Raw genomic sequence first — 101,129 nt, 5'->3', positions numbered from 1 at the left:
AAGGCCGGTCTGTGAAGCCCGGCCGAGTGGTCAAGTTTAAGGCCTCGCACCCAAAGTCAAGCCCCAATCGCCGTCGTGGTTGCGTCACCACCACTGACCCGACATCCAGTGCTCATATGCCTCGGCTTCGCCATTGGCTGACGCGCAGAGGACCCGCCCACGTCGTTCGGGCGGGTCCTCTCCGTGCGTGGGTGCTAGCCCCTGGCCCCCGCCATCGAGGCCGCCGGAACCGGCCAGCCCGCCGGCGACCACAGGTCCTCAGTGGACAGTGCGGCCGGGTGGTACTTGCCCAGCGCGCTGATCAGCAGGCGCAGCTCCAACGTAAGCGCCTCCACCAGGCGGGTCAGGCCCGCGTGGCGGTCCTCGTCGACCGCGAGCAGCGCTGCCCGGCCGAGACCGGTGGCGGTGGCTCCGGCGGCCAGGCACTTCACGGCCCGCAGGCCCTCCCAGATCCGGCCCGACACCAGCAGGCAGCCGCGTGGGGAACCCATGCGGCGCAAGCACTCTGCCAGCGGGAGGCCGACGCCTGCGAGTGATGTGGTGGGGGCCCAGCCGCTGCCGCCCTCGGCGCCGTCCACGGTGACCGCGTCCGCGCCCGCCTGCCACGCCACGTCCGCCGCCGCGGCCACGTCACGGCCCGGTGGCAGCTTCACCCAGACCCGTGCGCGCGGGTAGTTGTTGCGCATCAGGCGGACCTGCTGTCGCAGGATCTCCTCGGTGAACGTGCCAGGGCTCGCGCAGCGCAGCACCCGGTCCCCCGACGGGTCGATCAGTGGTTCCAGGGCGAACTGGTCGGCCAGGCGGTGTGCCTGCGCGCGGTCCACCACGGTCAGGCCTCCCAGGCCCGGTTTGGCGCCCTGGCCGACCTTCAGTTCGAAGCCGAGCCGTCCCGACTCGAGCAGCGGGCGGGTTGCCGGGTCGCTGTAGACGCGGTTCCAGACCTCGGCGTCGGCGTCCTCCGTGCTCTGCTGGATCACGACGCCGCCCACGCCGGTCGGGGCGTGGTCGGCGTAGGCCGTGATCCTCGCGAGCAGTGATCGTTCGCCCGAGTAGCCGTCCACCGGGACGACGTTCTCGCCGATGACCATCGGGATGCCCAGGGCGCCCGCCTGCGCGGCGGCGGCGAGGCCCAGGTCGGTGCCCACTGCGCGGGTCGAGCCGAAGGCCGACAGGTACAGCGGCAGGTGTGCGGCGAAGCCGCCGATGGTGGTCGCCAGGTCCACGTCGTTGTGCAGTGGTTCGCGGGCCAGGTCGATGAGCTTCTCCAGGCGCAGCGGCATGAACACCGGCGGGACCAGGCGGGTGGCGTCGAGCGCGTCGGGAGACGAGGGGGCCTGCGGCTCGCCCAGCAACGCGCTGCCGTAGTCGGACAGGGGTGGGAACGCCGCCGCCGCGCCGGTGCGGGCGCGTTCCCGGACGGCCGCTTCCGGGAACGTCTCGGCGTGCACGGCGGTCACGGGGACACCACGCCGGGGATCTTCGGGAACGCGCTGGCCTGCCACACGGCGTCCAGGCCGCACAGGTAGCGGACCAGCCTCTCCAGGCCGATGCCGAAGCCCGCGCTCGACGGGACGCCCTCGCGCACCATCTTCAGGTACCAGGCGTACTTCGCCGGGTTCTCCCCCGTCTCGCGCATCCGGGCGACGATCGCCGCGTACTCGTGCTCGCGTTCGCTGCCGCTGCACAGTTCGCCGTAGCCCTCGGGCGCCAGCAGGTCGAAGTTGAGCAGCCGGCCGGGGTTCTCCGGGTTCTCGCGGTCGTAGAAGCCGCGCGAGCCCTTCGGGTAGTCGGTGACGAAGAACGGCCTGCTGGCCTTGGCCGACAGCAGCGCCTCCCCCGCCCAGTCGATCTCGGCGTCGGGGTTCTGGTCGTGGCCGAACCCGTGCAGGTCGGCGACGGCGGCGGCGTGCGTGCGGCGTTCGAAGGCGCGGCCGGACAACAGGTCCGCGAACGCGTCCGGGTCGCGGCCCAGCACCTCGAGCTCAGCGGCGCAGCGCTCGACGACCCGCCGCACGACGTGCCCGACGAGGTTCTCGGCCACCCGCGTCGCGTCGTCGCGGGAGGCGCCGGCCACCTCGACGTCGATCTGGTGGAACTCCGCGAGGTGGCGGCTGGTCGAGCTCGTCTCCAACGGTTCAAGGCGCACGTTCGGCGCGATGCAGAAGATGCGGTCGAACGCGGTCAGCGACGCCTGCTTGTAGAGGATGGCGCTCGTCATCAGCTTGTAGCGGTGGCCGTAGTAGTCGACGTCGACCTGCTTGGCACCGCGCGCGCCGGGGTCGGTGACCGGACCGATGACCGGCGGGAGCATCTCGGTGAAGCCCTGCCCGGCCAGGTGCTCGCGCACGGCGTCGAGCACGCGGTGCTGCACGCGCAGCACCGCGCGGGTGGTGGCCGAGGTGAGGTGGGCGCGCGGGTCCGCCGGCGCCGGGGTGGTGGTGTCCATCGTGGTCACTCCTTGGGGACGGGCGGGGTCAGCGGTCGAAGGCGCGCTCGACGTGGGTGAGCGAGCGCAGCAGCTCGTCGGCGGTGAAGTCGGCGGCGGGGACGGCGCGGTCGGCGGGCAGCGGCAGGGCTCCGGTGCGCGACCACTGCAGCCGCCCGTCGCCGTCCACGAACGCCCGCGTGCGGCCGGCGTTGTCCTGGTGCAGGCAGAAGGGCACGTCGAGGTAGCCGCGCTCGACCGCGCGGACCAGGGCGATGCCGACGTCGGGTGCGAGGTCGAGCACGGCGTCCACGAGTGCGCGGGCCTCGGCGAGCACGCCGGTGTCGTCGACGGGGCCGCCCGGCGCGGCGTGCGCGGCCGCGGCACTGGCGGTCACCAGCGCGGCGACGTTCTCCGCGACGGTCGGGATGCGGTGCGCCTCCGCCGTCGTCTTGACGATCAGCCGCTCGGCGCCGGTGCGCACGGCCAGTTCCGCCGAGCGTTCCAGCAGGGCGGTCGCGCCGCGCGGGGTGCGCGGGAACACGCCCATGTAGGTGTAGAGCACGACGTGCCAGTCCACGTCGGACAGGTGTTCGGCGGCGAGGGTGCGCAGTGCGGCGACGGCCTCGGCGTCCTGGTCCGGGTCGGTCTGCTGGGCGTAGCTCAGCGACATGCTGTCGATCCCGTGCTGGCGGAAGAACAGGCCCTCCAGCACGCTGATCGCCACGAGCAGGCTCGGCGGGCACAGCTGGCCCATCATGCAGCCGCCGAACGACTCGAGGTGCGGCCGGGCACCGCGCTCGCGGGCGTCGGACAGCAGCAGGCACGACTCGGCCCACGCGCGCACCGACTCGGCGACCGGGACGCGGCTGTAGGGCAGGCAGTACGACAGCGGGCCGCCCTCCGTCGCGTGCAGACCGGCGGCCAGCAGGGCCGCCACGATCTTCTGCGGGCACGCCGAGCCGTGGCGCACCTGGACCGGGAACTCCGGTCCGTGCACCCCGTCCAGCACCGACCGGGTCGTCTCGGGCGAGTGGGCGGCGATCGGGTAGCCGTTCAGCTCGGCACCGGCGGCCAACGCCCGGCGCACCGCGAGGTGGTCTCCCACGCGCGTGAAGCTGTCCACGGTGATCGTGCCCGCCGCCCGCACCCCGGCCTCCCGCACGGCGGTGAGTCCGGCGCGCATCGCGGCCGGGCCGGCGACGCCCATCCTGGGCTGCACCACCAGTTCGCCCGCGGCGGCGGCGCGGGCGACGATGTCGCCGAACGAGCCACCGGTCACGACCGCACCCCCGCCGCGAGCCGGTCGACGTAGCGGCGGAACGACGTGATCGCGTCGGCGTCCTCGAACACCGCGTCGAAGCCGGCGGCCAGCAACGCCGCCGCACGACCGCCCGCGCCGTCCACGCCGAGCTTGCCGCCGACGACGACCGGGGTGCTCGCGAGCCGCGCGCGCAGCGGTCCGATGACGCGCCGGGCGTCCTGGAAGCCGTGCCCGTTCACGCTGCTGAGCACGACGAGGTCCGGCGCCGCCTGTCCACACGTGGACGTGAGCAGCCCGTCGGGGACGCACGCGCCGAGGTTGGTCACGCGGTGTCCCATCTCCTCCAGCACCAGCTGCAGGTACACGAGGTTCCAGGTGTGCGCGTCGGAGGCGAGCCCGGAGACCACGATGTCCAGGCGGGCTGTGTCCTGCCGGGCGGCGTCCAACTCCATGGGGCGAGCTCCTCTGTCGCGGGTGTTTCCCTGTCCCGAACGTAGGAGCCGCGCCCCGCGCCTCCAGGCAGCGCCGACGGCAGCCTTCCGGCAGTTGGCGCTATCGGGAAGGCGGATCGACGTAGTAGAAGCGTCTGCTGCAGAGCAAAAGCCCCTCGTCGGACAGGGTGACGACGTCGGCGAACTCCGACGGGGTGGCGCACTCCGCGTCCGGGGGCGGGGTGTAGCGGCCGACCACGACCACGGTGTCCTTGTCCGCCACCAGCTTGTGGATGTGGTGGCGGCCGCGCAGGGCGGTGAGCAGCTCGACGGTGTGGTCGCGGCCGTGTCCCGGGGGCGCGTCACAGCGTTTGAGCTGCATGTCCGGGTGCAGCAGGGAGGCGTAGCCGTCCAGGTCCCCCTCGTCGAGGTAGTGGTACGAGAGGCGGACGTGGTCGGCGCCTGCGGCGGTGCTCATGGCGGTTCTCCTCACGCGATGCACCACCACGGTGCCGCCGGCCGCCAACCTGCCGATATCCCCACGCTATCGCCGGGGCTTGTCCTGCTCAGTGAGCGTGTGCTTACTCTCGGGGAATATCAGACCTCGAAGGGTGGCCGGGCGCTTATGTCTCCAGGTGGATTCCGGGTTCTCGGCCCGGTGGAGGTCGACGGTCCCGGCGGCGCGGCGCGCATCCCACCAGGCAGGCAGCAGGTGATCCTCGGGCTGCTGCTGGTCGAGGCGAACCGGGTCGTGAGCACCGCGACGCTCGTCGACGCCCTGTGGGACGAGAACCCTCCGGACACCGCGCGCACCCAGGTGCAGATCTGCGTCTCCCGGCTGCGCCGCACGCTCGACGGCGCGGGCATGTCCGCCGTCATCGACACCCGGCCGCCGGGGTACGAGCTCCGGCTCAACGGGGACTCGCTGGACCTCGCCGACTTCCTCTCCCGCACGACCGAGGCCCGTGTGCTGGTCAGGGAGGGCCGTGCCGCCGAGGCGGCCGCGCTGTTGCGGGAGGCCGCGGCGCTGTGGAGGGGGCCGTGCCTCGGAGGCGCCCCCAACCGGTCGCTGCGCACCCGCGCGCTGCGGCTGGACGAGGACCGGCTCACCTGCGTCGAGGACCACCTGGAGCTGGAGCTGGAGCTCGGTCAGCACCACCAGCTCGTCGGCGAGGTCACCCGGCTCGTGCACGAACACCCGTTGCGGGAACGCCCGCGCGCCCTGCTGATGCTGGCGCTGCACCGCTCCGGCCGGCAGGCGGAGGCGCTCGACGTCTACCGCGCCGGACGCACCCTGCTCGTCGAGGAACTGGGGCTGGAGCCGGGTGAGCGGCTGCGGGAGCTGGAGGCGGCGATCCTCGCCGGCGAGACCCCGTCCCGGCCGCAGGCCGAGCCCGCACCGCGCACCGAAGACACCTCGCGGCCCGCGCGGCCGCGGCAGCTGCCCGCCGACACCGCGGACTTCGTCGGCGACGAGACCCTGTTGCGCGGCGCGGAGTCCGTGCTCGTCGGCGACGCGGCGCGCTCGGCCGTGGGCGTCGTGGTGATCACCGGACGGCCCGGTGTCGGCAAGAGCACGGTGGCCGCCCACCTCGCGCACCGGGTGGCGCAGGAGCACTTCCCCGACGGGCAGCTCTACTGCGACCTGCACGGCACCGGCCAACCGTCCGATGTGGACGACGTGCTGGGCCGTTTCCTGCTGGCGCTGGGGATTCCCGGGCCGGTGATCCCGGACGGCGTCGACGCGCGGCTCGAGATGTACCGGACGCTGCTCGCGGACCGGCGGGTCCTGGTCGTGCTCGACGACGCCGCGAGCGAGGGCCAGGTCCTGCCGCTGCTGCCGGGCAGCAGCACGTGCGCGGTGGTGGTGACGAGCCGGACGCGGCTGACCGGTCTGCCCGGTGCCCGCCAGGTCGAGCTGGACGTCCTCGACACCGAGCAGTCGCTGCGGCTGCTGGGCCTCGTCGTCGGGGAGCACCGGGTGGCGCGCGAACCGGAGGCCGCCGCGGCGCTGGTGCGCACCGTCGGCGGGCTGCCGCTGGCGTTGCGGATCATCGCGGCCCGGCTGGCCGCGCGGCCGCACTGGACGTTCGCGTCGATGGTGCACCGCCTCGCGAGCGAACGGCACCGCCTCGACGAGCTCGCGCACGGCGAGCTGACCATCCGCGCGAGCCTCGCGCTGACCCACGACGGCCTGGACCGCCGCTCCCGGTTGCTGTTCGGGCTGCTGGGCCTCGCCGAGGGGCCTGTCATCCCCGGCTGGGCCGCGGGCGCGGTCCTCGACGACGACCGCCCGTTCCCGTCGGACCTGCTCGAACCGCTGGTGGACGTGCAGGTGCTCGACGTGGTCTCGGTGGAGCCGACCGGCGAGTTCCGCTACCGCTACCACGACATGCTGCGCCTGTTCGCCCGCGAGAAGGCGGTGGAGGAGATCCCCGCCGGCGACCGCGCCGCCGCGATGTCCCGCCTGCTCGGCGGATGGCTCGCGCTGGCCGAGCAGGCGCACAAGGACATCTACGGCGGCGACTACACCGTCCTGCACGGCACCGCGCCGCGCTGGCGACCCGCGTCCGAGCCCGCCGACGCGCTGGAGTGGATGGACGGCGAGCTCGCGAACCTGTGCGCGGCCGTGCAGCAGGCGGCCGCCGCGGGGCTGCACGAACTGTGCTGGGACCTGGCCGTCACGTCGGTGACCCTGTTCGAGTCGCGCGGCTACCTCGACGACTGGGAACGGACCCACGCCGACGCCCTGGCCGCCGTCCGCGCGGCGGGCAACACCCGAGGCACCGCGGCGGTCCTGAGCTCGCTCGGCACGTTGCACATCAACCGAGGCCGTCTCGACGCCTCCCGCGACGCCCTGCTCCCGGCCGTGGAGCTGTTCGAGGAGTTGGGCGACGTCCACGGCCTCGCCCTGTGCCACCGCGACCTCGCGCTGATCGCCCGCAACACCGGCGACGACACCACCGCGCTGCACCTGTACGACCGCTCGCTCGCGGGCTTCACCGAGGTCGACGACATCGTGGGCCGCGCGATCGTCCTGACCCAGCGTGCCTTCATCCTGGCGGGCGACGGCGAGATCGCGCGGGCCCGCACCGACCTCGCCGAGGCGATGGCGGTGCACGAGGCCGTCGGCTACACGGGCGGCGCGGCGCGCACGCTCAACCGCATCGGCCAGGTCCAGGCGATGGCGGGCGAGCACGCCGCCGCGACCGAGACCATGCGGCGCGTGCTCGACATGGTCCGCGACACCCGTGACGTGATCGGCGAGGGGCAGCTGCTGCGCAACCTGGGCCAGGTGAGCGCGGCGGCCGGCCGGTACGGCGAGGCGCGCGCGTACCTGGAGGAGGCGCTCGCGGTGCGCGAGCGAATACTGGACCACAGAACGGCGACGACGATCCGCGCGGAGCTGGCGGTGTTACCGGTGGCCGACGGCCACACGCTGGTCGCGGCAGGGTGAGGCGGTCGCGCCGGGAACCTTCGCGGGCGGGGTGAGCGAGCGCGACGGGTGGGACGCCAGAGCTTCGCGGGCGAACCACCGCGATCCGGGTTCGTCCTCCCCAACGAGCGCAACGAGGTCGACGGGGTGGCGGCCGCACACCCCGTTCCCCTCGTCCCGGACGCCCTCCCGGTCACACCCCGGCGGCGACGGTCTCCAGCGCCGGGATGAACCGAGGCAGCGACCGCCAAACCTCCTCGGTGTAGAAGTGCCCGCCCGGCAGCTCGACGTGCCGGTACTCGCCCCCGGCCAGCGCCCGCCACTGCGCCGCCGTGTCCGCGACGATCACGTCGTCGTCGGCTCCCGTCAGCACCTGCAGCGGCACCCCGACCGTGGTCCCGCCGGTGTAGGCGAACGTGTCGCGGACGCGGATGTCGGCGCGCATGAGCTCGAGCGCCATCTCCTTGAGCTCCTCGTTGCCGAGGACGTAGTCCGCGAGCAGCCCGTTGACCGTCATCCACGTGAGCAGGCCCTCGTCGGTGTCGCTCTGCGCGGGGAACATGTCGCGGGGCGTCAGTCCCCGGCTCGGCGCGTTCGCCGACGACACCACCAGGGCGTCGGGGCGGCGGCCGCCCGCCTGCTCGATGCGGGCGGCGACGTCGAACGCCATCCACCCGCCCATGCTGTGTCCGAAGAGGACGTACGGGCGGGTGGCCGCCGCCAGCACGGCCGCGGTGGCGTCGGTGGCGAGCGCCTGCCAGTCCTCGGCGTGGTCCTCCAGGAACCGGCCGTCGCGGCCCGGGTAGCAGATCGCGGCGAGCTCCACGTCGTCCGGCAGGACGTCGGCCCAGGGCAGGTACGGGCCGGCGCCACCGCCGCAGAACCCGAGGCACACCAGCGACCGCGTGGCCTCCGGCTTGCGGCGGGGGCGGACCACCACGTTGTCGATGTTGTCCACCGGACCTCCTAGACGCGCAGGGATTCGACGTGCCTGGCCAGGTCGGTCAGGCGGGGGTGGCGGTAGACGTCCTTCGTGGACATCTTGAGGCCGAAGGTCTTCTTCACCTTCGACACCACCCGCAGCGCGACCAGGGAGTGGCCGCCGAGGGCGAAGAAGTCGTCGTCGGCGTTCACCGCGTCGCGGCCGAGGACCTCGGCCCACACCTGGGCGATGAACTGCTCGAACTCGCCCTCCGGAGCGGTACCGGTCTGGGCCGGCGGTGCGGGCAGGGCGGCGGTGTCGAGCTTTCCTCCCGGGGTCAGCGGGAGTGCGGCGACCTCGACGAACGCGGCCGGCACCATGACCTCCGGCAGGGAGGCCGCGGCGTGCTCGCGGAGCTTCTCGGCTCCCTCCAGGCCCGACGGCACGTAGTAGGCCACGGGCTGACCGCCCAGGTCGTCGCGGACGACGACGGCAGCGGCGGAGACGGCCGGGGACGACCGCACGACGGTCTCGATCTCGCCCAACTCCACCCGGTGACCGCGGATCTTCACCTGGCGGTCGGCGCGGCCGTGGAACTCGAGCAGGCCGTCCGCGGTGCGGCGCACCAGGTCGCCGGTGCGGTACATGCGCTCACCCGGCGCGCCGGAGGGGTCCGGCAGGAAGCGGGAGGCGGTCAGGCCGGCGCGGCCGAGGTAACCCTGGGTCACGCGCGGTCCGGCGATGTGCAGCTCGCCGATCTCGCCGTCCGGGACCTCGCGCAACGCCGTGTCGAGGACCAGGAGCCGGTTGCCGGGCAACGGGTCGCCGATGCTCGGGTGCTCGCCCGCGACCACGGCGACCGTCGCGTCGACGGTGGTCTCGGTCGGGCCGTAGAGGTTGAACGCCTCCACGGTGTCGGCGGCGGCCAGCTCCCGCCACACCGGCACGCTGATCGGCTCGCCGCCGATGAACAGGCGCAGCCGCCTGCCGTCGGCACGTCCGGGCAGCAGGTGCTCGCGCAGCATCTCCCAGTGCGTCGGTGTCATGTCCACATCGGACACCCCGCACTCGTCCAGCCACGCGGAGAGCTTGGCGGGCTCGGTGCGGTGCGCGTCCTCCAGGACGACGATCGTGTCGCCGCGGCAGACCCGCGCCCACTGCTGCACGGACGCGTCGAAGGACGCGCTCGCGTTCCACGCCACGACGGAGGGTTCGGCCGCGTACACGGCCATCTGCGCCAGTCCGTCCACAAGGGACGCGACACCGCCGCGGGTGGCCAGCACGCCCTTGGGCAGACCGGTGGAACCGGAGGTGTAGATGACGTACGCGGCGTCGTCGGCCGACACCTCGACGTCGGCGAACGCGCCAGAGACGAAGACGGCCGAGTCATCCGCGACAGATGTTGTGCCCACCGCGGTGGCACCGGCCACGTCGTCCGGCGTCACGGTCGTGCGCACCTCGGCGTCGCCCGCCATGTGCGCCAGCCGGTCCGCCGGGTAGGCGGGGTCGAGCGGCACGTACGCCGCCCCAGCCCGCCACACCGCGAGCAGCGCGACGAGGAGTCCGTTGCCGCGCGGCACGCTCACGCCGACGCGGTCTCCGCGCACCACACCGCGCTCGGTCAGCACGGCGGCCAGCGCGGCCGTGCGGGCCTCCAGCTCGGCGAACGTCAGCGCACCGCCGGTGTCGCGCACGGCGACCCGTTCGGGCGCGGTCCGCACGACGTCGTGGAAGCGGGACAGCAGGTCCCGGCCCGTCATCGGTCGCCTCCGCTCACCGGGGTGGCCGACGGGGCGACGGTGGGCGCGCAGTCCAGCACGGAGACCGGCTCGCCCATGGCGACGACGATCTTGCGGTCGCCGCGGAACGGGTCCCGGCCGTGCGTGGACAGGATGTTGTCGACCAGGAGCAGGTCGCCACGCCCCCAGCGGCGCCGGGTGGTGGCGGCGTCGTAGGCGGCCTGGATGGTGGCGAGCTCCTCGCGGCTGAGCACAGTGCCGTCGCCGAAGGCGGTGTTGAACGGCAGGTCCTCGACGCCGAACTCGTCGACCAGCGCGTCGCGCAGCTCCTCGTCGAGCGCCCACTCGTTCCAGAACGCCATGTGGTTGAACCACACCTCCGCGCCCGTGACCGGGTGCGAGATGATGCCGGGGCGCAGCTGGGTGGTGCGCAGGTGGCCGTCGGACTGCCAGTCGCAGGACACCAGGTTCTCCGCGCCGTACGCCTCGACCTCCTCCTTCGTGGTCGCGGCGAACGCGGTCTGCCACGACGTGGAGATGTGCTCGGAGTAGCTGCGGTTGAGCAGCCAGCCGACCTTGCGCATCTTGGCCACGAGCTCGGCCGGCAGCGACGCGAGGACCTTGCGGCAGTCGGCCACCGGGGTCGCGCCGCCCTCGGGCGGGGCGATCAGGCAGGCGAACATGAGCAGGCCGGGGAAGGTCAGCGTGTAGCTGTTCTCGTTGTGCATGTGGATCGCCTGCGCGGCGGGCAGATCCGTGGACGAGAAGACGCCGTTGCCGAAGTCGCTGCGCGGGGTGGCCTTCTCGCGGTAGGGGGTGCGCTCGGGCATGAGCGTGTCGCGCACGAGGCCGAACGCGTCGACGTCGTGCACCGGCAGGCCGCGCACGTACACCGAGCTGTGCTCGTGCAGCAGGTCGCGCAGGGCGTCGGCGTTGGCCCGCAACCACTCCGTGGCCTGCTCGATCGTGTGCACGTTCTCGGCGTCGACGGTGGCGGGCGCGCCGGGCTCGATCGTGACCACCAACGGCGCCGTACCTGACAAAGCGGTGGGGCTCATCGCACTTTCCTCTCTGCTGTCGTGGTGCCGACGCTAGGGAGGCCGCGAACCGTTGTGCGGCAGGCGGTGCGGCAGCTGCTGGGGCAGGTGCGGGCTTCCGCAAAAGTGCCGCTCGACCTGCCGTTCCGGCCCTCAGCGCGCGCCTAGCTTTCGACTCGAACGTCCACCGCGCACACCGATCCGGAGGGTGACATGTCGCTGCACGAGGAGGTCGGCCGCATCGCGACCGCCGCACCGGATCGCACCGCGGTGCGATCCGGGGGGAGGTCGACCGGCTACGCCGAGCTCGACCGGCTGGCGGGCGGGCTGGCAGCGGAACTCGCGGCCGCGGGGCTGTCGCCCGGCGGTGTCGTCGCGGTGCGCAGCCGGTCGCGGTCCGACTACGTGACCGCGATGCTCGCCGTGTGGCGGGCCGGCGGCGTCTACCTGCCCCTCGACCCCGAGGCCCCCGTCGGACGCACGCGGGACATGGTCGGGGACGCCGGCGCGGCCCTGATCGTCGAGGACGGCGCCGTGCGCCGGACCGGGATCGCCGCCCGCGGCGCGACCGCCGGCCTGGCCTACCTCATCTACACCTCGGGCACGACCGGCCGCCCCAAGGGCGTCGCGGTCGACCACCGGGCGCTTGCGGCGCACGTGCCGGCGATCGCCGAGCGCTTCGGGATCACCGGCGAGGACGTGGTGCTGCAGCTCGCCGGCCCGTCCGTCGACGTCGCCGTCGAGCAGGTGCTGACGGCGCTCACCACCGGCGCGTGCCTGGTGCTGCCCGAACGCCGACTGCTGTCGGTCGACGAGCTGCTCGGCCTCATCGAGGACGAACGGGTCTCCGTCGCCAACCTGCCCGCGGGCTACTTCCACGACTTCACCGCCGCGCTGGACCGGGTGCCGCCGTCGTTGCGCACCATGATCTCCGGCAGCGACCGGCTCTCCCCCGCCGCCGCGGCCGAGTGGACGCGACGCACCGGGGTGCGGCTGTTCAACGCCTACGGCCCCACCGAGACCGTCATCACCGCGACCGCGCACGAGACGGGCGGCGAGACCGGGTCCGTGCCGATCGGCACGCCGGTCGGCGGGCGGCGCGCGCACGTCCTCGACGGCCTGCGTCCGAGCGACGAGGGCGAGCTGTTCCTGGGTGGCCCCGAGCTGGCCGTCGGCTACCTCGGCAGCGCCGCCCTGACGGCCGCGCGCTTCCTGCCGGACCCGTCCGGCCCGCCGGGATCGCGCATGTACCGCACGGGCGACACCGTGCGCCGCGGCGCCGACGGCGTGCTCGACTTCGTCGGCCGCGGCGACGACCAGGTCAAGGTCCGCGGGTACCGGGTCGAGCTGGGCGAGGTGCAGCACGTCCTCGCCGCCCACCCGGCCGTGGAGACGTGCGCGGTCGTCCCGCACGGCACCGGCCTGGCCGCCTACGTCACTGGTGACGCCGACACCGCCGAGGTGCGCGACTTCCTCGCCCGGCGGCTGCCCGCGCACATGGTCCCCGCCTCGGTCACCGCGCTCGACCGGCTGCCCCTCACCGACGGCGGCAAGGTCGACCGCGCCGCGCTGCCCGCACCGGCCGCCACCGAGCCCGTCGCCGACGTCGACGACGCGCCCCGCGACCACACCGAGCAGCTGCTCGCCGGCATCTGGGCCGACGTCCTCGGCGTCCGCCGGGTCGGCCCGCACGACAACTTCTTCCACCTCGGCGGCGACTCGCTGACCGCCGTCCGGGTCGCGAGCCGCGTGTTCGAGGCGTTCGGACCGGTCTCGCCCTACCTGGTCTTCGAGGCGCCCACGCTCGCCGGGTTCGCCGCCGCGCTGCGGGCCGGCTCGACGCCCGCCCGGCCCGGTCCGGTCGCCCGGCCCGGCGCCCCCGCGCCGTTGTCGCGGTTCCAGCGCGGCCTGTGGCTGCGGGAGTGCTGGGAACCCGGCGGCTCGGTCTACAACGTGCCGTGGCTGTTCCACTTCTCCGGCCCGCTCGACCCGGCCGCGCTGCGCCAGGCCCTCCAAGCGGTGGCCGACCGGCACGACGCGCTGCGCTCGACCGTCGGCACGGACGCGGATCTCGCGCCGGTGCTGGTCGTCCACGACCGCGTCGAGGTGCCGTTCACCGAGGTCCGCGCGGAGTTGGAGGAGCAGGTCGCCGTCGTGGCGCAGCTCCCGTTCGACCTGGCCGAGGGGCCGCTGCTGCGCGCCCGCCTGGTCCACACCGACGAGCACGAGGCGACCCTCGTGCTCGTCGTGCACCACATCGTCTGGGACGAGGGGTCGCTGCGGGTGCTCGACCGCGAACTGCGGGAGTGCTACCTGGCCGCAGTCGAAGGCCGCGCACCCCGTCTGCCCGAGCTGGCCGTCCAGTACCGCGACTACGCCCGCTGGTCCACAGAGGACTCCATCGAGTCCGATGTGGACTACTGGGTCGAGCACCTGCGCGGTGCGCCGTCCGCGCCCGCGATCCGGCCCGACCACGACGGGAGCGCCGGCACCGGACGCGGCGGGGTCCTGCCGTTCGCGTTCGACCCCGAGCTGGCCGAGGGTGTGCGCTCGCTCGCCCGCGCGGCCGGCGCCACCCCGTACCTCGTGCTGCTGGCCGCCCTCGTCGAGGCGCACCGGCGGCGCGGGATCGACGACGTGGTGATCGGCACGCCGGTCAGCGTCCGCGACCGCGCCGAGCTCGACGCGCTCGTCGGCTACTTCATCAACCTCGTCCCGCTGCGCTTCCGGCCCGACGGCGAGGAGCTGACCGGCCGCGACCTGCTCGACCACGTGCGGTCGGTGGCGCTGGACGGCTTCCGCCACCAGGGCGTGCCGTTCGAGGAGATCGTCGCCGCGACCTCCGGCGAACGCGACGGCGGCGGCACTCCCCTGTTCCAGCTCGTGTTCGAGATGCACACCGCCGACGCCGGGACCGCCCCGTACGGCGCCGTCACCGTCGAGAAGCGGTTGCACTCCAACGAGTTCTCCCGGTTCGACCTGTCCTGGTCCGTCGAGGACGACGGAGTCGGGCTGCACGGCCGCGTCGAGTACGCCGCCGACCTGTTCGACGCGGCCACCGCCGCGCAGCTGGGCGCGCAGTGGCGTTCGGTGGTCGAGGAGCTGGTCGCCGACGTCGACGCGGAGCTGCCCGTCGCGGCCGGACCGGTCGACATCGACACCCCCGTGCACGTCCGCATCGCCGCGCAGGCCGGGCGGACGCCGGACGCGACCGCCCTGGTGTCGGGCGCGGAGTCGCTGACCTACGCGGAGCTCGACGCCGCCGCCGACCGCGTGGCCCGGCACCTCGCCGCGCTCGGGGTCCGGCCCGGTGACGTGGTGGCGGTCCGGATCCCCCGGGACACCGCGCTGGTCGTGGCGCTGCTCGCCGTGTTGAAGTCCGGTGCCGCGTACACGTTGCTCGACCCCGACCTCCCCGCGGCGCGCCAGGACCAGGTGGTCGCCGACGCCGGCGTGCGGCTGGTCGTCACCGCCGACACGGTGGCCGCCGCGGACGGCTCCGGCGACGACTTCGAGGTCGCGCTCGACGCCGACGCCGTCGCGTGCGTCATGTACACCTCCGGTTCCACCGGACGTCCCAAGGGCGTCGCGGCCACGCACCGGGCGCTCGCGGCGACCTACAGCGGTCAGGACTACGCCGGGTTCGGCCCGGACGAGGTCTGGCTGCAGTGCTCGCCAGTGTCGTGGGACGCGTTCGGCCTGGAGCTCTACGGCGCCCTGCTGTTCGGCGGGACCTGCGTGCTGCACCCCGGCCAGCGGCCCGACCCGCAGACGATGGCCGAACTGGTGGCGCGGCAAGGGGTGACGCAGCTGCAGCTGTCGTCGAGCCTGTTCAACTTCCTGGTCGACGAGCTGCCGGAGGTGTTCGCCGGCCTGCGGGTGGCGTTCACCGGCGGCGAGCGCGCCTCGGCCGCGCACATCGCCCGCCTCGCGCGGCGGTACCCGCACGTGCGGGTCGTGAACGGCTACGGCCCGGTGGAGAGCATGGGGTTCACCACCACGCACGACGTGGGCTCGATCGACCCGAGTTCGGCCGTGCCGATCGGCCGGGCGGTGGCGCACAAGGGCGTCCGCGTCCTCGACGACAAGCTGCAGCCGGTCGGCGGCACCGAGCAGGGCGAGATCTGGGTGACCGGCGCGGGCCTCGCGCTGGGCTACGTCGCCCAGCCGGGGATCACCGCAGGCCGCTTCCTGCCCGACCCGCTCGGCGCGCCGGGGTCGCGGATGTACCGCACCGGCGACATCGGCGGCTGGAACCCCGACGGCACGCTGGCCATCACCGGCCGCGCCGACGACCAGGTCAAGATCCGCGGGTTCCGGGTGGAGCCCGGCGAGGTGGCCACCGTCCTCGCGGGCTGGACGGCGGTCGGCGACTGCGCCGTCGTGGCCCACGAGCCCGTGCCCGGTCAGCCGTGGCTCGCCGCCTACGTCACCGCCCGCGGCGACGTCGTCCCGGACCTCGCCGGCGTGCATGACTTCCTGGCGGGCCTGCTGCCCGACTACATGCTGCCGTCCAGCGTGACCGTGCTCGACGCGCTTCCCCTGACCGCCAACGGAAAGCTCGACCGGGCCGCGCTGCCCGCGCCGTCCGAGACCGCGGCCGCACCGACCGGCGGCCGGGCCACGACGGACGCCGAACGCCTGGTGGCGCGGGTGTGGGCCGAGGTGCTCGGCCTCGCCGAGGTCGGCCCGGACGACAACTTCTTCCGCGTCGGCGGCAACTCCCTGGCCGCCGTGCGGGTCGCGATGCACCTGTCCAGCGCGACCGGGTCCCGCGTCCTGCCCCGGCAGGTGTTCACCGCGCGGACCGTCAGCGCCCTCGCCCGCACGCTCGAGACGACTGGAGCAGCACAGTGAGCACCCCGACGCCGGTCTCCGGCCTGCAGCGCGGTCTGTGGTTCATGGACCGCTGGAACCCGGGATCGCCCGCCTACCTCGTGCCGTGGGTCTTCTCGTTCGACGGCGCCGTGGACGCCGGTGTGCTGCACCGCGCACTGCTCGCGCTGGTCGAACGCCACGAGGCCCTGCGCACCACGTTCGACCTCGGCGCCGACGGTCCTCTTCGGACGGTCCGGGACGAGGTGCGGCTGCCGTTCTCGTCGGTCGTCGTGGACGGGCCGGACGAGCTGCGGTCGGTGCTGGACCGCGAGACCCGCGCCGGCTTCGACCTGGCCGAGGGACCGCTGCTGCGGGCCACCTTCGCGACCGGGCCCGGGGTGGCGGACACGCTCGTGCTGGTCGTGCACCACATCGTGTGGGACGGCTGGTCGGCCGGGGTGTTCGAGCGCGAGCTGGCCGAGGTCTACAACGCCCTGGCCGAGGACCGCTCCCCCGAACTGGTCCCGCTGGCCCCGTTCGCCGAGGTCGCGGTGTCCACTGAGGACTCCCTGGCCTACTGGACCGACCGGCTCGCCGGCGCCCCCGCCGAGCTGACCCTGCCCACCGACCGCCCGCGTCCGCTCAGCCGCACATTCGCCGGCGGCACCGAACTCTTCGGCCTGGCTCCGGGCACCGCCGCCCGAGTCCAGGACCTCGCCGCAGACCTCGGCGCGACGCCGTTCGTGGTGCAGCTGGCCGCGTTCGCCGCGCTGCTGCACCGCTACACCGGCGCCAGAGACCTGGTGGTCGGCACCCCGGTCACCACCCGCGACCGCCCCGAACTGGCCGATGTCGTCGGCTACTTCGTCAACATCGTCGCCCTGCGGGTGACCATCGACCCCGCCGCCACCTTCGCCGACCTGGTGGAGCAGGTCCGCGACGCGGCCTTCGACGCCTACGCCTACCTCGACGTGCCGTTCGACGAGGTGGTCGACGCGCTGGCACTGGAGCGCACCGCCCGGCACGCGCCGTTGGTGCAGGTCGTCTTCGGCGCGCACGCCGAGGACCCCGCGCCACTGCGCTTCGGCGCGGCCACCGCGACCCGCCGCATGCACCACAACGGCACCAGCAAGTTCGACCTGACCTGGTCGACGTTCGACGACGGCGAGCTGCGCGGGGAGGTGGAGTACGCCGGCGACCTGTTCGACCGGTCGACCGTGCGGCGCATGGTGGGCCACTGGCGCACCCTGCTCGCCGCGGCGTTGGACGCGCCGCAGGAACCGTTGTGGCGCTTGAGCCCGCTGAGTGCGGAGGAGAGGGCGGAGGCACTGGCGCCGCCGCGCGCCGACCAACCGCGAGCCGTCCCGGCCGGTTCGGAGTCGCAGGCGATGTCGCCCGCAGGGCGGTCCGTCGAGCAGTTGCTCCCGACCGGTGGCGCTCCCCTCCCCCTGCACCGAGCCTTCGAAGCCGCCGCCGACGCCCACCCCGACCGCCCAGCCCTCACCCACGGCGACCGCTCCTGGACCTACTCCGAACTCGACGCCGCCGCCAACCGAGTCGCCCACACCCTCGCCGCCGACGGCGTCCGCCGGGGCGACCGGGTCGGCGTGCTGCTGGAGCGCGGCGAACGGGTCGTCACCGCCATCCTCGGCGTCCTCAAGGCCGGCGCCGCCTACGTGCCCGTCGACCTCGCCACCCCGCAAGACCGCGCCGACTTCGTCTTCGCGGACACCGGCGTCACCGTCGTCATCACCGACGACTACCTCGCCGACCCGCGGCTCGACGAAGCCCCAGAACACCGGCCGGCAACCGAGGTCGGCCCGGCCGACCTCGCCTACATCATCTTCACCTCCGGCTCGACCGGCCGGCCGAAGGGCGTCGCCGTCTCGCACGAGCACGTCGGCAGGCTGATGCGGTCCGGCCACGAGCACTTCGAGTTCGCTGAGACCGACGTGTGGACGCTGTTCCACTCCTACGCCTTCGACTGGACGGTCTGGGAGCTGTGGGGGCCACTGCACCACGGCGGACGGCTCGTCGTGGTGCCCAGGGTCGTCAGCCGTTCGCCCGAGGCGTTCGCGGACCTGCTGACCACCGAAGGTGTCACGCGGCTGTGCCTCACGCCGTCGGCGTTGCGGACGCTCGAGGGTGTGTTGCGGTCTTGGCCGCTGCCGTTGCCGGAGCTGCGGTCGGTGATGCTCGGCGGCGAGGCGCTCGACCCCGCCGTGGTGCAGCGCTGGTTCGCGTTGGAGCACTGCCCGCCCGCGGTGCTGTGCAACCTCTACGGCATCACCGAGACGACGGTGCACGTCACCACGCTGGACGTGCCGGACGCCGCGGCGTTCGGACGCAGCCTGATCGGCGAGCCCATGCCGCACCTGTCGGCGCTGGTGCTCGACGACCGGCTCCAGCCGTGCCCCGTCGGTGTCGCCGGCGAGCTCTACATCGGGGGCGGGTCGCTCGCCAACGGCTACTGGGGGCGGCCCGCGCTCACCGCGCGGCGGTTCCTGCCGGACCCGTACGGCGTCGTGCCCGGCGGCCGGCTCTACCGGACCGGGGACGTGGCTCGGCGGTTGCCCGGTGGCGGGCTCGAGTACGTGGGGCGCTGCGACGACCAGGTCAAGGTGCGCGGGTTCCGCATCGAGCTCGGCGAGGTCGAGAACGCCGTCACCGACCACCCGGCGGTCACGTCGTGCGTGGTGACGGTGCACGACGACAGGCTCGCCGCCTACGTCACGGTCGACGGCACCGCGCCGTCGTACGCCGAGCTGCGCGCGTTCCTCGCGGAGACGTTGCCGGAGCACATGATCCCGGCTACGGCGACCGTGCTCGCGGTGGTCCCGCTGACCGTCAACGGCAAGGTCGACCGGGCCGCGCTGCCCGCGCCCGACCTCGGTTCGGTGCGCGACGTCGACGCGCACGTCGCTCCCTCGACCCCTCAGGAGCGCGCGCTCGCCGAGGTCTACGCCGACGTCCTCGGTGTCGACGGGGTGGGCGCGAGGGACAACTTCTTCCACCTGGGCGGCGACTCCATCCGCGCCGTCCACCTCGCCGGGAAGCTGCGCCGGCTCGGCTGGACGCTGTCGCTGCCGGACCTGTTCGGCGCGCCGACGCCCGCCGAGCTCGGGCCGCTGCTGAAGTCCCTCGCCGGTCCGGCCACGCAGTCGGCGCCGTTCGACCTGGTGTCCGAAGAGGACAGAGCGGTGCTGCCCGCCGACGTCGTGGACGCCTACCCGATGGTCGCCATGCAGATGGCGATGATCTTCCACATGGAGCTGTCCGACGACGCGGGCGGCTATCACAACGTCAACAGCTACCGGGTCGCCGGCACGCTCGACGAGACCGCGCTGCGCCGGGCCGTCGGGGACGCCATGACCCGCCACCCCGTCCTGCGGACCACCCTCGACGTGTCCCGCTACAGCGAGCCGCTGCAGCTGGTGCACGCCGAGGCGCCGATCCCCGTGCACGTCACCGACCTGCGCGGGCTGAGCACCGACGAGCAGGACGCCGCGGTCGCCGAGGTGTTCGACGACAACGTCGCCGCGCGGTTCGACCTGCGCACCGCCCCGCTGTTCCGGGTCACCGCGCAGCACCTCGCCGACGACGCCTTCCAGCTCACCGTCGCCGAGCACCACGCCATCCTGGACGGCTGGAGCTTCACCTCGCTGCTCGCGGAGATCCTCGAACGGCACAGCGCTCTCTCGGCCGATCCCGGCGCGGAACCGCTGCCGCTGCCCCGGTCGACCTTCCGCGAGTTCGTCGCCGTCGAACGCGAAGCCCAAGCCTCCCAGGACAGCGAGCGGTACTGGAAGTCCACACTGGACGGTGCCAGCGGCGCGGTCTGGTCGAGCGGACCACCGGAGCTCGAGGACCCCGAGATCCCGCGCACGATCGAGCGCGTCATCCCCGGCGCCGACGACCTGTTGCGCGACACCGCCCGGCGCCACGGCGTCACGGTGAAGACCGTCGGCCTCGCCGCGCACGTCACCGCGCTGCACCGGATCACCGGCCTGGAGCGCTTCGTCACCGGCCTGTCGGTCAACGGCCGGCTGGAGACCGACGGCGGCACCGAGGCGTACGGCCTCTTCCTCAACACCGTCCCGCTGGTGGTCGACCTCGCCGAGATCGGCGCCGGCCTGATCAGGGCGATGCACCAGGCCGAGGCGGCGATGCTGCCCCACCGCCGGATGCCGTTCGCCCGCATCGCCCGCCACCTCGCCGACACCCGGCTGGAGGCCTGCTTCGCCTTCCTGCGCTTCCACTCGCTGGGCAGGCTCGCCGACTCGCCGACGAAGCTGCTCGACGACCGGATCGGCTGCGAGCCGACCATGCGCTACGAGCCGACCAACTTCGCGCTCGGCGCCGCCCTGGTGCAGGACCCGTCGTCGGCACGCGTGCTCCTCGCCGTCGACCACCTGCCCTCCGTCGTCCCCGACGCCGTCGCCGACTCCTACGCCGACGCCTACGTCGAGGCGCTGCACGTGCTGGCAGGCGACGCGGACCTGCGGGTCCCGGCATTCGCCCGCTAGCCCCCGTTTGTCCCCACCGGAGAAAGGACCATCCCATGGACGCGTTCACCGACTTCGCCGTCGTGATGAACCACGAGGAGCAGTACTCGATCTGGCCGACCGAGCTGGACGTGCCGGCCGGCTGGCACACGGTCGGCAAGAGCGGCGCCCAGCAGGAGTGCCTCGACTACATCGACGAGGTGTGGACCGACATCCGCCCGCTGAGCCTGCGCACCGCGCTGGGGGTCTGAGATGACCGCCACCACCGACATCGAGGGCGTGGTCGCCGCGGTCTGGGCCGACGTGCTCGGCGTCGAGCGGGTCGCGCCGACCGACGGGTTCTTCGCCCTGGGCGGGTACTCGCAGCAGGCGGTGCGCACCGTGCACCTGCTGCGGGACCGCCTGGGCGTGGCCGTCACCCTGCGGGACCTGATGTCGGCGGGCACGCTCGCCGACTTCACCGCCGCCGTGCGGGCCCGTGCCGAGGCGGGCGCGCCCGCCCGGCCGGTGGTGCGCCTGACCGGCAGGCGCGGTACGCGATGACCACCGCCGTCGCCCGCCCGGTCGTGCTGGACGACTGGTCCTACCTGCCCTGTCCGCGGGGGCCGCAGGCCCGGCGCCTCGTGTGCTTCCCGCACGCGGGCGGCGACGTCGGCACCTTCGCGGAACTGGCCGCCGCGGTCGGACCGGACGTCGAGGTGCTCGCCGTCCGGCTCCCCGGCCGGGGCGGGCGCTACACCCACCCGCTGCCCGGGACCTTCGCCGAGCTGACGTCCGCGGTCGCCGCGGGCATCGGCCCCCGGCTCGGCCCGGACGCGGTGTTCTACGGCCAGAGCTTCGGCGCGCTGCTCGCCTACGAGGTGGCGGTCGCGCTGGGACACCGGGGTCCGGCGGCGGTCGTGGCCGCCTCGGCCCCCGCCCCGGCGGACTGGCGGCGCACCGTCTCGGACGTCGTGGCCGATCCCGCCGCCGGGGCGGAGCGGCTGCTCGCCGAGTGCGGGCTGACCGTGCCCGACGACGACGCGGTCCGCGCCATGGTGCTGGCCGTGCTGCGCGCCGACATCGCCGTCGGCGCGACCTACCGGCACCGGCCGGGCCCACCGGCCCGGTTCGCCGTCCACGCCCTGGCGGGCGCCGCCGACCTCGGTGCGAGCCCGCCCGGGACGTGGGCGGGCACCACGACGGGCCCGTTCACCTCGGCGGTGCTGCCCGGCGGGCACCTGCTCGTCGCCCCCGGCGACCCCGGGCCGGCCGACCTCCTCCGAACCCTCTGCCTGGGAGCGCGCAGTGACCACCACCACGACCGTTGACCTGACCGACGCCCGCCTCTGGGCGGACCCCGGCATCGGCGCGCTCGTCGACGAGCTGCGCGCCGTCGCCCCCGTCCAGCTCACCCACACCGCCGAGGACGGTCCGGTGTGGTCGGTGCTGTCCTACGAGCACTCGTCCGCCGTGCTCACCGACGCGGCCACCTACACCTCGGCCGGCGGCTCGCTGCTCGGCACCGGCGGCGCGCCCGCCGGGGCCGGGAAGATGATGGCGCTGACCGACGGCAAGCACCACCGCGACCTGCGGGCGCCGCTGCTGCCGTTCTTCTCCCCCAAGGGCGTGCGCGGCAGTGCCGAGCGCATCAACGACCTCGCGTCCCAGGTGGTCGCCGAGGCGGTGGCACGCGGCCGGGTCGACCTCGTCGAGGTCATGGCCACCGTGCCGCTGGTGGTCATGTGCGACGTGCTCGACATCCCCGAGTCCGACCGGGACATGGTCGTGTCGGTGTGCGACGCGGCGTTCCTCGGCACCACGCCGCAGGACCGCAGGGCCGCCCACCAGCGGCTGCTGCCGTACCTGTTCGACCAGGCGATGCGCAGGCGGATGGCCCCGGCGGACGACCTGATCAGCGTGCTGGCCACGCACAAGGTGAAGGGCCGGCTGCTGCCGATCGAGGACGTGGTCCTCAACCTCGACAACATCATCGTCGGTGGCGTGCAGACCGTCCGGCACACCGCGGCGATGAGCATCATGGCACTGCTGGACAACCCCGCGGAGTTCCAGCGGCTGCGCGAGGGCTCCGTCGAGGTCGACTCCGCCACCGACGAGCTGCTGCGCTACACCTCCGTCGGCCTGCACGTGCTGCGCACCGCCACCCGCGACGCGGTGCTCGGCGGCGTCGACATCCGGGCCGGCGACAAGGTCGCGGTGTGGACGTGGGCCGCCGACCACGACGCGGCCGCGTTCGACGCCCCGCACGAGCTGCGCCTCGACCGGTCCCCCAACCGGCACCTGGCGCTGGGCGTCGGTCCCCACTACTGCATCGGCGCGCCGCTGGCCAAGGCCGAGCTCGGCGCGGTCTACCGGGCGCTGCTCGACCAGGTCGCCGAGATCGAGGTGACCGGGGAACCGGTGCACAACCAGTCGATCATCAACTTCGGCTTCGACCACCTGCCCGTCACGCTGCACGCGCGCTGAGAGAGGTCCTTCCCATGTCCCAGACGACTGTCCGCGACGCACCCCCGTCGCCACCCCGAAGGCCCGGCTGGACCCGCGTCGGGATCGTGCTCGGCGGCCAGGGCGTCTCGCTGATCGGCGACCAGGTCTTCTTCATCGCCGCGGTGTGGGCGGCCGCCCAGATGGGCGGCACCACCGCCGTCACCCTGGTCACCCTCGCCGAGTCGGTGCCCCGCGCGCTCGCGATGATCTTCGGCGGCGTGCTGTGCGACGCGCTGGGACCGCGGGTCGTGTTGCTGCGCACCACGTCCGTGCGAATCGCCCTGCTGGCGGTGGCCACGGTCCTGGCGCTCACGTCACCGTCGGTGTGGCTGCTCGTCGTGGTCGCGGCCCTCGAAGGCGCGTTGCTCGGTCTGGGCACGCCGTCGTTCGGCACGCTGATGCCGCGCATGGTCGACGGCGACCAGCTCGGCCGGGCGAACTCCGTGCGCACCATGGTTGCCCGGTTCGCGCCGATCATCGGCTCCCCGTTCGGTGCGTGGCTCGTCGCCGAGGGGCAGCTGCCGGTGGCGCTGGGCGTCGTGACGGTCGGGTGCGTGGTCGCGCTGCTGTGCCTGGTGCCGGTCACGAAGGAGCTGTCCGCGCCGACCGGTGCGCCGAGCGGGGTGCCGATGTGGAAGCGCACCGGCGACGGGCTGAAGCTGCTCCGCTCCGACCGCAAGCTGCGCCTGCTGTTCCTCTCCGCGCTGTGCCTCGACTTCGCGTTCGCGTGGCCGATGAACCCCGGCCTGCCGGTGCTCGTGATCGACCGCGGCTGGCAGGTCTCCGCCGTGGGACTGGTGATCGCCTGCTGGGCAGGAGGCGCGCTGGCCGGTGCCGGCATCAGCGCCGTCGTCGGCGAACGGGTGCCGTTGTCGGTCCGGCTCGTGGGCAGCGGTGTCGGCATCGGCGTGCTGCTGGTGGCGATGGTGCTCGCCCCGAACCTGGCCCTGATGGCCGGTCTGTCCGCCGCCCTCGGCGTCTGCTCCGGGCTCAACGGCCCCGCCGCCGTCACGCTCTACCAGAAGGCCGCACCGGCCGACCGGCTCGGCACCGCGATGGCGATGCTCGCGCTGGCGGGCATCGGCTGCGCCCCCTTCGCCTACGCCCTCTCCGGCGCCCTCGCCGGCCTCACCTCGCCCGAGCTCGCCTGGGCGGTCACCGCGCTGGTCGCGTTCGGCGGGCCGATCGCGGCCGCCCGCGCGCTGCGGATCCCGTCGGCCTAGAAAGGAAAGCCTCCCATGTCCGCACTGTCGTTCGGCCAGCAACGGTTGTGGTTCCTCGACCAGCTCGACGGTCCTGGCTCCGCCTACAACGTCCCGGTCGCCCTGCGGCTGCGCGGACCCCTTTCCATCCCCGCCCTGCGCGCCGCCGTCGCCGACGTGGTGGAGCGGCACGAGGTGCTGCGCACGGTCGTCCCCGTCGTGGACGGGACGCCGGGGCACCTCGTGGTGGCAGACGCGCGGCCGCCGTTCGAGGTGGTCGACGCGGAACTGCCCGCGGAGCTCGTGGCGGCGGCGACGCGGCCGTTCGACCTCGCGACCGAGATCCCGGTGCGCACCACGCTGTTCCGGGCCGGGCCGGACGAGCACGTGCTGCTGATGCTGCTGCACCACATCGCGGCTGACGGTGGCTCGTTCGGTCCGCTGCTGCGCGACCTCGACGCCGCCTACACCGCGCGGACCGCGGGCACCTCGCCGGACTGGGCGCCGCTCGAGGTCCAGTACGGGGACTTCGCCCTGTGGCAGCGCGAGGTGCTCGGGGACGAGGACGACCCGGACAGCCTGCTGGCCGAGCAGCTGACGTACTGGACCGAGCGGCTGGCCGGCCTGCCCGAGCGGATCTCGTTGCCCGCCAACGGCAACGGCACGGGCGCCGGCATCGTCGAGGTGGAGCTGCCGGCCGCGCTGTGCGCACGGCTGGGCGAGGCCACACGGGCGGCGAGCTGCACCCCGTTCGTCGGTCTGCAGGCGGCGGTCAGCGCCGTACTGGGCCTGAACGGCGCGGGACCGGACGTCGTGCTCGGCACCCCGGTGTCCGGCCGGCAGGACCCCGTGCTGGACGACCTGATCGGGTTCTTCGGCAACACCCTCGCGCTGCGCACCGACCTCGCCGGAGATCCCGGTTTCGGCGAGGTGCTGCGCCGTGCCAAGGACAGCGCGTTCGACGCCTACGCCCACCAGGACGTGCCGTTCGAACGGGTCGTCGAGCGGCTCGGCGTGGACCGCGCCTCCAGCGCCCACCCCGTCTACCAGGTGATGCTGGTGCTGCAGGAGGACTCGGCCCCGCCGCGGCTCGGCGGGCTCGACGTCGCCGTGGAGCCGCTCGACCTCGCGGCGGCCAAGCTCGACCTGAGCGTGGTGTTCGCCCGCCGTGCCGACGGCGGGATGGACTGCCAGCTCGAGTACGCCGCCGACCGGCTTGACCGCGCGTTCGTCGCGCACCTCGGTGAGAGCCTGGTCCGCCTGCTCGACCTCGCACTGTCCACTCCGGACGTTCCGCTGTCCCGCCTGGGACTGCCGGTCGCGCCTGCCCCGGCGCGCGAGGAGGCGCCGGTCCGGGTCGAGGAGGCACCGGTCCGCCGGCAGCCGCGCGACGAGCGCGAGCGAATCCTTTGTGGACTCTTCGCCGACGTGCTCGGTCTGGACTCGGTCGGCGTGCACGACGGGTTCTTCGCCCTGGGCGGGCATTCGCTGCTGGCGACCCGGCTGCTGAGCCGCGTCCGCGCGACGCTGGGCGCCGAGGTGGGGCTGCGCGCCTTCTTCCGCGCGCCGACCGTCGCCGGGGTCGCCGCCGCGCTCGACAAGGCCTCGGGTGCGGCGCTGCCGGCGCTGGTCGCCCGGCCGCGCCCGGAGGTCGTGCCGCTGTCGCCGGCCCAGCAGGGCCTGTGGTTCCTCGCCGGCGTGCGCGGCCAGGACCGCGCGTACACGATCCCGTTGACGCTGCGCCTGACCGGACGCGTCGACGTGCCCGCGCTGTCCGCCGCCCTGCGCGACGTCGTCACCCGGCACGAGAGCCTGCGCACGGTGTTCCCGGCCGTCGACGGGCAGCCGTGCCAGCACGTCCTTGCGGAGTTCGGCGACGTGCTGACCGCGCGCCGGTGCCCCGCCGCCGACCTCGACCACCTCGTCGACGAGGCGGCCCGCGCGCCGTTCGACCTCGCCACCGACCTCCCGCTGCGCGCCACCCTGCTGTCCACGAGCGACACCGAGTCGGTGCTCGTGCTGGCCCTGCACCACATCGCGGGCGACGGTGCGTCGAGCGGCCCTCTGCTGCGCGACCTCGGCATCGCCTATGAAGCGCGGCTCGCGGGCCGTGCGCCCGGCTGGGCACCGTTGGCCGTGCAGTACGCCGACTACGCGCTGTGGCAACGCGAACTGGACCTCGACGGCCGCGTGGAGCACTGGAAGACGGTGCTCGCCGGTCTGCCCGAGGAGCTGGCCCTGCCCTATGACCGGTCCCGCCCGGCCGAGCCGACGCACGCCAAGGACGCCGTCACCGCGCACGTCGGCGCGGACACCCACGCCGCTCTCGCCGCCCTGGCGCGCGCCAACCAGGCGACCCTGTTCATGGTCGTGCACGCCGCGCTCGCGACCGCGCTGACCCGCCTGGGCGCGGGCACCGACGTCGTCATCGGCACGCCCGTCGCGGGCCGCGCCGACGAGGTCCTCGACGACCTGGTCGGGTTCTTCGTCAACTCACTCGTGCTGCGCGTGGACACCGGTGGCGGCCCCGCCTTCACCGACCTGCTCGCCCGCGTCCGCGACACGGACCTCGCCGCCTACGCGGCCGCCGACGTGCCGTTCGACCGCCTGGTCAAGGAGCTCAACCCGCCGCGCGTGCTCGCCCGCCACCCGTTGTTCCAGGTGGCGCTGTCGCTGCTCGGCGGTGACGACTCGGGCGGCCCCGAACTGGCCGGGCTCGACGTCCACCTCGCCGACGGCGTGCAGGGCAACGCCAAGTTCGACCTCACCCTGACCGTCGACGAACGGCCGGGCGCCGCGGGCCTCGACTGCACGCTGGAGTTCGGCACCGACCTGTTCGACCCGGCCACCGCGCGCCGCCTGCTCACCGCCGTCATGCTCGTCCTCGACGCCGTCGCCGCGGACCCCGCCCGGCCCGTCGACCGCATCCCCGTCCTCGACGCCGGCGACGCGCTGGTCCTGCGGCAGGGCAACGACACCGCTGCGGCGTTCCCGGACGAGACCGTGCACGCCCTGTTCTCCGCCCGCGCCGCCGCCTGCCCCGACGCCGTCGCGCTGATCACCGGCGACACCGAGGTCTGCTACCGCGAGCTCGACGAGCGGTCCACCCGCGTCGCCCGCCACCTGCGCGAGTCCGGTGTGCGGCGCGGGGACGTCGTCGGCATCGCCCTGGAGCGCGACGCCGACCTCGTCGCCGCCGTGCTCGGCGTGTTCAAGGCGGGTGCCGCCTACACCGTGCTCGACCCCGCCCTGCCCGCCGACCGCGTCCGCGAGATCCGCGCCGACGCCGGTGTCGGCGAGACCCTCACCCCGGCGCGCATGGCCGTGGCCGCCGGCCTGTCCGCCGACCCGGTCGACGTCCCCGGCGCACCGACGGACGCGGCGTGCGTCATGTTCACCTCGGGCTCCACCGGCCGTCCCAAGGGAATCCTGGGCTCGCACCGCTCGATCGTGGCGAGCCTGCTCGCGCAGTCGTTCCTGGACTTCGGCGAGCACGAGGTGTGGCTGCAGTGCTCGCCGGCCTCCTGGGACGCGTTCGTGCTGGAGCTGTTCGGACCGCTGCTGACGGGCGCCTCCTGCGTGCTGCACCCCGGCTCGCGCCCCGAGCCCGCCGTCGTCGCCCGCCTCATCCCGCAGCACGACGTCACCACCGCCTACCTGTCGGCCAGCCTGTGCAACTACCTCGTCGACGAGCACCCGGAGGTCTTCGCCGGCGTGCGCCAGGTGATGACCGGCGGCGAGGCGGCCTCCGCCCGCCACGTCGGCGAACTGCTGCGGCGCCACCCGCACGTCCGGCTGGTCAACGGCTACGGCCCGGTCGAGACCATGATCATCGGCACGGCCTCCGTGCTGACCCCGGCCGACGCGCTCGGCCGCGCGGTCCCGATTGGCCGCTCGATCGCCAACAAGCGCACCCACGTGCTCGACGCGGCCCTCCAGCCCGTGCCCCCCGGCGTCGTGGGCGAGGTCTACCTGTCGGGCCTCGGCCTCGCCGAGGGTTACCTGGGCCAGGCCGGCCTGACCGCGGGCCGGTTCGTGACCAGCCCGTTCGACGGCCCCGGCGAGCGCATGTACCGCACCGGCGACCTGGCCCGCCGCCGGGCCGACGGCGTGCTGGAGTACGTCGGGCGCACCGACGACCAGGTGAAGATCCGCGGGTTCCGGGTGGAGCCGGGCGAGGTGGCCGCGGTGCTGACCCGGCACCCGGCCGTGGCGCAGGCCGCCGTGGTCGTGCGGGAGGACCGGCCCGGCGACAAGCGTCTGGTCGCCTACCTGGTGCCCGCGGATGGCGCGGCCGAAGCCCTCGACACCGCCGCGGTCCGCGCGCACGCCGCCGCCACCCTGCCCGACTACCTGGTGCCCGGCGCGTTCGTGGTGCTCGACGCCCTGCCGCTCACCCCCAACGGCAAGCTCGACCGCCGCGCCCTGCCCGCCCCGTCCACCGAGACCGCCGCCGAGGAGGCCCGGCCGCGCACGGCCCGCGAGGAGATCCTCTGCGCGATGTTCGCCGACCTGCTCGGCCTCGACGGCGTGGGCGTCCGCGACGGCTTCTTCGACCTCGGCGGCCACTCGCTGCTGGCGGCCAAGCTGATCGCCCGCGTCCGCACCACGTTCGGCGCCGAGCTCGCGCTGGCCGACTTGTTCGCCGAGCCCACCGTCGAGGGTGTCGCGGCCGCGGTGGACCGTGCCGCGGGCAGGCCCGTCCGGCCGGCGCTGGTCGCGGGGCCGCGGCCGCGGGTGCTGCCGCTGTCGCCCGCCCAGTCGCGGCTGTGGTTCCTCAACCGCCTGGAGAACCAGGGCGCGGGGTACGCCGTGCCGTTCGCGTTGCGCCTGAACGGGACGCTGGACCGCGAGGCGCTCACGGCCGCCCTGCACGACGTGGTCGGCCGGCACGAGGCGCTGCGCACCGTCTTCCCCGAGGTCGACGGGACGCCCTGCCAGCTCGTGCTCGACGAGTGGCGGCCCGCGCTGGACGTCGTCGAGCTCGACGGGGACCTCGACGCCGCGCTCGCCGACGCCGCGCGGCAGGAGTTCGACCTCGCGGTCGACGCTCCCGTGCGCACCACGTTGTTCGCCACCGGTCCCGACGAGCACGTCCTCCTCCTGCTGCTGCACCACATCGCGGTCGACGGCGCGTCGCTCGGGCCGCTGGTCCGTGACCTGCGCACGGCCTACACCGCACGGCTGCGGCAGGAAGAGCCCGGCTGGGCGCCGTTGCCGGTGCAGTACGCGGACTACACGCTGTGGCAGCGCGACCTGCTCGACTCCCTGCTCGCGGACCAGGTCGAGCACTGGCGCGGCGCGCTCGCGGGACTGCCCGACGAGCTGGCGCTGCCCACCGACCGCCCCCGCCCGGCCGTCGCGACCCACCGGGGCGGCACGGTGCCCGTCGAGATCGGCGCCGTGCTGCACGCGCGGTTGCTGGAGCTCGCGCGGGAGCACCGGGTCACGCTGTTCATGGTGCTGCAGGCCGCCCTGGCGACGCTGCTCACCCGTGTCGGCGCGGGCACCGACATCCCGATCGGCACGCCGGTCGCGGGCCGAGCGGACCGCGCGCTCGACGACGTCGTCGGGTTCTTCGTGAACACCCTCGTGCTGCGCGTCGACACCGCGGGCGACCCCGCGTTCACCGACCTGCTCGCCAGGGTCCGCGACACCGACCTGCGCGCGTTCGAGCACCAGGACGTGCCGTTCGAACGGCTCGTGCGGGAGCTGAACCCGGCCCGGTCGCTCGCCCGGCACCCGCTCTTCCAGGTGTCGCTGGTGCTGCAGAACAACGACCAGGCCGACCTGTCCCTGCCGGGCCTCGAAGTCACCGAGCACGAGCTCGGCGCGGAAAGCGTGAAGTTCGACCTCGGGCTGGGCTTCGCCGAGACGCCCGGTGGCGGTCTCGGCGGGTCGCTCGCCTACTCCGCCGACCTGTTCGACGCCGGCACCGCGCGGGACCTCGCCGACCGGTTCGTGCGCGTGCTGGCCGCCGTCGCCGCCGACCCCGGCCTGCGCACCCGCGAGATCGACGTCCTCGACGCCTCCGAACGCACGCGGATCCTGGCGGACTGGAACGACACCGGCGCCGACGTGCCCGCCACGACCCTGCCGGCCCTCTTCGCCGCGCAGGTCGCCCGCACGCCGGACGCCCCCGCCGTCCGGTTCGAGGGCGAGGTCCTGACCTACGCCGAACTGGACGACCGCGCCACCGCGCTGGCCCGCGCCCTGCACCACGCGGGTGCCGCACCCGGCCGCACGGTCGGAGTGGCGCTGCCGCGGTCGCTCGAGCTGATCGTCGCGCTGCACGCCGTGCACAAGGCGGGCGCGGCCTACCTGCCCGTCGACCCCGGCTACCCGGCCGACCGGGTGGCGCACATGGTCTCCGACGCCGCGCCGGTGCTCGTGCTCACGCCGGAGTCGCTGGCCGCACTCCCCGCCGTGACCGACCACGCCCCGCTGCCGTCGGCGACCCCGGACGACGCGGCGTACGTCATCTACACCTCCGGCTCCACCGGCAAGCCCAAGGGCGTGGTCGTCCCGCACTCCGGCATCGTGAACCGCCTGCTGTGGATGCAGGACCAGTACCGCCTCACCCCGGCGGACCGCGTCCTGCAGAAGACCCCGTCGAGCTTCGACGTGTCGGTGTGGGAGTTCTTCTGGCCGCTGATCACCGGTGCGCTCCTGGTCGTGGCGCGGCCCGAGGGGCACAAGGACCCGGCCTACCTGGCCGACCTGATCGAGGACACGGGCGTCACGGTCGCCCACTTCGTCCCGTCGATGCTGGAGGTCTTCACCGCCTCCGTCGACGCGGGCCGCTGCCCGAGCCTGCGCCAGGTCGTCTGCAGCGGCGAGGCACTGCCGACGCCGCTGGCCGAGCGCTTCGCCACGTCGTTCGGCGCGCACCTCGACAACCTCTACGGCCCCACCGAGGCGTCCGTGGACGTCACCTGGCAGCGCTTCCGGCACGACCCGACGCCGTCCGTCCCCATCGGGCGCCCGGTGTGGAACACGCAGGTCTACGTCCTCGACCCGGCCCTGTCCCCGGTGCCCGCCGGCGCGACCGGCGAGCTGTACCTCTCCGGCACGCAGCTCGCCACCGGCTACCTCAACCGGCCCGCCACCACGGGCCAGCGCTTCGTCCCGAACCCGCACCGGCCGGGCGAGCGCATGTACCGCACCGGCGACCTGGTCCGCTGGCACGCCGACGGCGTGCTGGAGTACCTCGGCCGCACCGACGACCAGGTCAAGATCCGCGGCGTCCGGATCGAGCTGGGCGAGGTCGCCGCCGCCGTCGCGGCCCACCCGTCGGTGGTCCAGGCGGCCGCCGTGGTCCGCGAGGACCGCCCCGGCGACAAGCGGCTCGTCGTCTACGCCGTGCCCGCGGGCGTCGACACCGCCGCGGTGCGCGAGTTCGCGGCGCGGTCACTGCCCGAGGCGATGGTCCCCGCGGCCGTCGTCGGGATGGACGAGCTGCCGCTGAGCCCGTCCGGCAAGCTCGACCGCAGGGCGTTGCCCGCGCCCGACTTCACCCGCACACCCACCCGCGCGCCGCGCGACCATCGCGAACGCGTCCTGTGCGCGCTGTTCGCCGACGTCCTCGGCCTGGACTCGGTCGGGGTCGACGACGACTTCTTCGACCTCGGCGGTCACTCGCTGCTCGCCACCCGCCTCGTCGACCGCGTCCGCCGCGCCCTGGGCGTGCGCGCCACCATCCGCGCCGTCTTCGACTCCCCCACCCCGGCGGGACTGGCCACCCGCCTCGACGAGGCCGGCGCCGACCCGCTCAACGTCCTGCTCCCGTTGCGCACCACCGGTTCCCGGGCGCCGCTGTTCTGCGTCCACCCCGCTGCGGGCATCGGCTGGGTCTACTCCGGACTGCTCCGCCACCTCGACGACCGCCCCGTCCACGCCCTGCAGTCCCGTGCCCTCACCGAACCCTGGACCGGCACGATGGACGAGATGGTCAAGGACTACGTGGCCGAGATCCGCGCCGTGCAGCCCGAGGGTCCCTACCACCTGCTGGGCTGGTCCTTCGGCGGACAGGTCGCCCACGCGATCGCCACCCGCCTGCAGGCCGAGAACGCGGAGGTGGCGTTCCTGGCCCTGCTCGACGGCTACCCCGGCACCCCCGGCTCAGGCCCCGCCGACACCGATCCCACCGCCGACCTCCTGGCATCGCTGGGCCGCACCTCGCTCGACGACCTGGTCCCCGTCCTCGGCGCCCGCGCCGTGGCGGCCCTCCCGGCCGTCTTCGCCCACAACCGCCACCTCTCCGACACCCACGTCCCCACGACCCCTTACCGCGGCGACGCCCTGTTCTTCCTGGCGACCGAGGGCCGCACCGACTCCTCACCGCACCCCGACGCGTGGGCGCCGCACCTCACCGGCACCCTCCACCTCCACCCCGTCGCCACCACTCACGGCGCCATGACCCACCCCGCCCCCATGTCCGAGATCGCGGCCACCATCGCCGACCACCTGAACAGCTGACCGACCGGCGCCGCCCTCAGTCCACAAAGGACGGGGGCGGCCCTTCGGAATTCGATCATCGGGTGCGGCCGCGTCAACTACGCTGCGATCATGCTTCCCACTGTCCGTGAGGCCCGCGAGGACGACTGGCCACAGATCTGGCCGATCATCCACGACGTCATCACCCAGCAGGAGACCATCCCCTACGACCCCGGCATGAGCGAGTCCGCGGCCCAGCGGATGTGGATGCTGCCCGCACCGGCGAGAGTGGTCGTGGCGGGCGAGGACGAGGTGCTCGGCACCGCGAACATGTACGCCAACCGCGGCGGCCCGGGCAACCACGTCGCGTCCGGCACCCTGATGGTCGCCGAGCAGGCCCGCGGCAAGGGCGTGGGCCGCGCCCTCACCACCGACATGATCGACTGGGCGCGGGGCGCCGGGTTCGCCGCGATCCAGTTCAACGCGGTCGTCGACACGAACGCGGCGGCCCTGCACCTCTACGAGAGCCTCGGGTTCGTGACCCTCGGCACGGCACCCAGGGCGTTCCGCCACCCGACGCACGGGCTGGTGGGCCTGCGGATCCTGTGGCTCGACCTCTGACCGGTGGCACGGGCACTGGGCGTTCTCGTGACGGGGCTCGTCCTGCTCGTCCTCTTCGGCGTGGGCGCGGTGCTGCTGGAGGACCGCGGCGCGGACCTCGAAGCGCGCGGCACCCGCGTCGAGGGGGTCGTGCTCGCCGTGCAGGGCGGTGGCCGCTCGGCGTGGACGGCCGACGTCCGCTACCGCGCGGACGGCCAGGTACGGGAGGAACAGGTCGCGCTGGGCGACTCCGGCCCCACGACCAGGCCGGGCGACAGGGTCACGGTGATCTACGACCCTGCCGACCCCGGCAACGTCGCCCTGTGGGGCACGCACAACGACCCGGGCTGGGCCAGCGCGATCATGGCCGTGCTGGCCGTGGGCACCGTGGCCGGGCTGACCGCCGGCCCTGTCCTGCTGTACCGGGCCGTCCGCGATCGGCGCCGCGCGACCTGACGCACCGCGTGTTGCACGTGACGCGACGGCATGTGTTGTGCTTCGAGGCACCACAGCTCGAAAGGCTCCACACGCGATGCACCTGTCCTTCACGCCCCACCGCCGGGTCAAGATCGGCGACGCCGCCGTGTTCGCCGGAACGACCCCGCGGGCCATCCGCCACTATCACCAGATCGGCCTGCTGCCCGAACCCGAGCGCGGCGCCGACGGCCGCCGCCGCTACGGCAACGACGACATGATCCGCCTGCTGTGGATCCGCCGGATGGCGGAGACCGGCATCCGGCTCGACGACATGCGCACCGCTTTCGACGACGCCCAGGGCATCGACGAGAGCCTGACCCGGCTCGAGGAGAGCCTGGCGGCGCAGGAGGCCGAGATCCGGCGCCAGCGCGCGACCCTGCAGCGCCTGCGCGCCGTGGGCAGTCCGCTGGGGCTGCTCTCGGAGCAGGTGGCGGACCGGCTCCGCCACCTGCCGCCCGGCGCGCTGCGCCCGGCCGAGCTGGACACCCTGATGGTCACCGAGCGGATCCTGGGCCCGCTCGGCGCCGCCGTCCAGGCGGGTGCGCTGGCTGTGCTGGCCACCCACCCCGAGCTGCGCGCCGAGGAGGACCGCCTCGAAGCGGCCGAGGCGGCCCTCGACGACGGGGTCGCGCCCGACGACCCGCGCGTGGAGGAGCTCGCCCAGCAACGGTTCGCGCACCACAAGGCACTGAGCCAGGCCTGTTCGGCGGCCGGGTTGGACGAGGCCGACGAGGAACTCTTCGACGCCTACGAGGACGATGTCGTGGAAGAGCGGCGGATGAGCGCTTTCGAGGCGTTCACCAAGTGGCCCTCCGACTTCTCGGCCGCCCGGATCCGCTGCGCCGAACGCGCGGGCGAGCTCATCGGGCAGGACCTCGCGAACGCTTGACGGTCACGGCTTCGGCACTGGTGCGCCGGCGCAGCCGCTCGTCGTCGTGCGGCCCGTGTCGAAGAACGTCACCGCGTCGTCGGCGCAGGGCAGGTCCTGCAACGAACCGTGCGCGTCGTCCTCGATCGTCATCAGGTCACCGCCGATGCGCGCTCGCATCTCGTACGCCCAGCCGATCGGCGTGACCGGCTCGTAGAGGTGGCCGACCAGCTGCACCGCGCTCGAGCCGGGCCGGACGTCCCACGGCGTTCCCGAGGTGGGCCAGCCGACGCAGCGCTGCTCGTAGAGGCCGAACCGGCCCGCGACCGGGAAGCGCCCGGCCCGTTCCTCGTGGTGGCGCCAGACGGTCTCGAAGTCGCGCGCGCTCGGGGAGTCGTTGCACAGCAGGGCGGTCTGCGGGAACGGGTCGTACCGGCGGACGTCCGCGTCCCAGCCGAGGCCGTCCGGCCGCTCGCGTGCGGCGACCGCTCCCGCGTCCCGGATGGACCCGAGCTGCCGGGCGAGACCGGCCCACTCCCGGCGCGGGTTGGCGTACATCATGTTCACGGTGTCGCCGTCGACGACGCTGCCGTCCGGCAGGGTGCGCGGGTGGGCGGCCAGCTCGGCGCGCAGGTCCAGAAGAGCTTGCGCCACAGCGGTTTGGGTCGCTCCGAAGTGGTAGACGGTGTCATAGCGGGCGATCCAGGCGGCGAACTCGTGGAAGGTGTTCTCGCCCGCGTTCGCCTGGCCGTCGTCCATCGTGCGCACGTCGAGCACCGGCGGCACCACCGAGTCGAGCAGCATCCTGTCCACGTGCCCGTCGAACAACGTCCGGTACACCGCGCCGAGGCCGGTGCCCCACGAGACGCCGTAGTAGCCGATCTTCGCCTCTCCGAGCGCCGCGCGGACGACATCCATGTCCCGGGCGACGTTCTCGGTCGTCAGTGAGCGCACCAGGTCCGGGTCGCGGTCGAAGCACTCGCGGTTGCGCCGGGAGTCGCGTTCGGCGGTGAAGCGGGCGCGTTCCTTCGGCGAGAGGGCCGGGTCCGGCTGCGTCTCGTCCCGTTCGCACGCGACGGCCGTGCTGTAGCCGATGCCGCGCGGGTCGAAGCCGATCAGGTCGTGGTGGGCGTTGAGCCCGGCCGCCTTGCTCTCGGCGAGGTGCCGGGGCATCGTCACGCCCTGCTGTCCCGGCCCGCCGGGGTTCACGAGGATCACGCCCCGGCGATCTGCGGTGGCTTTGAGCCTGCTGACCGCGATCTCGATCTGCCTGCCGCCGGGGTGGGCGTGGTCGAGCGGCACCCGCACCACCGCGCACTCGGTGCGCTGGTCCTCCGGATCCCACCCAGCCGCGGTCGTCGCGCACGGCCTCCAGCCGAGGGGCGCGGCGGCGGACGCGACTCCTCCGGTGCAGAGGGCGAGCACGGAGCTCGTCACGACGGCCGCGGACAGCAGGGGACGCACCGGGTGCCTCCAGCGATAGGGGATCTTGATCGCCTCGATGGTCCGGTGGCGGCGTCCGCGCGGACAACAGCCTCGGGGATGGTGTCGCGTCAGACCACGGGCTGACGCCGGCCTAGTGCCCGAACAGGCGCACGCTCTCCTCGGCGCGGTTCAGCGCCCCCAGCAGCGCGGCGCGTCCCAGGTCGTCGATGTCGCGGGTCAGCGCGTCCGTCGCGGCGTCCCCGCCCTGCCGGAGCCGGTCGACCAGCTCGCGGTGGACGGCGGCGAGGCTCGTCGCGTCGAAGTCGGGCCGGACGAACGTGAGCAGCAGCCGCACCTCGTCCTCGCAACGGCGGTAGCTGTCGAGCAGGTGCCGGTTGCCCGCGGCCGCGACGATCGCCCGGTGCACGGCGCTGTGCGCGTTGGTCAGCTCCCGCCACGACGGGCGCGGCGACCGCTCGGCCAGCGCTTCCAGACGTTCGACCTCGGCGAGCACCGGTGCCAGGTCCGCACCCGCGGCGAGCGCCATCCGCAGCGCGCCGAGCTCGAGGACCTTGCGGTAGTCGAAGATCTCGTCGATGCGGGCCTTGCTCAGCGGTGCGACGACCGCGCCGCGGTGCCGTTCGTGCGCCACCAGTCCACGCTCGACGAGCAGCCGCAGCGCCGACCGCACGGTGTGCCGGCCGACGTCGAACCGGGCGGCCAGGTCCTCCTCCCGGAACCGGGTGCCGACCGGGTGCGCGCCGTCGAGCAGTTCGCCCCGCAGAGCCGCGGCGATCCGCTGCGGAGCGGCCATGGCATCGTTCACACCGCAGATTGTGTCACAATCATGGAGACGTTGTTGCACAATCCAGGGGGTCCACCATGCGAAGCGACGAGACGCGCGGGTACGGCGACTCCGGCCCTCCGGTGCTGCTCCTGCCCGGCGGCGCCGAGTCGTGCGACGGCTTCTTCCCCGGCCTGCGCGAGGGCCTGGCGACGACGGCACAGGTGATCGAGCACGACCGGCCCGGCACCGGAAGCTCCACAGTGGACGGTTCGCTGGCCGGCGCCCCGGCCGCACTCGCCGCGGTGATCGAAGAACTGGGGCGGGGTCCGGTCGTCGTGGTCGGCCAGAGCCTGGGCGGCGCGGTCGGCGTGCTGCTCGCGCGCGAGCACCCCGAGCTCGTCACGGGCCTGGTGCTGCTCGACCCCACGCCCATCAACGAACCGCGCTCGTGCGCGCAGATCGAACGCATGATGGGCGTGCTCGGCAGGGCGGCCGCGGTGCCCGGCCTGCGCACCCTGGTCGCCGCGTCGTTCCGCAAGGCCGCACTGCGGACCGCGCGAGGCCTGCGCCCCGACTGCGCCGCCGCGGCCGAACGCACGGCACAGCTGGACATCCCGCGGCTCGCCCGCGCGGTCCGCGGCCTGACCACGCTCTCCCAGGGACTGCGGGAGGCCGAGCTACCGCAGCGCCCCGCGGTGGTGGTGACGGCCGAGCGCAAGCCGGACCACGTGGTCCGCCGCGCCCACGCCCGGCTCGCCACCGCGTTCGGCGGCGAGCTCGTCAGCTGGCCGGGCGCGACGCACAGCGTCCACCTCGACCACCCCGACGAGGTGCTGGCGACCGTGCGCGACCTCGTCGGCCGGGTCGCCGCGGCCGGCTGACCGCGCTCTCACCTCACGGTGATGTTGGAGCTGCCGCTGCTGCGGTACCCCTCGGTCGCCATGATCATGTAGTAGCTGAAGTTGCCGAGGCGCATGTTCGCGCGGTTCCAGGCGTCGAAGTGGTTGCCGGTGGTGATGGACCCACCGGTCCGCCGCTGCTGCCGGACGCTCCAGAACTGCGGGAAGGTCTTGTTGTTGCCTTCTACCGACGGCGCGTTGTACCGCATCGTCTGGTAGATGTCGTACGTGCCGCCGTCGGTGGTGACCGTGCCTTTGTACGTGCCGGTCGGCCGGTAGTTCCCCCAGTTGTCGACGATGTAGTACTCGACGAGCGGGTTCGACGTCCACCCGTACAGGGTCAGGTACGCGTTGCCGGAGGGGGCGAAGCTGCCGGAGTAGTTCACCGTGCGCCGGGAGCCGTTGCTCCAGCCCTTGCCCCCGACGAAGTTGCCGACGTTGCTCCACGAGGTGCTGTAGTTGCCACCTCCCCCGAAGTCCATGCAGACCCGGCCGCCGCCGTCGGTCCAGAACGAGTAGTAGTAACCGCCGTTGTTGCCCGTCTGGCTCGAACAGGTGGCGGCGACGCCGACATCCGCCGCGGCGACGCCGGGCGTCAGCGCCACGACCGCCGCGAGGCAGACGCGGAAAGCGACTTTCAACATGTTCGGCACTCCTGGAAGAATTCGATCGGGAATTGTCGAATCGATTCGAACATCTCCTGCTTGGCCATTGATGTTTATCGACCGTAGCAGCGAGAGCACAAAGCCGTAAGGCCGCTCGGATGTTTCGAAACTTCATCGCCGATCATGCGCGTCGCTTCTTTTCGTCATTAATTCCGAATACGACGAAGCTGCGCACCGAAGGAGTGTGAGCGCTAACAGATCCACGCAGGCGCGATCGTCGAACATGCCGTCGAACGAGCGTTAACGCTAACAACGATGGTTGACCGCCGTAGCAGGACGTGGCTAGGTTCGCTCGCAGGCCGTCCGCCACCGGTGTCGTTCGCCGAGCAACTGGAGCGCCCCCATGTCCTCATCGTTGAGCCGACGCGGTTTCCTGAACGCCGCCGGAGTGGCCGCCGTCGCCACCGCCCTGCCGCCACTCACGGCGAATCCGGCCCAGGCGGCCGCCCCTCCCGCCCGCCCCGATCTCGGCGTGTCCGCCTTCGCCTTCGACCTCTCCGAGGTGCGGCTGACGGCGGGACGGTGGCTCGAGAACCAGCAGCGCACGCTGGCCTACCTCCGGTTCGTCGACACCGAGCGGCTGCTCTACAACTTCCGCGCGAACCACCGGCTGTCCACGAACGGCGCCGCGGCGCTCGGCGGCTGGGAGGCACCGGACTTCCCGTTCCGCACGCACAGCCAGGGGCACTTCCTCACGGCCTGGGCCCAGGCGTGGGCGGTGCTGGGCGACACGACGTGCCGGGACAAGGCGAACCTCGTGGTGGCCGAACTGGCCCGGTGCCAGGCGAACAACGCGGCGGCGGGCTTCACCGCCGGCTACCTGTCGGGGTTCCCGGAGTCGGACTTCGACGCGCTGGAGGCCGGGACGCCGAAGTCCGTGTCGTACTACTCGCTGCACAAGACGCTCGCCGGGCTGCTGGACGTCTGGCGGCTGCTCGGCAACACGCAGGCGCGTGACGTGCTGCTGCGGTTCGCCGCGTGGGTGGACTGGCGCACGGCCCGGCTGTCCTACAGCACGATGCAGCGCGTCCTGGGCACCGAGTTCGGCGGGATGAACGCCGTGCTCACCGACCTCTACCAGCAGACCGGCGACGCGCGCTGGCTCGCGACGGCACAGCGGTTCGACCACGCCGCCGTGTTCGACCCGCTCGCCGCGGGCCAGGACCGGCTGAACGGCCTGCACGCCAACACGCAGGTGCCCAAGTGGATCGGCGCGGCGCGGGAGTACAAGGCGACCGGGACAACGAGGTACCGCGACATCGCCGTCAACGCCTGGAACATCACCGTCGGCGCCCACACCTACGTGATCGGCGGCAACAGCCAGGCCGAGCACTTCCGCTCCCCCAACGCCATCGCCGCCTACCTGTCCACGGACGCGTGCGAGGCGTGCAACACCTACAACATGCTGGAGCTGACGCGCGAGCTGTGGCTGACCGACCCCGGCCGTGCCGCCTACTTCGACTACTACGAACGCGCCCTGCTCAACCACCTGATCGGCCAGCAGAACCCGGCGGACCCGCACGGCCACATCTGCTACTTCACCGGCCTGAACCCCGGCCACCGGCGCGGCAACACGGGACCGGCGTGGGGCGGCGGGAACTGGAGCACGGACTACGGCACGTTCTGGTGCTGCCAGGGCACCGGGATCGAGACGAACACCAAGCTCGCGGACTCGATCTACTTCCACAACGGCACCACGCTGACGGTGAACCTCTACACGCCGTCGGTGCTCACGTGGACCTCCCGCGGCATCACGGTCACCCAGACCACGACCTACCCCGCGAGCGACACGACGACGCTGACCGTCACCGGCAACGCGGGCGGCTCGTGGACCCTGAGGCTGCGCATCCCCGCCTGGACCGCGAACGCGGTGATCAGCGTCAACGGCGTCGCCCAGAACGTGACCGCGACGCCCGGCACCTACGCATCCCTGACCAGGACTTGGACCTCCGGCGACGTGGTGACGCTCCGGCTGCCGATGCGCGTGGTCGTCCAGCCCTCCAACGACAACGCGAACGTCGTGGCCCTCACGTACGGCCCCGCGGTGCTGGCGGGCAACTACGGCAACACCAGCCTGTCCTCGTTGCCCTCGCTCGACACCGGGTCCGTCACCCGCACCAGTTCCTCGGCGCTGACGTTCACCGCCAGGGCGAACGGCGCGCAGGTGAACCTCGGGCCGTTCCACGACGCGCACGGGTTCAACTACACCGTCTACTGGCGCACCGGCGCGACGACGAGCCACCGGTTGCAGAACGCGGGCACCGGCATGGTGCTCGGCGTCCAGAACATGTCCACTTCGGACGGTGGGCTGGCCGTGCAGTGGCACGACAGCGGCACCGCCGACCACGACTGGGAGCTGATCCCCGACGGCGCGGACGTGCGGCTGCGCAACGTCCACAGCGGCAAGGTGCTGGGCGTCGAGAACATGTCCACCGCGGACAACGCGAGGGTGCTGCAGTGGTCGGACAACGGCACGGCCGACCACAGGTGGACGCTGATCCCCAACGGGGACGGCACCTACAAGGTCCGCAACGCCCACAGCGGCAAGCTGCTCGGCGTCCTCAACGGGTCGAGCGCGGCGGGAGCGCAGGTCGTGCAGGACCCGGACAACGGCTCCGCGGACAACCGCTGGCGCCTGATCGCCAACTGAGTGCGCCGGGCTTCACCTCGGCCCGCACAATCCGTCGTCCACCCTGGTCACCAGCCAGGCCACAGTGGAGGATGACCCGATGAGCGACGGGAGGCGCGGCCGGCCGAACGGGCCCACGGGGCCCGTGATCGGCCGCGCGCTGCAGCTCCTCGACGCGTTCGACGCCGAGCACCGCGCGCTGACGCTGAGCGACCTGGCCCGCCGGGCGGACATGCCGTTGTCGACGGCCCACCGGCTGCTGCAGGAGCTGTGTGCGTGGGGCGCGGTCGAACGCGACGGCGACGGGCTCTACCAGGTCGGTCTGCGGTTGTGGGAGCTCGGCTCGCTCGCGCCGCGCGGACCGGGCCTGCGCGAGACCGCGCTGCCGTACCTGGAGGACCTCTGCCAGATCACCAGGGAGAACGTGCAGCTCGCGGTGCGGGAGGGCACGGAGGTCGTCTTCGTGGAACGGATCGCCGGGTTCGGGTCGGTGCCGGTGCTCACCCGCGTCGGCGGCCGGTGGGCGCTCACCTCCACCGGGGTCGGGCTGGTGCTGCTCGCGCACGCGGCGCCCGAGGTGCAGGAGGAGGTGCTCACCGGGCCGATCGAGCACCACACCGCGAAGACCGTCACGGACCCGGCCCAGCTGCGCAGGATGCTCGCCGCCGTCCGGACGCACGGCTACTCGGTCAGCGACCGGCAGGTCACGATGGACGCGCTGTCCGTCGGGGCGCCGATCCGCCGCGGCGACGGCGAGGTGGTCGCGGCGGTGTCGCTGGTCGTGCGGCACGGCAGCGCCACCGCGCACGGGCTCGCCGGACTGGTGCGCACCTGCGCCCAGGCGATCTCCCGCGCGCTGCGCGCGTGAGCCTTCCATTTTCCGGAAACCGCGCTACGGCTCGGGCGGTGGTCTCCGCCACCCTGTGGCTCCCCACCACGAGGAGGCCCACCCCGATGACCTGGTTCCCCCGCGACCAGTGGTACGTCGCCGCCTACGGCTCCGAGATCGCGCACGACCTGTTCAGCCGCACCGTCTGCGGCGAGCCGATCCTGTTCTGGCGCACGCGCGAAGGCACCGTGACGGCGATGCCCGATCGCTGCGTGCACCGCCGCTTCCCGCTGTCCCAGGCGCCTTCGCGGCTCGTCGACGACCAGGTCGTCTGCGGCTACCACGGCTTCACCTACGACGCCACCGGCAAGTGCGTGGCCGTACCGGGCCAGACGCGCGTGCCGCGCACCGCGCGCCTGCTGCCGTACCCCGTCGTGGAGCAGGACTCGTTCGTCTGGGTGTTCATCGGCGACCCGGCCGGCGCCGACGCGTCCCGGATCGCCCGCGCGCCGTGGCTCGTCGACCCGGCCTACACGACGGTGTGCGGGATGGAACCGTTGCAGGCCCGGTACGAGCTGCTCGTCGACAACCTGCTGGACCTCTCGCACGAGACCTACCTGCACGGCGGGTACATCGGGACGCCGGAGGTCGCGTCGACCCCCATCACGACCGAGGTCGACGAGGACGCCGGCATCGTCTACGTGTCGCGGCACATGGACGACGCGGAGTGCCCGCCGTTCTACTCGAAGTCGACCGGGCTGCAGGGCAGGATCGCGCGCTGGCAGGACATCGAGTACACGCCGCCGTGCCTGTACAAGCTGCACAGCCGCATCGCGCCGGTCGGGTCCGTGCCCCGCGCCGACGGCACCGACCCCGACGCGTTCCACGTCGAGGTCGTCTACGCGATCACGCCGGAGACGGAGACCTCGACGCACGACTTCTGGGCCGTGGCACGGGACTTCGCGCTCGGCGACGAGGAGGTGTCGGCGTTCCTGGCCGACAGCAACAGGACCGTGGTGCTGCAGGACGTCGTGGCGTTGAACGTCCTGGAGAAGGTGATCGCCACCGAACCCGAGGGCTACCAGGAGCTGTCCATCAACATCGACACCGGCGGGCTCGCCGCGCGCCGGATGCTGAGCCGGTTGCGCGGCAAGTCGTGACCACGTCCACCGGCCGGATCTTCCGCATCCACTGGGTGCCCGGCACCGACCGGCTCCACGCGACGTGCCACTGCGCCGCCGAGCGCGAGTTCGAGGACCCGGTCGAGCTGTGGGACTGGCTGCTCGCGCACCCGGAGGGGCACACGCCGTGAAGTTGCTGCTGGACGGGAAGGAGACGGTCGCCGACGGCGTCGTGCTGCTGACGTTGCGGTGCCCGGACGGCGGTCCGGTGCCGGCGTGGGCTCCGGGCGCGCACGTCGACCTGGAGCTCGCGGACGGCGTGGTGCGCCAGTACTCGCTGTGCGGCGACCCGGCGGACACGTCGGCGCTGAAGGTGGCGGTGCTGCGCGAACCCGACGGACGCGGCGGGTCGCGGCACGTGCACGACGTGCTGGCGGTGGGCGACCTCGTCGACGTGAGCGAGCCGCGCAACCACTTCGAACTGGTGGAGGCCAAGCGCTACCTGTTCGTCGCGGGCGGGATCGGCATCACCCCGATCCTGCCGATGGTCGCGTGGGCCGAGGCGGCCGGGCACGACTGGCAGCTGGTCTACGGCGGCAGGACGCGCTCCTCCATGGCGTTCCTCGACGAACTGGCGCGGCGCGACAACGTCCTGGTCCGCCCGCAGGACGAGTACGGGCTGCTCGACCTGGAGGCGGTGCTGGCCGATCCCGCGCCGGGCACCGCGGTGTACTGCTGCGGGCCGGAGTCGTTGCTGCTCGCGGTCGAGGAGCGGTGCGCGGGGTGGCCTCGCGGGACCCTCCACGTCGAACGGTTCTCCCCGAAAACCGTTGTTACTCAAGGTGAACCGGACGAGTTCGAGGTCGAGCTGGCGAGGACGGGGGTTGTTCTCCGCGTACCGGCCGGGAATTCGATTCTCGACGTGCTCGAGAACGAAGGCGTGTCCGTGCTGTCGTCCTGCCGGGAAGGCACGTGCGGCACCTGTGAGACAACCGTGCTGGACGGCGTCCCGGAGCACCGCGATTCCGTTCTCACAGCGGAAGAACAGGAGTGCGCGGACGTGATGATGGTGTGCGTGTCGAGGTCTCGCTCACCACGTCTCGTCCTCGACCTCTGAGCAGACCGTCGCAAGTGGATCGTTCGTCGAACGACGCACGTTTTTGTTAGGCAAAAGTTTGACGTCCGTCAGGGATCTGCATACCTTCGAGAGCACTCGGAAGATCCGGATCCCTGACCGGAGGTCGACGGTGAAGGCACGTGGCACGACGTTGAAAGCCCTGCTCACAAGCATTCTGCTGATCGCCGCCTGCGCGGTGTTCGCCCCGCCCGCCACCGCGGCGGCGCTGGTCGAGGTGACGTCCTTCGGCGACAACCCGGGCAGGATGCGCATGCACGTCTACGTGCCGGACACCCGACCAGCCCGACCTGCCGTCGTGGTCGCCATGCACGGCTGCGGCGGATCTGGCCCGGGCTTCTACTCCGGCAGCGAGTTCGCCTCGCTCGCGGACCGCCACGGGTTCGTCGTGATCTACCCGAGCGCCCAGCAGGAAGCCGGGTTCGGCAAGTGCTTCGACACGTGGTCCGACGCGGCGAAGAGGCGCGGGGGCGGCAGCGACCCGGTCTCGATCGTCTCCATGGTCACGCACGTCCAGCAGCGCTACCAGGGCGATCCCGGCCGCGTCTTCGTCACCGGCTCGTCCTCCGGCGGCATGATGACGAACCACATGCTCGCCCTCTACCCCGACGTCTTCAAGGCGGGCGCGGCGTTCATGGGCGTGCCGTTCGACTGCTTCGCGAACGCCGCCGACTACCCACCGGGCGCCAGCCGGTGCACCGGCGGGAGCATGGACCGCACCCCGCGGCAGTGGGGCGACTCGGTGCGGCGGGTCAACCCCGGGTTCACCGGTCCGCGGCCGAAGGTCCAGCTGTGGCACGGCACCGCGGACACGCTCGTGCCGTACTCGTTGCTGCAGGAGTCGATGGAGCAGTGGACCGACGTGTTCGGCCTCAGCCAGACGCCGACGTCCACCGACACCCCGCGCCCCGGCTGGGACCGCGCCCGGCACGGGACCGCGGTCGAGGTCTACCGCGTCCAGGGCGCCGGCCACAGCCTGCCGTCGGCCGGGATGGCCGCCACCGCACTGGAGTTCTTCGGCGTCACGGGCACTCCCGACCCCGGCCCGACACCGGGCACGTGCACCGTCCGGACGACCGTGAACGCGTGGAACAACGGCCTCACCGAGAACCTGAAGATCACCAACACCGGCACCGCGTCGATCACCGGCTGGACGCTCACCTTCACACTGCCGGCCGGCCAGACCATCACGTCCGGCTGGAACGCCACCTACTCCCCCGCCACCGGCCAGGTCACGGCGCGCAACGCGGGCCACAACGCCTCGCTGGCACCAGGTGGTTCGGTCGAGATCGGCTTCCAGGCCACGCACACCGGCGCCACCGGGGCCGCGTCCGCCTTCGCCCTCAACGGAACCGCGTGCTCGACGGTCTGAGCCTCGGCCCGAAACGACAAGGGACCCCTCAGGCCGAGGGGTCCCTTGTCGTGGTTCAGCCTGCGGTCAGGAGTTGCACCGGCGGCCGTCGTTCACGCACTTCACGATCTTGGCCATCGTCTGGTCGGAGTTGACGTTGGCGAAGTCGTTGTGGTCGGAGAAGGGGTTGTGCTCCTCCTCCGGGAACGCGTCGAGCTGGTACTGCCCCTTCTGCTGGACGTCGCGGGCGATGTTGTAGGAGATGCTGATCCGCAGCTGCGGGATCGCCTTGAAGCCCTGCGGGCACGCGCCGGTCTGCTTGTCGGCGAACCGGACGTGGTCGCGGTGGTTGGCGCTGTCCGCGTTCTGACCGTCCCAGCAGCCCGCGAAGTCGTGCACGCGCATGACCTTGCTGCCGTTCGGGCAGATCACGTACTTGTCGGAGAGCCGGTCCTCGAACCCGCTGCAGGTCCACGTGGCGCGGGCGTTGGCGGGGCCGCGGCTGGTCGGCTTGGCGTCACCGGTGACCATCTTGAGGAACTTCGGCATGCCCGTGACCTTGCTGGTCGCGTTGCCGCGGTACTCGATCTTCACCTCGGCCGGGCGGACGATCTTGCCGTTGTTGCCGACGAGCTCCAGGTTCTTGCCGGTCGGAGCGGCCAGCGGCGGAGCGGGAGGCGCGGTGGTCGTGTTGGCGGGGGCGGTGGTGGTGGCACCACCGTTGTTGTTGCCCCCGTTGTTGTTCCCACCGTTGTTGTTGCCGTTGTTCCCGTTGCCGTTGTTGTTGCCGCCGTTGTTGTTCTCGCCGGCGCCCTCGTCGCCCTCGTTGAGACCGCACTTGGCGAGGCGGTCCAGCCCCTGCGGCTTCTCGCCGCCACGGCCGATCGCGATCGCGATGCGGTCGAGGGTCGCGACGCGCTTGTCCTTCAGCGGCCCGAGAATCGCGTTGTCGATGAAGTTCGCGCCACCCTGGCCCTTGCTCGTCACCAGGCGCTGGTTGGCCTCGGCGATCTGCTTGTCCAGCTGGTCGAGGTTGTTGTCCACCTCGTCGAGAGCCTGGTCCGGCACGCCGGGCAGCGCCTCACGTGCGGACGGGCACTTGATGGTCGGCGTCGCGGCGTCCTGCTCGGCACCGTTCTGCTCCGCCTGCTGCAGAACGAGGTCACCGGCGAACTTGCGCGGCTTCGTCGAGTGGCCGCTGTGGCCACCGCCGCCGCCGTGGTTGCCGTGGCCCCAACGCAGATCGCAGTCGGCGAGCGGCATCAGGTTCGGCTTCTTGGCGGACCGGGCGAGAGCGTTCGCCATGCGCTCGAGAGTAGCGGCACGCTTGGCGCGCAACGGTCCCAGCACGGTGTTGTTGACGAAGTTCGGGTCGGCGGGGTTCTGGGCGCGCGCCACCCGGTCGTTGGCCTCCCGCAACTGCTGTGCGAGCTGCTGCAGGTTGCGGATGATCTCGTCGCGCACCCGCTGCGGCACAGCGGGAAGGCGCTGGGCGACACCGGGACAGGCGACCTCGCCCGGGCCGTTGTCCTTGATCTTGTCCGGGTTCGAACCCACGGAACCCGGGTTGGCCTGCGGGTTGATGCGCACGACAGGCCAGAAGTAGGACGAGCGGTCGCCGTTGCGACAGGTGGTCTCGGAGTCGACGAGGCTCTCGTCGGTCGACTCGGCGCTGATCGACAGGTTGCCCACGAAGTCGTGGACGTGCTGCGCGCCGTGCTTGAGACCGGGCTGGGCGACCGGGTTGTCGGCACTGAACTTGCCGCTCTCGTTCGTGCCGCAGTCGACCCGGAACACGCCGGCGGCACCGTTCTTGCCGACCTTCGGTTCGACGACGTTCTTGCTCACCTGCTCGATGGGCACGAAAGCGCTGAGCGGCGCCGGCTCGCCGTTCTTGGCGGCCAGAGCCACGGTGGCGGTGCCCGCTGCGACCACGGCCACCGCCGACAACGATGCGATCAGGCGGAACTTCCGTCTGTCCGTCACGCGGTGCGTCATACGTACTCCTCGTTCATGCGGCGCATGACCAGGAGTACGTACGGGACGGATCAACGGCTCAAAAGTTGTTGCGGAATTTTTACCAGGGGCCAAGAGAAGTACTTCGGCCGCCGATCAGTCCTGCGCGTCGCGGACGTCTTTTCCCTGCTCCGCGAAGGATTTGAAGTCCCGCATGTGCTGCAGCGACTGCTTGCGGAACATGCCGGGCATCAGCGTGCCGACCAGCCGCATGACCACCCCGTCGAACCGGTACTCGTTCTCGCTCTCCCAGAGCGTCGTCTCCGGACCGATCGCGCTGAGCCGCTCGCGCGCGCCGTTCCACATCCCGTTGCCGACGATCTCGCGTTCGAAGTGGACGACGGTGCCGCTCGGGATCGCTTGCAGGTCCACGGGTTCGCGACGCGTGACGGTCTCGGTCGCCTCGAACTCCTGCTTGCCCATCCGCAGCACGACGCGCGACCGGGTGCCGACGTGGCCGTGCGCACCGTCGATCGGCTCGTGCACCACCAAGCCCCGCAACCACATCGGCAGGTGCCCGGGATCCGACAGCAACTGGGCCACCCGTTCCTGCGACTGCGCGATCTCCATCGAGACGGTGTACTTCATGCGAAGGCACGGTAGTCGTACCGCTCGACGAGTGCCCTGCCGATGGCCGCCAGGTGCTCCCGCACGCCGGCGGGACCCGTCACCTCGATCCACTCGACCAGCGCGGCGAGCTCACCGGCGAGCACCTCGTCGTCCGAACCGCGGACGACGAGCTCGACCCGTCCGTCGGCCGTGGCCGCTCCCACCTCCACCCGGCCACCGAACGCCAGGCGGAGCACCCCCAGCCCGTGCGGCACGCACAACACCCTGGCCTCGGCCGGGGTCCGCCGGCGATCCACCTCGTCGGCGATCTCGCGCCACCCGGCGGCCAGGTCGAAGTCCGCGGGCCGGTGCACCGCCTCACCGGTCGGGACGACGGACGAGACGCGGTCGATCCGGAACGTCCGCCGCCCCGCCTCCGTCCCGGCGACGAGGTACCACGACGCACCCTTGGCGACGACGCCCAGCGGGTGGACGATCCGTTCGGTCTCGGCCTTCGCGCGGTCGACGTAGCCGAGCCGCACCTGGACACCCCGGATCACGGCGTCCTGCAGCGCGTCGAGGAACCGCGGCGGCCGGCGCTCGACCCGGTCCGACCCCCACCCTCGTGGATCCACGACCACGGACGACGCCGCCGCCTCGGCCTGGTCGCGAAAGGGCTCGGGCAGGGCGTGCACGAGCTTGCGCAGCGCCGTCTTCACGGCGGGCGTCGCGACCGAGGCCGGCCCGGCGACCAGGAACAGAGCGCGGGCCTCCCCGGCGGTCAGCCCGGACAGGTCGGTGCGCGCGCCGCCGACGAGCCGCCACCCACCGCCCCTGCCCTGCGTGGAGTACACGGGCACCCCGGCCACGGCCAGGGCGTCGAGGTCGCGGCGCGCGGTCCGTTCGGACACCTCCAGCTCCCGCGCGACCTCGGCCGCCGTCACCTGCCCACGGCGTTGCAACAGCAGCAGCACGGCCACCAGCCGATCGGTTCGCACCTCGGCGAGATTTCCACAGAAACCGGTCACGAGATGACCGCTTTACCTCCGCAGGATCACCCCATGACTGCACCGTTCGATCCCAGCGACTTCCCCGAGCCCACCCTCGTCCCCGTCAACGGCGTGGAACTCGAGGTGTTCGAAGCAGGCCGGAACAACGCGGGCAGGCCCGTCGTGCTCCTGCACGGCTGGCCCGAGCACGCCTTCTCGTGGCGCCACCAGATGCCGGCACTGGCCGCCGCGGGCTACCACGTCCTCGCCCCGAACCAGCGCGGCTACGGCGGCTCGTCCCGCCCGGCCGACGTCACGGCGTACGACATCACCCACCTGACCGGCGACCTCACCGCGCTCCTCGACCACTACGGCTACGCGGACGCCACCTTCGTCGGCCACGACTGGGGCGCGATGGTCGTGTGGAACCTCGCCCTCCTGCACCCGGACCGGGTGCAGAACGTGGTCGCCCTGAGCGTCCCCTACTTCGAACGCGGCGAAAGGCCCTGGGTCGAGGTCATGGAGGAGGTGTTCGGTCCCGACCACTACTTCGTGCACTTCAACCGCCGGCCGGGCGTCGCGGACGCCCTGTTCGACGCGAACACGGCACGGTTCCTCCGCAACCTGCACCGCAGGAACGCGCCGGCGGGCCCGGCGCTGATCGACCTCGCGACGGCCGAGGAGCCGCCGGGCGAACCGGTGACGAGCGAGCGCGAGCTGGCCGTGTACGTGGCCGCGTTCGAGTCGTCGGGGTTCACGGGTGGCATCAACTGGTACCGCAACCTCGACCGCAACTGGCACCTGCTCGCGGACGTCGACCCGATCGTGCGGCGGCCCGCGCTCATGGTCTACGGCGAGCGGGACGTGGTGGCGAAGGCGCCGAACCTCGCGGAGTTCGTGCCCGGTGTGGAGGTGGTCAGCCTCGACTGCGGCCACTGGATCCAGGAAGAGCTGCCCGAGGAGACCAACCGGGTGCTCCTGGAGTGGCTGGGCCGGCACCTCGGCGTCGCGCGTCAGGGCGTCATCGCGGCAGGGTGAACAGGACGGACGTGCCGCCGCCGGGCGTGGCGTCGAGCCGCACCCGGCCCCCGTGGCGTTCGACGATGCGGTTCACGATCGCCAGGCCCGCGCCGTGACCGCCGCCGTGCGCGTCGCGCCCGTGCAGCCTGCGGAAGAGCCTGAGCACCTCGGTGCGCTGCTCGGCCGGGATGCCGATGCCGTTGTCCCGCACGCACACCTCGTCCTCGCCGGCGAGCGTGATCTCCACGGTGCGCGGGTGGTCCTCGCGGGCGTACTTCGCGGCGTTCACGAGGAGGTTCACCAGCACCTCGACCAGGCGGTCCGGGTCCGCCCACACCCGCAGGCCCGGCGCCGGCAGGGCGACCTCGACGCCGCGCTCGGCCAGCCGCAGGCCCGCCACCTCCAGCGCGGCGTCGGCGGCGTCGCGCAGGTCGATCTCCTCGCGGCGCAGGGAACCGTGGCCGAGCTGGGCGAAGTGGAGCAGTGAATTGATCAGCTCGTCCATGCGCTGGGCGAGGCGTTGGACGGTGTCCAAGCGGCGCACGGTCGTGTCGTCGAGGTCGTCGGCGTCTTCGCGGATGAACGCCGTCGAGTTGAAGATGCCGCGCAGGGGTTCCTTCAGCTCGTGCGCGGCCACGTGGGCGTAGGTGTCCAGGTCGCTGTTCGCGCGGCGCAGTTCGTCGTTCAGGGCGGTGAGGCGGGCGTTGTGGCGGAGCACCAGGGTGCTGACGGCCCGGCCGAACTCGGCGGCCACGGCCTCGTCCGAGGCGGTCCACGGCACGCAGTGGCCCTGGGTGAGGGCCCGGTAGACGGCAGAGGAGCCGCGCGGGGTGAGGCGTTGGCCGCGTTCGCCGAGCTGCACCGGCGTGCTCGGGTCGGTCGCCCACGTCCGGCTGGCGCGGCGTTCCGGGCGCACCCACGCGATCAGGTCGCCGCCGCCCAGGCCGAGCAGGAGCACACCGCTGAGGTGCTCGGCGTGCGGTGCCATCGCGGCGTCGTGCTCGCCCAGGTTGTCCGTGCTCCACACCTCGCCTGCGGCCAGGTCCGGTGCCGCGGTCCACAGGGTCTCGAGGCCGGGCGTCAGGACGTCCTCGTCGCGGCCGCTGACGATCGTCGCCGCGCCGCCGAGCCGCAGCACGACGGCGTCGGCGTCGATGAGCTCGTGCAACAGGTCGACGCTCGTCGACACCGACTGGGTGATGTCCGTGTTGAGGTCCGTGACCAGGCGCGCCAACGCCGTGCGGGTGTCGTGGCGGGCACGGGAGGTCTGCGCCTCCTCCAGCGCCGCGAGCTGCAGTGACAGGGTCACGCCGAAGAACTCGCAGGCCGAGCGCACCTCCGGGTCGAGCCGGCGGGGCCGCACGCCGTGGCAGGCGATGAGGCCCCACAGCTCGCCGGAGTGCAGCAACGACACCGACATCGAGGAGGCCACGCCGATGTTGCGCAGGTACTCCAGGTGGAACGACGAGACCGTGCGCAACGCGGAGTCCGACAGGTCCAGGGGCGCGCTCGTGCCCGGCAGGACCTGCGGGAGCAGCGTGGCGGTGGCGTCGTCCACGTCGTTGATCACGCGGATCCAGTTCCGCTCGTAGAGCCGGCGCGCCTGGGGCGGGATGTCGGTGGCCGGGAACCACAGGCCGAGCCACGGCTCGAGCTCGTCGGCCACCGACTCCGCGATCACCTCACCGGGCCCCGACCGGCCCTCGAACCGGTAGGCCACCACCCGGTCGTAGCCGGTCAGCCGGCGGATCTCCGCCACGGCCGAGGCGCACACGTCGACCACCGTGCGTTCGTGCTGGAGCTTGGTGAGCGACGTGCGCAGGCGCGGGTAGAACTGGGAGAACCGGAACGTGTCCCCGGCCGGGCGCGGCTCGAACTCGAGCACCGTGCGGCCGTCCGCGCGGTACACGGTGACGTCGAAGTTCTCGCCCGAACCCGGCAGCACGAGGCCGCAGAGCCCCCGGTCGCCGGTCGGCGCGTCGAGCGTGGCCCGCACCGCCGCGACGCCCTCCGTCCCGATCAGCGTCTCCACCGGGGTGCCGATCAGCGACTCGGGCGCGCTGCCGAGCACGACCGTCGTGTTCGCGCTGGCGACCTCGACCACGCCGGTGTCGCCGACCGCCAGCAGCGCGCCGTAGGACTGGATGCCTCCGAGCAGGTGGATGGGCTCGGTCAGGCAGACGGTGAGGTCGAACGACGTGGTGCCGGCCGCCGCCTCCGCCCTGGCGGCGCGCGCCCACTCGGCGCCCAGACCCGCCTGGTCGTCCTGCATTCTTGATCCTGCTTCCGGTCGGCGTACGGTTCTGCGGCGAAGGTTGTTCGGCGACGCACGACGGACACGGGGAGCGGAGGGAGCGGCCCGCATGACCGAAGGAGACGCGCCTTCCTGGCCAGGGCTGCTGCACGCGTTGTGGCGCAGCGCGTTCGCCGCGGGCAGCACCAAGGTCTTCGCGAAGGAACTCTACCTGGGGCTTTTGGCGCTGCCGCACGTTCGCGGCGTCCTCGGCGCGCGTGTCGGCCCCGACGGTGACGTGCGGGTCGTGCGCTGGGCCGATCACGACCAAGGCGTGCTGAGCGGACCGCCCGGACTCGCCGGGGACGTCGCCCCGTGGGTCGCGCACGGCCCCTCGCTCCCTGCCCGCGACGCCGGTCAAGCGAAGATCACCCAACTGGGTGCGGGGGAACTGGCCACGTTCGCTCCCCGGCTGGCCGACCGCGTGCGCGCGGCCGGCGGGACGGTGGTGGTGGCCGCGTCGTTCCGCGCCGCCCAGGGCGACCGGGGCCTGCTGCTCGTGTGCCTGGCCCGGGAACCGGAGGACCCGACGGTCGCCCACGCGCTCGAGCAGATCGCCGACGTCGTCATCGCGGCCGACGACCGGATCGCCGACCAGGCACTGCTCGACAACCGGCTCGCGGCCGACGCCGTGCTCGCCGAGGTCTCGCTGCGGCTCGCCCGCTCGCTCGACGTCGAGGAGACCCTGCGCGCGGTCGTGCGGATGGCGGTGCCCGGACTCGCCGACGGTGCCGCGGTGCACATCCGGCGGCGCGACGGCGCACTGGAGCAGATCGCCGCCGCGCACGTCGACGTGCGCCGGGAGCGCCTGCTCAACGACCACCTGCGCGACGGCCGCTGGGCCGGGGTGCCGGTGCGCGACGGCGACGAGGTCGACCCGCTGCCGTCGCTGCTGCCCGCCGACGTCGGCCTGGACCTGATGACCAGCGCGGTCCTGCGGGCCCACGGGCGCACGCTGGGCGTGCTGACGTTCTTCCACCGGGCCGGCACGCGTCGGGTGCCCACGCGCGAGTTCGTGCGGGACATCGCCGCGAGGGCCGCACTCGCCATCGACAACGCGACCCTCTACAGCCGTCGCCGCGCCGAGGTCGAGGAGCTCCAGCTGCACCTGCTGCCCTCGGTGCTGCCGGTCATCGAGGGCGTGGAGGTGGCGACCGGGTACAACGTGGCCGGTCACCTGCTCGACGTCGGCGGCGACTTCTACGGGGTCGTGCGCCAGCCCGGCGACCGGTTCACCGCGCTCATCGGCGACGTGTGCGGCCGTGGTGCCGCGGCCGCCGCGCTCACCGGCCTCGCCCGGCACACCGTCGAGACCATCCTCGAGGAGGGCGGGCGCGCGGAGGACGCGGTGCGCCTGCTCAACACCAAGATGCTGCGCAACGGGGTCGGCAAGTTCCTCACGATGGCCGCCGTCACGTTCGAGGCGCCCACCTCCGCCGGCCTGCCGATGCGGGCGCTGACCGCCGGGCACCCGCCGCCGATCGTCGTCCGGCGCGACGGCCGGGTCGAGGAGGCCTCCTGCCGCGGCCAGCTCGTCGGCGTCCTCGACCACCCCGCGCTGACGCCGTCCGACGACGTGCTCGCGCCCGGCGACAGCGTGGTCCTGTTCACCGACGGGCTGGTCGAGGCCAGGGACGCGACCGGGACGTTCTTCGGCGACGCCGACCTCGAACCAACGCTGGCGGCCCTGCACGACCGGCCGCTGCCCGAGGTGGCGGCCGCGCTGGTCGAGGGCGACGGGCGCTACGCGGTGGACGACGACGCGGCGGTGATGGTGATCCGCTACCGCGGCCGCCGGGTGCTCGACACCGTGCTGCCGGCCGCCGAGGCACCGCAGGCCGCGCTCGCGGCGGTCAGATCGCTCGGCAGACCGGTGCCGGATCGGCTCGTCGGAGTGCCGGAGCACGGAGAGGTGACCGTGACCGTGGACGGGGACGCCACGTGGGCGCGGATCGAGATCAGTGGAGGTGCTCGGACGTGGTGGGAGGTCCTGTGACCGGCGGCGGCGAACAGGTCGTGCTGGTCGTCGAGGACAGCGAGGAGGACCGGGAGGCGATCCTGCGCGCCCTGTCGCGCTCGCACCCGGAGCTCGTGCTGGAGTTCCTGCCCGACGGGCACCTCGTCGCGGACCGGTTGCGGGACGGCACCTCGCCCCTCCCGGTGCTGGTGCTGCTTGACCTGAACATGCCGGGCGCCGACGGCTACCGGGTGCTCTCCGACCTGCGCGCGGACCCCGACGCGCGGCTGAACAACGTGATCGTCGTCGTGTTCACCTCCTCGACCACGTCCTCGGACATCGACCGCTGCTACGAGGCGGGCGCGGACAGCTACGTCTACAAGCCGGTGAACTTCACGCTGTTCCGGACCGTGCTGCAGGGCGCCGTCGACTACTGGCACACCAACGACTTCGTGCGTCCGGGCTAGGCCGCGTCCCGGAAGTCCGTCGGGCGGCAGCAGCGGCCGAGGGCCCCGGAGACAACACCGCCGCAACGCCCAGATACGCCCGGTATGAGGGCGTCGCGGCGGCGCCGTCTCCGGGTCTCTCGCCCACGTCTGCCACCGGACGAACCTCCGGTACACGACCTAGCGAACTACGATGCGGCGGTGACCCTGCTGGCCCGCCTGCGCGGCGGCACCGATGCCGCGCACCGCGCGCTGGAGGACGACCTCGCGTTCCTGTCCCGCCTCGGCTCGCCGCAGCGGTACGAGGACCTGCTCGGAGCATTCCTGGGGTTCCACGAACCGCTGGACAAGGCCCTGGCCGCAGCCACCGCCGCACAAGGGCTCCCGTGGACGCCCCTGGCCGACGCCGACCGGCTCGCGTGGGACCTGCAGCGCTTCGGGTGGAGCCCCGCGCGCATCGCCGCGCTACCCCGCTGCTCTCCGCCGGACGTCGAGACGCTGCCCGCGCTCATCGGTTCGCTCTACGTCGTCGAGGGCGCACGCCTCGGCGGTCAGCTGATCACGCGCTGGATCGCGGACTCGCTCGGGCCGGTGCCGGTGTCCTTCTTCGCCGGCGACGGGGACGCGCGGCGCCGGTTCCGGCGGTTCGGCGCGGTGGCGGAGGCGGCCCTGTCCGCCGAGCAGGTGCCGGACGCCGTCGAGGCGGCGAACCGGCACTTCCTGCTCGTGCGCGACTGGCTGGCCGAAGCCGGGCTCTGACCACCGTCAGGGCGCCCAGGGCGCGTCCACGGACCAGGTGATGTCCGGAACTAGGCTCGCGGCGGTGTCGTGCGGGGCGGACCCGCCCGGCGTCGCGAGCCACAGTTCGCTGCCGATGTGCCGGAGGTAGGAACCCGGGAAGTTCCAGGCGCTCAGGCGCACCCCGGTCGGTGCGGAGCGGGCGCACCAGGTGGCGTCCGCGCGCATCAACGCGGTCCCGTCGTCGGCGCTGATCCGCACGCGGCTGTTCTGGTGCCTCAGGTAGTAGCCGGGGTAGTTGCGTGACTCGAGGCTGTGGCAGCCGCCGGCGAGGCCCGGGACGATCCGCCACGTCGCGTCGGACTTGAGCAGCGCGGGACTGCCGGCGTCCACGTGTTCCGTGTGGCCCAACGAGTTCTGGTGGCGCGCGTACCGGTCGGTGAAGCCCGGCGTGGTGACGCGCAGCGACCTCGTCCCGGTGGGCAGGGTGGCCGGTGCGCCGTCGTCGCCCGCCGCGCCGGGCACGGCCGCGAGCGCCGACGCCCACCGGGCGGCCATCCGGTCGTAGCCGCCGCGGTTCGGGTGGACGCCGTCGGCGAGGTCCGCGGTGGTGAGGGCCGCGTGCATGTCGACGAAGTGCACCCGCGATCCCTTGCCGCGCACCATCTCCGGGATCGTCGCGTTGTAGGCGGCGGCCCTGGCCTCCAGCACGGGGTCCGACAGCGGGACGACGGACGCCACGAACACGTCCGCGTTCGGTGCCGCCGCACGGATGCGGTCGACCAGTGCGCTCAGCCGGGCCGGCGCGCCGCGCAGGTCGTGGTCCTGCACGATGTCGTTGGTGCCTATGTGCAGCAGGACGGAACGGGGCGCGGTGTCGCGCAGCACCCCGGTGACGATCGCGTCGATCTGGTCGATGCGCCAGCCGGAGTGGCCCTCGTGGTCGTGGTCGGGCAGGTCCGCCGGGCCGTTGAACCCGCTGCCGACGAAGTCGGTCAGGTGACCGGCTCCCGCCAGCGCACGCCACAGGGTGATGCGGTAGCCGCCGGGAACGTTGAAGCCGTCGGTGATCGAGTCACCGAGCGGCAGGATTCTCGTGCCGCCGTTGCCCTCCGCCGCGGCCGGCACCGCCGCGCCCAGGCAGGTGAGGAGGAACGCCGTCAGGATCGCTGTGCATCGTTGCCACATGACGAACTCCCGGAGTAGGAGGGCCGGGGCGGCGGCACCGCCCCGGCCTCGGTGGGACTACGGCGCCCAGGGGGCGGCGAGCGTCCAGGTGCTGTCCGCGGTGAGCGTCTGCGGCCGGTCGAAGCCCACCTCGGCGTTGCCGGACGCGACGAACACCTGCGACTCGAAGTGGCGCAGGTACGAGCCCGGCTTGTTGATCGACTCGAACGTCACGCCCGTGCCGCTCAGGCCCGGGCTGGCGCAGAACGTGGCGTCGTCGCGGAACAGCGCCGAGCCGTCGTTCGGCGAGTTCCGCACCCGGCTGTCGGCGTGGCGCAGGAACTGGCCGGGGAAGTTCACCGACTCGAACGAGTAGCAGGACGAGTCGGCGAGGCCGCGCCGGACGGTGTAGGTGGCGTCGGCCTTGAGCGTGCCGCTGCTGCCGCTCGTCACGATCTCCGTGTACGCCAGGCTGTCCGCGTGCCGCAGGTACCGGTCGGTGTGACCCCAGGTGGCCACCCGCAACGACTGGCGCACGTCGGTGGTGAGCCGTGCGGAGCTGCGCCAGAGCGCGGGATCAGCGGTGCCCCAGGTGGAGTCGGCCGCGAAGCCCGTCGCGGTGTCCCAGGGGTTCGGGCCGCCGCTGCGCGCAAGGTACGCGTTGTCGGCGTGGTGGCGCAGGTACGAGCCGGGGAAGTTGAACGACTCGAACGACGTGCCTCCCGAGGCAGGCCGGGCGCACCAGGTCGCGTCCGCCGCGAACGACCCGCCGGTGGACGCCTCGACGCGCGCGACGCTGTTGGCGTGCCTCAGGAAGCGGCCCGGGAAGTTCACCGACTCGAACGAGAAGCAGCGGGCGTCGGCAAGGCCCGCCACCGTGCGGAACGACGCGTCCTGGCGGTCGCCGTCGGCACTGGCGGAGCTGATGACGTCCGTGCGTCCCACCGAGTTCGCGTGCCGCAGGTAGCGGTTGGTGAAGCCCGGGGTGGTCACCCGGAACGACCGGACGTGCCCGAGCGTGAACGTCACCGGCGAGTTGCGGTTGCGCGAGGCGGCGATCAGGTCGGCGTGCGCGGCGCGCAGCTGGTTCGTGTCGACCTTCTGCACTCGCCGGTCGTAGGTGTAGAGGCCGTTGTACTCGCCCTCGACGTCGGTGATCTCCGTGTAGATGTACGCGGAGAGCCCCTTCGTGGTCATCAGCTGCTTCACGTCGCGGACCATGCCGGTGTAGCGGTCGTTGAGCTGGGCCGCGCTGAACACCTGCTCGTAGGCGAAGAAGTCGTTCTTCGGGCTGTACTCGTGGCCCGGCGTGCGCAGGCCGATGCCGCCGAACTCGCCGAGCACGGACACGCGGGTCGCGGACGGGCGCGGCGCGTCCGGTCCGGTGTAGACGTGCCAGTCGGCGATGTCGCCGTTGCCCGGATCCCCCTTGGAGACACAGCAGTTGTAGCCGCTGTGGGCGTTCATCAGCCGGGTCGGGTCGTAGTTCTCGAGGTCGGTGCTCACCCGCCGGGTGTCGGCGAGGTTCCACTCGCCCCAGCCCTCGTTGAACGGCACGTAGGCGACGACGGCGGGCGAGAACCGGTGCTCGTCCACGATCTCGCGGGCCTCGGTCTCGAACTGCGCGATCTGCGCCGCCGTGCGGCTCTGGTCGAACGCGGGCGTGGACGGGACGTCCTGCCACACCAGCAGTCCGAGCCGGTCGGCGTGGTAGTACCAGCGCGCCGGTTCGACCTTGATGTGCTTGCGCACCATGTTGAAGCCGAGGTCCTTGTGCTTCTGCAGGTCGGACGCGAGCGCGGCGTCGGTCGGTGCCGTGTAGAGGCCGTCGGGCCAGAAACCCTGGTCCAGCGTGCCGATCTGGAACACGAACTCGCCGTTGAGGGTCGGCCGGAGCACGCCGTCCACGACCTTCGTGCCGACCTCGCGCATGCCGAAGTAGTTCACCACCTGGTCGACCGTCGCCCCGGAGGAGTTCCGCAGCGAGACCCGCAGGTTGTAGAGGTACGGGTCGTCGGGCGACCAGCGGCGCGCGTTCGGCACGGGCACCGAGAACTCGGTGAAGCCACCCGTGGCGCTGCCCACGACGGTGGTCCCGGCCATCGACTCCGCGAGCACGGTGTGCCCGGAGTTGTTGCCCCGCGTGAAGACGCGGACCCGCGCGGTGTTGTTCGACAGGTTCGGGTAGACGTCGACCGAGAACACCGATGTGGGCGCCGTGGGTTCGAGCCACACGGTCTGCCAGATGCCCGAGGACGGCGTGTAGAAGATCCGGCTGGTGTCGTTGACCTGCTTGCCGACCGGCTGCTTCTCACCGCGGCCGTCGGTCGGGTCGTACACGCGCACGACGATCTCGTTGGTGCCGCCGTTGAGCTGCGGCGTGACGTCGACCTCGAACCGGTCGTAGCCGCCCTTGTGCGTGGTGACCTGGGTTCCGTTGACCCACACCGTCGCCTCGTAGTCGACCGCGCCGAAGTGCAGCTGCACCCGCCGGCCGCTCCACCCGGACGGCACGGTGAACGTGCGCCGGTAGAACATGAGGTCGCGGTTGTCGTTGCGCATGATCCCGGACAGCGCCGACTCGATCGGGTACGGCACCAGCACGCGCTCGGGCAGCGTCTGCCCCAGCGGCGGCGCCGCGTACCGGTTGACGTTGCCGGCCCCGTCGGTGGCGGGGTTGAGGAACTCCCACTCGCCGTTCAGCGACTGCCACTCCGGGCGGAGCATCTGCGGGCGCGGGTACTCCGGCAGCGGGTTGGTGGTCGAGACCTGGCCGGTCCACGGCGTGGTGAGCGGTGGTGTCTTGGGCGCGATCGCGGCGGAGGCCAGGCTCGCGTCGGTGGCGACGATGCCACCGACGAGGACCAGGGCGGCCGCCGCGCGGGCGACGAGGGAACGCATCGAACTCCTTCAGGCAGGGACTGGAGGGCGGCTCGGGGTGGTCCGGGCGGGATCAGGCCGCAGTGGACCGCACGACCGCGCGGAACGGTCGTGAGCGATGGTGTGGGGCGTCGCGCTCTAGGCAGCGAGGTCGAGCAGAAGAGCGGTCATCGTCGGCAGCTCCAGGGAAAGCTCGGCACGGTCACGAAACCGCACGCAGAAGGGTGTGGCAGGGCCAGCCGGGCAGGCTGCACCGGAAATCGTAACCCAAAGAAGAGCTGCAAAAAACACCAAAAAACGCCGCATTGAATCGGACAATTGCTCAGCAGAGTGTTCGACTTTGTTGGATCTGCGGCGGGCGTTTCCTCAGCGGCCGACGGAACGCAGGAACGCCTCGGCGAGCTCCGCCGTGTCGAGCCCGCCGGGATCGCGGCCGCTCGTGACCCAGAAGAAGGTCGGGCCGATCAGCAACGCCGTGGCGCGGTCCAGCGCCGTGCGGTCCCAGTCGGGCCACACCCGCTCCAGCACGACGCGGGCGGCGTCGCCGAGCACGTCCTTCGCACCCAGCAGGTCCGCGACGGCGCTGTCGCCCCGCGCCTCGTTCAGCAGCACGCGGTAGGCGACCCCGGCAGGCGACCGCCAGAGGAAGTCCGCCAGCGCGTCCAGGTAGGCGGCCAGATCCACCCGCGGATCTCCGGACGCCACAACGGAAAGCTCCTTCTCGGCGTCGAGCACGCTGGCCTCGAAGAGGATCTCCGCCTTCGTCGACCACCACCGGTAGACCGTCGCGCGCGACACCCCTGCCCGCTCGGCGACGCTCTTCACCGTCATGGCGGCGTAACCGGCTTCGAGCAGCAGGTCGTCCACGGCGTGCAGGACCGCCAGCCGCGCCTCCTCGCTGCGCGGACGACCGCCGGGACCCCGGTCCGAGTTCACGGGGACAGAGTAGCTGGACACGGTGTATCGCAACCGCTACGGTTTCGATACACCGTGTTTCGAAATCAGGAAGGCTCTTCCCCGTGACCAGAACCGCCCTCGTCATCGGCGCCTCCCGCACCCTGGGACTCGCCGTGGCGACCGAACTGCACCGCCGCGGGTGGCACGTCATCGGCACCGTGCGCGGCGAGCGACCCACCGCCCTGCACGACCTCGCCGGCGACCGGCTGGAGGTCGAACGGCTGGAGATGACCGACGAGCAGCAGATCCACGCGCTGGCCGACCGCCTCGCCGGACGGCCCCGCGACCTCCTGTTCGTCAACGCGGGCATCGCCCACGCGGACGTGCCGGTCGGCGAGGTGACCACCGAGTCGTTCACCCAGGTCATGATCACCAACGCGCTCGGCCCGATGCGCGTGGTGGAGGTGCTGGGACCGCTCGTCCGCGAGACCGGGACGATCGCCGTCATGTCGTCGAAGCAGGGCAGCCTGACGTTGAACACCAACGGCGGCCACGAGGTCTACCGCGCCAGCAAGTCCGCGCTCAACCAGCTCATGCGCAGCTACGCGGCGCGCCACGCGAGCGCGCGGACGTTGCTGCTGCTCAACCCCGGCTGGGTGCGCACCGGCCTCGGCGGCCCCGGCGCGCTGCTGGAGGTCGGCGAGAGCGTCCCCGGCCTGCTCGACGCCGTCGAGTCGCACGCGGGCGAGACGGGACTGCACTTCGTCGACCACCGCAACCAGACGGTGCCGTGGTGACGGGCGTGGTCGAGGAGGAGATCCCCGGCGGGGGCGTGCTCGTGCGTCCCGAGACCGGGAGCCGCGCCGGAGTGCTGGTCCTGCACGGGTCCTACGGTCCCGGCACGCGGGAGCGGTGCCGGCTCCTCGCCCGCGCCGGGCTGATCGCGCTGGGGATCCGGTGGTACGGCGGCGAAGGACAGCCGCCGGGCATCTGCGAGATCCCGCTGGAGACGTTCAGCCGAGGGTTCGACCTGCTGCAGTCCGTTGGCGCCGAACGGCTTTCCGCGCTCGGACTGTCCAAAGGGGCCGAAGCCGCGCTCTGGTTGTCCGTCCTCGACCCGCGCACGGCGGCCGTGGTGGCCCTGTCACCGACCTCGGTCACGTGGCCCAACCTCGGCCCCGGCACGGACGGGCGGAGCCTGCCCCGGCGCTCGTCGTGGACCTGGCGCGGCGAGCCGCTGCCGTTCGCACCCCTCGACGAGAACTGGGAGCCGGCGCCACGCGAGGACGGCCTCGTCGCCCTGCGCGGCTGGTACGAGCACAGCGCCGCGCTCCACCCCGACCGGCACGCGGCCGCCGCGATCCCAGTCGAGAAGGCGGCGGCCGAGCTCGTGCTGGTGGCCGGAGGGGACGACGGGACCTGGCCCTCTCCGGCCTCCGCGCGGGCACTGCGAGACCGCCGTCCGGGCTCCGTCCTGGTCGAACGGCGCGCGGCCGGCCACCGGCCCCGGTTCCCCGGCGAGGCGCCCGCCACCCCGTCGACGCACCTGCACTACGGCGGCACCGACGCCGACGACGCGGCGTTGGGCGAGGCCGCGTGGCCGCACGTCCTGAAAGCGTTGCACGGCAAAGGCTGATCAGCTCCGCAGCAGTGCCCCGGCGTCCAGCTTGCCCCACCCGTAGCGCGGGTTCCAGACCGGACCGGTGCCCGCGTCGCGGCGGGCGCTGATCCGCAACCGCTGCTGGACGTCCTCCGGCGTGAGCCGCGGTTCGCGCTGCAGCAGCAACGCGACCAGGCCGGCCACGAACGGCGTCGCCATGCTGGTCCCCTGGATCGTCACGTACTTCCCGCTCGGGTGCAGGCGGGAGGCGAGCCTCGGGTCCCCGGCGAACTCGGAGTTCGCCGCCAGCGCGGCGGTGACGACCTGGCCGGGCGCGACCACGTCGGGCTTCTGCACGCCCACCCTGGTCGGGCCGTGGCTCGAGAACGGGGACAGCGCGTCCACCTTCAGGCCGGCCAGCGTGGCGGTGCCCTGCGGGCCCTCGAAGGTCTTGCGGCTGACCAGCGAGCCGACGGAGATGGCGCGTTCCTCGGTGGCGGGGATGCCGAGCGTGTAGCCGTCGAGCGGGGCGCCGGGGAAGATCAGCCGGCCGCCCTGCGTGCCGGTGGCCCACGCGTGCACCTCACCGTGCACCACGGTGATCGGCCTGATCCGGATCGACCACACGTCGTTCACCCTGCCCGCGAGGAACACGTTCAGGTTCTGGTCGCGGTTGAGCGGGTTCTCCACGAAGTCGGCCAGGAACGGGCCGTCCGGGGTGTCGGTCTCCGTGCCGTCCGGGACGAACTGCTCGCCGCCCGGCGTCTCCAGGAACACGTCGACCTCGTCGCCGCGCGGGATCCACACGTCGCAGAGCAGCACTCCCCCGTCGACGACGCGGACGGGGATCACCAGGTCCTGGCCCGGTACGAGCCGGCCCTGCACGTGCAGGCCGTCCTCGCCCTCGTTGCCCGCCGCGACCACGATCACGCGGCCGGGGCCCGACGCCTGGGCGATCTCGTTCTCCAGCGCGGAGGTGCCGTCGTGCGCGCCCCAGTGGCCGCCGAGGCTCATGCTGACGACCGCGGGCCGGTCGCCCGCGAGCGCGAACGCCTGCCGGATGCCCTCGATCAGGTGCTCGTCGAGGAACGGTTCGCTGCGCACGCCCATCAGCGCCGCCTCCGGTGCGACACCGCGGAAGCGGGCGTCGGCGAGCGCGAACCCGTTGCCCGCCGCGATCGACGCGCAGTGCGTGCCGTGCCCGCCGGGGTCGCCGGCGGGGATGTCCGGGCCGCCGTTGAGGGCGTGGTTGATCGCGTCCGCGTCGAACGCCCGGTACGTCGAGACCTCGTCGTCGTCGCCGCGGTGGGCGTGCAGGAACCGCTCCAGCCTGGTGGTGCCGTCCTTGTGGCAGAAGTCGGGGTGGGACCAGTCGACGCCGCTGTCCACCACGGCGAGCAGCACACCCGCACCGGTCAGCCCGTTGTGCACCGGCAGGGCCAGCGCGGCGTCGAGGCCGGTCACCGCGCCCCGCGCGGAGTCCATCCTGGCGAACATCTCCTTGGGTGCCTCGGCACGGCGCAGCCACGGTTGACCGTCCAGATCGGACAGTCGGGTCACAGGCACGTTCGCGATCACCACCGCGGTGCCGGAGGACCCCGAGTCGGCCGGCCTGGAGACCAGCTCACCGCCCGCCGAGGCCAGCCAGTCGAGCGCCTGCCCCATCTCGTCGGACCGCACGATCAGCTTGGCCGACGTCCGCTCGGGCACCTCGGCCCTGGTCGTGCGTCCGACCACGTCCAGCGCCCGCGCGGCGAGACTGCCGGGAGCCGGTCTTCGTCCACCTGCGAACGTCGCCGCCCCGCGCAGCCGTGCGTCGAGGACCGTGTCGCGTCTGGGCTCCATCGCCCCTGCCCTTCAGCCGTTCCGAAGCGACCTGAGCGTCCGGGGTCCTTCGACGGCCTGCACCCAGGTCTCCTGACCGATCAGGCGCAGCACCTCGGGCGTGACGTTGCCGATCACCGAGCCGGGACCGCCGCTCACGACCTCCATGCCGATCTCGGCCAGCCGGTCCGCGGCGCCCCGGGGATCGGTTCCAGCCCGGAACCGCACGACGGCGCTGCGGCGTTCGCCCTCCTCGGCGTTGCGGCGCCAGCGTTCCAGCTCCGGGGCGACCACTCCTCGCCTCGGTTCCACACGCGGAACCCTACCTCCGGGTCTGCACCTCCACCCGGTGTATCCAGCGGCCGAATGGCCGTGTTACGGGGCCTTTCGGGTGGTCTTTCCGGCCGCAAGGGCGTTCGTCCGACGACGGCCGGGGCCGCCCTCACGAGGAAGGCGGCCCCGGCGCTCTCGTCACGACGCCAGGGGTTTGTCCCCCTGCACGCCCCACGCGACGCTGAACTGGTTGCGCACGAACCACTGCCCGGTCGACGGACGCCACACCGCCAGGTCGCCGACCCCGTCGCCGTTGTAGTCACCCGGCACCGGGACGTCGCCCTGCTGGCCCCACTGCGTCGAGCTGACGCCGCGGACGTGCCACTCGCCGGTGGACGGACGCCAGACCGTCAGGTCGAACCCGCCGTCACCGTCGTAGTCGGCCACCACGGGGACGTCGCCGCTCTGTCCCCACGGGACGGAGACGATGATCCCGAAGGCCCCGACGTAGTGCCAGGTTCCGGTGGACGGGCGCCACACGGCGGCCTGCGTCGCGCCGTCGCCGTCGTAGTCCGCGGGCACCGGGACGTCGCCCGCCTGCCCCCACTGCTGGGTGAACTGGTTGCGCACGAACCACTGCCCGGTGGACGGGCGCCACACCGCGACGTCGGTGATCTGGTCGCCGTTGTAGTCGCCGGGGACGGGGATGTCGCCCTGCTGACCCCACGCCACGGTGAACTGGCCGAGCACGAACCACTGCCCCGTCGACGGACGCCACACCGCGACGTCGGACACGCCGTCGCCGTTGTAGTCGCCCGGCACCGGGACGTCGCCCGCCTGGCCCCACTGCGTCGTGCTGATGTTGCGCACGAACCACTGCCCGGTCGACGGCCGCCACACGGTGGTGTCCGTGCGCTGGTCGTCGTTGTAGTCGCCGTCCGGCCCGCCGAAGGTGTAGCGGGAGTTGAGCAGCAGGTTCGGCGACCCCGCCCCCGCGTTCACCACGACGTCCTTCGTCGACTCGGTGAACGCCATCTCGAACCAGACGGTGGTCGGCGCGGCGTTCCGGTTGCGCTGCAGGTAGAGCGCGGCGACACCCGCCGCGTGCGGAGCCGCCATCGACGTCCCGCTGAGCGACCTGGTGGCGGTGTCGCTGGTGTTCGACAGCGACGTGATGTCGTCGCCGGGGGCGAAGACGTCCACGCAGCTGCCGAAGTTGCTGCCACCGCTCACCCAGTCGGTCGGCCGCACGTCGTCGCGGTCGGTGGCACCGACGGTGATCGCGTTGGGCGTGCGGGCGGGCGAGGTCTGGCAGGCGTCGACGTTCGAGTTGCCCGCGGCGACCGTGTACGTGATGCCCGTGGCGATCGAGGCCTCGACCGCCGCGTCCAGCGCCGCGCTGGCCCCGCCGCCGAGGCTCATGTTCGCCACGGCCGGGCGCACGGCGTTCTGGGTGACCCAGTTGACGCCGCTGACGACGCTGCTCGTGCTGCCGGAGCCGAAGCAGTTGAGGACCTTGACCGCCACCAGCCGCACGGACTTGGCGACGCCGTGCGTGGTGCCGCCGATCGTGCCCGCCACGTGGGTGCCGTGGCCGTTGCAGTCGGTGTTGTTGTTGTCCCCGGTGGTGTTCGTGCCCCAGGTAGCCCGACCGCCGAGGTCCGTGTGCGTCGTGCGGATGCCGGTGTCGATCACGTACGCGCGCACGTCGCGGGCACCGGACCCGGCGGAGACGTACTGCCCGTTCGACCGGCCGGTGATCTGGTCGAGCCGGTCGAGTCCCCACAACGCCGGCGGTGTCGCCTGGGTGGCGTCGGCGGTGATCTCGGCGTCCTGTTCGACGTAGGCGACGCGCGGGTCGGCCGCGATCCGCCTGGCCGTCGTCTCGTCGGCGCCGAGCGCGAACCCCTTGAGCGCGTGCGCCCACGTCTCCCGCACCTCACCGCCACCGTGCTTGGTGACGATGTCGATCGCGTCGGCGTTCTCCTTCAGCACCACGACATAGCGGCCGGCGATGGTCTTCGCCCCCGCGGCGACGCGGATCTCCCCCTGTGCCGCCATCGCGGGTGTGGCCAGGCCCGCGGCGGTGAAGGCCGCTATCGCGAGGGTGAGCACCACCCGTCTCGATGAGTACGACAATTCCGTCCTCCCAACGAAATTTCGCGGACATGTCCCCCGACGTCCGCCTGACGACGGTGACTGCGCCGGGTGGGCGCAAGCGAGCGGAACCGCCGGAGTTTCCGGTGAACTTCCGCTACGGTCGCCCGGTGTCCGCGTTCGCCGAGCTGCTGCGCCGTCACCGGGCGGCCGCGGGCCTGAGCCAGGTGGAGCTCGCGCGGCTCAGCGGGATCAGCGACCGCGCGCTGCGGGACCTGGAGCAGGGCAGGAGGGTGCCGCGGGCGCAGTCCGCGCGGCTGATGGCCGCGGCGCTGGAGCTGACCGGCGACGACCTGACCGCGTTCCTCGCCACGGCACGCCCGTCGTCCACGCCGGTGCCGTCCGCGCCGGTGAACACGGACGGTCTGGTCGGGCGGACCGACGAGCTGCGGTCGTTGCTGGACCTGGTGCTGCGGGGCCGGCACCGGCTCGTCTCGATCACCGGCCCGGCGGGCGCCGGCAAGTCGCGTCTCGCCACGGAACTGGTCGCGCTGCTCGGCGGGCGGACCGATCTGCTGGTGTGCGCGCTCGACCTGTCCGCCGTCACCGACGTGGCGCTGGTCGGCGATCTCGTGGCGGACGCGCTGGGCTGCGGCCCGTCCCGGCTGGCACCACCGGACCGGGTGGCCGCGCACCTGCGTGACAGGCGGGTGGTCCTCGTGGCCGACCGCTTCGAGCACCTGGTGGACGCGGCACCGGAACTCGCCGCGCTGCCACGCCGTTGTCCCGGCCTGACCGTCGTCGTCACGAGCCAACGGCCACTGCGGGTGCGCGACGAGCACGTGCTCCCGGTGAGCGGGCTGCCTCCGGCGGCCGCCGCGGAGCTGTTCGTGCGACGGGCCGGGCTGGCGGCCGCCGACGACGCGGTGCACACGATCTGCCGCAAGGTCGAGCACCTGCCGCTCGCGATCGAGCTCGCGGCCGGCTGGGTGCGGCTGATGAGCCCGGCGGACCTGGCCGTCCGCCTCACCGACCGGTTGCGCTACCTCACCGACGGGCCGCGCGACCTGCCCGCCCGGCACCGGTCGCTGCGCGCGGCCGTCGAGGCCACGCTGGACCTGGTGACCGCCGAGGCGCGCGCCACGTTCCGCTTCCTGGGCGGCTTCCACGGCGGCGTCCGCCTGCGGGACCTCGAGACCCTGCTGGGACAACCGCTGCCGGAGCTGACCGAGCTGATCGACATCAACCTGGTCCGCCTCACCCCGGACGGCGACACGTCGCGCTACACGCTGCCGGACACCGTCGCCGAACTGGCCGCCGAACAGCTCGACTCCCCCGACGCCCACGCCCGGATCGCCGCGCACTACCTCGACCTCCTGCGCGCCGGGGCGACGCTCGGCGCCCTCGACGCGGCCAACGTCCGTGCCGCGGTGCGCTGGGCGGCGGCCGAGGACCCCGCGCGGCTCGACGCGGCCGCCGCGATGGCGCTGACCCGCTACTACGAGGCCACCGGACGGCTCGGCGAGGGCGCGGAGCTGCTGCGCCAGGTGGGCGCGGGCGGCATCCCGCCGTTGCTGATCAGGTCGGGCCAGCTGGCGGCGTTGCGCGGCGACCTGGACGCGGCGAGCGAGTCGGCGGGCCGTGCGCTCGCCGTGGCGGCGGAGGACGACCACGGCACCCGGACCGCGGGCCTGAGCCTGCTCGGCATGGTCGCGGTGGAGCGGGGCGACCCCGCCGCCGCCCTGGCACACCTGCGCCGGGCACTGGCCGTCGCCCGCCGGTCCGGCGACGACGCGACGCTCGGCCGCGTGCTGAACAACCTCTCGTCGGCGCTGGCCGAGATCGGCCGTCCGCAGCAGGCGATCGGCCGGTTGGAGGCGGCGCTGGCGGCGAAGCTCCGCGCGGGCGCCGGACCGTTCGAACTGGGACGCACGCTGTTCAACCTCGCCCTGCTGTCCCTGGACCTCGGCCTGCTGGAGGTCACCGTCGGGCGAGCCGCCGAGGCAGTCCGCCTGCTCACGGAGGGTGGCCACACCCTCTTGGCAGCGCTGGCCGAGACCACCGCCGCGCTGGCGTTGCTCGACCACGACCCGGCGGCGGCCTCGGCGTGCGTGCACCGCGCCGACCGCCTGCTCGCGGACTCCGTGGCGGAGAACGGCAACGACCGCGTCGAGGCCACCGTCCACCTGCGCGCGAGCGTGGTGCGGCAGGCGCTCGGCGACGCGACGGCGTGGCGGGAGCTGGCCGGGGCGGCCCGGATCTCGCTCGCCCACACGACCCGCGACCGCGACTCGGTCGCGGAGGCCCTGACCCTGCACGCCCGCTACCTCCGCGCCCGCGATCCCGAGTGCGCGGCCGCCCTGCTGGCCACGGCGGATCGCCTGCGGCGCAAGAAGATCACGCCCTTCGTGGCCGCCGCCCGGGACCACGCGCTGGCCGCGCTCGGGAAGCACGCCGCGACCGCCCTGGACGACGTGGCGCTGATCGCGTTCGCCGAGGCGCGGGCGCCCCGCTGACGAACCGGCCCGGGCTCTCGCCGCAGACCGGTTCCCCCAGGCCTCAGCAGTCGATGTGGATCTTGTCGATGTCGTTGGTGTAGAAGTTGCCCTGCGTCCCGACCTCGACCCAGCCGTGCAGGTCGAAGTGGTCCCCGGACTCGACGTCCCACACGTAGACCCAGACCTTGCCGCTGCCGTAGTTCGCGATCGACGAGATCCTGTCCTGGTAGATCCCGCCCCGGAGGTCGTGCGTGCCGCACCGTGCCGCCGTGAACAGCTTGTTCTGGCCGTCGGTGCCGTCGTAGTAGCAGGAGTAGCCGGCCTGGCAGTCCCAGGCGCCACCACCGCAGTTGCGGCTGGTGACGTTGCGCCAGGTGCTGCCCGACCCGGTGTAGGTCACGCCGTTGAACTTCGCGGCGACCCGTTCCGTACCCGCCGCGCCCCACGTGACGACGCCGTTGCCGTTGCTGTCGAAGCCCTGCTCGTAGTGCAGGTGCGGGTGGTTGTTCGAGGTGGGTCCCGTCCGTCCCACCCGCCCGATCAGCTGGCCCTGCGCGACGTGGGTGCCGGCCTCCACCAAACGGACCTGGAGGTGCAGGTACGTCGTGAAGTGACCGTTGCCGTGGTTGATCTGGATCATGTTGCCGGCGTTGGAGTGGTAGTAGGACTGGTTCACGGTGCCCGCGGCCGGAGCGTGCACCGCCGCACCCTCCGTGCCGACCTGGTTGGGCTCGCGGACCATGTCCAGCGCGGGGCTGTGGCCCCAGGTGTCGAGCCGCCACTGCTGACCGCACGCGAAGGGCAACTGGAACGCGGGCGCCGCCTGGGCGGGCGCCGCGACCGACACCGTCAGTCCACTCGCGACCGCCACGCACAGGGCGGCGGCGCGGAGTTTGCTCACTATCCCGGCTCTCATGGTCCTCTTCCTGACCGTTGTGGGGTGTGGTGCCCGCGGAGGGCACCTCCCACCGTGCGCCGAGGTGTTCGCGAGATCTCCCGGGATTCCAACAATCCGCAGGTCAGGACGATCTTCAGCCGTCCGCGTGCGCCAGCTCGCGGACGAACCGCACGTCGGTCACGCCCGCGACGGCCCGGACGAGCACGTCCGCCACGTGCCGTTCGGTCGCATCGCCCATCCGGTCCACAATGGACACTAGACCGCCGGACACCGCCACCTCCCAGCGCCGCGCGCCACCGAGGATGCCCAGCCGGTGCCGGATCTCCGCCTCGACGACCCAGTCCGCGCGGGTGATCGACCTCAGCATGTCCCGCCGCGTCACGACGCCGGCCAGCCGTCCCTCGTCGACCACCGGGACGCTGCGGACGCCGTGGGCGAGCATGAGGTCGGCGACCTCGGCCAGGTCTGTGTTCGGGTTCACCGTCACGTCCGGCGTCCGCATCACCTGCACGACCGCGTGCGCCGGCACCTGCCTCGGCCGGACGGGCTCGCCGTGCACCAGCCCGCGCGGGTCCTGCGGCAGGCGGTGCCGCAGGAGGTCCTCCTCGGCGACCACGCCCACCAGCGCGCCGGAGGGATCGACCACCGGCAGTGCGGTGAAGCCGCGGTCGGCCAGCACCCGCGCGGCCTCGCGGGCCGGGGTGTCCGGGGCCACGACCACCACGTCGGTCGTCATCACGTCTCGGGTCCTCATGACGCTCCTCAGCCGAAGATCTCGGGATGGCGGTGTCGTTCCAACCCCAGGACACCCACCACTCCTCCTGTGCCGCCAAGCCTTCCCGGTGCCCAGGTGACCGCCCACCCGCCAAGGGCGCGGGTGGGCCGGGCGTTCGGTCCCGGCCGGTTCGGGACCAAGGTCCGCGTTCGCGGCCGTGCGCGGAGAACAGACTCGACGCGGAAGAACTTCTTGGGAGGTAACGATGTCCGTTGTTCAAGCTCCTGCTCACACCCGGACGGACACGGGGGCGGTGGCCCTCGCGGTGCTGCGCCTCGCGACCGGGGTGCTGTTCCTCTGGGCGTTCGTGGACAAGGCGTTCGGCCTCGGCTACGCCACCAAGCCCGAGAACGCGTGGTTCGCGGGAGGGTCGCCCACCAGGGGCTTCCTCAGCCGGGTCGACGTCGGTCCGTTCGACACCGTGTTCCGCGGCATCGCCGGGGCGTGGTGGGCCGACGTCCTCTTCATGGCCGGGCTCCTCGCGATCGGCGTCGCGCTGGTCCTCGGCATCGGCCTGCGCGTCGCCGCGGCCGCCGGCACGGTGATGATGCTGCTCATGTGGGCCGCGGAGTGGCCGCCCGCCCAGCACACCGCGAGCGGCGAGGCGACGATGTCGACCAACCCGGTCGTCGACTACCACGTCGTCTACGCGCTCGTCCTGGTCGCGGTGGCGGCGGCGCCCTCGGCGACGTGGAGCCTCTCGCCGTGGTGGACCAAGCTGCCGCTGGTCCGGGCGAACCCCTGGCTGCGGTGACGCCGCGGGGTCAGCTCACCGTCCGGTCCACTCCCGGGCGGTGAGCTCCCACTCGAGGTGCCACCACCGCAGCCGGATCTTCATGTGCGCGAACCGCACCAGGCAGAACAGCAGGGCGATCGCGCCGAGCACGACACCCCACAGCACCAGCGCGCTGGTGATCGCGGTGAACGCCGCTCCCTGAACCGTCGCGGGCGGCGCGGTGACCTGACCGCTGCGGTCGATCCAGACCCGCACCGAGGTCCCGGCCTCCGCACCGAACGGCGCCCGCACGGCACCACGCCGCACCGTCCCGTCGGGCAGGAGCCAGGACGCGACCGCCTCGGTCGTCTCGATCACGGCCTCGCTGTCGGCCGCACCGCCCAGCGACGGCGCGTCCTCGACGAGCACGGCGTCGACCTGGTGGCGGCTCTGCTGCTCGACCTGCACGCGCGCCCCCTGCGCCGCGTAGACCTCCGAGCCGACCGCGGCGGCCACCGGGACCATGCCGAGCGCCGCCACGACGCCGAGCGCGAGCACCGCGCCCTCGAGCCGGTCGCCGTACGTGGCCAGCGGGTTGCGGCCGGGGAAGAGCCGGCGCGTCAGCCGGAGCAACAGGTTCGCGTGCACCGGCCCAGCCTCCCCGGCGCGGGCGGCGCGTCACAGGGACCTTGGTCGCGTCCGCGATGGGCCACTGGTCTCAACCGGGGCGGCCGGTCGGACCAGGAGCGGTCACCAGCGGCAGGCGGTGTCCGGTTCGCAGCAGGGCGCGAGGAAGCGGCAGCTGGGGCAGATCCACTTCGACCCGTTGCCGTAGGGGCGCAGGTCGTCGTTCTCGCACTGCGGGCACTGGGGCAGCTGGACGGTCCGCTCGGTCACGGCGGACACCGTACCGTCACCCGAGTTTCGCGGCGTGGTCCGGCACCTCGCGCTCCAGCACCCGCGGCGTGCGCTGGTAGCCGCTCGACGGCGGCCGCGCGGGCAGCTCGATCTTCGGTGCGGTGACCTCGTGGTAGTCGATCGTGCCGAGCAGGTGCGCGATCATGTTGATCCGCGCCCGCCGCTTGTCGTCGCCCTCGACGGTGTGCCACGGGGACTCGTCGATGTCGGTGTGCAGCATCATCTCGTCCTTGGCGCGCGAGTAGTCCTCCCAGCGCGTCAAGGACTCCAGGTCCATCGGGGACAGCTTCCACCGCTTGAGCGGGTCGTCGAGGCGCTTGCGGAAGCGGCGTTCCTGCTCGGCGTCGCTGACGGAGAACCAGTACTTGCGCAGCAGGACGCCGTCCTCGACGAGCATCCGCTCGAACCGCGGGCACTGCCGCAGGAACAACTCGTGCTCCTGCGGCGTGCAGTAGCCCATCACCCGCTCGACACCCGCGCGGTTGTACCAGCTGCGGTCGAGCAGCACGATCTCCCCCGCCGCCGGCAGGTGTGCCACGTAGCGCTGGAAGTACCACTGCGTGCGTTCGCGTTCGCTGGGGGCGGGCAGCGCCACGATCCGGGCGACGCGCGGGTTCAGGTGCTCGGTGATCCGCTTGATCGCCGAGCCCTTGCCCGCGGCGTCGCGACCCTCGAACACCACCACCAGCCGGGCGCCGGTGGCCTTCACCCACTCCTGCAGCTTCACCAGCTCGGTCTGGAGCTGGAGCAGCTCCCGCTCGTACACGCCCCGGCCCAGCTTCGCCATCGGCCACCCTTCGTCCGGCTCCAGCGCCCCGGCGACGTGCGCCGCCCCGCTCAGCATGATGACCATGAGCCCGGGCTGCCACCCGAGCGGGGCGGTCAGCGGTGGACCGGCGTGCGGTCGGTTCCCGCGTGGAGGGCGGTGCGGCTGATGGCCTGGAGAGCGGACAACCGCGTGACGACGCCGACGACCTGCCCGTCGTCGAGCACGGGCACCGCCAGGACCTCGTGGCGGGTCATCGCGTCGAACAGCGTGGTGAGCGGTGTGTCCCTGGCGGCGACCAGCACCGGCCGCGTCATGACCTGCTCGACGTACGGCGAGCGGACGCCTTCCTTGCCGCGCAGCACGTCCACGCGCGTCACGACGCCCAGGAACACGCGCTCGTCCGAGACCGGCAGCAGCGTCAGGCCGAGGTCGTCCATCAGCCCGCCCGCGTGCCGGGCGAAGTCGCGCGGCCCGACCGTGACGAGCGGCTGCACCACGGCCTCGTCCGCCCTCATCGCGCGGTCTCCGCGAGCTCGCGGTCGGTCACCGGGATGACGACGACGGGCGCGTGGGCGTGCCGCACGACGTGCATGCTGGTCGAGCCGAGCACGAGCCGGCGGATCCGGTGGTCGGTGTGCGAGGCCACGACCAGCATCGCCGCCCCCTCCGACGCCCTCGCCAGCGTGTCGGCCGCCTCGCCGCGCAGGCTCACGCGGACCACGTCCGGCAGCTCGCGGTGCTTCTCGGCGGCCCTGCCCACGGCCTGGTCGAGCAGTTCCTGCGACCGCTCGCGCTCGCGCTGCTCGGTGGTCTCGGTCCAGTCGCTCAGCGCCTCGAACGTCCAGGCGTGCACGACCCGCAGCGGGCAGCGGCGCACGACCGCCTCGTCCAGTGCCCAGTCGAGCGCACGGTCCGAGGCGGGCGTCCCGTCGACGCCCACGACGATCGGCTTGGTGTGCATGGCTCTTCTCCCTCGTTCGTCGGGTCAGCTGGTGCGCAGGCGGCGCAGGAACGGGTCGGTGTGCCGGGCGGGCGCGACGCGGACCCGCGCGTCCACGGCGAGGCATCCCTGCCCGGTCAGCACGAGCGGGTTGAGGTCGAGCTCCACGACCTCGGGCAGGGCGCCGGCGAGCTCGGCCACCCTCAGCAGGACGTCGCGCACGGCGTCCTCGTCGGTGTCCCGCACGACGTGGCCGGACGCGCGGAAGCCGTGCAGCAGGTCGTCGGCGTCCGCTGTGGACAGTGGCGCGAGGGCGGCGGCCCGGTCGTCGAGCACGTCGGTGTCCACGCCGCCGAGGCCGGTGACGACCAGCGGGCCGAACCTCTCGTCGCTCACGACGCCGACCAGCAGCTCGCGGCCGCGTTCCGCCATGGGCTGCACGAACACGCCGCGCAGCCGGTCGCCGAAGCGTTCCCGGAACGCGCGGAACGCCGGTGCCACGCCGTCGGCGGTGACGTCGAGCTCCACCCCGCCGCCCTTGCTCTTGTGCAGCAGGTCGTCGGCCACGGCCTTGAGCGCGACCGGCACGTCGTAGGCCTGCTGGGCCGCGACCGCGTGCTCCTCGGTCGTCGCCATCGTCCCGCCCAGCACCGGCAGACCGAACGCGGTCAGCAGCGCGATGACGTCGTCCGGAGGCAGCCAGCCCTCCCGGCCGGTCACGAGCGTCCTCGCGGCGTCGAGGTCGATCCGGCCGAGGCGGGCGAACTCCCTCGGCCGCGCCAGCCACTCGGCGCGTTCGACGAGGCGGGCGAGCGCCGCGGCGGCGCGGGCGGGTTCGGCGAGGCAGGGCACCTCGCCGAGGCGTTCGGTCTGCCCGGTGCGCACGGCCAGCACCGGCTTGCCGGCCACCCCGTGCACGCCACGGGTGGGATCGCCGAGCGCCGTCGGGACCGTCACGGTGATCACCGACTCGACCGCCGGGTCCGCGGCGACGACGTCCAGGCACCGCGCGAAGGTCTCCTCGTCGACCACCGCGGTGGTGTCGACCGGGTTGTGCACGCTCGCCGTGGCCGGGACCAGTTCGGCCAAGGCCTTCCTGGTGTCGTCGCCCAACGTGGCCATGCGCAGGCCTTCGCGCACACAGGCGTCCGCGGTCAGCACGCCGAGTCCGCCCGCGTTGCCCAGCACGGCGACCGCGGGTCCGGTGGGCAGCGGTTGCAGGCTCAGCGCCAGCACGGCGTCGGTCAGCGCGGGCACGCCGTCGACCGCGATCACGCCCGCCTGCCGGAACAACGCGTCCCTGGTGACCGACGGCGTCGCGGCCGAGGCGGTGTGCGAGGCGGCGGCGCGCTGCCCCTCCTCGCTGGTGGCGGACCGGATGGCGAGCACCGGTTTGCGCGCGGCGACGCGGCGGGCGAGCCGGGCGAACTTGCGCGGGTTGCCGAAGGACTCCAGGTACAGCGCGATGATCCGGGTGCTCTCGTCGTGCTCCCACCACATCAGCAGGTCGTTGCCGCTGACGTCGAGCTTGTCGCCGGTGGAAACCAGGTTCGACAACCCGAGCCCGAGGCGGCGCAGCTCCTCCTGCACGCCGATCGCGATCCCGCCGGACTGGGTGACCAGGCCGACGCCGCCGGGCAGGGCGCCGCGCGCGGCGAACGTGGCGTTCATCCGCACGCCCGGCGCGGTGGTCGAGACACCGAGGCAGTTCGGGCCGACGAGCCGCATGCCGTGTGCCCGCACGGGTTTCAGCAGTTCCTCCGCGTCGACACCGGACGCGAGAACGACCAGCGCGCGCACTCCCCTGCGGCCGCACTCCTCCGCCACGGCCGGGACGGACCGCGCCGGCACGCACAGCACCGCGAGCTCGGGCGCGTGCGGCAGGTCGCTCACCGAGGCGTGGCAGGCGACTCCGGCGACAGACTTCGCGTGCGGGTTGACCGCGTACACGTCGCCGCAGAAGTCCACCAGGTTGCGCAGCACGGCGTTGCCCACCGAGGACTGCGAGCGACCTGCGCCCACCACGACGACCGACGAGGGGCGCAGCACGTGCGCGAGGCTCGCGACGTCGGCGACGGACTCCCGTTCGCCCACCGCGTCGAGGTAGGTGTCACCGGGTTCGAGCACCAGCTCGACGAAGACGGTCTCACCGTCGGGCACGATCCCCGTCACGAGTCCCAGGTCGGTGAACACGCGCAGCATCCGGCCGTTGATCGTGAGGACCTCGGCGGTGAAGCGCCGGACACCGCGCCCGCGCGCCAGCGAAGCGAGGTGTTCGAGCAGCAGCGTCCCGACGCCGTGGGTCTGCTCGGTGTGCGACACGGCGAGCGCGACCTCCGCGAAGTCGGTCTCGCGCACCACCACGTAGCTCGCGACGCCCAGCAGCCGGTTCTCCCGGAACGCGCCGAGCACGACGTGCCGGGGCGCGTCCGGGGAGACCATCCGCGCGACGAAGTCCTCCAGCTGCCGCGGCGACGTGCTGAAGAACCTCAGGTACCGGTCCTCGACCGGCAGGCCGCGGTGCAGCTCCAGCAACGCCGGCACGTCGTCCGGCCCCAGCTCGCGCACCGCGACGACCGAACCGTCCGTCAGCACCGCCGCCGCGTTCACAGCAGCGGTCCCGGCGTGAGCGGGAGCGCGGGCTCCACGACGTGCTCGGTCTTGGGCTCCCTCACCACGACGACCGGGCAGGCCGCGTGGTGCACGCAGTAGGCGCTGACCGAACCGATGATCGCCTCGACCAGCCTGCCGTGCCCCCGGTTGCCGACGACGAGCAGCGCCGCGTCACCGGAGGCCTTGAAGAGCACGTCACGGGCGTCGCCCTCGACCAGGACCCGGCGGATCTCCACGTCGTCGAAGCCCTCCACCGCCCGGTCGAGGACGCCCTGCGCCGCCGACTTCAGGGCCTGCGGCGACACCTCGGCGAAGATCTCGGCGGGCAACGGCCCGATCATCACGCCGTAATCCGCGTGCCACGCCGTCACCGCGTCGACCGCGCACCCGCGCCGGCGGGCGTCCTCGACGGCCCAGCGCAGCGCGGCCAGGGAGGCGGGTGATCCGTCGACTCCGACCACCACGGGCCGGGACTCGTTCTCGCTCATGCGGTTCAGCGTTCCGGCCGGCGCGGCGGGCGGTGAGTGGCCGCGGTCCCCCGGCGTCCGGGACCTTGGTCCCCGGCGGGCCGGGCCACCGGCGCGCGACCGTCCACTCGCGACTCGTGGCAGCTGGGCGAGCCGGTCGCGGGCATTCGGGCGCACCGCCTGGACCGGATCGCCCAGCCCCGCCTTCAGGCCCCTTCGCCCGTCGCCGTTCGACCCCATACTGGAAGGGCGCCGGGCCCGTCGATTCCACGTGACAGAGTCTTTGGTCCCTGTGCCCGCCCGCCCCGGCGGGGCGATCGTGGAGGCGGAACGGTCGAGGAGAGGTGGTTGCGGTGGTGTCGCGAGTCTTCCTGGTGGACGACCACGAGGTCGTCCGGGTCGGGATCAGGGAGTTGCTGAGCGCTTCGCCCGACCTGGAGGTCGTGGGCGAGGCGTCGTCCGTGACGGAGGCGCTCACGCTGCTGCCCGCGACCGCCCCCGACGTGGCGGTGCTCGACGTGCGGCTGCCCGACGGCAACGGCATCGAGCTGTGCCGCGAGCTGCGGTCCCGGCTGCCGGAGCTGAACGTGCTGATGCTCACGTCGTTCACCGACGACGAGGCGTTGTTCGACGCGATCATGGCCGGGGCGTCCGGGTTCGTGCTCAAGCGGATCCTCGGCACCGACCTGACCACGGCGGTCAAGACCGTCGCGGCGGGACAGTCCCTTTTGGACGCGCGCTCGACGGCCGCGCTGCTCAACCGGATCCGCCGCGAACGCGAGCAGGGCGACCCGGTCCGCGCGCTCACCGAGCAGGAGCGCACGGTGTTCGACCACATCGGCGACGGCCTGACGAACCGGCAGATCGCGGACAAGATGTTCCTCGCGGAGAAGACCGTGAAGAACTACGTCTCCCACCTGCTCGCGAAGCTCGGCCTCGAGCGCCGCACGCAGGCCGCCGTGCTCTCCTCGCAGCTGCGCAGGCCGAACCACGACACCGAGACAGGCTGACCCGTCAGTCCAGCGGGACCCGCCACGTCACCCGCGTTCCCCCGCCCGGTTCCTCGGCCACGGTGAGCGCGCCGCCCAGCGAGGTGGCGCGCTGCTCCAGGTTCCGCAGGCCGCTGCGCGCGACCTCGGGAGGCATGCCCAGGCCGTTGTCGACCATCGTGATGATCAGCGCGTCGCCCGCCTCGACGGTGAGCGTCATCTCGGTCGCGCGGGCGTGCCGCAGCGCGTTGCTCACGGTCTCCCGCACGACGGCCTCGGCGTGCTCGCCGATGTAACCGGGCACCAGGCTGTCGATGGTGCCCGACATCCTGATCGCCGGGCTGCGCTCGGCGCCCTCGGTGGTCTCCGCGACGATGTCGAGCAGCCGGCGGCGCAGGCCGGTGTCGCCGGAGTCGGCCTGCAGGTCGAAGATCGACGTGCGGATCTCGAGGACGGTCTGGTCGAGCTGGCCGACCGCCTTCTGCACCCGCTGGCGCGCCTCGGGGTGCGTGACCCACGTCAGCGAACCCTGCAGGCTCATGCCGGTGGCGAACAGCCGCTGGATCACGTGGTCGTGCAGGTCGCGCGCGATCCGGTCGCGGTCCTCCAGCACGTCGACCAGGCGCCGCGCGTCCTGGTTCTCGGCGAACTCGATCGCGACCACGGCCTGGTCGGCGAACGACGCGAGCAACGGCATCAGGTCCGCCCCGAACGCGGGCGAGTCCTTGTCCCGCACCGCGAGCAGCACCCCGGTCACGGACGTGCCCGCCCGCAGCGGCAGCACGGCCGCCGCCCCCGTCCGCGCGGGCAGGTCGCCGAGCCGGTCGTCGACGTCCTCCAGCAGCGCGGGCGCGGCCGTCTCCAGCACCTGCGCGAACACCGGTGCGTCGCTCCGGAACTCCTCCGGCGCGGGCTCGCGGCCCGCCTCCGCCGCCTTGCGCAGCAGGTCGTCCTCGCGCAGCAGCACCACCGCCCACGACGCCGCGGTCAGTTCGGCGGCGCGCTGGGCGATCAGCCGCAACGCGTCGTCGGCGGTCGCACCGGCCAGCAGCTGCGCGTTGATCTCCGCGGTCGCCTCCAGCCACCGCTCGCGCATCCGCGACCGTTCGAACAGGCGGGCGTTCTCGACGGCGACACCGGCCGCGGCGGCCAGGGCCTCCAGCACGACCTCGTCGTCGGCCGTGAAGTCGCCGCCGCCCTTCTTCTCGGTCATGTAGAGGTTGCCGAACACCTCGTCGCGCACCCGCACGGGAACGCCGAGGAAGCTGTGCATCGGCGGGTGGTTGGCCGGGAAACCGACCGACGCGGCGTGCTCGCTCAGGTCGTGCAACCGGATCGCCCGCGGGTCCTTGATCAGCAACCCGAGCAGGCCCTTGCCCTCCGGCAGGTGGCCCATGTGCGACCGCGTCTCCGGGTCGATGCCGACGTAGACGAACTGCGAGAGGTTGTGCCGCGACCCGAGCACGCCCAGCGCGCCGTAGCGGGCTCCCACGAGCTCCACCGCGGCCTGCACGATCCGTTGCAGCGTCGAGTCGAGCTCCAGGCCCGCGCCAACCGCGAGGACGGCGTCGAGCAGGCTCTGCATCTTGTCCCTGGTCGACCCGATCTCGGCGAGCCGGTCGCGCATCTCGTCGAGCAGTTCGTCCAGCCGCAGACCGCCGAGCAGGCTGCGGGAGGGCGTCTCGTCAGGACCCACCATGGATCAACCTTTTCACGGGCACCGGGCGTCGCCAAGCAGTCCCGGCCAGGTCGGGACCTTCGACAGTGGGTCGCCCCGCGGAGATCGCGGAGAGTGGATCCGACGACACGTTCGACCAGGCAACACGATGGGGTGAAGGACATGAGCCAGGTGACCGCCGCGCTGGGCCTGGGGCCCGACCAGATCGAGAGCGTGCTCACGGCCGCGTCCCTCGCACCGTCCGTGCACAACACCCAGCCCTGGCGGTTCCTGGTCAGGCGGGACCGCATCGAGCTGCACGCCGACCCGGCCCGCAGGCTCGCGGCGACCGACCCGGAGGACCGCGAGCTCCGGCTGTCCTGCGGCGCCGCGTTGTTCAACCTCCGCCTGGCACTGGAGCTGCAGGGCGTGCGCCCGCTGGTGTCGATGATGCCCGGCCGCGACGCGCCGGGTGCGCTCGCCGTGGTGCGGCGCGGCGGCTCGATCAGGATCAACGCGGAGAACCGCGCCCTGCTCGACGCCGTGCCGCACCGGCGCACCAACCGCAGGCCGTTCCTGGAGGCGGCGGTCGACCCCCGGCAGCGCCACGCCCTCGTGCGCGCGGCCGAACTGGAACGCTCGTGGCTGCACGTCATCACGACACCGCAGGACCGCGCGCAGATCCAGCGGCTCGTCCGCCAGGCGCACGAGATCCAGCTCGGCGACGAGGCCGTGCAGGCGGAACTGGCCGCGTTCACCGGTCACCGCCCCGGCGCGGCCGACGGCGTGCCCCCGGCGTCGGCGGGTGTGCGGCCGGAGATGCAGGACGAGTGGGCGTTCCGCGACTTCCAGGGCCCGGAGCGCCACCCCGGCAAGGACTACGAGTCCGACCCGCTCGTCGTGGTGCTCTGCTCGTTCTACGACGGACCGCTCGGCGAGATGCAGGCGGGCCAGGCGATGCAGCGCATCCTGCTCACCGCGACGACGCGGGGCCTGTCGGCGTCGTTCCTGTCGCAGCCGGTGGAGGTGCGGCAGGTGCGCGACCAGCTGCGGCGGTCGCTCGGTGGGATGCTGGTGCCGCAGACCGTGCTGCGGCTGGGGTTCAGCACACCGGTGCCGGCGACGCCGCGGAGGCCGGTGGCGGAACTCCTGGTGGAGTCGGACGAGCGCGCGCCCTGCTGAGCCGGCCTCGGGCGGTTCGGCGGCGAGGGCCGATTGCCCGCCGGGGTCCCTGCCGGGACGGGACTTTGGTCCTGCGACGAACCGCCCTTCCCGCCCTGCTCCGGACGGACGCGGTCGCGCATCGTCTACGCATGCACCCAGTCGTGATCATCCAGGACGGCGCCCGGCGTGACGAGAACGCGCTGCGGTGGGCCGCCGCCCACGCCCAGCTGATCGGCACCGGCCTGGAGATCCACCGTCCGCACGACGACTTCCGCGCCCAGCTCGTCGTCGCCGGCCACCGCCTCGTGCGGCCGCCGGCGCACTGCGACATGGTCGTCGTGCGCGGCACGCCCGCCGCGGTCGACTCCCGGCACCGGCTGGTCACCGCTCTGGTGAGCGGCGGCCCCGGCGACGGGCGGGTGCTGCGCCACGCCGCCGACTTCGCCCGGCTGCGCGGCGCCCGGCTGCGCGTCCTGCACGCGACGTCGTCCGGCGAGGCACCGGATCACGTGCTCGCGCGGGCTTCCGCGGTGCTCGGCTCCTTCGCCCACCGCACCGTGCTCGTGCAGGCCGAGCCGCACGAGGCGGTCGCGCGGTGCACCGACTCCGACCTGGTCGTCGTCGGGTCCGGCAGCGTCTTCACGACCGCCGCGCTGCACCACGCGCCGTGTCCGGTTCTCGTGGTGCGGCAACCGGTTCTGGAACACTTCCCCATCGCGGTTCCCGCTCCGCGCCGGCCCGCTCGCGCGCAGGCCTGAGCTCAGCCCAGCGGTTCGAGCCGGGCCGGCACGTGCTTGTGCCACGGCGTTCCCGCCCACTCGTCGCGGTCCTCGGCGGCGGTGAGCTCGTTGGGCGCGACGCCGGTGCGTTCGTGGACCGTGAGGCCGAGGCCGTTGGGCAGCGAGATGTGGCCGGAGCGCATGGACTCCGTGATCTCCACCAGCACCTCGGCGTTGCCGCGCCGCGTGGTGAGGCGGACCTTGTCGCCGGTGGTGACGCCCAGTTTCGTCGCGTCGGTGGTGCTCATGCGCAGCCGGCCGTCCTGGTCGCGGCGGCGCCAGGTGGGGTCGCGCATGATCGTGTTGGCCGTGAACGCGCGGCGCTCCCCCGCCGACAGCACGAACGGCCACTCCGGATCCTCCTGCGGCACCGGCCTTTCACCGAGGGCGGCGACGGCGGCCAGCAGGTCCGGCACGTCGAGGTTGACGCGCTCGCGCGGCATGCGCTGCCACGACGCGTCGTAGGTGTCGTGGGTGATCTCCACGCCGTGCGCGCCGTTCACGATCGCTTCGAAAAGTCGTTCTCCCGCTTCGAGTCCGGAGCCGTAGCCCGCCTTCTCGACACCGGCCGGGTTCTTGCGGGCGCACTCGTGCGCGGCCATCCACAGCACCGCGGCGGCCGAGGCGTCGTGCGGCAGCGTCGGGCCGAGCGTGCGGTAGAGCAGGACGGCGGCGAGACGGCGTTTCGCGGGATCGGCGACGGCGGTGAGGAACGCCTGCGCGAACGCGGCGCGTCCGGCCGCGGCGGCCTCGCGCAGGGGCGCGTAGTCGGCCTCGGTGAGCGCGCCCGAGGCCTCGACCAGCCGGGCGTGGATCTCCGGCTCGGGCAGGGGCCCCTCCGGCGCGGCCACGACGGGGTGCCGCAGGTGGAAGACGTTGCGCGGGAAGTCGAAGTTGAAGAACGTGGCCTCGAACTTCTCGAACTGCGTCGGCGCGGGCAGCACGTAGTCGGCCAGGCGCGCGGTCTCGGTCATCGCGACGTCGATGACGACCACGAGCTCCAGCGCTTCGAGCGCCTCGCGCATGCGGGCGGAGTCGGCCAGGGAGTGGGCGGGGTTCGCGCTCTCGACCAGCATCGCGCGGTAGCGGGCCGGGTGGTCGGTGAGGATCTCCTCCGCGATCACGTTGCACGGCACCAGGCCGCTGATGATCCGGGCGCCCGCGACGGGGCTGCGCGGGCCCTCGTCGCCCGCGTACCCGCGGTCGCGGCCGATCGGCACCAGGCTGGACGGCACGTACTGGGCGCCCTGCTTGCCGAAGTTGCCGGTGAGCAGCCACACCAGCTTCTCGACGTAGCTCACGAGCGTGGAGTCGCGGTTCATCTGGACGCCCAGGTCCTCGAACACGGCCACGGACTCCGCGGCGGCGATCCGGGCGGCGACGGCGCGCACCAGGGTCTCCTCGACGTCCGCGACGGCGCAGTAGTCGCCGACCGGGACCTGCCGCAGGACCTCGGTGACGGCGTCGAGGCCGTCGGCGTGCGCGGCCAGCCACTCGGAGGCGATCAGGTCCTCCTGCACCAGCACGGCGGCGAGGGCGGTCATCAGGTAGAGGTCGGTGCCGGGCCGGACCTGGAGGTGGAAGTCGGCGAGCTCCGCGGTCTCGGTGCGCACGGGGTCGATCACGATCATCGACCGCGCCGGGTCCTTGCCGATCTCCTTGAGCACCGAGCGGGCGCGCGGGAAACCGTGCGACTGGTAGGGGTTCTTGCCGACGAAGAGCGCGACCTCGCAGTGCTCGAAGTCCGCGCGGGTCATGTTGCCGAGCATGCGGGCGCTGACCCAGAACTCGCCGGTCTTCTCCTGCGCGAGCGCGGACGAGCGGTAGCGCGCGCCGAACGCGGCCAGCGTGGCGGGCGAGTACGCGCCGCCGAGGTGGTTGCCCTGACCACCACCCCCGTAGTAGAAGATCGTCTCCCCGCCGAACGCGTCGCGGACCTCGCCCAGCCGGGCCGCGATCTCGCTGATGGCGGTGTCCCAGCCGATCTCCTCGAACGTGCCGTCCTCCTTGCGCCGCAACGGGTGCGTGATCCGGCCGGTGTTCCCGTTCTGGTGCAGGTCGAGGCGCAGCGCCTTGTTGCACGTGTAGCCGGCCGACGCGGGGTGGAGCTTGTCCCCGCGGATCTTGTCGAACGACCGGCCGTCCTCGCCGACGAGGACCTCGATCCCGCAGTTGCACTCGCAGAGGATGCAGGCACTGGGTTTCCACATGGCCGGACTCCTAGTCTCGTTGCCGCAGAAGGGGTGCGATCTCGGCGAGCACGTCGTCGAGCGGTCCGAGGTCCCGCCGCGCGCGGCAGAGGATGATCGCGCCCTCGATCGCCGACACGATCAACGTCGCCAGCCGCCGCGCGCGGTCCGGCGCGAAACCGCAGCCGGACAACGCGTCCACGAGGCTCGCCTGCCAGCGGGCGAAGATCTCCCGCACGACCTCGCCCGCGTCGGGGACGACGTCACGGCTGTCCATCGCCATCGCGGCGACCGGACAACCCGCCCGGTAGTCGGTCTTGACGAGCGCCCGCTTCCAGAAGGCGACCAGGCGGTCCACCATCTGCTCGACGTCGCCCTCGGCCGCCGAGTCGCGGACCATCGCGGCGATGTAGTCGCCCGCCTGCCGGACCGCGCCGAGGACCAGCTCGTTCCGCCCGCCGGGGAAGTGGTGGTAGACGGACCCGCGCGGCGCCCCGCTGTGCGCGAGCACGGCGTCGACCGTCACGCCGGCCGCGCCCCGTTCCCGCAGCAGGAGCACGGCGCTGTCGAGCATCCGCTGCTTGGTCCCGCGCCTGCCCGGCTCGCTCATCGCGCCTCCCTGAGTCGGGAGTATGGCAGAGACCATAATCGGTGTCACGGCGAAGCCGGTGGCGCCCCCTGAGCACCACCGGCTTCGCGGTCAACGGGTCGTCGGCGTCGCGAGTGCGGCACCGGCTTTCAGGCTGCGGAGCCGCTCCACTCACACCCCCAGCGGCATTCAGTCAGCGGAACCGCCCGGCCACACACGCCCCACCAGCTCACACGACCCACCAGTCGACGCACCACCGGGCGACGTACCCCCGCCGCCCGTTCCAGGTGACGCCGATCCAGCGCGGCGTGTTCACGCCACCGCAGGCCGTGTAGGCCTTGCCGGTCGTCTCGGAGCAGTCCGCGACGGCGCTCTGCCCCGGCTGGATGATGCCGAGCCGCGTGGACCCGGCGTCGGCGCGCAGCCGCACGTTGACCCCGGACACCCCCGGTGCCGGGGCGACGCGGCACGCCGCGGTGCCGACCCCGGAGACCGAGACACCGGCCGGCGTGGCGGCGGGTTCGGCCGCGGCGTTCGCCGTCGACGGCGCCAGCACGAGCGCGATGCTCGCGAGGACCGTGCCGAGCGAGAGCAGGACACTTCGTTTGCGCATATTTCCCCCTCAGGAAACGCGGCCTGATCGGCCGTCGACGCCCTGTCTACGGTGGCCCGGTGTTGTTCGGAACCCCGTGCCGCGGCCGGAAAACCGAGGTCCGGACAACGGGCGTGCCGGTGGTCAACGGCACGGCGGGGCGTAGGCGAGGTCCGGGAACTGGGCGCGCCACTCGTGCTCGGTCATCGGGTCCCCGGTGGTCGCGCAGATCGCCGCGGCGACCGCGTTCTCGTCGGTGCGCCAGGTGCGCAGCCGGCCGTCGCCGCCGCCGGCGAACACGCGGTCGCCGCCGGGCCGGAACACCGCCGTGCCGAGCGGGGAGGTGGACTCGGACACGACCGCGACCACGGAAGGCTTCGCGGGGTCGGCCACGTTCCACAGCCAGGCCGAGCCGTCGATCACGCTCGCGGCCAGCAGGTCGCCGCCGGGCTGGAACGCGAGCTCGAGGATGCGTCCGGCGGGTCCGGCGAGCGGCGGGCCGACGCGCCGGGGTGACGCCGGGTCGCGCACGTCCCACAGCAGGACCTCGCCGTCGACGCCGCCCGCCGCGAGCACGTCGCCGGAACCGGAGAAGGTCGCGCTGAACGCGTAGCTGTCCAGGCCGTCGAGCCGCGCCACGACGCGGGGCGTGCCGGTCACCGAGACCAGGTAGACGTGGCTGTCCCCGCTGGCCGCCGCGAGGTGCGTGCCGCGCGGGTTCCAGGCCAGGTCGAGCACCAGGTCGCGCGGATCGTCGAGCACGGCGACCAGGCGCGGGCCGGTGAGGTCCCAGACTCGGATCGCGGAGTCCCGGCCCGCCGCGGCGAGCTTCGACCCGTCCGGGCTGAACGCCACGGCGACGACCTCCTGCCGCGACCCGCCGAGCACCGCCCGGACCGCCGGACGGGCCGGGTCGCGGACGTCGACCACCTCGACGTCGCCGCCGACGGTGCCCGCGGCCAGCAGCGTCCCGTCGGCCGACAGGTCTCCGGCGCCGCTGAACGGTGTCGGCGGCGCGGGCACGTCGCCGCCGAGCGGCCGGAGCGACTCGGGGTCCCACAGCGCGGCCGAGCCCTCCGCGAAGACCGCCAGCCTCGTTCCGTCGCGGCTGAACGCGGTGTCCTGGACCGGGCCGCGGGCGTGCCGGTCCGGTGCGTCGGCCTCCGGCCAGACCCGCACCGCGCCGTCGGTCGCCGTCGAGACGACCGAACCGTCGGCACCGAACGCGGCCCAGGTGACGACGTCGGGGTGTGGCAGCACGCGCAGCGTCTCCCACGTCGCGGCGTCGAGCACGCGGATCGTCGCGTCGGCGCCGCCCGCGACCAGGTGCCGCCCGTCCGGGCTGAACGCCGTGGTCGTGATCTTGAGGTCGAACTCCCCCGCGAGCGACCGCGCGGGCACCGGCGCGGCCGGGGTCGTGACGTCCCACGACCGCAGCGTCCGGTCGTGCGAGCCCGCGACCAGGGTGCGGCCGTCGGGCGAGATCGACACCGCGGGCACCGGTTTGTCGCCCGCGCGCACGACGGACCTCTCGGCGGCCCCGCCCCGGACGTCCCACAGGTGCACCGACCCGCCGTCGGTGCCGAACGCCAGGAGTCCGCCGGGGCCGTAGGTCACCGTGCGGACGGGTGCCTCGGCGGGCAGGGACCGCAGCGCCACGACGTTCGCCGGGTCGGAGACGTCCCACCGCGGCACCGCGGTCCCGGCGGCCGCGGCCAGCTCCCGGCCGGACGGGTCGGCGGCGAGGCGCTCGACCGGGCCGGCGGACGCGCGGACCGGCGCGCCGAACGGCACGGGGGCGGCGGGGTCGGAGACGTCCCACAGGCTGACGAAGCCCTCGACGTCGCCGACCGCCAGCACGTCCCGGCCCGGCACGAGCGCCAGCGCGTACACCATGACTCCCCTGCGGCCGCCCGAGCCGGTGGTCTCCGGCCGCCGCGGCTCGACCACGCCCGACCGGGCCAGCACGCCGTTCTCGCGGACGAACAGCCGCACGGACCCGTCGAGCGCGTTGCTCACGGCCGTCAGCCCGCCGTCGGCCGACACCGCGAGGGCCGTCGGGCCGGCCCCGCCGAGGTACCGCGCCGGGAGCGGCGAGCCCGACGACGCGAGCAACGCCGACCTCGCCTCCGTGGTCGCGGCGGTGCGGTACCCGGCGATCGCGAGCTGCGCGGCGAGCGCGGGATCGGTGTGGCGGAGCTTGTCGGCGGTGAGCGCGATCTGCCGCGACACCGTCGTGTCCCTGGCGCGTGCCGCGTCGAGCCGCGCGCGGTTCGCGACGGCGGCGAGCGAGCCGGCGACCGCCGCGCACACGACGGCGACGACGCTGACCGCGAGCAGCAGGCGCGAACGCCTCCGGGTGGCCGCCCTGGCGCGCCGGTCCTGCGCCAGGCTCGCGTCGAGGTACGCCCGTTCCGACGGGCTCAGGCGCAGCCGCGACGACAGGGCGTGCGTGCGCAGTTCCTCCAGCCGCGCGCCCGTGGCGAGAGCCGTGGCGTCCTGGCCGCCGTCGAGCCACGTGCGGGTCGCCGTCGTGACGGCCCGGTGCGACCGCAGCGCGTCGCGGTCGTCGTCGATCCACGCGCGCAGCCGCGGCCACTGCGCGAGCACCGCGTCGTGCGCGATCTCGACGGTGTCCTCGCCGACGGTCACGAGCCGGGCTGCGGCGAGGCGATCGACCACCGCGGCGACCTCGGCCAGTTCGGCGGCGGGCACCCTGCGGCGGCCGGCCGCGCCGGTCTCCTCGTCCACGGTGACCAGGCGCAGCAGGAGTTGTTCGGCCAGCAGCCGTTCCTCCGGGCCGAGGTCGCCGTACGCGGCCTCCGCCGGACCGGCCACCGCCACGCCGACGCCCCCGGCCGCCGCGAACCCGGCCTCGGTCAGGACCTCGCCCCGCCGCCGTCGCCACGCCTCGGCCAGCGCGTGCGACAGCAGTGGCAGCGCACCCGGACCTCCCCTGGCCTCGGTGGCGACCGTGGTCAGCAGCGCCCGTTCGACGGACATCCCCACGGCCTGCGCGGGCCGGCTCACCGCCGCGCACAGCTCCTCGGGCGTCATCGGCTCCACGCGCACCACGTCCTGCCCGGACGCGCCGAGGTCGGCGACGCAGCGCGCGGAGAAGTCCGCCCGGACCGCCACGACGAGCCGCACCCGCCGCGCGACCAACGCCCGCACGCCGTCGAGGAACGCGCGCTGGTCGCAGCGGGTGTAGACCTCCTCGAACCGGTCGAGGACGACGAGCGGAACGCCGTCGCCGGGCAGGCGTTCGCCCGGCGCCACGACCACCGGTCGCAGCTCGTCGCGCAGCGCGGGCACGACACCCGCCAGGAGCACGGACGTCTTCCCCGCACCGGACGGCCCGCTCACCACCGTGATGGAATTCTCGCGCGCCCGAGTGACGATCTCGGTGACCAGTTCCTCCCTGACGAAGAACAGATCCGCGTCCTCCTCGCGGAAAGCACTCGCGCCGCGATAAGGAGCCCGACATCGTTTTCCGGGCGCCTCTCGAGTAGCGGCGAGCGCCGCCGCCTTCCACTTCGCTGTCCATTCTTCCGCGTCACCACCACACGCCTGCACGTAGGCGAGCGCGACCTCCAAAGTCGGCAGTCTGCGCCCTCCTGCCGCGTCGGACACCGTGGACACCGCGTAGCCGCAGCGTGTCGCGAGTGTCCGGTACGGCATCCCGCCGGCGCCGCGCCGCAGTTCACGCAATTCGGACGCGAAGCGTTGCACCGCGCCGTCCGCAGGATTCAGCCCTCGTTCCGGTCGAGGCATTGGCTGGTCCCCCTCCAAGCAATGCGACCTCGTGCTCCCGAGGTTATGGGGAAATGCCGCAGCGGGTGGGGGAAAACCGAACTCCGGGCGTGGTCGAATGGAATGGGCGGCGTCAGCCGGACAGTTCCACCAGCGGCCTCGTGCCGATCAGCCGACCGCGACCGGCTCGTCCACCGTGGAGCGTTCAGGGCTCTTCGGTCCCCGCAGCACCACGTAGGCGAACAGCACCACCATCACGGCCGCGCCCACCCACATGGCCTGCTGCCACCCGTCCACGAAGGACTCCCGGGCGGCCTGGGCGACCGCCGGCGCGAACGAGCCGGTCACCTCGGTGGCCTGGGCGACCCCCTCGCGCGCGACGTCCGCCGCCTGCGGCGGCACACCGGTCAGCCGTCCGTCGATCCCCGCGCGGTACCCCGCGGCCACCAGCGCGCCGAGCAGCGCCACGCCCAGGGCGGTGCCGAACTCGCGGGTGATGTCGTTGAGCGCGGAGGCGACGCCCTGCTGCGCGCGCGGCAGCGAACCGGTGATGGCCTCCGTGGACGGCGTCATCGACAGGCCCATGCCCAGCCCCATCGCGAGCAGCCCCGGCAGGATCGACAGGTAGCCGCCCTGCACGGACACGAACAGCCCCATCAGCACCAGCCCGGCCCCGGCCACCGCGACGCCGGTGGCCATGGTGGCGCGGGAACCGATGCGCGCGGCGAGCGTGGCGGCCAGTCCGGACGCCATCATCATCGAGATCGCCATCGGCATGAGCGCCGCCGTCGAGACGAGTCCCGACCAGCCGAGGACCGCCTGGAAGAACGGGAACAGCACGACGCCGATCCCCGCCTGCACGCCGAACACCACCAGCAACGTGAGCGACCCGCCCGCCAGTCCGCGCTCGCGGAACAGCCGCACGTCCAGCAGCGCGGCGTCCCCGCGACGCAGTTCCCAGAGCACGAACGCGATCCCGGCGGCGACACCGACCACGAGCCCGGCCGCGGTCGCGGCACCCCACCCCCGCTCGGGCGCTTCCTGCAGCACGAACACCAGGCCTACGACGGCGACGGTCGAGAGCAGGGCACCGACCGCGTCGAACGGGTGCGCCGAGCGCTCCCGGGAGTTCGGCACCGACCGCGCGGTCGTCACCAGCGCCACGACCACCAGCGCGACCGGGAGCGCGAAGAGCCAGCGCCAGTCCGCGACGTCGACCAGGAGCGCGGACAGGAACATCCCCAGGACGCCGCCGCCTCCGGCCACCCCGGTCCACACGCCGATGGCCTTGGCGCGCCGGTCCTCGGGGAACGTGGAGGTGATGACGGCCAGCGTGACCGGCATGATCATCGCGGCTCCCACGCCGGCGGCCACCCGTGCCGCGATCACGACGCCGGCCGTCGGGGCCAGCGCCGCCACGACGTTGGCGACGCCGAACAGTACGAGCCCGGCGACCAGCACCGGCTTGCGCCCCAGGCGATCGCCGACCGCGCCGAGCGGCAGCAGCAGCGCGGCGAGGGTCAGCGGGTAGACGTTGACGATCCACAGGACCGTGCCCAGGGAGGCGCCGAACTCGACGGCCACGTGGGTCTGGGCGACGTTCAGGCCCGAGACCGACGCGACCACGGCCATCAGCGCGACGGACACGGAGATCAGGACGGCGCGCAACCGGCGCGCGTCCGGTGCGGCAGCCCTCGGTGCGGGCTGATTGGTGCTCATGGGTTCCTCTCCGGAGGGTGTGGGAGTTCGGCAGGGACAGCGCGTCGACCGCGCCGTTCGTCCTGCCCGGCCCGAGCCGGTGACCTCGACAGTAGGCACGACTTGCGGCAGTGGCATAGCATCTTGCTCATGACGCAAGAAGAAGGAGCGCTGGACGGCCTCGTGCGCAAACGGATCCGGGCGTTGCGGGTCGCGCAGGGCCTGTCGCTGGAGGATCTCGCCAAGCGCGTCCACCTGGGCCAGTCCTCGCTGAGCCGCATCGAGAACGGGCAGCGCCGCCTCGCGCTCGACCAGCTCGTCGCCCTGGCGCGCGCCCTCGACACCACTCTCGACCAGCTCGTCGAAACCGCCGTGGACGACGTCGTGATCAGCCCGATGAACCACGGCCCGCACGGGCTGAGCTGGCCGATGAAGGGCGACCCCGCCATGAGCGTCATGCGGCGGCGCCTGACCGAACCACCGCCGGACAACCCCGCCCGGATGCGCGCCCACCCCGGCCGGGAGTGGCTCGTGGTGCTGTCCGGCACGGCGACATTGCTGCTGGGCGACAGCCGGTTCCGGGTCGAGACGAACCGGGCCGCCGAGTTCCCGACGATGATGCCGCACGCCATCGGCGCGGAAGGACGCCCGTGCGACGTCCTGTTCATCTACGACCGGGACGCGCGGCGCGGGCACCGCGAGGCCGACGAACCGGAGACCACCAGCGCGTGAGCCGCGCGTTCGTATGGTGGAGGCATGGCAGACCGATCGCTGACCCCGGAAGACGTCGAGTTCCTGCACCGCCCGCTGTACGGGTTCCTGTCCGTGGCAGCCGGCCCGGTGCCGCCGCAGCCCCGGCCGGTGTGGTTCGAGGTCACCGGTGAGGGCACCGTCCAGCTGTTCACCGACCCCGGCTCGCTCAAGGTCCGGCGGCTGCGCGAGGACCCGCGCGCCTCGCTCGTCGTCGCCGCGCCGACCGGGGAACGCGAACGCTGGCTGTCCGTCGCGGGCCGCGTGACGGTGGAGACCGACGGCGCGCACGAGCTGGCCCAGCGCCTGGCCGACCGCTACTGGGGACCGGGCGAGCCGTCCCGGGTGGACGACCTCGCCGAGATCCTCGGCGCCGAGCAGGTCCGGCTCGTCCTGCACCCGGAGAAGGTCAGCCGTTTCGTCTACTGAGCGGCGGCCGGGGACGACCGCGATTCGGCCTGCCTATTGGGCCGAATGCGACGGAACCGCACATCCGGGACGGGCGTCCTGTGCGCCATGGGAGAGAAGTTCCACGTCGTGCCGGATGAGCTGCGCGGCTACAGCGAGCTGCTCGAACGTCAGGCAGAGCACTTCCTGACGATCCGGGAGCACGCGATCGTGAAGGGTGGGGACACGTCCGGGTTCACCGGGCTGTTGTCGCTGCTCGACCCCGTGGTGACCGGGGTCGCGCAGCTCTACGGGGAGACGCTCGAGGCCGCGAACAAGAAGATGGACCAGGACGCCGAGTCGCTGGTCAAGGCCGCACGCGTCTACGAGCAGGCGGACGAGCTCGCGATCTGCTTCATCGACAGCGCGGGCGGCAAGGCGGAGCCCTCGTCGTTGCTGGAGCGGTTCCTGGGGGTGGACCGGTGAGCGGCGGGGTCTGCAACGGCTACCAGGACATAGAGGATCCGAATGTCGCGCTGCGCGCCACGCCCGACGACCGGCCGGGCCGCCAGACGGTCAAGGAGCTGATCGAGGCCGCCGGGTGGAAGATCCAGGGCGTCAACTGGATCTACCAGCAGGTCACGGGCGACGACCTGGTGCGCGACCTCGTCATGCCGCTCGCGGGCGACTTCGAGAAGATCGACGCGAACGCCGCCGCGTGGGACCGGGTCGCCAAGGCGCTCGACAACGTGCGGCACAACGTGAACAACGGCATCGAGGAGCTCGCGCCCAGCTGGGACGGCGGCGCCGCGCAGAGCTTCGAGAACCGCATGCGCCGCACGTGGACCACGGCGATCGAGTGGGACTCGCAGGTCGCGAAGTTCATCGGCGACCGGTTCAAGAACATGGCGAGCTCCTGCCGGTCGGCCGCGAAGCTCGCGCTGACGCTGCTCGACAAGATCTGCGACAAGCTGATGAAGGCCGCGATGACGGCGTGGATCCCGCTCGTCGGCTGGGGCCGGGCCGTGTGGATGGTCTACGACGTGGTCAACATCGTCGACCAGGTCCGCAAGCTCATCCAGTCGATGAAGACGCTCATCGAGGGCGTCCAGGGCGTGATCAACGGCATCAAGATCATGGGCACCGCGCTGTCGCGGATCCCGGACGTGCGCGACGTCAACGACTTCTTCGACGTGGTCGACACGTGGCAGGACGGCAAGGAGAAGGTCGGCGACGGCATGTCCGCCGTCGGCAGCGGCGCGTGGGGCGTGGCGAAGAGCGGCTACAAGGCGCACAGCAAGTACGGCGAGGCGGCGAAGACGGAGCGGTGGGCCGACAAGGCCCCGGCGAGTTCGGGCGGTGAGGAATGACGTTCCCCTACGACAGCGCGCGGCAGCAGCTGCGGGCGTGGCAGGAGGACCTCGACGCCAAGGGGTCGCGGCTCGAGAAGGTCGCGCAGGAGGCGGCCCGGGTGCCGAGCCGCGGCGCCGATCTGTCCCCCGCCGACATCGCCGAGATCGAGAAGCACGCCCGGTCCAAGGACGCGCCGAACGCGCTGAAGGACCTGCAGCGCAAGGTCGACGCGGGTGAACTGTCCTGGCGGGACATCGCGTCCGGCCGCGCGCTGCACGACCCCGAGGTGCAACGGGCGATGCAGAGCAGCATGCCGTCGCTCAAGCGGGCGTACACGGCGATCAAGGAGGGGCAGAACCCCGACGAGATCGTCGCGGCGGGTCGGCAACGGCCCCGGCGCTCGCACGGCGACCACGACGACGACATGCCGAGCGACTTCACCGAGGACGCCTTCTAGCGTCGAAGTCCGGGCGCGACGGGAGTCGCGCCCGCGGCGGCGGTGCGGCCGCCGTGGGAGTCGCGCCCACGGCGGGAGCCGCGCCCGCGACGGTGCGGCTCAGGCCCGGCGGTCGCGCACTTCCGCGCGGGTCCTCGCGTCGTGGTGGGCGGCCATCCGGATCGGTGCGTTGACCACGCCGAACCCGCGGTAGTCACCGATCCGCTGGACCACCTCGAAGAACACCCGCGCACCGGCCAGCTCGGTGTAGAAGTGCAGGTACTCGCCGGCCTCGTCGCGGTCGTACAGCACCGACCGCTCGCGCAGCTCCTCGACGCGGCCGGGCGGCAGGCCGGTGCGCGCGGCGAGGTCGTCGTAGTAGTTGTCCGGGATCCGCACCAGCCGGGCGCCGCGCCCGCGCAGTTCCCGGGCGCACGCGACCGCGTCATCACAGCGGAACGCGATGTGCTGCGGTTCCTCCACGGCCGGTGCCCAGCCGCCGCGCCGGACCAGGGCGGCGTCCAGCGTCAGCCGGACGCCCCCTCCGCTCACCCCGCGGCCGCGGACGAGCCCGAACGGCGCGGCGAACTCGGCCGTCGCGCCCGGTTCGAGGCCCAGCACCGACCGGTAGAACAGGCCGGCCTCGTCGAAGTTGTCGAACGGCTGGGTGAGCGCGACGTGGTCGATGCCGGTGATGCCCGCGCCCGGCGCGGGCTCCCCGGCCGGGACGAAGTCGGCGAGCCAGTCCTCCCCCGTGCACAGCAGGACCTGGGTGCCGTCGGGCGCGGCGATCGCGGTCAGCGTGGCCTCGCTGGGACCGGTCGAGCGCGGCAACGGTGGTGCGAGCAGAACCTCCGCGCGGCGTGCGGCGGCGGCCGGGTCCGGTACCGCGAGGCCGAGCGCGCCGATCTCACCGGGTTCGCCGGTGGCGTTGACGAGCACGCGCGCCTCGCCCTGCGTCCACAGCTCGACCGGCTTCGTCCGGTGCGTGCCGGTGCGGGTGAAACCCAGCACGGCGAGGTCCGGCTCCCCCACCACCTCGGCGAAGGCGTACCCGGTGGGGACGGGTGCGGCGGGAACGTCCAGCAGCCCCAACGAGTCCTGGAGGTTCTTCAGCGACCGCATGGCGTCGACCGCGGTGCGGTCCGGGTCGGACTGGCGGAAGACGTCGTTGAACACCTCCAGCGAGAGCGGCCCCCGGTAGCCCGCGTCGAGGACGGCGCGGGTGAAGCCGGTCAGGTCGAAGTCGCCCTGTCCCGGGAAGAGCCGGTGGTGCCGGCTCCACGGCAGCACGTCCATCGGCAGCGTCGGCGCGTCGGCGAGCTGCAGGAAGAAGATCTTCTCGCCGGGGATGGCGCGGATCGCCCTCGGATCGTCCTCTTTGGACAGGATGTGGAAGCTGTCCAGGCAGACGCCGAGCGACGGGTGGGCGGCGCGGCGCACGATCCGCCACGCGTGCTCATAGCCGTGGACGTACCGGCCCCAGGCCAGTGCCTCGTAGGCGACGCGCAGACCGTGCTCGGCCGCGCGGGTCGCGAGCAGGTGCAGCTGCTCGGCGGCCAGGTCGTCGTCGTCGATCGCGTCCGGGGAGACCGACGAGCACACCAGCACGGTGTCGACGCCCAGCTCCGCCATGACGCCGAACTTGTGCTCGGCGCGGCGGAGGTTGGCCGCGAGCACGTCCGGCGGCACGGCCTCGAAGTCGCGGAAGGGCTGGTACAGGTCGATCGTCAGGCCGAGGTCCGCGCACTGGCGCCGGATCTCGGCCGGGGAGCGGCGGTCGGCCAGCAGGTCGTTCTCGAAGACCTCGACGCCGTCGAAGCCCGCTCGCGCGGCCGCGGCGAGCTTGTCGTCCAGGGTGCCGGACAGGCACACCGTGGCGATGGCGGTGTGCGGGTCAGGACGCATGCGCGGGTTCCCCTTCCAGTTCCTCGAAGTGCGCGAGCATCCGGTCGGCGTCCGGGTCGGCGCCGGTGAACAGCCGCAGCGACTCCGCGGCCTGCAGCACGACCATGCCGCCGCCGTGCAGCACCCGGCAGCCGCGCGCCCGTGCGGCGGCGAGCAGTGCAGTCTCGAGTGGCCGGTAGACGATGTCGGCGACCCAGAGCTCCTCGCGCAGCAACGACTCGTCGAGCGGCAGGCCGGGGTGGGCCGCCATGCCGGTGGGGGTCGCGTGGACGAGGCCGTCGGCGGTGCGCACGGCCTCCGGGCCGCAGGTGACCGCGCGGCCGGCGCCGAACCGGCGTTCCAGCGCGGCCACCAGCGCGGCGCTCCGGTCCTGGTCCACGTCGTGCACGCCGAGGCGTTCGGTGCCGAGCGCCAGCAACGCGTGCGCCACGGCGACACCGGCGCCGCCCGCCCCGAGCAGCACCACGTTCCGCAGCGCCACGTCCGGCAGCCCGCGGCGCAGGCTCCGCGCGAACCCCGTCGCGTCGGTGTTGTGGCCGGTCGCCCGACCGCCGTCGAAGACGACGGTGTTGACGGCGCCGAGCGCGTCGGCCTCCTCCGCGAGCGCGTCGAGGTGCGGCAGGACCGCCTGCTTGGCCGGGTGGGTGATGTTGAGCCCGGCGAACCCCTCGGCCCTGGCCGCGGCCAGCACCTCGCCCACCGGCGCGCCGAGCACGTCGAGGTCGAGCAGCCGGTAGGAGTAGCGCAGCCCGAGCTCCGCCGCCTCCCGCTCGTGCAGCGCCGGGCTGAGCGACGGACCGATGCCGGAGCCGACGAGCCCGATCAGGTAGCTGGACACCCGGCCTCCCGGATTAATGTACGAACTAGTGAGTTCACGTTAGCGCACCGAGTCGCCGTCAGGAAGTCCTGCACTAGAGTTGGCTGGTCATCAGCAGATCGAAGGGGGCTCGGTGGCCGCACCGTCGTCGTCCGATGCCGAGCGTCAGCGGGACAAGGACCGCACGCGCGCCGACATCCTGGAAGTGGCCACGCGCGAGTTCGCGGACAAGGGCTACACAGGCGCACGGGTCGACGAGATCGCCGAACGCACCAGCACGACCAAGCGGATGATCTACTACTACTTCGGCGGCAAGGAACAGCTCTACATCGCCGTGCTGGAGCAGGCCTACCTGGCGATCCGCGCACTGGAGGCCGAGCTCGACGTCGAGCACCTGGAGCCGGAGGACGCCGTCCGCCGGCTCGCCGAGCTCACGTTCGACCACCACGAGGCGCACCCCGACTTCATCCGGCTCGTCAGCATCGAGAACATCCACCGCGCCGAGCACATCGCGCGCTCGGAGGTGCTCGCGGGCCTCGCGAACCCGGCCCTCGACGGCCTCACCCAGATCCTCGAACGGGGCCGCGCCGCCGGCCGGTTCCGCACCGACGTCGACCCGCTCGACGTGCACATGGTGATCAGCTCGTTCTGCGTCTTCCGGCTCGCGAACCGGCACACGTTCGCCGCGATCTTCGGGCGGGACATGCTCGACCCGGACCGCCGCGAGCACCAGCGACGCATGCTCGGTGACATGCTGATCGACTACCTGACCAGCTAAAAATCCGTCCTTGACACGCGGGGGTGGCGTATCCGACCTTGTATTAACTAACTAGGTCGTACATGGGAGTACGCCGTGACCACATCGATGGCCCGCAAGACTGCGCTGGCAGCCTGGATCGGCAGCGCCCTCGAGTACTACGACTTCTTCATCTACGGCACCGCCGCCGCGCTGGTGTTCAACAAGGTCTTCTTCCCCGCGGCCGATCCGGCGACGGGCACCCTGCTCGCGCTCGCCACGTTCGGCGTCGGCTACCTCGCCCGGCCGCTCGGCGCGTTCGTGCTCGGGCACGTCGGCGACCGGTTCGGGCGCAAGAAGGTCCTGGTCTTCACGCTGCTGCTGATGGGCGTGGCGACGTTCCTCGTGGGCTGCCTGCCCACCTACGACACGGCCGGCGTCCTGGCACCGGTCCTGCTCGTCGTCCTGCGCCTGCTGCAAGGGCTCTCGGCCTCGGGTGAGCAGGCGGGCGCGAACTCGATGTCGCTGGAGCACGCGCCGGAGCACCGCCGGGCGTACTTCACGAGCTTCACGCTGAGCGGCACGCAGGCCGGGCAGATCCTCGCCACGGCGATCTTCCTGCCGGTGGCCGCGCTCCCCCAGGAAGACCTGCTGACGTGGGGCTGGCGCGTGCCGTTCTGGTGCAGCGCGGTCGTCGTGGTCGTCGGCCTGGTCATCCGCCGCAAGATCGACGAGACGGCGGAGTTCAAGCGCACCAAGGTGGCCAAGCTGCCGGTCGCCGTGCTGTTCCGGACGCACTGGGCCGACGTCCTGCGCGTCGTGGTCGCGGCGACCATCGCTTCGGTCAGCACCATCTTCACCGTCTACGCGCTGAGCTACGCGGTGAACACGATCGGTCTCCCGCGCACGCCCATGCTGTGGGTCGGTGTCCTCGCCAACCTCGTCGCGCTGGCCGCGATCCCGTTGCTGGCAGGGCTTTCCGACCGGATCGGGCGCAAGCCCGTGTTCCTCGCGGGCTGCGGCGCGTGCGCGGTGCTGATCTTCCCGTACCTGTGGTCGATCTCGGTCGGGTCGCTGGGCCTGGTGTTCGCGCTCGGCATCCTGCTGTTCGGCGTCGCCTACTCGGCGATCAACGGCATCTGGCCGTCGTTGTACGGCGAGATGTTCAGCACCGAGGTCCGGCTCTCCGGCATGGCGATCGGCACGCAGATCGGGTTCGCCATCGCGGGCTTCGCGCCGAGCGTGGTGGCGGCGATCGGGTCCGGGCGAGACGACTGGCTCGGGGTCGCGATCTTCACGGCCGCCGTGTGCGCGCTCAGCGCCACCGCGATCGCCACCGGGCGCGAGACCTTCCGGCAGCCGACGGCGGAGCTCGGCCGCGTGCGGCGCGACGTCGAGACGGCGACCGTCCGGGCCTGACCGGTGATCACGTCCTGCTAGCCTCCACGCGGATTTTCCCCGACCTGGTGGGACGACACGTGTTCGACGCTGCTGGGCTCCCCGCGTTCACACCGCCGGAGTTCGACGTGGACGAGAGCGACGGGGCCGACGTGGAGCGGCCCCCGTTGCTCGGCACCACCGCGCCGCCCGCCGGGCTGCACGACGTGGACTGGGCGGTCCTCGACGACGCCTACGGCACGGCCGACCAGACGCCGTGGTTCGTCGAGGCACTCACGAGCGACCACGCGGGCGACCGCGCCTTCGGCGTGTACGGCCTGTACTCGGCCACCACGCACCAGGGTTCGGCGTGCACGGCGGCAGGGGCGGCGGTCCCGTTCCTCGCCGACCTGGTGCGCCGGGACGTCGAAGCGTCGGTGCTGTTCCTGTCCAGGATCGCTCTCGGCGAGACGCACTTCGTGACGCGGCCCGACGACGTCTTCAAGGCCACGAGCGAGTACGCGGGCCTGGTCGCGGAGTTCGCGCCGGACATCGAGGCGAACTGGCGGCGTGGCGGTGACGACGAAGCGTTGCGGTTGCTGGTGTTGCTGGACCGCGCACCGGAACTTCCCGCCCTCACCCCGGACGCGGACGCGGGCCTCTGCCTGGCGCACGCCTTCGCCGCGGCGCGGGACAACGGCGTCATCCCCGGCGGTGCGCGTCGTACCGACGCGAGGGTCGAACACCTTGCGGCGGCACGGGATCTGATGACCACGAGTCCGTCCCTGCACGTGCGGGGCGCCGCGGCGGTGTGCGTCGTCTACTCCGGATTCGCCGACGACCACGCGATGGCACTGCTCCACCACCTCGCACAGGGCGAGTACCCGGTGCACGACGCGTGGACGGCGGACCTCGCCGAACTGGCCGCTGCGGCGTGGACCTTCGGCACAGACGACGACGGGTTGCTGACCGCACCCGCGGACACCCTGCCGAACCTCTACTCCCGTCTGCTCGAACGGATGGCGCGGCAGTTCCGCCCCAGCGGGAAGACCTACCGGCCGTTGGCGCCGGAAGAGCTGACGGAGGCGCAGCGCACCACCCTGGAGGCCGCGCTCCAGCGGGCACCGGACGTGATCACCAGTGTGGACGCGCGGTACCTGGCGATCGACGCCCCGGGCACGGTCGAGGCGGCGCGACGGCTGCTCGGCGTGGCGAGCGGGGAGCTGAGCCGGCGCACGTCCCGCGGCCTGCTCTGGTTCGTGCTCGAGGACGACCTGCTCGGCCGCGGCGACCGCGAGGCCGCACTCGCCGCCCTGGCCGAGGTCGACGCGTGGGCCGCGCTCGGCGAGGTGTTCGCCCTGTGCCGGCCGGGCGACACGAACGAGACGATCTCCTTGACCGTGCGGCACTTCTACGGTGACGACGAGGAGATGCCGGCGACCCTGCTGCTGTGCTCGACGTTCGCCGACGCGCTCGCCGCCCACCGCGACCGCGCGGAGACGTTCCTCGACGACTGGTTGCCGACAGTGTCCGAAATGGACGGTTACGACCTGGCGACGGACGTCCCCGCAGCGCGCATCGGCACGGCCCTCACGACACTTGCCCGGTCGGGTGGACTACCGGTGCGGTTCCACCCGATGGTCAAGCCGTACCACCGCTTCCCGGTGTACTCCGCGGTCCCGCTGCCACTGCTGCGCGAGCTCGCGGAGGTGCTCCCGGAGGACACCCGCATCGCCCGTCTGACCGAATGGCGCGACGACGGCTGACGACGTTCCGCCCTCCCTACGCCGATCGGCCGTCGCCGGACGACCACGCGGCGATCTAGGTTGCTGGGTGTGAACGGTCAGGGGGATCCTCACTCACGCCGCACGTTCCCGCCGGGCGTCGCCGTGCTGGGCGGGTTCGTCCTGCTGGTCGGCAACCCGTGGCTGAACCTGGAGATCGCCGGGGCGGCCACGGGCTCGTCGCCCGCCTTCCGCTGGGTCACCGTGCTGGTGTCCTACCCGGCGTGGCACGTGGACGTCGACCGCGCGGGCCCGTTCCTGTTCTGGTACGCGAACCTGCGCGTGGTGCTGTTCGTGCTGCTGACCGTCGCGGGGCTCGCCAGGATGCGGCGCTGGGCCGGCGAGGCGGACGTCGGCGCCGCCCGGCTCGTCACGACGGTGGGGCTGACGACGCTCGGCGCGGTGGCCGCCGCACTGCTCTCCGGCCTGGTGGCCGTGAGCCTGCTCGACGAGCAGGGCGCCCGTCCCTACATCATCGCCGGCGAGGCCGAGGAGTTCTTCCTCACCCAGTTCGGCACGGCCGCGGTGTTCGGCGTGTTGTTCGGCTCCGTGCTGGGCGCCGTCGTCGCCGCGCAACGCCGGAAACCGGCGCACCGCGAACGCCCGGCCCAGGCCCCGAAGTCGTTGTGGTGAGGACGAACCGATGAGCAGACCGACCGCCTTCTCCCCCGACGACACGACCCGGTACCTGTGCGTCGCGGCGCGGACCGACGAGGCTTTCGCCGAGCGGATGACCAAGGCGCTGGTGACCGACGACCTGCACGCGGTGGCGCCGTCGGTCGGGTTCTCGCTGCGTCCGGTGCTGCTGCACGCGCTGGCGGGGATCCGTCAGCGGAAGGTGCGGGACTGGTGCCTGCTCGTCGCCACCGCGCTCGTGCTCGTGCTGTCTCCACTGTGGACGGTCCTGGCGCTGGCCCTGGTGCTCCCCGTCGCCGGCGCCCTCGCCCGGCGGGCAGCGGAGTCCCGCCGGTTGCGCGACGCCGTGGTCGCGCTCGGCACGGTGGCCGTGCTGCTGTTCGTGACGGTGTCGATGGTGAACTCGCTCGGCACACCGCCCCCGCCGACGCGCACCCGGCCGCGCCCGGAGCCGCCGGTCGACGAGTGGCTGACGGGCCTGCCCTGGCTCGCCGTGCTGGCCGGCCTGGTGATGTACGCGCTGCTGGTGTGGAACGAGTGGCAGACCCGCCGGACGTTGCTGACCGAGCTCACCCGGTCCGGCTTCCAGCCCGGTGCCGCACCCGCGCTGCCGCCGAGCCAGGCGTGGCTGGCGGACCGGCTGACCGCGATCGACGAGGCCGAGCGCGGCACCGTGACGGTGTACGACGGCTTCACCCCGTTCATCGG

At 73.0% G+C, this 101,129-nt stretch carries 78 protein-coding genes (1 of these 78 only partly in view); 40 read left to right on the top strand and 38 right to left on the bottom strand.

Annotated elements, in window-relative coordinates; all coding sequences use genetic code 11:
* Positions 1–194: 194 nt before the first annotated feature.
* The 5 genes from ABZX02_RS30340 to ABZX02_RS30320 form a co-directional block, all read right to left on the bottom strand.
* Positions 195–1,457 carry a glutamate synthase-related protein gene (locus ABZX02_RS30340; protein ID WP_355303113.1) on the bottom strand — a complete coding sequence of 421 codons (1,263 nt, stop codon included), beginning with the start codon at positions 1,455–1,457 and terminating at the stop codon, positions 195–197.
* On the bottom strand, positions 1,454–2,446 hold the full coding sequence (locus ABZX02_RS30335) for an asparagine synthetase A (protein ID WP_355303111.1): 993 nt from the start codon (positions 2,444–2,446) through the stop codon (positions 1,454–1,456). Before ABZX02_RS30335 ends, ABZX02_RS30340 begins: the two co-directional genes overlap by 4 nt.
* A gap of 28 nt (positions 2,447–2,474) precedes the next feature.
* On the bottom strand, positions 2,475–3,707 hold the full coding sequence (locus ABZX02_RS30330) for a methylaspartate mutase (RefSeq protein ID WP_355303109.1): 1,233 nt from the start codon (positions 3,705–3,707) through the stop codon (positions 2,475–2,477).
* Complete coding sequence (locus ABZX02_RS30325; protein ID WP_355303107.1) at positions 3,704–4,141, bottom strand: cobalamin B12-binding domain-containing protein; 438 nt, start codon at positions 4,139–4,141, stop codon at positions 3,704–3,706. The genes ABZX02_RS30330 and ABZX02_RS30325 overlap by 4 nt, the downstream gene beginning before the upstream one ends.
* 100 nt (positions 4,142–4,241) lie before the next feature.
* Positions 4,242–4,598: a nuclear transport factor 2 family protein gene (locus ABZX02_RS30320; protein ID WP_355303105.1), complete on the bottom strand. Its 357-nt coding sequence runs from the start codon at positions 4,596–4,598 to the stop codon at positions 4,242–4,244.
* Positions 4,599–4,745: 147 nt separating this feature from the next.
* Between ABZX02_RS30320 and ABZX02_RS30315 the strand changes: the two genes are divergently transcribed.
* Positions 4,746–7,577, top strand: coding sequence for a BTAD domain-containing putative transcriptional regulator (locus tag ABZX02_RS30315; RefSeq protein WP_355303103.1), 2,832 nt, complete (start codon positions 4,746–4,748; stop codon positions 7,575–7,577).
* A 172-nt stretch (positions 7,578–7,749) separates the two neighbouring features.
* Here ABZX02_RS30315 and ABZX02_RS30310 read toward each other — a convergent pair whose 3' ends face one another.
* The 3 genes from ABZX02_RS30310 to ABZX02_RS30300 are packed head-to-tail and all read right to left on the bottom strand — an operon-like array spanning position 7,750 to position 11,275.
* Positions 7,750–8,514: an alpha/beta fold hydrolase gene (locus ABZX02_RS30310; RefSeq protein ID WP_355303101.1), complete on the bottom strand. Its 765-nt coding sequence runs from the start codon at positions 8,512–8,514 to the stop codon at positions 7,750–7,752.
* A gap of 8 nt (positions 8,515–8,522) precedes the next feature.
* Positions 8,523–10,238 carry a non-ribosomal peptide synthetase gene (locus ABZX02_RS30305; protein WP_355303099.1) on the bottom strand — a complete coding sequence of 572 codons (1,716 nt, stop codon included), beginning with the start codon at positions 10,236–10,238 and terminating at the stop codon, positions 8,523–8,525.
* Positions 10,235–11,275, bottom strand: coding sequence for a TauD/TfdA family dioxygenase (locus ABZX02_RS30300; protein WP_355303097.1), 1,041 nt, complete (start codon positions 11,273–11,275; stop codon positions 10,235–10,237). Before ABZX02_RS30300 ends, ABZX02_RS30305 begins: the two co-directional genes overlap by 4 nt.
* Before the next feature lie 192 nt (positions 11,276–11,467).
* On the opposite strand from ABZX02_RS30300, the gene ABZX02_RS30295 reads away from it, so the two are divergent.
* From ABZX02_RS30295 to ABZX02_RS30245, 11 genes are all read left to right on the top strand, one after another.
* Positions 11,468–16,111 (top strand): amino acid adenylation domain-containing protein, encoded by a 4,644-nt coding sequence (locus tag ABZX02_RS30295; RefSeq protein ID WP_355303095.1) that lies wholly within the window; start codon positions 11,468–11,470, stop codon positions 16,109–16,111.
* Positions 16,108–20,598, top strand: a complete 4,491-nt coding sequence (locus ABZX02_RS30290; RefSeq protein ID WP_355303093.1) for an amino acid adenylation domain-containing protein — start codon at positions 16,108–16,110, stop codon at positions 20,596–20,598. The genes ABZX02_RS30295 and ABZX02_RS30290 overlap by 4 nt, the downstream gene beginning before the upstream one ends.
* A gap of 35 nt (positions 20,599–20,633) precedes the next feature.
* Positions 20,634–20,828 carry an MbtH family NRPS accessory protein gene (locus tag ABZX02_RS30285; RefSeq protein ID WP_236221424.1) on the top strand — a complete coding sequence of 65 codons (195 nt, stop codon included), beginning with the start codon at positions 20,634–20,636 and terminating at the stop codon, positions 20,826–20,828.
* A gap of 1 nt (position 20,829) precedes the next feature.
* Positions 20,830–21,120, top strand: coding sequence for a phosphopantetheine-binding protein (locus ABZX02_RS30280; protein ID WP_090004346.1), 291 nt, complete (start codon positions 20,830–20,832; stop codon positions 21,118–21,120).
* Complete coding sequence (locus ABZX02_RS30275; protein ID WP_355303090.1) at positions 21,117–21,887, top strand: alpha/beta fold hydrolase; 771 nt, start codon at positions 21,117–21,119, stop codon at positions 21,885–21,887. The genes ABZX02_RS30280 and ABZX02_RS30275 overlap by 4 nt, the downstream gene beginning before the upstream one ends.
* The gene (locus ABZX02_RS30270; protein ID WP_355303088.1) at positions 21,865–23,043 is read left to right on the top strand and encodes a cytochrome P450; all 1,179 of its coding nucleotides are present in this window, start codon (positions 21,865–21,867) and stop codon (positions 23,041–23,043) included. The genes ABZX02_RS30275 and ABZX02_RS30270 overlap by 23 nt, the downstream gene beginning before the upstream one ends.
* Before the next feature lie 14 nt (positions 23,044–23,057).
* Positions 23,058–24,287, top strand: a complete 1,230-nt coding sequence (locus ABZX02_RS30265) for an MFS transporter (RefSeq protein ID WP_355303086.1) — start codon at positions 23,058–23,060, stop codon at positions 24,285–24,287.
* Positions 24,288–24,302: 15 nt separating this feature from the next.
* Positions 24,303–32,744 carry an amino acid adenylation domain-containing protein gene (locus tag ABZX02_RS30260; protein WP_355303084.1) on the top strand — a complete coding sequence of 2,814 codons (8,442 nt, stop codon included), beginning with the start codon at positions 24,303–24,305 and terminating at the stop codon, positions 32,742–32,744.
* Positions 32,745–32,834: 90 nt separating this feature from the next.
* Positions 32,835–33,323, top strand: a complete 489-nt coding sequence (locus ABZX02_RS30255; protein ID WP_355303082.1) for a GNAT family N-acetyltransferase — start codon at positions 32,835–32,837, stop codon at positions 33,321–33,323.
* Positions 33,324–33,326: 3 nt separating this feature from the next.
* Positions 33,327–33,758 carry a DUF3592 domain-containing protein gene (locus tag ABZX02_RS30250; RefSeq protein WP_355303080.1) on the top strand — a complete coding sequence of 144 codons (432 nt, stop codon included), beginning with the start codon at positions 33,327–33,329 and terminating at the stop codon, positions 33,756–33,758.
* A 76-nt stretch (positions 33,759–33,834) separates the two neighbouring features.
* Positions 33,835–34,668, top strand: a complete 834-nt coding sequence (locus tag ABZX02_RS30245) for a MerR family transcriptional regulator (RefSeq protein WP_355303078.1) — start codon at positions 33,835–33,837, stop codon at positions 34,666–34,668.
* A 3-nt stretch (positions 34,669–34,671) separates the two neighbouring features.
* Here the strand turns inward: ABZX02_RS30245 and ABZX02_RS30240 are convergent, their stop codons facing one another.
* Together ABZX02_RS30240 and ABZX02_RS30235 are read right to left on the bottom strand one after the other, a co-directional pair.
* Entirely contained in the window at positions 34,672–36,111 is a 1,440-nt protein-coding gene (locus ABZX02_RS30240) for an alpha/beta fold hydrolase (protein ID WP_355303076.1), read from the bottom strand.
* A gap of 112 nt (positions 36,112–36,223) precedes the next feature.
* Positions 36,224–36,898 (bottom strand): GntR family transcriptional regulator, encoded by a 675-nt coding sequence (locus tag ABZX02_RS30235; protein ID WP_355303074.1) that lies wholly within the window; start codon positions 36,896–36,898, stop codon positions 36,224–36,226.
* Between the two features lie 56 nt (positions 36,899–36,954).
* Here ABZX02_RS30235 and ABZX02_RS30230 point away from each other — a divergent pair, with 56 nt between their 5' ends.
* Complete coding sequence (locus tag ABZX02_RS30230; protein ID WP_355303072.1) at positions 36,955–37,740, top strand: alpha/beta hydrolase; 786 nt, start codon at positions 36,955–36,957, stop codon at positions 37,738–37,740.
* An 8-nt stretch (positions 37,741–37,748) separates the two neighbouring features.
* Here the strand turns inward: ABZX02_RS30230 and ABZX02_RS30225 are convergent, their stop codons facing one another.
* On the bottom strand, positions 37,749–38,402 hold the full coding sequence (locus ABZX02_RS30225; protein WP_355303070.1) for a glycoside hydrolase family 11 protein: 654 nt from the start codon (positions 38,400–38,402) through the stop codon (positions 37,749–37,751).
* A gap of 364 nt (positions 38,403–38,766) precedes the next feature.
* Between ABZX02_RS30225 and ABZX02_RS30220 the strand changes: the two genes are divergently transcribed.
* From ABZX02_RS30220 to ABZX02_RS30195, 6 genes are all read left to right on the top strand, one after another.
* Positions 38,767–41,073: a beta-L-arabinofuranosidase domain-containing protein gene (locus ABZX02_RS30220; RefSeq protein WP_355303068.1), complete on the top strand. Its 2,307-nt coding sequence runs from the start codon at positions 38,767–38,769 to the stop codon at positions 41,071–41,073.
* Positions 41,074–41,152: 79 nt separating this feature from the next.
* A complete protein-coding gene (locus tag ABZX02_RS30215) occupies positions 41,153–41,920 on the top strand; it encodes an IclR family transcriptional regulator (RefSeq protein WP_355303066.1) in 768 nt (255 codons plus the stop codon).
* An 86-nt stretch (positions 41,921–42,006) separates the two neighbouring features.
* On the top strand, positions 42,007–43,041 hold the full coding sequence (locus tag ABZX02_RS30210) for an aromatic ring-hydroxylating dioxygenase subunit alpha (RefSeq protein WP_355303064.1): 1,035 nt from the start codon (positions 42,007–42,009) through the stop codon (positions 43,039–43,041).
* A complete protein-coding gene (locus tag ABZX02_RS30205; protein WP_355303062.1) occupies positions 43,038–43,193 on the top strand; it encodes a hypothetical protein in 156 nt (51 codons plus the stop codon). The genes ABZX02_RS30210 and ABZX02_RS30205 overlap by 4 nt, the downstream gene beginning before the upstream one ends.
* Positions 43,190–44,119, top strand: coding sequence for a PDR/VanB family oxidoreductase (locus tag ABZX02_RS30200; RefSeq protein WP_355303060.1), 930 nt, complete (start codon positions 43,190–43,192; stop codon positions 44,117–44,119). The genes ABZX02_RS30205 and ABZX02_RS30200 overlap by 4 nt, the downstream gene beginning before the upstream one ends.
* A 130-nt stretch (positions 44,120–44,249) precedes the next feature.
* The gene (locus tag ABZX02_RS30195; RefSeq protein ID WP_355303058.1) at positions 44,250–45,509 is read left to right on the top strand and encodes a PHB depolymerase family esterase; all 1,260 of its coding nucleotides are present in this window, start codon (positions 44,250–44,252) and stop codon (positions 45,507–45,509) included.
* Between the two features lie 66 nt (positions 45,510–45,575).
* Here ABZX02_RS30195 and ABZX02_RS30190 read toward each other — a convergent pair whose 3' ends face one another.
* The 3 genes from ABZX02_RS30190 to ABZX02_RS30180 all read right to left on the bottom strand — a co-directional run bounded on the left by ABZX02_RS30190 (position 45,576) and on the right by ABZX02_RS30180 (position 49,051).
* Positions 45,576–47,474, bottom strand: coding sequence for a DUF1996 domain-containing protein (locus tag ABZX02_RS30190; RefSeq protein ID WP_355303057.1), 1,899 nt, complete (start codon positions 47,472–47,474; stop codon positions 45,576–45,578).
* Positions 47,475–47,600: 126 nt separating this feature from the next.
* Entirely contained in the window at positions 47,601–48,092 is a 492-nt protein-coding gene (locus tag ABZX02_RS30185; RefSeq protein WP_355303055.1) for an SRPBCC family protein, read from the bottom strand.
* Positions 48,089–49,051 (bottom strand): WYL domain-containing protein, encoded by a 963-nt coding sequence (locus tag ABZX02_RS30180; RefSeq protein ID WP_355303053.1) that lies wholly within the window; start codon positions 49,049–49,051, stop codon positions 48,089–48,091. The genes ABZX02_RS30185 and ABZX02_RS30180 overlap by 4 nt, the downstream gene beginning before the upstream one ends.
* Before the next feature lie 63 nt (positions 49,052–49,114).
* On the opposite strand from ABZX02_RS30180, the gene ABZX02_RS30175 reads away from it, so the two are divergent.
* On the top strand, positions 49,115–50,080 hold the full coding sequence (locus tag ABZX02_RS30175; protein WP_355303051.1) for an alpha/beta hydrolase: 966 nt from the start codon (positions 49,115–49,117) through the stop codon (positions 50,078–50,080).
* Here the strand turns inward: ABZX02_RS30175 and ABZX02_RS30170 are convergent.
* Positions 50,064–52,334: an ATP-binding protein gene (locus ABZX02_RS30170; RefSeq protein WP_355303049.1), complete on the bottom strand. Its 2,271-nt coding sequence runs from the start codon at positions 52,332–52,334 to the stop codon at positions 50,064–50,066. The genes ABZX02_RS30175 and ABZX02_RS30170 overlap by 17 nt on opposite strands.
* Positions 52,335–52,425: 91 nt before the next feature.
* Between ABZX02_RS30170 and ABZX02_RS30165 the strand changes: the two genes are divergently transcribed.
* The 3 genes from ABZX02_RS30165 to ABZX02_RS30155 all read left to right on the top strand — a co-directional run bounded on the left by ABZX02_RS30165 (position 52,426) and on the right by ABZX02_RS30155 (position 55,517).
* The gene (locus ABZX02_RS30165) at positions 52,426–54,351 is read left to right on the top strand and encodes a GAF domain-containing SpoIIE family protein phosphatase (protein ID WP_355303047.1); all 1,926 of its coding nucleotides are present in this window, start codon (positions 52,426–52,428) and stop codon (positions 54,349–54,351) included.
* A complete protein-coding gene (locus ABZX02_RS30160; protein ID WP_355303046.1) occupies positions 54,333–54,779 on the top strand; it encodes a response regulator in 447 nt (148 codons plus the stop codon). Before ABZX02_RS30165 ends, ABZX02_RS30160 begins: the two co-directional genes overlap by 19 nt.
* 180 nt (positions 54,780–54,959) lie before the next feature.
* A complete protein-coding gene (locus ABZX02_RS30155; protein WP_355303044.1) occupies positions 54,960–55,517 on the top strand; it encodes a biliverdin-producing heme oxygenase in 558 nt (185 codons plus the stop codon).
* Positions 55,518–55,523: 6 nt separating this feature from the next.
* On the opposite strand, the gene ABZX02_RS30150 is transcribed toward ABZX02_RS30155, so the two are convergent.
* The 3 genes from ABZX02_RS30150 to ABZX02_RS30140 all read right to left on the bottom strand — a co-directional run bounded on the left by ABZX02_RS30150 (position 55,524) and on the right by ABZX02_RS30140 (position 60,479).
* Entirely contained in the window at positions 55,524–56,684 is a 1,161-nt protein-coding gene (locus tag ABZX02_RS30150; RefSeq protein WP_355303042.1) for an AbfB domain-containing protein, read from the bottom strand.
* 57 nt (positions 56,685–56,741) lie between these two features.
* Positions 56,742–59,564 carry an AbfB domain-containing protein gene (locus ABZX02_RS30145; RefSeq protein WP_355303040.1) on the bottom strand — a complete coding sequence of 941 codons (2,823 nt, stop codon included), beginning with the start codon at positions 59,562–59,564 and terminating at the stop codon, positions 56,742–56,744.
* Between the two features lie 345 nt (positions 59,565–59,909).
* Positions 59,910–60,479: a TetR/AcrR family transcriptional regulator gene (locus tag ABZX02_RS30140; protein ID WP_355303039.1), complete on the bottom strand. Its 570-nt coding sequence runs from the start codon at positions 60,477–60,479 to the stop codon at positions 59,910–59,912.
* An 83-nt stretch (positions 60,480–60,562) separates the two neighbouring features.
* On the opposite strand from ABZX02_RS30140, the gene ABZX02_RS30135 reads away from it, so the two are divergent.
* On the top strand, positions 60,563–61,237 hold the full coding sequence (locus tag ABZX02_RS30135; RefSeq protein ID WP_355303037.1) for an SDR family NAD(P)-dependent oxidoreductase: 675 nt from the start codon (positions 60,563–60,565) through the stop codon (positions 61,235–61,237).
* A complete protein-coding gene (locus ABZX02_RS30130) occupies positions 61,234–62,076 on the top strand; it encodes an acyl-CoA thioester hydrolase/BAAT C-terminal domain-containing protein (protein ID WP_355303035.1) in 843 nt (280 codons plus the stop codon). The genes ABZX02_RS30135 and ABZX02_RS30130 overlap by 4 nt, the downstream gene beginning before the upstream one ends.
* On the opposite strand, the gene ABZX02_RS30125 is transcribed toward ABZX02_RS30130, so the two are convergent.
* The 3 genes from ABZX02_RS30125 to ABZX02_RS30115 all read right to left on the bottom strand — a co-directional run bounded on the left by ABZX02_RS30125 (position 62,077) and on the right by ABZX02_RS30115 (position 66,252).
* Positions 62,077–63,885 carry a S8 family serine peptidase gene (locus ABZX02_RS30125; RefSeq protein WP_355303033.1) on the bottom strand — a complete coding sequence of 603 codons (1,809 nt, stop codon included), beginning with the start codon at positions 63,883–63,885 and terminating at the stop codon, positions 62,077–62,079.
* 12 nt (positions 63,886–63,897) lie between these two features.
* Positions 63,898–64,176, bottom strand: coding sequence for a hypothetical protein (locus ABZX02_RS30120; protein ID WP_355303031.1), 279 nt, complete (start codon positions 64,174–64,176; stop codon positions 63,898–63,900).
* A 159-nt stretch (positions 64,177–64,335) separates the two neighbouring features.
* The gene (locus tag ABZX02_RS30115; protein ID WP_355303029.1) at positions 64,336–66,252 is read right to left on the bottom strand and encodes a S8 family serine peptidase; all 1,917 of its coding nucleotides are present in this window, start codon (positions 66,250–66,252) and stop codon (positions 64,336–64,338) included.
* 152 nt (positions 66,253–66,404) lie between these two features.
* On the opposite strand from ABZX02_RS30115, the gene ABZX02_RS30110 reads away from it, so the two are divergent.
* Entirely contained in the window at positions 66,405–68,750 is a 2,346-nt protein-coding gene (locus ABZX02_RS30110) for a tetratricopeptide repeat protein (protein WP_355303027.1), read from the top strand.
* A 43-nt stretch (positions 68,751–68,793) separates the two neighbouring features.
* On the opposite strand, the gene ABZX02_RS30105 is transcribed toward ABZX02_RS30110, so the two are convergent.
* Positions 68,794–69,648: a peptidoglycan DD-metalloendopeptidase family protein gene (locus ABZX02_RS30105; protein WP_355303025.1), complete on the bottom strand. Its 855-nt coding sequence runs from the start codon at positions 69,646–69,648 to the stop codon at positions 68,794–68,796.
* Positions 69,649–69,763: 115 nt separating this feature from the next.
* Complete coding sequence (locus ABZX02_RS30100) at positions 69,764–70,384, bottom strand: CBS domain-containing protein (protein WP_355303023.1); 621 nt, start codon at positions 70,382–70,384, stop codon at positions 69,764–69,766.
* A gap of 226 nt (positions 70,385–70,610) precedes the next feature.
* Here ABZX02_RS30100 and ABZX02_RS30095 point away from each other — a divergent pair, with 226 nt between their 5' ends.
* Complete coding sequence (locus ABZX02_RS30095) at positions 70,611–71,159, top strand: DoxX family membrane protein (RefSeq protein ID WP_355303021.1); 549 nt, start codon at positions 70,611–70,613, stop codon at positions 71,157–71,159.
* A 15-nt stretch (positions 71,160–71,174) separates the two neighbouring features.
* Here ABZX02_RS30095 and ABZX02_RS30090 read toward each other — a convergent pair whose 3' ends face one another.
* From ABZX02_RS30090 to ABZX02_RS30060, 7 genes are all read right to left on the bottom strand, one after another.
* On the bottom strand, positions 71,175–71,768 hold the full coding sequence (locus ABZX02_RS30090; protein ID WP_355303019.1) for a hypothetical protein: 594 nt from the start codon (positions 71,766–71,768) through the stop codon (positions 71,175–71,177).
* Between the two features lie 102 nt (positions 71,769–71,870).
* The gene (locus ABZX02_RS30085) at positions 71,871–72,017 is read right to left on the bottom strand and encodes a hypothetical protein (RefSeq protein ID WP_355303017.1); all 147 of its coding nucleotides are present in this window, start codon (positions 72,015–72,017) and stop codon (positions 71,871–71,873) included.
* 16 nt (positions 72,018–72,033) lie between these two features.
* On the bottom strand, positions 72,034–72,825 hold the full coding sequence (gene ppk2 / locus ABZX02_RS30080; protein WP_355303127.1) for a polyphosphate kinase 2: 792 nt from the start codon (positions 72,823–72,825) through the stop codon (positions 72,034–72,036).
* Between the two features lie 95 nt (positions 72,826–72,920).
* Entirely contained in the window at positions 72,921–73,322 is a 402-nt protein-coding gene (locus ABZX02_RS30075) for a CBS domain-containing protein (protein WP_355303015.1), read from the bottom strand.
* Positions 73,319–73,768, bottom strand: a complete 450-nt coding sequence (locus ABZX02_RS30070; protein WP_355303013.1) for a universal stress protein — start codon at positions 73,766–73,768, stop codon at positions 73,319–73,321. The genes ABZX02_RS30075 and ABZX02_RS30070 overlap by 4 nt, the downstream gene beginning before the upstream one ends.
* 24 nt (positions 73,769–73,792) lie before the next feature.
* Positions 73,793–76,357: a GNAT family N-acetyltransferase gene (locus ABZX02_RS30065; protein WP_355303011.1), complete on the bottom strand. Its 2,565-nt coding sequence runs from the start codon at positions 76,355–76,357 to the stop codon at positions 73,793–73,795.
* On the bottom strand, positions 76,354–76,848 hold the full coding sequence (locus ABZX02_RS30060; protein ID WP_355303009.1) for a universal stress protein: 495 nt from the start codon (positions 76,846–76,848) through the stop codon (positions 76,354–76,356). Before ABZX02_RS30060 ends, ABZX02_RS30065 begins: the two co-directional genes overlap by 4 nt.
* 332 nt (positions 76,849–77,180) lie before the next feature.
* Between ABZX02_RS30060 and ABZX02_RS30055 the strand changes: the two genes are divergently transcribed.
* Positions 77,181–77,837, top strand: coding sequence for a response regulator transcription factor (locus tag ABZX02_RS30055; RefSeq protein WP_355303007.1), 657 nt, complete (start codon positions 77,181–77,183; stop codon positions 77,835–77,837).
* Positions 77,838–77,841: 4 nt separating this feature from the next.
* Here the strand turns inward: ABZX02_RS30055 and ABZX02_RS30050 are convergent, their stop codons facing one another.
* Positions 77,842–79,515, bottom strand: a complete 1,674-nt coding sequence (locus ABZX02_RS30050; RefSeq protein WP_355303005.1) for a GAF domain-containing protein — start codon at positions 79,513–79,515, stop codon at positions 77,842–77,844.
* A gap of 141 nt (positions 79,516–79,656) precedes the next feature.
* On the opposite strand from ABZX02_RS30050, the gene ABZX02_RS30045 reads away from it, so the two are divergent.
* Entirely contained in the window at positions 79,657–80,655 is a 999-nt protein-coding gene (locus ABZX02_RS30045; protein WP_355303003.1) for a nitroreductase family protein, read from the top strand.
* A gap of 131 nt (positions 80,656–80,786) precedes the next feature.
* Entirely contained in the window at positions 80,787–81,395 is a 609-nt protein-coding gene (locus ABZX02_RS30040; protein WP_355303001.1) for a universal stress protein, read from the top strand.
* A gap of 2 nt (positions 81,396–81,397) precedes the next feature.
* On the opposite strand, the gene ABZX02_RS30035 is transcribed toward ABZX02_RS30040, so the two are convergent.
* The 5 genes from ABZX02_RS30035 to ABZX02_RS30015 all read right to left on the bottom strand — a co-directional run bounded on the left by ABZX02_RS30035 (position 81,398) and on the right by ABZX02_RS30015 (position 90,258).
* Positions 81,398–83,626 (bottom strand): molybdopterin-dependent oxidoreductase, encoded by a 2,229-nt coding sequence (locus ABZX02_RS30035; RefSeq protein WP_355302999.1) that lies wholly within the window; start codon positions 83,624–83,626, stop codon positions 81,398–81,400.
* A 10-nt stretch (positions 83,627–83,636) separates the two neighbouring features.
* Positions 83,637–84,215: a TetR/AcrR family transcriptional regulator gene (locus ABZX02_RS30030; protein ID WP_355302997.1), complete on the bottom strand. Its 579-nt coding sequence runs from the start codon at positions 84,213–84,215 to the stop codon at positions 83,637–83,639.
* A 208-nt stretch (positions 84,216–84,423) separates the two neighbouring features.
* Positions 84,424–84,807, bottom strand: a complete 384-nt coding sequence (locus ABZX02_RS30025; RefSeq protein ID WP_355302995.1) for a hypothetical protein — start codon at positions 84,805–84,807, stop codon at positions 84,424–84,426.
* Between the two features lie 123 nt (positions 84,808–84,930).
* A complete protein-coding gene (locus tag ABZX02_RS30020; protein ID WP_355302993.1) occupies positions 84,931–88,518 on the bottom strand; it encodes a hypothetical protein in 3,588 nt (1,195 codons plus the stop codon).
* A 189-nt stretch (positions 88,519–88,707) separates the two neighbouring features.
* Positions 88,708–90,258, bottom strand: a complete 1,551-nt coding sequence (locus ABZX02_RS30015; RefSeq protein WP_355302991.1) for an MFS transporter — start codon at positions 90,256–90,258, stop codon at positions 88,708–88,710.
* 129 nt (positions 90,259–90,387) lie between these two features.
* Here ABZX02_RS30015 and ABZX02_RS30010 point away from each other — a divergent pair, with 129 nt between their 5' ends.
* From ABZX02_RS30010 to ABZX02_RS29990, 5 genes are all read left to right on the top strand, one after another.
* The gene (locus ABZX02_RS30010; RefSeq protein WP_355302989.1) at positions 90,388–90,969 is read left to right on the top strand and encodes a helix-turn-helix transcriptional regulator; all 582 of its coding nucleotides are present in this window, start codon (positions 90,388–90,390) and stop codon (positions 90,967–90,969) included.
* Between the two features lie 24 nt (positions 90,970–90,993).
* The gene (locus ABZX02_RS30005) at positions 90,994–91,416 is read left to right on the top strand and encodes a pyridoxamine 5'-phosphate oxidase family protein (protein WP_355302987.1); all 423 of its coding nucleotides are present in this window, start codon (positions 90,994–90,996) and stop codon (positions 91,414–91,416) included.
* Positions 91,417–91,503: 87 nt separating this feature from the next.
* Positions 91,504–91,860, top strand: a complete 357-nt coding sequence (locus tag ABZX02_RS30000) for a hypothetical protein (RefSeq protein WP_355302985.1) — start codon at positions 91,504–91,506, stop codon at positions 91,858–91,860.
* The gene (locus ABZX02_RS29995) at positions 91,857–92,744 is read left to right on the top strand and encodes a hypothetical protein (protein ID WP_355302983.1); all 888 of its coding nucleotides are present in this window, start codon (positions 91,857–91,859) and stop codon (positions 92,742–92,744) included. Before ABZX02_RS30000 ends, ABZX02_RS29995 begins: the two co-directional genes overlap by 4 nt.
* Positions 92,741–93,184 (top strand): hypothetical protein, encoded by a 444-nt coding sequence (locus tag ABZX02_RS29990; protein ID WP_355302981.1) that lies wholly within the window; start codon positions 92,741–92,743, stop codon positions 93,182–93,184. Before ABZX02_RS29995 ends, ABZX02_RS29990 begins: the two co-directional genes overlap by 4 nt.
* Positions 93,185–93,283: 99 nt before the next feature.
* Here the strand turns inward: ABZX02_RS29990 and ABZX02_RS29985 are convergent, their stop codons facing one another.
* Both ABZX02_RS29985 and ABZX02_RS29980 read right to left on the bottom strand, forming a co-directional pair.
* Positions 93,284–95,071 carry a TIM barrel protein gene (locus tag ABZX02_RS29985; RefSeq protein ID WP_355302979.1) on the bottom strand — a complete coding sequence of 596 codons (1,788 nt, stop codon included), beginning with the start codon at positions 95,069–95,071 and terminating at the stop codon, positions 93,284–93,286.
* A complete protein-coding gene (locus tag ABZX02_RS29980) occupies positions 95,061–95,909 on the bottom strand; it encodes a shikimate dehydrogenase (protein WP_355302977.1) in 849 nt (282 codons plus the stop codon). Before ABZX02_RS29980 ends, ABZX02_RS29985 begins: the two co-directional genes overlap by 11 nt.
* Before the next feature lie 112 nt (positions 95,910–96,021).
* Between ABZX02_RS29980 and ABZX02_RS29975 the strand changes: the two genes are divergently transcribed.
* The 5 genes from ABZX02_RS29975 to ABZX02_RS29955 all read left to right on the top strand — a co-directional run.
* The gene (locus tag ABZX02_RS29975; protein WP_355302975.1) at positions 96,022–96,666 is read left to right on the top strand and encodes a TetR/AcrR family transcriptional regulator; all 645 of its coding nucleotides are present in this window, start codon (positions 96,022–96,024) and stop codon (positions 96,664–96,666) included.
* A 75-nt stretch (positions 96,667–96,741) separates the two neighbouring features.
* Positions 96,742–98,043, top strand: a complete 1,302-nt coding sequence (locus ABZX02_RS29970) for an MFS transporter (protein WP_355302974.1) — start codon at positions 96,742–96,744, stop codon at positions 98,041–98,043.
* A 59-nt stretch (positions 98,044–98,102) separates the two neighbouring features.
* Positions 98,103–99,767, top strand: coding sequence for a hypothetical protein (locus ABZX02_RS29965; RefSeq protein WP_355302972.1), 1,665 nt, complete (start codon positions 98,103–98,105; stop codon positions 99,765–99,767).
* Between the two features lie 69 nt (positions 99,768–99,836).
* Positions 99,837–100,418 carry a hypothetical protein gene (locus ABZX02_RS29960; protein WP_355302971.1) on the top strand — a complete coding sequence of 194 codons (582 nt, stop codon included), beginning with the start codon at positions 99,837–99,839 and terminating at the stop codon, positions 100,416–100,418.
* 10 nt (positions 100,419–100,428) lie between these two features.
* Positions 100,429–101,129, top strand: partial view of a hypothetical protein gene (locus ABZX02_RS29955; protein ID WP_355302969.1) — the 5' end (the start) only. Its footprint extends 946 nt past the window's final position; the window shows 701 of its 1,647 coding nt (coding positions 1–701); its start codon is at positions 100,429–100,431; its stop codon lies beyond the right edge, outside the window.

This window comes from Lentzea sp. NPDC003310, assembly GCF_040610935.1.
GTDB lineage: Bacteria > Actinomycetota > Actinomycetes > Mycobacteriales > Pseudonocardiaceae > Lentzea.
This window is presented reverse-complemented; position numbering and strand designations above follow the sequence as displayed.

Coding starts and splice junctions, on each gene's coding strand:
- ABZX02_RS30335 (WP_355303111.1), bottom strand. CDS start 2,446: ATGGACACCACCACCCCGGCGCCGGCGGACCCGCGCGCCCACCTCACC.
- ABZX02_RS30325 (WP_355303107.1), bottom strand. CDS start 4,141: ATGGAGTTGGACGCCGCCCGGCAGGACACAGCCCGCCTGGACATCGTG.
- ABZX02_RS30320 (WP_355303105.1), bottom strand. CDS start 4,598: ATGAGCACCGCCGCAGGCGCCGACCACGTCCGCCTCTCGTACCACTAC.
- ABZX02_RS30315 (WP_355303103.1), top strand. CDS start 4,746: ATGTCTCCAGGTGGATTCCGGGTTCTCGGCCCGGTGGAGGTCGACGGT.
- ABZX02_RS30305 (WP_355303099.1), bottom strand. CDS start 10,238: ATGACGGGCCGGGACCTGCTGTCCCGCTTCCACGACGTCGTGCGGACC.
- ABZX02_RS30300 (WP_355303097.1), bottom strand. CDS start 11,275: ATGAGCCCCACCGCTTTGTCAGGTACGGCGCCGTTGGTGGTCACGATC.
- ABZX02_RS30295 (WP_355303095.1), top strand. CDS start 11,468: ATGTCGCTGCACGAGGAGGTCGGCCGCATCGCGACCGCCGCACCGGAT.
- ABZX02_RS30285 (WP_236221424.1), top strand. CDS start 20,634: ATGGACGCGTTCACCGACTTCGCCGTCGTGATGAACCACGAGGAGCAG.
- ABZX02_RS30280 (WP_090004346.1), top strand. CDS start 20,830: ATGACCGCCACCACCGACATCGAGGGCGTGGTCGCCGCGGTCTGGGCC.
- ABZX02_RS30275 (WP_355303090.1), top strand. CDS start 21,117: ATGACCACCGCCGTCGCCCGCCCGGTCGTGCTGGACGACTGGTCCTAC.
- ABZX02_RS30265 (WP_355303086.1), top strand. CDS start 23,058: ATGTCCCAGACGACTGTCCGCGACGCACCCCCGTCGCCACCCCGAAGG.
- ABZX02_RS30260 (WP_355303084.1), top strand. CDS start 24,303: ATGTCCGCACTGTCGTTCGGCCAGCAACGGTTGTGGTTCCTCGACCAG.
- ABZX02_RS30255 (WP_355303082.1), top strand. CDS start 32,835: ATGCTTCCCACTGTCCGTGAGGCCCGCGAGGACGACTGGCCACAGATC.
- ABZX02_RS30245 (WP_355303078.1), top strand. CDS start 33,835: ATGCACCTGTCCTTCACGCCCCACCGCCGGGTCAAGATCGGCGACGCC.
- ABZX02_RS30230 (WP_355303072.1), top strand. CDS start 36,955: ATGCGAAGCGACGAGACGCGCGGGTACGGCGACTCCGGCCCTCCGGTG.
- ABZX02_RS30225 (WP_355303070.1), bottom strand. CDS start 38,402: ATGTTGAAAGTCGCTTTCCGCGTCTGCCTCGCGGCGGTCGTGGCGCTG.
- ABZX02_RS30220 (WP_355303068.1), top strand. CDS start 38,767: ATGTCCTCATCGTTGAGCCGACGCGGTTTCCTGAACGCCGCCGGAGTG.
- ABZX02_RS30215 (WP_355303066.1), top strand. CDS start 41,153: ATGAGCGACGGGAGGCGCGGCCGGCCGAACGGGCCCACGGGGCCCGTG.
- ABZX02_RS30210 (WP_355303064.1), top strand. CDS start 42,007: ATGACCTGGTTCCCCCGCGACCAGTGGTACGTCGCCGCCTACGGCTCC.
- ABZX02_RS30185 (WP_355303055.1), bottom strand. CDS start 48,092: ATGAAGTACACCGTCTCGATGGAGATCGCGCAGTCGCAGGAACGGGTG.
- ABZX02_RS30175 (WP_355303051.1), top strand. CDS start 49,115: ATGACTGCACCGTTCGATCCCAGCGACTTCCCCGAGCCCACCCTCGTC.
- ABZX02_RS30170 (WP_355303049.1), bottom strand. CDS start 52,334: ATGCAGGACGACCAGGCGGGTCTGGGCGCCGAGTGGGCGCGCGCCGCC.
- ABZX02_RS30165 (WP_355303047.1), top strand. CDS start 52,426: ATGACCGAAGGAGACGCGCCTTCCTGGCCAGGGCTGCTGCACGCGTTG.
- ABZX02_RS30150 (WP_355303042.1), bottom strand. CDS start 56,684: ATGTGGCAACGATGCACAGCGATCCTGACGGCGTTCCTCCTCACCTGC.
- ABZX02_RS30145 (WP_355303040.1), bottom strand. CDS start 59,564: ATGCGTTCCCTCGTCGCCCGCGCGGCGGCCGCCCTGGTCCTCGTCGGT.
- ABZX02_RS30125 (WP_355303033.1), bottom strand. CDS start 63,885: ATGGAGCCCAGACGCGACACGGTCCTCGACGCACGGCTGCGCGGGGCG.
- ABZX02_RS30105 (WP_355303025.1), bottom strand. CDS start 69,648: ATGAGAGCCGGGATAGTGAGCAAACTCCGCGCCGCCGCCCTGTGCGTG.
- ABZX02_RS30100 (WP_355303023.1), bottom strand. CDS start 70,384: ATGAGGACCCGAGACGTGATGACGACCGACGTGGTGGTCGTGGCCCCG.
- ABZX02_RS30095 (WP_355303021.1), top strand. CDS start 70,611: ATGTCCGTTGTTCAAGCTCCTGCTCACACCCGGACGGACACGGGGGCG.
- ppk2 (WP_355303127.1), bottom strand. CDS start 72,825: ATGGCGAAGCTGGGCCGGGGCGTGTACGAGCGGGAGCTGCTCCAGCTC.
- ABZX02_RS30075 (WP_355303015.1), bottom strand. CDS start 73,322: ATGAGGGCGGACGAGGCCGTGGTGCAGCCGCTCGTCACGGTCGGGCCG.
- ABZX02_RS30070 (WP_355303013.1), bottom strand. CDS start 73,768: ATGCACACCAAGCCGATCGTCGTGGGCGTCGACGGGACGCCCGCCTCG.
- ABZX02_RS30060 (WP_355303009.1), bottom strand. CDS start 76,848: ATGAGCGAGAACGAGTCCCGGCCCGTGGTGGTCGGAGTCGACGGATCA.
- ABZX02_RS30050 (WP_355303005.1), bottom strand. CDS start 79,515: ATGGTGGGTCCTGACGAGACGCCCTCCCGCAGCCTGCTCGGCGGTCTG.
- ABZX02_RS30045 (WP_355303003.1), top strand. CDS start 79,657: ATGAGCCAGGTGACCGCCGCGCTGGGCCTGGGGCCCGACCAGATCGAG.
- ABZX02_RS30040 (WP_355303001.1), top strand. CDS start 80,787: ATGCACCCAGTCGTGATCATCCAGGACGGCGCCCGGCGTGACGAGAAC.
- ABZX02_RS30035 (WP_355302999.1), bottom strand. CDS start 83,626: ATGTGGAAACCCAGTGCCTGCATCCTCTGCGAGTGCAACTGCGGGATC.
- ABZX02_RS30030 (WP_355302997.1), bottom strand. CDS start 84,215: ATGAGCGAGCCGGGCAGGCGCGGGACCAAGCAGCGGATGCTCGACAGC.
- ABZX02_RS30025 (WP_355302995.1), bottom strand. CDS start 84,807: ATGCGCAAACGAAGTGTCCTGCTCTCGCTCGGCACGGTCCTCGCGAGC.
- ABZX02_RS30015 (WP_355302991.1), bottom strand. CDS start 90,258: ATGAGCACCAATCAGCCCGCACCGAGGGCTGCCGCACCGGACGCGCGC.
- ABZX02_RS30010 (WP_355302989.1), top strand. CDS start 90,388: ATGACGCAAGAAGAAGGAGCGCTGGACGGCCTCGTGCGCAAACGGATC.
- ABZX02_RS30005 (WP_355302987.1), top strand. CDS start 90,994: ATGGCAGACCGATCGCTGACCCCGGAAGACGTCGAGTTCCTGCACCGC.
- ABZX02_RS30000 (WP_355302985.1), top strand. CDS start 91,504: ATGGGAGAGAAGTTCCACGTCGTGCCGGATGAGCTGCGCGGCTACAGC.
- ABZX02_RS29990 (WP_355302981.1), top strand. CDS start 92,741: ATGACGTTCCCCTACGACAGCGCGCGGCAGCAGCTGCGGGCGTGGCAG.
- ABZX02_RS29985 (WP_355302979.1), bottom strand. CDS start 95,071: ATGCGTCCTGACCCGCACACCGCCATCGCCACGGTGTGCCTGTCCGGC.